The 115,343-nt window shown below is 40.7% G+C and carries 103 protein-coding genes and 2 tRNA genes (1 of these 105 running past the window's edge); 40 read left to right on the top strand and 65 right to left on the bottom strand.

Annotated elements, in window-relative coordinates; all coding sequences use genetic code 11:
- Window positions 1-1,158: 1,158 nt before the first annotated feature.
- Window positions 1,159-2,154, top strand: a complete 996-nt coding sequence (locus GTQ34_RS05505) for an IS110 family RNA-guided transposase (RefSeq protein ID WP_166522792.1) — start codon at window positions 1,159-1,161, stop codon at window positions 2,152-2,154.
- Window positions 2,155-2,395: 241 nt separating this feature from the next.
- On the opposite strand, the gene GTQ34_RS05510 is transcribed toward GTQ34_RS05505, so the two are convergent.
- The 13 genes from GTQ34_RS05510 to GTQ34_RS05565 form a co-directional block, all read right to left on the bottom strand.
- Window positions 2,396-3,664, bottom strand: coding sequence for a site-specific integrase (locus tag GTQ34_RS05510; protein ID WP_166522793.1), 1,269 nt, complete (start codon window positions 3,662-3,664; stop codon window positions 2,396-2,398).
- A gap of 231 nt (window positions 3,665-3,895) precedes the next feature.
- Window positions 3,896-3,967, bottom strand: a tRNA-Arg gene (locus GTQ34_RS05515).
- 102 nt (window positions 3,968-4,069) lie between these two features.
- Window positions 4,070-4,477: a response regulator gene (locus tag GTQ34_RS05520; protein ID WP_166522794.1), complete on the bottom strand. Its 408-nt coding sequence runs from the start codon at window positions 4,475-4,477 to the stop codon at window positions 4,070-4,072.
- A gap of 104 nt (window positions 4,478-4,581) precedes the next feature.
- Complete coding sequence (locus GTQ34_RS05525; RefSeq protein WP_166522795.1) at window positions 4,582-4,995, bottom strand: YeeE/YedE family protein; 414 nt, start codon at window positions 4,993-4,995, stop codon at window positions 4,582-4,584.
- Between the two features lie 2 nt (window positions 4,996-4,997).
- Window positions 4,998-5,549: a YeeE/YedE family protein gene (locus GTQ34_RS05530; RefSeq protein ID WP_166522796.1), complete on the bottom strand. Its 552-nt coding sequence runs from the start codon at window positions 5,547-5,549 to the stop codon at window positions 4,998-5,000.
- Between the two features lie 239 nt (window positions 5,550-5,788).
- A complete protein-coding gene (locus tag GTQ34_RS16870) occupies window positions 5,789-5,917 on the bottom strand; it encodes a hypothetical protein (protein ID WP_262885603.1) in 129 nt (42 codons plus the stop codon).
- Window positions 5,918-6,010: 93 nt separating this feature from the next.
- Window positions 6,011-7,273 carry an NAD(P)/FAD-dependent oxidoreductase gene (locus GTQ34_RS05535; RefSeq protein ID WP_166522797.1) on the bottom strand — a complete coding sequence of 421 codons (1,263 nt, stop codon included), beginning with the start codon at window positions 7,271-7,273 and terminating at the stop codon, window positions 6,011-6,013.
- A 172-nt stretch (window positions 7,274-7,445) separates the two neighbouring features.
- On the bottom strand, window positions 7,446-7,652 hold the full coding sequence (locus GTQ34_RS05540) for a YgaP family membrane protein (RefSeq protein WP_166522798.1): 207 nt from the start codon (window positions 7,650-7,652) through the stop codon (window positions 7,446-7,448).
- 373 nt (window positions 7,653-8,025) lie between these two features.
- On the bottom strand, window positions 8,026-8,370 hold the full coding sequence (locus GTQ34_RS05545; protein ID WP_166522799.1) for a rhodanese-like domain-containing protein: 345 nt from the start codon (window positions 8,368-8,370) through the stop codon (window positions 8,026-8,028).
- A gap of 61 nt (window positions 8,371-8,431) precedes the next feature.
- Entirely contained in the window at window positions 8,432-8,812 is a 381-nt protein-coding gene (locus GTQ34_RS05550; protein ID WP_166522800.1) for a rhodanese-like domain-containing protein, read from the bottom strand.
- 7 nt (window positions 8,813-8,819) lie between these two features.
- Complete coding sequence (locus GTQ34_RS05555; RefSeq protein WP_166522801.1) at window positions 8,820-10,229, bottom strand: MBL fold metallo-hydrolase; 1,410 nt, start codon at window positions 10,227-10,229, stop codon at window positions 8,820-8,822.
- A 58-nt stretch (window positions 10,230-10,287) separates the two neighbouring features.
- Window positions 10,288-12,021 (bottom strand): SulP family inorganic anion transporter, encoded by a 1,734-nt coding sequence (locus GTQ34_RS05560; RefSeq protein ID WP_166522802.1) that lies wholly within the window; start codon window positions 12,019-12,021, stop codon window positions 10,288-10,290.
- 62 nt (window positions 12,022-12,083) lie between these two features.
- Window positions 12,084-12,716 carry a Crp/Fnr family transcriptional regulator gene (locus tag GTQ34_RS05565; RefSeq protein WP_166522803.1) on the bottom strand — a complete coding sequence of 211 codons (633 nt, stop codon included), beginning with the start codon at window positions 12,714-12,716 and terminating at the stop codon, window positions 12,084-12,086.
- A 234-nt stretch (window positions 12,717-12,950) separates the two neighbouring features.
- On the opposite strand from GTQ34_RS05565, the gene GTQ34_RS05570 reads away from it, so the two are divergent.
- The 3 genes from GTQ34_RS05570 (at window position 12,951) to GTQ34_RS05580 (ending at window position 16,404) form a co-directional block, all read left to right on the top strand.
- Window positions 12,951-13,106, top strand: a complete 156-nt coding sequence (locus GTQ34_RS05570) for a hypothetical protein (protein WP_166522804.1) — start codon at window positions 12,951-12,953, stop codon at window positions 13,104-13,106.
- A gap of 318 nt (window positions 13,107-13,424) precedes the next feature.
- Window positions 13,425-14,507 carry a DUF8164 family protein gene (locus GTQ34_RS05575; protein WP_166522805.1) on the top strand — a complete coding sequence of 361 codons (1,083 nt, stop codon included), beginning with the start codon at window positions 13,425-13,427 and terminating at the stop codon, window positions 14,505-14,507.
- A gap of 688 nt (window positions 14,508-15,195) precedes the next feature.
- Window positions 15,196-16,404, top strand: coding sequence for a site-specific integrase (locus tag GTQ34_RS05580; RefSeq protein ID WP_166522806.1), 1,209 nt, complete (start codon window positions 15,196-15,198; stop codon window positions 16,402-16,404).
- A 153-nt stretch (window positions 16,405-16,557) separates the two neighbouring features.
- Here the strand turns inward: GTQ34_RS05580 and GTQ34_RS05585 are convergent, their stop codons facing one another.
- The 15 genes from GTQ34_RS05585 to GTQ34_RS05655 all read right to left on the bottom strand — a co-directional run bounded on the left by GTQ34_RS05585 (window position 16,558) and on the right by GTQ34_RS05655 (window position 32,479).
- Window positions 16,558-17,817: a DUF2130 domain-containing protein gene (locus GTQ34_RS05585; RefSeq protein ID WP_166522807.1), complete on the bottom strand. Its 1,260-nt coding sequence runs from the start codon at window positions 17,815-17,817 to the stop codon at window positions 16,558-16,560.
- A gap of 37 nt (window positions 17,818-17,854) precedes the next feature.
- On the bottom strand, window positions 17,855-19,546 hold the full coding sequence (locus GTQ34_RS05590) for a UvrD-helicase domain-containing protein (protein ID WP_166522808.1): 1,692 nt from the start codon (window positions 19,544-19,546) through the stop codon (window positions 17,855-17,857).
- The gene (locus GTQ34_RS05595) at window positions 19,536-21,305 is read right to left on the bottom strand and encodes an ATP-dependent nuclease (protein ID WP_166522809.1); all 1,770 of its coding nucleotides are present in this window, start codon (window positions 21,303-21,305) and stop codon (window positions 19,536-19,538) included. Before GTQ34_RS05595 ends, GTQ34_RS05590 begins: the two co-directional genes overlap by 11 nt.
- An 8-nt stretch (window positions 21,306-21,313) precedes the next feature.
- Complete coding sequence (locus tag GTQ34_RS05600; protein ID WP_166522810.1) at window positions 21,314-24,172, bottom strand: DNA methyltransferase; 2,859 nt, start codon at window positions 24,170-24,172, stop codon at window positions 21,314-21,316.
- A gap of 7 nt (window positions 24,173-24,179) precedes the next feature.
- Window positions 24,180-24,830 (bottom strand): uracil-DNA glycosylase family protein, encoded by a 651-nt coding sequence (locus GTQ34_RS05605; protein ID WP_166522811.1) that lies wholly within the window; start codon window positions 24,828-24,830, stop codon window positions 24,180-24,182.
- Between the two features lie 3 nt (window positions 24,831-24,833).
- Window positions 24,834-25,391 (bottom strand): hypothetical protein, encoded by a 558-nt coding sequence (locus GTQ34_RS05610; RefSeq protein ID WP_166522812.1) that lies wholly within the window; start codon window positions 25,389-25,391, stop codon window positions 24,834-24,836.
- Between the two features lie 123 nt (window positions 25,392-25,514).
- On the bottom strand, window positions 25,515-26,024 hold the full coding sequence (locus GTQ34_RS05615; protein ID WP_166522813.1) for a PIN domain-containing protein: 510 nt from the start codon (window positions 26,022-26,024) through the stop codon (window positions 25,515-25,517).
- On the bottom strand, window positions 26,021-27,070 hold the full coding sequence (locus GTQ34_RS05620; protein WP_166522814.1) for a helix-turn-helix domain-containing protein: 1,050 nt from the start codon (window positions 27,068-27,070) through the stop codon (window positions 26,021-26,023). The genes GTQ34_RS05615 and GTQ34_RS05620 overlap by 4 nt, the downstream gene beginning before the upstream one ends.
- Window positions 27,071-27,312: 242 nt before the next feature.
- Window positions 27,313-27,786 (bottom strand): DUF6730 family protein, encoded by a 474-nt coding sequence (locus tag GTQ34_RS05625; RefSeq protein ID WP_166522815.1) that lies wholly within the window; start codon window positions 27,784-27,786, stop codon window positions 27,313-27,315.
- 11 nt (window positions 27,787-27,797) lie between these two features.
- Window positions 27,798-28,667: a relaxase/mobilization nuclease domain-containing protein gene (locus GTQ34_RS05630; protein WP_166522816.1), complete on the bottom strand. Its 870-nt coding sequence runs from the start codon at window positions 28,665-28,667 to the stop codon at window positions 27,798-27,800.
- A complete protein-coding gene (gene mbpA, locus GTQ34_RS05635; RefSeq protein WP_166522817.1) occupies window positions 28,664-28,969 on the bottom strand; it encodes a mobilization protein MbpA in 306 nt (101 codons plus the stop codon). The genes GTQ34_RS05630 and mbpA overlap by 4 nt, the downstream gene beginning before the upstream one ends.
- The gene (locus GTQ34_RS05640) at window positions 28,966-29,928 is read right to left on the bottom strand and encodes a toprim domain-containing protein (protein ID WP_166522818.1); all 963 of its coding nucleotides are present in this window, start codon (window positions 29,926-29,928) and stop codon (window positions 28,966-28,968) included. The genes mbpA and GTQ34_RS05640 overlap by 4 nt, the downstream gene beginning before the upstream one ends.
- Window positions 29,929-30,150: 222 nt before the next feature.
- Window positions 30,151-31,338: a virulence-associated E family protein gene (locus GTQ34_RS05645; protein WP_166522819.1), complete on the bottom strand. Its 1,188-nt coding sequence runs from the start codon at window positions 31,336-31,338 to the stop codon at window positions 30,151-30,153.
- Between the two features lie 11 nt (window positions 31,339-31,349).
- Window positions 31,350-31,640, bottom strand: coding sequence for a helix-turn-helix transcriptional regulator (locus GTQ34_RS05650; protein WP_166522820.1), 291 nt, complete (start codon window positions 31,638-31,640; stop codon window positions 31,350-31,352).
- 158 nt (window positions 31,641-31,798) lie between these two features.
- A complete protein-coding gene (locus GTQ34_RS05655) occupies window positions 31,799-32,479 on the bottom strand; it encodes a hypothetical protein (protein WP_166522821.1) in 681 nt (226 codons plus the stop codon).
- 301 nt (window positions 32,480-32,780) lie between these two features.
- On the opposite strand from GTQ34_RS05655, the gene GTQ34_RS05660 reads away from it, so the two are divergent.
- Window positions 32,781-34,001 (top strand): site-specific integrase, encoded by a 1,221-nt coding sequence (locus GTQ34_RS05660; protein WP_166522822.1) that lies wholly within the window; start codon window positions 32,781-32,783, stop codon window positions 33,999-34,001.
- 66 nt (window positions 34,002-34,067) lie between these two features.
- Here GTQ34_RS05660 and GTQ34_RS05665 read toward each other — a convergent pair whose 3' ends face one another.
- The gene (locus tag GTQ34_RS05665) at window positions 34,068-34,859 is read right to left on the bottom strand and encodes an HNH endonuclease (protein WP_166522823.1); all 792 of its coding nucleotides are present in this window, start codon (window positions 34,857-34,859) and stop codon (window positions 34,068-34,070) included.
- Window positions 34,860-35,324: 465 nt separating this feature from the next.
- Between GTQ34_RS05665 and GTQ34_RS05670 the strand changes: the two genes are divergently transcribed.
- From GTQ34_RS05670 to GTQ34_RS05700, 7 genes are all read left to right on the top strand, one after another.
- Window positions 35,325-36,218, top strand: a complete 894-nt coding sequence (locus GTQ34_RS05670) for a nucleotidyltransferase domain-containing protein (protein WP_166522824.1) — start codon at window positions 35,325-35,327, stop codon at window positions 36,216-36,218.
- A 6-nt stretch (window positions 36,219-36,224) separates the two neighbouring features.
- Entirely contained in the window at window positions 36,225-36,797 is a 573-nt protein-coding gene (locus GTQ34_RS05675; RefSeq protein WP_166522825.1) for a Cap15 family cyclic dinucleotide receptor domain-containing protein, read from the top strand.
- Complete coding sequence (locus GTQ34_RS05680) at window positions 36,790-38,562, top strand: diadenylate cyclase (protein WP_208103848.1); 1,773 nt, start codon at window positions 36,790-36,792, stop codon at window positions 38,560-38,562. Before GTQ34_RS05675 ends, GTQ34_RS05680 begins: the two co-directional genes overlap by 8 nt.
- A gap of 121 nt (window positions 38,563-38,683) precedes the next feature.
- Window positions 38,684-39,451, top strand: a complete 768-nt coding sequence (locus tag GTQ34_RS05685) for a hypothetical protein (protein ID WP_166522826.1) — start codon at window positions 38,684-38,686, stop codon at window positions 39,449-39,451.
- Between the two features lie 122 nt (window positions 39,452-39,573).
- Window positions 39,574-40,371: a hypothetical protein gene (locus GTQ34_RS05690; protein ID WP_166522827.1), complete on the top strand. Its 798-nt coding sequence runs from the start codon at window positions 39,574-39,576 to the stop codon at window positions 40,369-40,371.
- 17 nt (window positions 40,372-40,388) lie between these two features.
- A complete protein-coding gene (locus tag GTQ34_RS05695; protein WP_166522828.1) occupies window positions 40,389-41,264 on the top strand; it encodes a HEPN domain-containing protein in 876 nt (291 codons plus the stop codon).
- A gap of 154 nt (window positions 41,265-41,418) precedes the next feature.
- Entirely contained in the window at window positions 41,419-42,396 is a 978-nt protein-coding gene (locus GTQ34_RS05700; RefSeq protein WP_166522829.1) for an RES family NAD+ phosphorylase, read from the top strand.
- A gap of 42 nt (window positions 42,397-42,438) precedes the next feature.
- Here GTQ34_RS05700 and GTQ34_RS05705 read toward each other — a convergent pair whose 3' ends face one another.
- The 9 genes from GTQ34_RS05705 to GTQ34_RS05745 all read right to left on the bottom strand — a co-directional run bounded on the left by GTQ34_RS05705 (window position 42,439) and on the right by GTQ34_RS05745 (window position 50,169).
- The gene (locus GTQ34_RS05705; protein ID WP_166522830.1) at window positions 42,439-43,239 is read right to left on the bottom strand and encodes a hypothetical protein; all 801 of its coding nucleotides are present in this window, start codon (window positions 43,237-43,239) and stop codon (window positions 42,439-42,441) included.
- Window positions 43,240-43,383: 144 nt separating this feature from the next.
- Window positions 43,384-44,097 carry a hypothetical protein gene (locus GTQ34_RS05710; RefSeq protein WP_166522831.1) on the bottom strand — a complete coding sequence of 238 codons (714 nt, stop codon included), beginning with the start codon at window positions 44,095-44,097 and terminating at the stop codon, window positions 43,384-43,386.
- Between the two features lie 86 nt (window positions 44,098-44,183).
- Window positions 44,184-45,158 carry a restriction endonuclease gene (locus GTQ34_RS05715; protein ID WP_166522832.1) on the bottom strand — a complete coding sequence of 325 codons (975 nt, stop codon included), beginning with the start codon at window positions 45,156-45,158 and terminating at the stop codon, window positions 44,184-44,186.
- The gene (locus tag GTQ34_RS05720; protein ID WP_166522833.1) at window positions 45,151-45,627 is read right to left on the bottom strand and encodes a hypothetical protein; all 477 of its coding nucleotides are present in this window, start codon (window positions 45,625-45,627) and stop codon (window positions 45,151-45,153) included. The genes GTQ34_RS05715 and GTQ34_RS05720 overlap by 8 nt, the downstream gene beginning before the upstream one ends.
- Before the next feature lie 83 nt (window positions 45,628-45,710).
- Window positions 45,711-47,300, bottom strand: coding sequence for a type IV secretory system conjugative DNA transfer family protein (locus GTQ34_RS05725; RefSeq protein WP_166522834.1), 1,590 nt, complete (start codon window positions 47,298-47,300; stop codon window positions 45,711-45,713).
- Between the two features lie 6 nt (window positions 47,301-47,306).
- Window positions 47,307-48,332 (bottom strand): MobB family relaxase, encoded by a 1,026-nt coding sequence (gene mobB, locus GTQ34_RS05730; RefSeq protein ID WP_166522835.1) that lies wholly within the window; start codon window positions 48,330-48,332, stop codon window positions 47,307-47,309.
- Window position 48,333: 1 nt separating this feature from the next.
- Window positions 48,334-48,897, bottom strand: a complete 564-nt coding sequence (locus GTQ34_RS05735; RefSeq protein WP_166522836.1) for a BfmA/BtgA family mobilization protein — start codon at window positions 48,895-48,897, stop codon at window positions 48,334-48,336.
- Between the two features lie 394 nt (window positions 48,898-49,291).
- A complete protein-coding gene (locus GTQ34_RS05740) occupies window positions 49,292-49,741 on the bottom strand; it encodes a JAB domain-containing protein (protein ID WP_166522837.1) in 450 nt (149 codons plus the stop codon).
- Window positions 49,742-49,812: 71 nt separating this feature from the next.
- Window positions 49,813-50,169, bottom strand: coding sequence for a single-stranded DNA-binding protein (locus GTQ34_RS05745; RefSeq protein WP_166522838.1), 357 nt, complete (start codon window positions 50,167-50,169; stop codon window positions 49,813-49,815).
- Window positions 50,170-50,282: 113 nt separating this feature from the next.
- Here GTQ34_RS05745 and GTQ34_RS05750 point away from each other — a divergent pair, with 113 nt between their 5' ends.
- Window positions 50,283-50,489: a hypothetical protein gene (locus GTQ34_RS05750; RefSeq protein ID WP_166522839.1), complete on the top strand. Its 207-nt coding sequence runs from the start codon at window positions 50,283-50,285 to the stop codon at window positions 50,487-50,489.
- A gap of 269 nt (window positions 50,490-50,758) precedes the next feature.
- Here GTQ34_RS05750 and GTQ34_RS05755 read toward each other — a convergent pair whose 3' ends face one another.
- The 17 genes from GTQ34_RS05755 to rseP all read right to left on the bottom strand — a co-directional run bounded on the left by GTQ34_RS05755 (window position 50,759) and on the right by rseP (window position 71,316).
- Window positions 50,759-51,190 (bottom strand): hypothetical protein, encoded by a 432-nt coding sequence (locus GTQ34_RS05755; RefSeq protein ID WP_166522840.1) that lies wholly within the window; start codon window positions 51,188-51,190, stop codon window positions 50,759-50,761.
- Between the two features lie 292 nt (window positions 51,191-51,482).
- Complete coding sequence (locus GTQ34_RS05760) at window positions 51,483-52,619, bottom strand: hypothetical protein (RefSeq protein WP_166522841.1); 1,137 nt, start codon at window positions 52,617-52,619, stop codon at window positions 51,483-51,485.
- A 48-nt stretch (window positions 52,620-52,667) separates the two neighbouring features.
- Window positions 52,668-53,324 (bottom strand): ATPase, encoded by a 657-nt coding sequence (locus GTQ34_RS05765; protein WP_166522842.1) that lies wholly within the window; start codon window positions 53,322-53,324, stop codon window positions 52,668-52,670.
- Window positions 53,325-53,332: 8 nt separating this feature from the next.
- Entirely contained in the window at window positions 53,333-53,611 is a 279-nt protein-coding gene (locus tag GTQ34_RS05770; RefSeq protein ID WP_166522843.1) for a helix-turn-helix domain-containing protein, read from the bottom strand.
- Window positions 53,612-53,870: 259 nt separating this feature from the next.
- Window positions 53,871-54,725: an RteC domain-containing protein gene (locus tag GTQ34_RS05775; protein WP_166522844.1), complete on the bottom strand. Its 855-nt coding sequence runs from the start codon at window positions 54,723-54,725 to the stop codon at window positions 53,871-53,873.
- Between the two features lie 136 nt (window positions 54,726-54,861).
- Window positions 54,862-55,893, bottom strand: coding sequence for an NAD-dependent epimerase/dehydratase family protein (locus tag GTQ34_RS05780; RefSeq protein ID WP_166522845.1), 1,032 nt, complete (start codon window positions 55,891-55,893; stop codon window positions 54,862-54,864).
- 5 nt (window positions 55,894-55,898) lie between these two features.
- Window positions 55,899-57,395 (bottom strand): aminotransferase class V-fold PLP-dependent enzyme, encoded by a 1,497-nt coding sequence (locus GTQ34_RS05785; RefSeq protein ID WP_166522846.1) that lies wholly within the window; start codon window positions 57,393-57,395, stop codon window positions 55,899-55,901.
- 611 nt (window positions 57,396-58,006) lie between these two features.
- Entirely contained in the window at window positions 58,007-59,554 is a 1,548-nt protein-coding gene (locus GTQ34_RS05790; RefSeq protein WP_208103849.1) for a protein-disulfide reductase DsbD family protein, read from the bottom strand.
- A gap of 1 nt (window position 59,555) precedes the next feature.
- Entirely contained in the window at window positions 59,556-60,017 is a 462-nt protein-coding gene (locus GTQ34_RS16710; RefSeq protein ID WP_208103850.1) for a protein-disulfide reductase DsbD family protein, read from the bottom strand.
- A 123-nt stretch (window positions 60,018-60,140) separates the two neighbouring features.
- Entirely contained in the window at window positions 60,141-60,839 is a 699-nt protein-coding gene (locus GTQ34_RS05795) for a DUF4397 domain-containing protein (RefSeq protein ID WP_166522847.1), read from the bottom strand.
- Between the two features lie 186 nt (window positions 60,840-61,025).
- Entirely contained in the window at window positions 61,026-62,381 is a 1,356-nt protein-coding gene (locus GTQ34_RS05800; RefSeq protein ID WP_166522848.1) for a TlpA family protein disulfide reductase, read from the bottom strand.
- An 86-nt stretch (window positions 62,382-62,467) separates the two neighbouring features.
- Window positions 62,468-63,862, bottom strand: coding sequence for a RagB/SusD family nutrient uptake outer membrane protein (locus GTQ34_RS05805; RefSeq protein ID WP_166522849.1), 1,395 nt, complete (start codon window positions 63,860-63,862; stop codon window positions 62,468-62,470).
- Between the two features lie 24 nt (window positions 63,863-63,886).
- Window positions 63,887-67,195: a TonB-dependent receptor gene (locus GTQ34_RS05810; RefSeq protein WP_166522850.1), complete on the bottom strand. Its 3,309-nt coding sequence runs from the start codon at window positions 67,193-67,195 to the stop codon at window positions 63,887-63,889.
- A 217-nt stretch (window positions 67,196-67,412) separates the two neighbouring features.
- The gene (locus GTQ34_RS05815) at window positions 67,413-68,612 is read right to left on the bottom strand and encodes a FecR family protein (protein ID WP_166522851.1); all 1,200 of its coding nucleotides are present in this window, start codon (window positions 68,610-68,612) and stop codon (window positions 67,413-67,415) included.
- Window positions 68,613-68,762: 150 nt separating this feature from the next.
- Entirely contained in the window at window positions 68,763-69,398 is a 636-nt protein-coding gene (locus tag GTQ34_RS05820; protein ID WP_166522852.1) for an RNA polymerase sigma factor, read from the bottom strand.
- A 419-nt stretch (window positions 69,399-69,817) separates the two neighbouring features.
- Window positions 69,818-69,891 (bottom strand) — tRNA-Asn (locus tag GTQ34_RS05825).
- 69 nt (window positions 69,892-69,960) lie between these two features.
- Window positions 69,961-71,316 carry an RIP metalloprotease RseP gene (gene rseP / locus GTQ34_RS05830; RefSeq protein WP_166522853.1) on the bottom strand — a complete coding sequence of 452 codons (1,356 nt, stop codon included), beginning with the start codon at window positions 71,314-71,316 and terminating at the stop codon, window positions 69,961-69,963.
- Window positions 71,317-71,469: 153 nt separating this feature from the next.
- Between rseP and GTQ34_RS05835 the strand changes: the two genes are divergently transcribed.
- The 7 genes from GTQ34_RS05835 (at window position 71,470) to GTQ34_RS05865 (ending at window position 77,817) form a co-directional block, all read left to right on the top strand.
- Window positions 71,470-72,144 (top strand): SCO family protein, encoded by a 675-nt coding sequence (locus GTQ34_RS05835; RefSeq protein ID WP_166523635.1) that lies wholly within the window; start codon window positions 71,470-71,472, stop codon window positions 72,142-72,144.
- An 84-nt stretch (window positions 72,145-72,228) separates the two neighbouring features.
- Entirely contained in the window at window positions 72,229-72,471 is a 243-nt protein-coding gene (locus GTQ34_RS05840) for a FeoA family protein (RefSeq protein WP_166522854.1), read from the top strand.
- A complete protein-coding gene (feoB, locus tag GTQ34_RS05845; protein ID WP_166522855.1) occupies window positions 72,468-74,705 on the top strand; it encodes a ferrous iron transport protein B in 2,238 nt (745 codons plus the stop codon). The genes GTQ34_RS05840 and feoB overlap by 4 nt, the downstream gene beginning before the upstream one ends.
- Window positions 74,706-74,990: 285 nt before the next feature.
- A complete protein-coding gene (locus GTQ34_RS05850) occupies window positions 74,991-75,515 on the top strand; it encodes an RNA polymerase sigma factor (protein ID WP_166522856.1) in 525 nt (174 codons plus the stop codon).
- Window positions 75,516-75,517: 2 nt separating this feature from the next.
- The gene (locus GTQ34_RS05855; protein WP_166522857.1) at window positions 75,518-76,309 is read left to right on the top strand and encodes a zf-HC2 domain-containing protein; all 792 of its coding nucleotides are present in this window, start codon (window positions 75,518-75,520) and stop codon (window positions 76,307-76,309) included.
- Window positions 76,310-76,329: 20 nt separating this feature from the next.
- Complete coding sequence (locus GTQ34_RS05860; RefSeq protein ID WP_166522858.1) at window positions 76,330-77,082, top strand: DUF4097 family beta strand repeat-containing protein; 753 nt, start codon at window positions 76,330-76,332, stop codon at window positions 77,080-77,082.
- A gap of 21 nt (window positions 77,083-77,103) precedes the next feature.
- Window positions 77,104-77,817, top strand: coding sequence for a DUF4097 family beta strand repeat-containing protein (locus tag GTQ34_RS05865; RefSeq protein WP_166522859.1), 714 nt, complete (start codon window positions 77,104-77,106; stop codon window positions 77,815-77,817).
- Between the two features lie 3 nt (window positions 77,818-77,820).
- On the opposite strand, the gene GTQ34_RS05870 is transcribed toward GTQ34_RS05865, so the two are convergent.
- From GTQ34_RS05870 to GTQ34_RS05885, 4 genes are all read right to left on the bottom strand, one after another.
- Complete coding sequence (locus GTQ34_RS05870) at window positions 77,821-78,213, bottom strand: DUF423 domain-containing protein (RefSeq protein WP_166522860.1); 393 nt, start codon at window positions 78,211-78,213, stop codon at window positions 77,821-77,823.
- Window positions 78,214-78,220: 7 nt separating this feature from the next.
- A complete protein-coding gene (locus GTQ34_RS05875) occupies window positions 78,221-78,628 on the bottom strand; it encodes a DUF2141 domain-containing protein (protein ID WP_166522861.1) in 408 nt (135 codons plus the stop codon).
- Window positions 78,629-78,670: 42 nt separating this feature from the next.
- Window positions 78,671-79,009 (bottom strand): hypothetical protein, encoded by a 339-nt coding sequence (locus tag GTQ34_RS05880; protein WP_235914980.1) that lies wholly within the window; start codon window positions 79,007-79,009, stop codon window positions 78,671-78,673.
- A 94-nt stretch (window positions 79,010-79,103) separates the two neighbouring features.
- On the bottom strand, window positions 79,104-81,146 hold the full coding sequence (locus GTQ34_RS05885) for a S9 family peptidase (protein ID WP_166522863.1): 2,043 nt from the start codon (window positions 81,144-81,146) through the stop codon (window positions 79,104-79,106).
- Between the two features lie 117 nt (window positions 81,147-81,263).
- Here GTQ34_RS05885 and GTQ34_RS05890 point away from each other — a divergent pair, with 117 nt between their 5' ends.
- On the top strand, window positions 81,264-82,025 hold the full coding sequence (locus GTQ34_RS05890) for a DUF6090 family protein (RefSeq protein WP_166522791.1): 762 nt from the start codon (window positions 81,264-81,266) through the stop codon (window positions 82,023-82,025).
- Window positions 82,022-82,780, top strand: a complete 759-nt coding sequence (locus GTQ34_RS05895; RefSeq protein WP_166522864.1) for an SDR family NAD(P)-dependent oxidoreductase — start codon at window positions 82,022-82,024, stop codon at window positions 82,778-82,780. Before GTQ34_RS05890 ends, GTQ34_RS05895 begins: the two co-directional genes overlap by 4 nt.
- 39 nt (window positions 82,781-82,819) lie before the next feature.
- On the opposite strand, the gene GTQ34_RS16715 is transcribed toward GTQ34_RS05895, so the two are convergent.
- Window positions 82,820-86,941 (bottom strand): FG-GAP-like repeat-containing protein, encoded by a 4,122-nt coding sequence (locus GTQ34_RS16715; RefSeq protein WP_208103851.1) that lies wholly within the window; start codon window positions 86,939-86,941, stop codon window positions 82,820-82,822.
- A 265-nt stretch (window positions 86,942-87,206) separates the two neighbouring features.
- On the opposite strand from GTQ34_RS16715, the gene GTQ34_RS05915 reads away from it, so the two are divergent.
- From GTQ34_RS05915 to GTQ34_RS05930, 4 genes are all read left to right on the top strand, one after another.
- The gene (locus tag GTQ34_RS05915) at window positions 87,207-87,686 is read left to right on the top strand and encodes a hypothetical protein (protein WP_166522865.1); all 480 of its coding nucleotides are present in this window, start codon (window positions 87,207-87,209) and stop codon (window positions 87,684-87,686) included.
- Window positions 87,687-87,792: 106 nt separating this feature from the next.
- Window positions 87,793-88,191: a hypothetical protein gene (locus tag GTQ34_RS05920; protein ID WP_166522866.1), complete on the top strand. Its 399-nt coding sequence runs from the start codon at window positions 87,793-87,795 to the stop codon at window positions 88,189-88,191.
- A gap of 79 nt (window positions 88,192-88,270) precedes the next feature.
- A complete protein-coding gene (locus GTQ34_RS05925; protein WP_166522867.1) occupies window positions 88,271-92,608 on the top strand; it encodes a CusA/CzcA family heavy metal efflux RND transporter in 4,338 nt (1,445 codons plus the stop codon).
- Window positions 92,609-92,611: 3 nt separating this feature from the next.
- Entirely contained in the window at window positions 92,612-93,739 is a 1,128-nt protein-coding gene (locus GTQ34_RS05930; protein ID WP_166522868.1) for an efflux RND transporter periplasmic adaptor subunit, read from the top strand.
- Window position 93,740: 1 nt separating this feature from the next.
- Here GTQ34_RS05930 and GTQ34_RS05935 read toward each other — a convergent pair whose 3' ends face one another.
- Both GTQ34_RS05935 and GTQ34_RS05940 read right to left on the bottom strand, forming a co-directional pair.
- The gene (locus GTQ34_RS05935; RefSeq protein WP_166522869.1) at window positions 93,741-94,562 is read right to left on the bottom strand and encodes a ZIP family metal transporter; all 822 of its coding nucleotides are present in this window, start codon (window positions 94,560-94,562) and stop codon (window positions 93,741-93,743) included.
- 3 nt (window positions 94,563-94,565) lie between these two features.
- On the bottom strand, window positions 94,566-95,219 hold the full coding sequence (locus GTQ34_RS05940) for a metal-dependent transcriptional regulator (RefSeq protein WP_166522870.1): 654 nt from the start codon (window positions 95,217-95,219) through the stop codon (window positions 94,566-94,568).
- 135 nt (window positions 95,220-95,354) lie between these two features.
- Here GTQ34_RS05940 and GTQ34_RS05945 point away from each other — a divergent pair, with 135 nt between their 5' ends.
- The 3 genes from GTQ34_RS05945 to GTQ34_RS05955 all read left to right on the top strand — a co-directional run bounded on the left by GTQ34_RS05945 (window position 95,355) and on the right by GTQ34_RS05955 (window position 99,141).
- Complete coding sequence (locus GTQ34_RS05945; RefSeq protein ID WP_235915011.1) at window positions 95,355-97,571, top strand: TonB-dependent receptor; 2,217 nt, start codon at window positions 95,355-95,357, stop codon at window positions 97,569-97,571.
- Window positions 97,572-97,658: 87 nt separating this feature from the next.
- Window positions 97,659-97,964 (top strand): antibiotic biosynthesis monooxygenase family protein, encoded by a 306-nt coding sequence (locus GTQ34_RS05950; protein ID WP_166522871.1) that lies wholly within the window; start codon window positions 97,659-97,661, stop codon window positions 97,962-97,964.
- A 34-nt stretch (window positions 97,965-97,998) separates the two neighbouring features.
- Complete coding sequence (locus GTQ34_RS05955; RefSeq protein ID WP_166522872.1) at window positions 97,999-99,141, top strand: lycopene cyclase family protein; 1,143 nt, start codon at window positions 97,999-98,001, stop codon at window positions 99,139-99,141.
- Here GTQ34_RS05955 and GTQ34_RS05960 read toward each other — a convergent pair.
- Window positions 99,138-100,121 (bottom strand): polyprenyl synthetase family protein, encoded by a 984-nt coding sequence (locus GTQ34_RS05960; protein WP_166522873.1) that lies wholly within the window; start codon window positions 100,119-100,121, stop codon window positions 99,138-99,140. The two genes, GTQ34_RS05955 and GTQ34_RS05960, sit on opposite strands and share 4 nt — an antisense overlap.
- 178 nt (window positions 100,122-100,299) lie before the next feature.
- Between GTQ34_RS05960 and GTQ34_RS05965 the strand changes: the two genes are divergently transcribed.
- The 6 genes from GTQ34_RS05965 to GTQ34_RS05990 all read left to right on the top strand — a co-directional run bounded on the left by GTQ34_RS05965 (window position 100,300) and on the right by GTQ34_RS05990 (window position 108,148).
- Window positions 100,300-100,845 (top strand): RNA polymerase sigma factor, encoded by a 546-nt coding sequence (locus GTQ34_RS05965; protein ID WP_166522874.1) that lies wholly within the window; start codon window positions 100,300-100,302, stop codon window positions 100,843-100,845.
- Between the two features lie 2 nt (window positions 100,846-100,847).
- A complete protein-coding gene (locus tag GTQ34_RS05970) occupies window positions 100,848-101,273 on the top strand; it encodes a hypothetical protein (protein ID WP_166522875.1) in 426 nt (141 codons plus the stop codon).
- A gap of 218 nt (window positions 101,274-101,491) precedes the next feature.
- Window positions 101,492-102,097, top strand: coding sequence for a TetR/AcrR family transcriptional regulator (locus tag GTQ34_RS05975; protein ID WP_166522876.1), 606 nt, complete (start codon window positions 101,492-101,494; stop codon window positions 102,095-102,097).
- Window positions 102,098-103,435 (top strand): TolC family protein, encoded by a 1,338-nt coding sequence (locus tag GTQ34_RS05980; RefSeq protein ID WP_166522877.1) that lies wholly within the window; start codon window positions 102,098-102,100, stop codon window positions 103,433-103,435.
- A gap of 19 nt (window positions 103,436-103,454) precedes the next feature.
- A complete protein-coding gene (locus GTQ34_RS05985; protein ID WP_166522878.1) occupies window positions 103,455-104,630 on the top strand; it encodes an efflux RND transporter periplasmic adaptor subunit in 1,176 nt (391 codons plus the stop codon).
- 8 nt (window positions 104,631-104,638) lie between these two features.
- Window positions 104,639-108,148 carry an efflux RND transporter permease subunit gene (locus GTQ34_RS05990; RefSeq protein WP_166522879.1) on the top strand — a complete coding sequence of 1,170 codons (3,510 nt, stop codon included), beginning with the start codon at window positions 104,639-104,641 and terminating at the stop codon, window positions 108,146-108,148.
- Between the two features lie 71 nt (window positions 108,149-108,219).
- Here the strand turns inward: GTQ34_RS05990 and GTQ34_RS05995 are convergent, their stop codons facing one another.
- Window positions 108,220-108,567: a toxin-antitoxin system YwqK family antitoxin gene (locus tag GTQ34_RS05995; protein WP_166522880.1), complete on the bottom strand. Its 348-nt coding sequence runs from the start codon at window positions 108,565-108,567 to the stop codon at window positions 108,220-108,222.
- A gap of 342 nt (window positions 108,568-108,909) precedes the next feature.
- Between GTQ34_RS05995 and aspS the strand changes: the two genes are divergently transcribed.
- From aspS to GTQ34_RS06015, 4 genes are all read left to right on the top strand, one after another.
- Window positions 108,910-110,658 carry an aspartate--tRNA ligase gene (gene aspS, locus GTQ34_RS06000; protein ID WP_166522881.1) on the top strand — a complete coding sequence of 583 codons (1,749 nt, stop codon included), beginning with the start codon at window positions 108,910-108,912 and terminating at the stop codon, window positions 110,656-110,658.
- A 57-nt stretch (window positions 110,659-110,715) separates the two neighbouring features.
- A complete protein-coding gene (locus tag GTQ34_RS06005) occupies window positions 110,716-112,500 on the top strand; it encodes a chloride channel protein (RefSeq protein WP_166522882.1) in 1,785 nt (594 codons plus the stop codon).
- Window positions 112,497-112,760, top strand: coding sequence for a hypothetical protein (locus GTQ34_RS06010; protein ID WP_166522883.1), 264 nt, complete (start codon window positions 112,497-112,499; stop codon window positions 112,758-112,760). Before GTQ34_RS06005 ends, GTQ34_RS06010 begins: the two co-directional genes overlap by 4 nt.
- An 81-nt stretch (window positions 112,761-112,841) precedes the next feature.
- The gene (locus tag GTQ34_RS06015; protein WP_166522884.1) at window positions 112,842-113,033 is read left to right on the top strand and encodes a cold-shock protein; all 192 of its coding nucleotides are present in this window, start codon (window positions 112,842-112,844) and stop codon (window positions 113,031-113,033) included.
- Between the two features lie 56 nt (window positions 113,034-113,089).
- Here GTQ34_RS06015 and GTQ34_RS06020 read toward each other — a convergent pair whose 3' ends face one another.
- Window positions 113,090-113,539 (bottom strand): nucleoside deaminase, encoded by a 450-nt coding sequence (locus GTQ34_RS06020; protein ID WP_166522885.1) that lies wholly within the window; start codon window positions 113,537-113,539, stop codon window positions 113,090-113,092.
- Window positions 113,540-113,623: 84 nt separating this feature from the next.
- On the opposite strand from GTQ34_RS06020, the gene dxs reads away from it, so the two are divergent.
- Window positions 113,624-115,343: the 5' portion of a 1-deoxy-D-xylulose-5-phosphate synthase gene (dxs, locus tag GTQ34_RS06025; protein WP_166522886.1), read on the top strand. It continues 59 nt past the right edge of the window; 1,720 of the gene's 1,779 nt are visible here — the first part of the coding sequence; its start codon is at window positions 113,624-113,626; its stop codon lies beyond the right edge, outside the window.

Below are 115,343 nucleotides of genomic sequence, written 5' to 3' on the forward strand. Positions count from 1 at the left end.
CTTGCATAACCGAACTTCATCTTAGGTGTAAAAAAGGGTATATAAGGTAAACTATTTAAGTGTACCGAAAAAGTAAACTCTTTAGAATCAGTGAACTCGTTTTACAATGAAAGTTCAATAAAACGGTGCTTAAAAAACCCGGTCTTGAAATAGAAATCGATATAAGGGCGAACGCAACGAAGTGGAGTGCTGCAAGCCCCAAATCTTGCCAAACTAACCTCACTGAGCGAGGCAATTCTATCTGTCAATGGAAAACATTCTTCTCATCCTTTGAGGTAATCCAATGGTCTGTTGCCCTTAATTTTATTTAGCTCCAACCTCTTACGATATTTTAGGCTTTAGATTGCTTTTCCATAGGTGCGATTTTGTTTTTTCGTCAAATTGTGTCAATTTTTTCGTCAAAAATTTCCAGTGTTTACAGGGCTTCCCAAAGGGTTTACTGTAGATTTCGGAAAAGTCTACTGTAGCCCCTGATTTTGCACAGTATCCCAAAATCTGTTCAATTGACTGGTTTTCAACTTGTTGAAGACCCGAAAACAACCGTGATGGCGCAATTTGCGCATCACCCTCTTGCTATTCCCTTAGTTTAGCGTCGACCATTTACATAGAGCTTTCCTTTAAGACAATCGTTGTTTGAATTACGGTCGTCTTTCACTCGGGAATACACTCGGTGACCGTAAGTGGCCACCGACCGATAAAGGAGGATTAGGCGCAGGGAAAGTCCAGGACTTATGCTTTTCAAATCCTTTTATCGGTCATCTCTGAACAGAATCAGATGGAAATACAGGCTTCAAGGCCTATTGTCCAGGGTTTCGATCTAGTTCAGATAACTGTGAACACATATCCCTTGGGCTGGGACCATCCCTCTGTGACAGTCCCGGGACCGGAACATATATCGCTGTCCATTTAGAAGAATAGAGGTATTGTCCTACCTTGGAACTTCAATGATATTGGATGGCAGCCAGACCGATAAAGGCGTATTAATTGCTATTCAAAGTTTAGGACTTATCGGTATCGATTAAATCCTTTATCGGTCATCTTCTGGACCGGCATCATATGGAAGTTCAGGTCTAGGGCCTATTAACAGGGATTTGATAATCGTTCAGTTGTCGGTTGTACTCTGATTCACGGATCTCTCATTTTTTAAACTTTTTTATCATGGAAAAATCTGACTTCAAGTTTTTTGTTGGCGTGGACATATCCAAAAAGTCCTTTGACATCGCCATTATCCAAGGAGACGACACGGACTCGTTCGTGTTCGACAATTCACAAAAGGGTACCAGGGCCTTTATAAGGCTGCTCAAGAACAGGGGCATTCCCTTGGAAAACACCTTGGTCTGTCTGGAACATACCGGTATATACGGCAGACTGGTCATCGCAAGGCTGCTCGAAAAACAGGCCAATTTCTGTGTCGAGATGTCGTTGAGGATCATCCGTAGCTTGGGGATACAACGTGGCAAGAACGATAGGCTGGACGCCATCCGGATCGCACGGTACGCCGCCAAGAACCACAACGAGATCGAACTGTACAGACCGGTGCCGGAGATCCTGGAAAAGGTCAATGCCCTGCTCAAGGTAAGGGACCAACTGGTCAGGTTCAGGGCGGACCTGTGCAAGCACCCCAATGAACTCAAGACCTTTGACCCGGAACTTGGAAAACTGGTCCAAAGGCACATCAAAAAGACCACCAAGTGCCTCAACGACGAGATCCGCCGCATGGAGGGAGAGATAGAGGCCCTTGTGCTCTCCGATGAAAGGTTGAACAACACGGTGCGACTGGCGACCTCCGTCACGGGGATAGGTATGTTCACGGCCCTATACTTTACCATCTACACCAATTTTTTCACCAAGTACGAAAATCCCAAACAGCTTGCCTGCTACTGTGGCGTGGTGCCCTTCGAGCATACCTCCGGCTCCAGTATACAGAAACGTGCCAGGGTGCACCATATGGCAAACAAGACGATGAAAAAGCAGTTGCACATGTGCGCGCTTGCCGAAGTCAGGCACGATCCGGAACTGAAGGCATATTATGAAAGAAAGGCCGGGGAGGGAAAGAACAAAATGTTGGTCCTTAACAATGTCCGAAACAAGCTTGTCCTTAGGGTCTGTGCCGTGGTCAAACGGCAGAGGCCCTATCAAAAAAGTGTCGCTTGATACCGATAACACCGAATTGTTCACTTTGTTCATTTTTGACTTGTTTTTAACATGGAAATCGATTTTTCACGCGAGCGTGAAAACCCAAATACCTTTCTTTGGTGTGACAAGCCATCAATAAATTCAGTGGTTCTTGTTGATTAGAAGTTGTTGATTAAACATATCTTCCCGAATACCACAAAAAACCGATAGGGACCAATCGCAAAAGTTCGAGATAAGAATTTAGAGTTTCAGCACTTCGCTATGCTTCATTCGATTTCTTTTCTAGATCTGACTCAAGTGACGTTTCCAATTTGCTTCTCAAAATCTCCATATCCTCACCAACCTTCCTTTCCAACACCTTTGCATAAATCTGGGTGGTGGTAAGTTTTCGATGTCCCAACATTTTTGAAATGGTTTCTATAGGTACACCATTGGTCAAGGTAACTGTCGTGGCGAACGTGTGCCTTGCCATATGAAATGTCAAATTCTTTTTGATTTTTGCTTCACTTGCAATCTCTTTCAAATAAGCGTTCATCTTTTGGTTGGAGATTCTTGGAAACAAAGTGTTGTTAATGATGGACCTAGTATCCTCTTTATAAAGTTCAATCAAGTCAAGAGCTTTTTTTAAAAGTGGTATTTTGACCGGGTTATGGGTCTTCTGTCTTTTGGTAATGATCCAATATTTTTTGTCTATGCCCATGACCACATTATCTTCCGTTAAAAGCATTAAATCCGTATAACATACTCCAGTATAACAACTAAATACAAAAAGATCCCTCACAGTTTTTAATCGCTTACAATCTAGTTCAAGGTTTTCAATCGCTTTAAGTTCCTCGGAACCTAAATACTCCCTATTCGTAGGGGTCAATCTTTGCTTAAACTGCCTAAAGGGGTCTTTATCTATCCACTCAAGTCGATAAGCCAGGGAAACCATTTTCCGTAATCTTTGAACATGCTTCATTACAGCGTTGTTACCAATTTGTTTTTGATAGTGATTGGGTTTATGCTTATGTAGAAAATTTTCAAAGTCGAGAATAAACTTATAATTCAATTCATCAAGCCTGATATCTTCCTTTTTCAATTTTTCCTTCAAAAACAAAAAGATATACTTCTGACTTGTCAGGTATAGTCTTGAAGTATTACCGTGAAGCTTTGGAAACATATTGGAATTATGATAGGACACTAAATCCCTCATGGTAAAATGTTGATTCTCCACTTCCTCATCCATAAACCTAGCCTTTACACTCTGAGGAGTGATATGCTTACCCTCTATTCGCAATTCTTGGAATGCATGGAACAAACCAGAGTAGAACTCGTCTAAATATTGATTGGTGGATTTAGCGTGAATAGAAGAATTTTTTACACGCTGCTTAGTTGAATCCCATTCATCGATTTGGATTCTTCGCTTTAAACTGATGCTAAGCTTTTTCCCATTTACGGAAATCCTAGCATAAATAGGGGCTTTACCATTTTTTGACCTACTGGAATAAAGCCAAAACAGAATGGAAAAAGTGGAATTTGACCTCATATTTGTCTTCTTTTAGTTAAATATTGATGAAGACGAAAGTCAAATCAAATCGAGTACATCAAATAAATTACTGAATTTTAATCACTTAGTTTAAAACAGTAACTTAAAAAATGTTGACGATTTGTGAACTTTTAAAGCACATATCATAGGAATTCAATTAAAATCAAAAAATATCAAATACTTGATATTCATTTATTTAATGATTTATTGAATCATTCGGAAGTCAAAAAGTAGCCCCGGCAAGAATCGAACTTGCATCTAAAGTTTAGGAAACTTCTATTCTATCCATTGAACTACGGGGCCATTCCCAAAAATGGAAAGCAAAAATATGTTATTTTAAAAAACTTTGCACGTAAAAGACCGCTTAAGTCACATCGGACAAGCTGGTGTTGAAAATTCACCAACTCAATGAGTTCGTTGCTTGGCTTCCTCCTTGAGTACTTTGTCTAAAAAGTTTCTGGAAAGAGGTTTGTCCACATAACCTGAAATCAATTGGTTCGCTTTGGCAATCTCACGATCCTTAGAATTAGTGAAGGCAGAAAGAATATACACCTTGGGAAGTCGACGTTCCCTGAACAAATTTTGCATGTTCTCTACAAAGGTCCACCCATCCATACCCTCCATTACAAGGTCTAAAAAAAGAATATCGGGAAGTTCTTTGTCATTTTCCAGTAGTTCCAGAAAAATAGACAGTCCCTCCTCCCCACTGGAACAGGTAATAATATCGGAGCTCTTTTCAGTTTGTTGAATACAGTACCGGGTAGCAAACTGCGACACCAAGTCATCATCAATAATACAGAAGGTAAGTCTCATTTGGGGTTGTTATAGGGGAAGTTATGTAATTCAAAACTAATGGCTTCCTTTCAAAAAGCCATTCAAATTCGTCGTTCTGCCCAAATATTCCGTTCAAAACCTTCTCAATGTGGCAGTCTTTTCCTCAAAACCCCATATAAAAAAGTACCCAAAACCGCACCAACAAGCACAATTATGATGGGCCAATAACCTGCTCCAACCAAGATATAAATAGGACCAGGACAGGCTCCAGCCAAGGCCCATCCCAAACCGAAAAGAATGCCGCCAATTGCATATCGGGCAAACGAACGTTCCTTTTCTTCAATTCTTATGGGTTCTCCAAAAAAAGACTTTGTGCCCGATTTTTTTGTCCATCCTACAAACAACATTCCAACAACCAAAGCTGATCCAATAATTCCATACATGTGAAACGAATCGAACCGGAACATTTCATAGATTCGAAACCAAGAGGCAGCTTCGGATTTGTACAAGACTATTCCAAAAAAGATTCCGACCAGTATATATAAAAAGTTCTTCATAATTAAAATATAATTGGGAACAACACATGGACCATGAAAAGTCCTCCGATAAAAAAGCCTATTACCGCAATAAGCGAAGGCCGTTGTAGGTTGCTAAGTCCAGAAATGGCATGCCCCGAAGTACATCCTCCTGCATAGCGGGCACCAAAACCAACCAAAAATCCGGCAACCAGTAAGATGGTCCATACCTTGGGTTGGGCCAGTGCTTCTACCGTGAACAGCTCGGTGGGCAGGTAAGCACTTCCTGCACTTTCAAAGCCAAGAGCCTGCAAATTTTCCACTGTTTCTTGAGAAATATTCACTGCTTCGTTAAGTGAAAGCAAATGTGCCGCAAAGAATCCTCCAATAACAGCTCCCAAAACTACCAACAAACTCCAGCGTTTAGGTTTGGTATCCACCTTGAAGTAGTCCACAAATTTTCCCGCACCTCCGATGGAGCAAAAGGTTTCCAAATTGGAGGACATTCCAAATCGCTTGCCCATCAAAATTAAAATGGCCATTATCAAAGCAATCAAAGGGCCCGAAACGTACCAAGGCCAAGGTTCGTAAAGCATATTCTTAGGTTTTTATCAAAACTAACTAAAAGCACAACATATTCTCCTTTATGTCTCAAACAAAGCTGTTTGCTAACAAAATCTGTTGGCTTTTTTCAATTTATTTCTCTGGAAAATATAACATATGTTTAGCACCAGTGTAAACCGTGTTGTCAAAAATTAATCGTGCTAACTGACAATAGAAAAGATTAAACATCCATCCAACCTTACTTAAAAAGCTGGATTTGTAAACAAAAAAGTTATTTCTTTCCGCCGTTCATCATGGCCAATACGGCTACCACCAATACGACGACGACCAAGGCAAATACCCCAATCATCCAGATACCGTTTTCCCAAGAAACCAAAGGGATTGATAGAAAAGTTTTCATAATCCATTATTTAAGCGTGTCTAAATTAAAGGGAACATATTCCGCAGCTCATGATATTTCTCATGAATACCGTAACAATGCCAGAGCGATTTTTTACACCTGTTTTCCCTTCAACATTTTGTTCCAATACAAATAGGGCAGACCATATTTTTTAAACATATATAGCCTCCAGTGTTCTTTTGCGCTATTGAACACCAACATTCTTTTAAGCTTGGGGTCGGGTATAAAATTATTTTTGTAATCGAACTCTGCAAGGGTCATCTTGCCATACCCGGTAACCAAGGGGCAGGATGAATAACCATTGTAGGAGTGGTTATCCGCTGGTTTGCTCTCCATGAGCTTCAATATATTGTCCACAACAATGGGCACCTGCTTTCGGATTGCTGCTCCCGTTTTGGCCGTGGGTAAAGCGGCTACATCCCCCAAACCGAAAATATTGCCAAATTTATTGTGTTGCATGGAATGATGGTCCACATCCAACCATCCTGAATCGTTGGACAATACCGAATCTCTTATGAATTTTGGCGCCGCTTGTGGAGGTGCTAAATGCAGCATGTCAAAAGGCACATGGATATCAATATCACCGTACATTTTTTCACCCAAGTCGTTATCTTCATTGATTACACATCGGTTTTCTTCGGGTGCGGTATGGCTGAAATGCACTATACGGTTTTCAACATCAATCGCTTTGGGAGCATAAAAAGGTTTAAAATGAATGCCGTACCGGTCGATTACCTTCATCAAGGTTTCCCGGATTTCCTTTACCCCAAAAATAACCGTCCCGGGGGTGGCAAAAATTACATTGGTCTTGTTTTTCAATCCATGCTTCCTAAAATAATCTGCTGCGAGATAGGCTATCTTTTGAGGTGCCCCACCACATTTAATGGGTGTTGTGGGTTGAGTAAAAAGTGCATTGCCCCCTTTGAAGTTCTTAATGGTTTCCCAGGTATGTTCTGGGTTTATATAATTACTACAGGCGATTCCCTTTTCAAATGCTTCGGGCAGTCCCTTTATCATTCCCGGTTCCATGACAAGCCCTGTGGCTACCACCAAAAAATCATAACTTACGTCCCCATGATTTTCGGTTGAAACAGCGTTGTTATCAGGTACAAAACCAGTAGCTTTATCTTTTATCCAATCCACTCCCCAAGGCATAACCTCGGTCATAGACTTTGCCGTTTTTTCGAAATCATAGGTCCCTGCACCCACTAAAGTCCAAGCAGGCTGATAGTAATGGGTGTCAGAGGGTTCGATAATGGCAATATCCAGCTTGGCGTTTTTCTTCAACAGTTGCGCGGCTGTCATGATACCTGCCGTACCTCCTCCGATGATCAAAACTTGATAATGCGATTTCATGGATAGTGTTTTAAAAAATTTCAACCTAAAATAGTTAGGAACCCCAAAAAAAAAAGTAACCCAGGTTACATACTTCGTAAAAATTCAGAATGGGATTTTAAATATGCCTATTACACCAAACGAAAAAACCACCCCGCAATGGGGTGGTTTTTCAATCAACCAACCAAGAAACTTAGTCTTTAACCTTACAAGTACGTATCCCAAAAGGAGCATACAAAGGACAAAAACTAACAAAGCTTGTCAACACGAAAATCCCTGCCAATACCAACAAGACCGTGGCCAAAGTTCCTGAAATCACATTGAAATAATACAATGCCACAATTGCCAGGGCAATAATAAATCGGATTAAGCGGTCCGCGCCGCCCATATTTTTTTTCATAATCAGTTAGTTTGTGTTTTCAACCAATAAAACAATCAAAGTCGCCAATGCGATGCAAATAATACAAACCAGCACCAATTTGTGCCATTTTCTTAGCTCCATTATCAAAATTAAGTCAATTTTGGCTATTTCTTGGTAACCTCGGTTACATAGGCACATCTGTTTTTATGTTATTCCTTGAATTGAACCCATTCAGGAATCGGAGAACTTTTGCGCACAAATTGTCCATAACTGCCATGTCGGGGCGATTGGACACTGAAATGGTTTTTGGCAGAAACATGCTAAAATACTACTTGTCCTTGGGATTTTTGGGATCAATTGATTCATGGTTTGTAAAAAAAAGATACGTTGTGCCTGTTGTTTACGCGCTATGCTAGGCATTCCATGCCCGGTATCCTCCTTTTAAATCGTAGATTTGAGTAAAACCCATTTTTACCAGCTTTCTTGCTGCTTTTTGGCTTCGGTTTCCAGATTGGCAGTACAAATAAACCGGTTGGGTTTTGTTCATTTTGGAGAAAGCATCATTAAAAGATGCCCCTTGAAAAAAATCAATGTTCTTGGCATTGTTGATATGTCCAGAACGAAATTCCCGCGGTGTTCTTACGTCAACCAATTGTACTTTGTCTCTTGAAATGGCTTTTTTATATGCTTCTGCATCTATAATTTTGATAGCATCGGAATCAGTGGATTTCTTAAAAAGAAAATCTAGAATTGACATAAGGATATATTATTAAACTACTGACTTTGTTGAATTAACGGTTATAACTAGAAATGAGCGATCAATCTTCGGAACTCCAATCCGTGTATCCTCCTTTATAATTATAAATTTCTTTGAAGCCCTCTTGCTTTAAGATTTCAGCAGCACGAGTACTTCGCCCTCCCATTTGGCAGTAGAGGTATACTGGCTTGTTCTTGTCCAAGGTGTTGATTTGCTCCATGAAGGATGCTCCATTTATATCAAAATTCATGGCGTCATCAATATGGCCATCGTTGTATTCTTGGGGCGTTCTCACATCCAGCCATTGTACTTCTTTTCCAATAACTTTAGCTTTCACAGTGGCTTTGTCAATATTTGTGATCCCTCCTTCATCCTGGGAATTGCAAGAAACCATCAAAAATGGTACAAGTGACATCAGAAACAATATAGCTCTACGATTCATTCTTTATCTATTTTAATGTTGTGGGGCATACGTAATCTGTGACTGGGATACCCACTTCTTTTATCGCTTTGAATCCCCCGGCAATATCCACCAAGTTGTGGATTCCCCTACTTTTAAGGATGGAGGCGGCAATCATGCTTCGGTATCCTCCTGCACAGTGTAGGTAGAATGTTTCGTCTTCTGGAAATTCGGATAGGTGATCATTGATGTAATCCAAAGGGGTAAGATGTGCATCTTCTATATGTTCGGCCAAAAATTCCGGTTCTTTGCGGACATCAAAAACAGGAATCTTTTGATTCAGTCGTTCTTTGAATTCCCCAGCATTGATGCTTTCCACGGTGTCCACTTCCTTTCCTGCCTTTTTCCAAGCTGCTAGGCCCCCTTTCAAATACCCTATGGTCCCATCGAAACCAACCCGGGATAAGCGCGTAATGGCTTCTTCCTCCTTACCTTCTGGAGCAATTAGCAAAATGGGCTGCTGAACATCAGCTATCAACGCCCCTACCCAAGGCGCAAAGCTTCCATCCAATCCAATAAAAATTGACCTTGGTATATGTCCTTTGGCATAATCACCTTGGTTTCGCACATCCAACATCACGGCACCGGTTTCATTGGCGGCCACCTCAAAAGCATCTGGGGTCAAGGCTTGGGTACCCCTTTCCAGTACAGTATCAATATCTTCATATCCTTCTTTGTTCATTTTTACATTCAAAGGGAAATATTGTGGGGGTGGCAACAATCCTTCTGTTACCTCTTTTACGAACTCTTCCTTGGTCATATCGGCCCGTAGGGCGTAGTTCATTTTTTTCTGATTGCCCAAGGTGTCCACCGTTTCTTTCATCATGTTTTTGCCACAGGCAGATCCAGCTCCGTGGGCTGGATATACGATGACATCATCCGCCAAGGGCATAATTTTGTTTCTGAGACTATCATACAATGTTCCTGCCAATTCTTCCTGCGTCATATGGGCCGCTTTTTGGGCTAAATCGGGCCTGCCCACATCTCCCAAGAAAAGGGTGTCCCCGCTAAAAATAGCATGGTCTTTTCCTGATTCATCTTTCAGCAAATAGGTGGTGCTCTCCATGGTATGTCCCGGAGTATGCAATACTTTTATGATCACTTTCCCCAATTGGAACTCCTGTCCATCCTCAGCAATGATAGCCTCATAGGATGGGTTCGCATTGGGACCGTAAATAATGGGTGCCCCGGTTTCCTTGGACAAGGTAACATGACCGCTTACAAAATCTGCATGAAAATGGGTTTCAAAAATGTATTTAATCTTCGCGTTGTTGGCCGCGGCTTGTTTAATGTAAGGCTGCACCTCACGCAAAGGATCCACAATGGCAACCTCACCCTCGCTTTCAATGTAATAAGCCCCTTGGGCCAAGCATCCGGTATATATTTGTTCAATCTTCATTTTTCTCTAAATTTTTTTCAAAGATAATGTAGTGTGCTACTTTGCACGGTTACCAAAGTTACAAAGTCCTTTTTTTGGCTTGTAGGGAAACCTTCCTTTGAATATTGCTTCTTTTATTATGATGGGTACAAAAATCCACAGCCTCAAAGGTCTGTACAAATAAGTTCTCCTCTCCCAAGATTTTTATCAGGCCACTGCTGTGAAGAATATCCCTTGTCGGTCCAATGGCACCGGTAATCAAAAAATCGATTTCTTTTTCCTTTAAATCGAGAATCAGGCGTTCCAACATGGTCGCTGCGGTACTGTCAATATAATTAATGGCTTCAGCATTAAGAATCACGTACCGCAGTTCGGCGCCTTTTTTATCCATTTGTTTGAAGAGTTCCTTTTTAAAATAGTCTTTATTGCCAAAGTAAAGCTGTGCATCAAATCGTAAAATAAGTTTGTCCTTGTCCACTTCCACCTCATCGGCAAAGCGACTTATATTCTTAAAATAGTTGGTGCCCTTTATCCTGCCCAAAATGGCTATGTGCGGTTTGGAGCTGCGATATACCAAAAGTAATAGGGACAACAATACACCAAGCACGATTCCCGCAATCAACCCTATAAAAAGGGTCATCAAGAACGTGATAACCAATAAAAAGAACTCATCTTTTCTATTTTTGAAAAGCTGCAGCGGATATGAAAGGTTAATCAAACCAAATACAGACACCATGATTATGGCACCCAAGACCGCATTGGGCAAATTGTGAAACAAAGGGGTTAAGAAAAGTAATACTGCCGCAATGAACAAAACACTAAAAATTAGGGACATTGTGGTTTTTGCTCCGGCTTCTTCATTGACAGCGGTTCTGGAAAAACTTCCCGAAATGGGAAAAGATTGAAAAAAGGAACCGAGCAGATTGGAAAGTCCCAAAGCCCGTAGCTCTTGGTTGGCATCCAGTTCATATTCCGAATGTTTTTCTTCCACTGTTTTTGCGATGGATATGGATTCCATGAATCCAAAAAGGGCCACCGTCATGGCCAGAGGCACCAACTGACCCAACAAATCTGTTCTTATTTCAGGAACTTGGAATGTTGGCATCCCTTTTGGGATTTCTCCGACCACCTGTATTCCCAAATCTCCAAGTTGAAAAAAAGTAACCAATAAGATTCCCAAAATGGTCACCAGCAAAGCTGTCGGTATTTTCTTATGTATCCTTCTAAAAATCAATATGAACAGCACACTTGCACCGCCCATTGCCATGGTATAGGGATTTACATCTTCCATACCGCGCAAAAGATTCGCAACAAGCTCGTAGATTTTGCTGGATTGGACAATCTCAATGCCCAATATGTATTTTAGTTGTCCTAGCCCAATCAAAATAGCCGCTGCCGAGGTAAACCCACTGATTACCGGTTTGGACAAAAAATTGATAAAGAATCCCATTTTTAAGAATCCCAAAAGAAGTTGAAGACCCCCTATCAGTGAAGTGAGGAACAATACCACTGAAATATACTCTGTGATATCGCTCAGTTGCAATGCACCTATTCCTGCCGCTACCAAAAGAGAATCCAATGCCACGGGGCCGACCCCCAGTTGTCGGGATGTACCCGTAAGGGCATAAACAAATTGTGGGACCAAGGCAGCATAAAGCCCATAAATGGGAGGCATGCCTGCAATCAATGCATAGGCCATTCCCTGTGGCACCAACATAATACCCAAGGTAATCCCAGCGACCATATCACCATAAAAAAATGTTCGGTCATATCGGGTTATCCAAGCTGTAAATGGAAAAAACCTTTTGAGCATGCAAGGGCTTTTTACAAAAATAGGGTTCCTCTGTTGATTTCAATGTAACATAGGAGACATAGTTACAGGTCCAGAATCTGGATATAGTTCCTATGAAGTTTCAATTTTTCCATGTTTTCCAATTTTTTCAACAGTCTAGAGATGACCACGCGTGAGGTATGAAGGTCATAGGCAATTTGTTGGTGGGTGTTTCGGATACGGTTGTCGTTGGTGACCTGCATCTTCTTTTTTAGGTATTCCACCAAGCGTTGGTCCAAGTTTTTGAACGCGATGCTGTCCACCGTGTTCAACAATTCGTTCAATCTGTGATGGTAGCTCTCAAAAACATAGTTACGCCATCCCTTGTACTTTGCCATCCATTCTTCCATTTTGTGTATGGGCACCATTACCAAGGCAGATTCGGTCTCTGCGATGGCCCTAATCTCACTTTTAGCATGCCCCATACAACAAGCCATGGTAACGGAACAGGTTTCGCCCTGCTCTAAATAGTACAACAACAATTCATCCCCTTCTTCGTCTTCACGAAGTACCTTAATCGCTCCTGATAGTAATAGAGGTATGGATTTAATATAGCTGCCAATATCCATAAGGATTTCGCCCTCTTTTACTTCCACAAATTTGCCAATGGATGCAATTTCATCCACCAGTTCCATTTCAAATTGACCATCGAAAGTGGTATAGAGTTCTTTTACCATAAAAAAATATTACTCCTAAGGTACTTATTTTGGTTCAAAGGAAACTCGACCCAATCAAACAGATTGTCATGTTTTCTTTCCACAGGTTCCACCATCTTTGAAACCAGTAAATCTGTTTACAATTCGCATGTCTTCATTTCGTCGTTCCAATGGATTACTAGAAAATATTAATACTTTTTTATACTATCATTTTCTTTTAACTTCTTATTTTTGATAAGCCTTAAATTTGTCGATATGAAAAAAATAGCAATCTTTTTATTGATTTTTTCCATTTTTGGGTGTACTTCAATGAAGAATACGCAAAACGTTGCCCAGAGTGAAGATGGTAAACACATACTGCCTCCCAACACTGCTTCCAATAAATATTCGAAGACCAGACAGGGTGGATAGTTGACAGGGGACCCCTAAAAAACAAAATGGCCTTCCGATTTGTCGGAAGGCCATTTTGTTTTGATTCTGTTCTTGGACTCCCCCAAACTCGTTTAGATAAGTCTGCCCAAAGAATTTCAGGTGAGGTTTTCTCTTCCATCCGCTGAAAATGAAAAAAGCCACACTCTCGTGCAGCTTTCTTGATTTTTGCTCCCCCTCTTGGGCTCGAACCAAGGAGGTTAACCTATTAAAATCCAGTTGTTTGATAACTTGTAAACTTTTAAGATATCCGAATTGTATGCCTTTCAAATTATTAAAATGATTTTGTAGTTTTAATCTATGCCTAGATTAATAAATTTTTATGGATTTAAAAAACCTTTAATTCATTATATGATTCTAGGTTTTGTTTTAATCACTGGTCATATCACCTCAGCTTTTGCTCAATTTGATTCAATATTGCAAAAGAAAATAATGATTGATATCCCTCTGACACCTGAAGTAAACCAAAAACAAGTCAGCCCTAAATCACACAGTGCAGGAATATACAGCCAAATACTTAACGCATCACAAACAACTATAAGTGCAGGAGATAAAATAACAGTTAAGCAATTTATCACAGGGTACGGTTATATTGATTTAGAATTAAACAAAATATTTTTCCTTCCTTCAGCGGATTTTTTGGAGCAATCATATTTAAAATCAGGGCTAAAAAAAGATAAGCAAAATATTCTTCATTGGGGTTCGGAAATAGACACTATAAAATATGGAGGTGCTTTCGTAAAACATCTCAATGGATACAATGCACAATTGAACATTGAATTTGATACAATCAGATTGAAGTATTTGCGTGACTCTTTAAATCTAAAATCCTCAAATTATGTTAAAAATATAATAACACTTGATTCTATGGGTGTTATTGACATAAATAACCATAAAACATTAAAACTAACTTGGCTAACAAACACATACTTTGATGAAGGGGAAAAAACAATAAAAAGATATCCTAAAATAGGAGAACTTCCGCCAGGTATCAATTTTTCTATTGAACGGCAAAAGGAAAATACTATAATGATTAACTCAGAAGTATCTTTAGATTCTTCAAATTCATCAGCTCCTTTGATTTGGGAGCTATACACGAAAGAAAGCACCCCCCCTGGCAAGTATAATTTAAATTTTGCTTTTACCTATCATAATGGAAAGGAATGGGTTATAGACGAAAAGAAAATTGAAATAACAATTATGAACTGGTTTGAAAGAAATGATAAATATTTAAAATATCTAGCCCTTTTAGCAACTTTAGCTTCTCTTTCTCCACTAATAGAGTTATACAAAATGATAAGGGATAAAAAGTTTTTGAAGAAGTTCATTAATTGGATTCGAAAAAGATTTAAACCTAAGAAAAGGAAAAAAAAGGAAAAATAATATCAACTATTTTGGTTGGAATCTTACATATAATAACATTACCTCTAATAACATTACCTCAAATGATTGGTTCCAATTAGACAAATGTTATCAGAAATAAACCCAGCTCGTTAGAACTGGGCTTTACATTATTTAACATACTTCCAAATATATCCTCCTGCATGTTTTCGTTCACCTCTACAAACCCTAGAAATTGAGGTTTAAGCAAACCAGAAAACATGCTGGCTTCAGTGACAGAGATATGCGTCTTAAAAAGCTCACCATTTAAACTATATTGATTAACCTGTTTTTTTCTTTCGTCTTTTGAAGGCTCAAAGTCTTTATTATTGCTCCAGTAATAACCTTATAATTTTTGTTTGTGCCCAAACAAGCTTTTGAAATCCCTTTTTTATTCAAAAAAGCGGGAAACATTCAACTGAAAGAGCAATGAAGTTTATTTGTAAACTCTTTAAAACAACAAAATCCAACACTCTTTCAAGTATTGGATTTAATTTTAGCTCCCCCTGCTGGGCTCGAACCAGCGACCCTCTGATTAACAGCCGAAAATGAGGTGTTTTCATATAGCCTCATTTACTTTCTTATGGTCTGATTATCAATATTTTATGAATTTTTTCTTTGCATTTGGCCTAGCAATTTTTACATTTAATAGCCCAATTGTTGTACCTATGTTGTACCCATATCAAATCAGATGATAACTATTAAGATTGTTCAGCGAAAGAAAAAACTATCCAATGGATTGTATCCAATCTTTTTGCGTGTTACTAAAAATAGACAATCAAAGTTTTATAAGACCCCTTTCAGTTCAAAAGAATCTGAATGGATAGCCTCCACCGGGGCATTTAATCGAAAAAAGGAAAATTACTTTCAATACAATAGATTGCTGGTCAAATTCAGGGAACGTGCTTACAAAATCGCAACTGATCTAGAAATCGAAAATCCTGATTATTCACTACAGGATTTCGACCGAAGTTATAGAATAACATTCAACCCAGTAAAGAATGATGTTTTTGCCTTTTTTGACGAGATTATTGAAGAAATGACTTTCGCTGGACGCATCGGAAATGCGAAGTCTTATAAGGATGCCAAAACCTCCGTGCAAATTTTCCATAAATTCAAGAAGCTCAGTTTTAGGGAAGTCAACCCTGCTTTCCTAAGTAAATACGACGCTTTTCTAAGGTCAAGGGGTGGCACCGATGGTGGAATCGGTGTAAAAATGCGATCTATTAGAGCATTATTCAACAAGGCTATCGAACGTGGTGTTATCAGAGAAAGCCTGTATCCTTTCAAAACCTATAAAATATCGAACCTTCGTGGCAAAGGCTTTAAACGTGCTCTGGATTTCGAAGAAATTATGAGCATTATCAATTTAGATTTGACCGATAACCCACATTTGATAAATACCAAAAACTATTTTGTCTTTAGCTTCTATACCAGGGGAATGAATTTTGCTGATATGATGTGTTTGGAATGGAAAGATGTTGATTCCAATGTCATTTATTACACAAGGGCAAAAACCAAAGGAAACTTTTCCATCGCTATAATGCCTCCGGTTCAAAAAATATTAGACTATTATCGCATACATGGTTATGGTAACAAGTATGTTTTTCCTTTACTTTTTCGAGAGGAATACACACCGACCCAACTGGCCGATAGAAAACATAAAATGCTAGGCATCTATAACAAGGAGTTAAAGGAAGTAGCCAAACTTTGTGACATAACCAAAAACGTCAGTAGCTATGTAGCTCGGCATAGTTTTGCCAATTGCCTTAAACAAAAAGGGGTTGCTACAGATGTTATAAGCGAATCTTTGGGGCATCAAAACTTAACTGTAACTCAAGCGTATTTAAAGGAATTGGATACTCAGATTGTAGATAAGGCACTTGAAGTTTTATTATAGACAACAATCTAAAATATCTTAGTAAAAATGCGAGAAAGTCATCCAATTTTAATAACCTTCTCGGAAAATTACTATAATCCGAGTCTTATAGATTTCTTAAATGAGAGACTCGCCACTGAGAAATATTTCTTTTCTAACGCCTATTAGTTATTACTATTTATCTTCATCGTCTCCGGATGGAAGCTCCAAAGCTTTTACAGATTGAATTGCATTACCTGCGATACCTTTGATGGAGCCGTACATGTCAATAGTGTTGGTAACGACCTTTTCAATTTGACGTTCCCTTTGTTTCCAGATTCTCTGCATTGAGCGTTTTTCGCTCTCCAAGTCGGATTTCATCTGGGAAAACCCTTCGACTATGGCCTCTATCTGCATACGGAAAGTAGTGCTGGTCAAAAAATCATAGAGCATCCCCATTTTGTCCCCTTTGTTTTCTTGAGTGGCCATAGCTAAGTTCAACTTTATAATGGATTCCCTTAACACGGCTGAAAGCCCCTTAAATTCTTCATAAGTGCAAACCCAAACCCCATCCAACATACCCAAACGGTCGAGACCAGAGGGCATAACTTCTGTCACCAATACACCGATGTCCGCATCACGTTCACGCATATCAGCCTTAAATTTTTCAATCCAACTAGTATGGAAATCTTTGGTGCGCTTGCTTTCGTAATAAATTTTACCGCAGTTTTGGCGGGTTCGGGTATTTACGACCTGAATGCAATCTGCGCCTCTTGCACCTTTTTTTATCTCGTCTATACTGTCCAATGGAAACTGCGCTGCCAACCATTCTTCAATAGCCAGTTCTTGCACCTCCCCCTGAAGCTGCATGGAACCTTGCTCTTGTTTTCGCTTCATTTCCTCCGTCAACTTCTTTTGGTCTTCCAATTGTTTTTGCAATTCACGGAATTTCAGCTCATTTTTTTCTTCCTCTGATTTTCGGATTTTGCCGCGCTCTGCAATTAGCACCTCATTTAGTTTTTTTTGAGCTTCGGCTTCGGCAGCTTCTTTTAGTTCAGACTTTTCACGCTTGAGTTTCTCAATTTCAGCCTTGGAACGATTTAATTCTTTAACTTGTTCGGATTTTTCGTTCAACTCTTTCTGCAAGGTCTCAAACTGTTCAGATTGCTCTTCAGCAAGTTTGGATTTGAGTTTTTCTTCAAGGGCTTTTCGGGCTTCTTTTAACTGTTTTTCCAAACGTTCTTGAAAAAGCTCGTTTTCTTGTTTTTTCTTTAACTCAAATTCTTGTCTGGCCTTTTCGAGTTTTTCTTGTTCAGCTTCGTATTTCTTTTTTTCATCGGCCAATTGAGACTGGTATTTCTGCCGAATCTCATCTTCCAATTGATGGGCCAAAATATCCTGTACATCGATGGATGTACCGCAGTTAGGGCATTTTATTTGGGTTTTGTTTTGCATATTTTTAACTTATTCTAAATCTATTCAATGCGTTTTATCAATTATTAGCTGTCCTAATTTTAGGAATAAATAACGAAGGGTTCCAATTATGTAGTAAAATTAAAATGGTTTTGGACCTACTCATTCCCACATACAATAATGTCCTTCCATTTTCTAAATTTTCTTCTGTTAACGGCTCTCTGGTTTGGGTGTCCCAATTCCATACTTGATAGGGTATTCTACCTTCATTCACTCCATTTAAAATAACGGATTGGTATTCTAATCCTTTTGATTGGTGAATAGTGTTAACCGTAATTCCATTTATTCCTGAAAGGGTATTAAAATACTTTTCAACAGTCCATGAAGGTGCCTCTTCATCACTTATAAGCTCAATTATTTCGTCAAAGTCGGAGTGATTAAATTTAAAGACAGAATTGAAAATATTGTTTAGTTCAGTAAGACCCTCAATTAATGGAATATTTGTATTCATTCTCTCTATCCTCGACACTATAGAGTTTGTCCAAAATGTTAGTTCTTTTTCATCTGTGAGAAAGTTATTCTCTAAAGCATGAAATTCGATATTTCTTCGAACTATTTTGAGATTTCTGACTCTTGGAGAATTTGTAAATTTGCTTATTGCTCTAATCAAACTAAACGTAGATGAATTCACACTTCTATGGGGCAAGGCACCCAAGCCTACAATATGGTAGTTTCGCCTCAGGTGTCTGCTAATAAAATAAGCATCCCTCCAACTCGTTGTTAAAACGGCTATTTCGGATAAGGGTAATTTTCCTTTTTCAATAAGATGTTTTACGTATGTTTCTATGGTTGCATTGTTATTGTCATTTGTGGTTTCTTGCAAGATCAATTTGTTATCAATGTCCTTGTACTTAGATTCATTTATTAGGTTGGGGTGGTTTTCAAAAAGAGTTGAATACGCATTAATGATATTGGTTGTTGACCGATATGTAACTTTCAACTCTTCTATTGAAGCCATAAAATCAGCCGATGCACGACTGAAAGCATCTTCAATGGCACCTGCAAATCCATATATTTTTTGCTTTTCATCTCCAACCATAAAAAACGTACAGTTCTGTTTTGTATTTATTGCTTTTAGAATTTCATATTGATAGATATTAGTGTCTTGAAATTCATCAATTGAAATTTCATAAAACTTGTTCGCTAACGAGCTAACAACAAAATCATTTTCACATATTATTTTGTACGATCTATATAAAATTTCATTAAAATCTATTGCCTTTTTAGCTTCCAAAAAGCTGAAGTATAACTCTGCAATATATTCAAGTGTAGAGCTATTTTCCCAAGCTACTGATTTGTCTAATTCACCATTTAATTCTCTTTTAATCTTATTTAACTCATCGAGTGGACTATCTCCAAGCTCAAAGTCTTCATTCAACTCAATGAATTCATTTAATTCCTCATAAGTGATAATTTTAGGTTTATCCCATGCATAAATCCAACCGAATGGTCGCAGTATGAACTCTAAACAAAATCTATGAATAGTTCCTACGAATATGCTTTTCTCTTGAGTAATCAATCTTGACGAAATCTCGTCTGCCCCGGCATTTGTGTATGTGATCAGAGCTAAACAGCGACTATCAGGCATTGACTCTAATCTGTGCTGTGCTCGTGCAACAAGGGTTCTTGTTTTCCCAGTACCGGGTGAAGCACTTACAATTGTATTGCCCTTCAAGTCAAATGCTACTTTTTTCTGTAGCTCATTTAGCATGACTTGCCTCGATTTTCTTATATGTTGTAATGTGAGATATAGCCTTGTCAATATATTCAGGAACTACAAAATCTTTGTCTATTAATAAACTCAATTCCTGGGCAAATCGACCTTTCATTACAGTATTGTCAATTCGTTTGAGTAACTCAGATTCCCATAATTCAGGATTTTCTTTAGTAGCTAACACCAAATTGTCGTATGATTTTTCATGTCCCAAATTGACAAAGCTTGCTTTCAAATAAGAATTGTTTACATAAGCAGTAGGGAACAAGTCTATTTCTAAAGTTTTTACTCCAGGAGAAACAATTACTCGATTCTCAACTGCCAGTTTTACTGCATTTTTAACCGCAGTTGTTGCTTCCTCCCCGTCATCAAGCTCATCTTTATCTCCATCAATTAATACAGAAACAGGGATTTCAAGGTTGTTGTTTTGTACGAGTTTTAAATATGGTTCAAAAAACCTGCTATGAATCGGGATAACGGATATGTTATGTTCTGTCAAGTTTACCCCAAAAACTTCTTTTGAAATAGATGGGATAATAAACTGCTCACCCACACCTTCAACAAACAAAATGGCAGATGCAAAAAACATCTCGCTACGTGTAGCATCTAAGTATCGCTTCAACAATTTACTTTCATGTTCCGAAAGCAATTCATCTTTAAAAGGCGCATACGATTTCACTTCATTTTCACTATTTTGAAATAGTACATTCAGGTTCTTGAATTCGCAGTCGCTTGCTATATGGGTTGAATGAGAAGTCATAAATACTTGGGTCGTCTTTAAAACATTTAGATTTGAAAACAGAATTTTTTGCAACTGTGGATGAAGATGTGCCTCTGGCTCTTCTATCAAGAGAAGATTGATTTCATGATTATTACTTGAGTTTTCTAGTTCCGCAATGAAAAGGCTCAAATACAAAATGTTTTTCTGCCCCAAGCCAAGAGATTGTATCGGTACATTATTACCCGAATTTGGATTGTAAAATAGATTTAATTGGCTCCAAGCATCAACATCGAAATTGGAAAGAAAACTAATCGAAATTGGAAATGAAAAATATTGGCCAGCAATATTCCCCCCTTTTTCTTGAATGTTCTTTGCCACATCTGGGATAAATTCTAAATCATTCAATTGAGATGATGAAGATTTTAAAATTGTCTTAACACTTTCCAATTCAACTTCTGAATTTTCCCTTGATTGACAATATTTACTGAGAAGGGATTTTGTGTTTCCATGCAAATCCGAATTAATATTTCTAAACGCATTGATATAGTATAAATTAATCCCCTCTAGGTCACGAAAGGAAATAGCATCAAGCTTTAGAATATCATCTATATTCAAAGAATTTCCACCAGCGTAGAGTTGCCATCTAAATTGGGATATTTCGATTTTGTCAGGCACTTCATCCCCTTCAATAAATTTAGTTCTATGTGCAAATAAGTATGTAATTCTGGCAGTGTTGTCACTTGTTTTAAACGAATGGAATGTGGGGAACGCAGCCAAGTTTTCACTGAATAACTCCACGCTAATTATTACATTTTCTCCTACCCCAATTTCATTCTTAAATCCATGAATATCTTTTATGTCCAAATTTCGAACATTGTAAGAGAGGCTGCGGTCAAGAACTAATCTTATAGCCCAATATAAATTACTTTTTCCAATATTGTTTTCCCCAATAATTGTTTGAAAACCTTCAGAAAAATCAATATTGAAATTCTTAAAGTTTCGATAGTTTCTTATTTTGACACTCTTGATATTCATAATTCTGTTTAATTTTCCATTTTAACACAATCCCCACTCACAAATTCCTTTTTGTTTTTTACACATTTGGGCAAGCCAGGACTTTGTACTTCCTCTCCCTTTTCTATTTTATTAGCAATTTCAAAATTGAGATCTAGTAGTTGCGAAAGAAGATCTTTTCGTTTTCCGAACCCGTAAGCAGCCAAAACTGCATCATCCAAGTTTTGATGAGCATCTTTCAATGGATTAGCCCCTGGCTCCTCTAGAATGCGGTAAATATCACGGAGGGTATAATTATGTTTATCCATTATTTTATTTCGCATTTCCCGTAATTTTTTTGCAGCAACAGCCACTTTCTTAACATCAGCCAGTTTTGGATTTTGTGGAAAGGGGAAAGTGTCCCAAATTGTATTTGGCGTATATCTAGGATCCCCTTTCATTGATGAACATTTTTCCTGATACCACAGAATATGAGCTTGCGACTGAATGATTCCAAAAGTGTAATTATCTTCAAACGCAAAAACCATTAAAGCATCATTAGGGTTTATGTCAGAAGAAACAAATTCAAAGATTGGTCTAGCTGAAACCCTTGAACAAGCAATGTATCTTTTCAATTTAGATAACACTTTGAATAAATCCTTCCTGCCATAAGAAAGTTGCCACCATTTATTGTAAAAATTGATGTGATGTTTATTGACTTTTGCTTTAGAATTATTTTCCAACGCCTTTTGATTTTTCTCCTCTTGTTCATTAGCTTTAGCTTCCCTATCAGGCAAAACAGATTTTTTGACCATTTCATAGGGTTCAGGGAAGGATGCCGCCTCAATAATGTCCTTGTCTGTAAAATCGATTACGAATCTCTCTGGTTGACTTTTTTCATTTGCAACAAGTTCCCTTCCAATCAAGAATGGTTTAACAACCTTATGATTGACTTTATTTTTAGCTAACATCTCTAAACCCTCCATTTTGGCAACTAAAAATCCTTCATGACCGTGAGTTTGCCCTTGAAAAACCTTTTTGGGTGACTTATTGCAGTCCAAGACTTTTGCCTCAGTCACGTCTATTTGCAGGGACAGACTACTGTTTATATTGTCTAATATATATTCTTGTAACTCATCATTTTTATCTTCTACGTATAGTCTCTTCTTACCTTGAAAATCACCTTTTGTCCAATTGACAATAGATACAAAGACCACAGCATCACCCGACCAAGGTTGAGATGATATGGCATTAAAAATAACACCTCCATTATCGGTGATATAATCAAGGCTTCCTTCTCTGCTATAATTCTGGCGGATGGTATTTGTTCCCACCAAACCAGCAAATCCACCATTATTAAGATTTTGGTGTGCCTTATAAAACCAATACACACAATAATCTGCTCTACCTGGGACATCCGGGTAGGCATTCCAAAGCTTATTAAGGTATTCTATTCCGTATTCCTCTTGCATCTTATTCTTGCTCTGATAGGGAGGATTGCCAACTATCACATCAGCTTCAATCCAATCTGTAAACAAGGCATCCGCATAAAGTATATTTTCATCCATATTGTCCAACGGTAAAGTTTCTTCCATTTGAAAAGGGATACCAGTTTGTATGGTATCGACCCATTCCCTTGTTTCCTTGATAGCAATTTCCTTCGCCAGCATAAGCGTGACCTTAGATAGCTCAACAGCAAATGGATTAAAGTCCATTCCATGAAATTGTTTGATGCTGACAATAGACTGTGTACCTATTTCACCAGCACTTTTAGGAAACTCAATATGAATTTTATTGAGCAGTTCCATTTCAACCCTTTTTAATTCACGAAAAGCTACGTACAAAAAGTCTCCACTACCGCAAGCGGGGTCCAACACCTTAAAACCAGCCAACTCCTTCCGAAGTTGCTTCATATCCTTTAGCGTTTTTGCCTTCGCTATTTTTTCACGCCATGGCTCGATAATAGTTGGATGAACAATTTTTAGAATATCCAGTTCGGTGGTAAAATGTGCTCCATAAGCATGGCGCTCTTCTGCGCCCATACTACTCTGAAAAATGGTGCCAAATATGGCGGGGTTAACCTTGTTCCATAATTTACTAGAGGCGTTTAGCAACATCTTAACCTCCTCGTCCGTTAATTCAATTGGTTCTGGCTTGGCAAACAAACCCCCATTGAAATAAGAAACCTCTTTGAATCTTCCTCCACGAGCAGACTCTTTATTATTCATTTGGTGAAACAGGCCTGCAATCAAATCGTACGCATTGCCTAATCCTTTGTGACTATCTAAGAGAATCTTAGTAAATATATCCTTGGGAAGCAATTGGTAATCTTCAGCAAACATGGTAAATACGGATTGCAAAAGAAACCGTTGAGCCCTTTCCCGTTCGACACCACGCTCGATGAGTGAGTTGAAAACCTTTGCCACTAAATCAGCAGTTTCCCTCGTGGCTTCCTCAAGGTTATTTTCAAAAATTGGAGTAGTTGCTTTTGGCAACATAAAATTGAACGCCGTATAACGGTCTTCAAGCTCCTCAAGTTTAATACGGTCAAGTGGTTCATCTTGAATGGCAAAATCATAAATAACAAACTCATTGAAATTGCAGAGGATAGAGTATTTGGGTTGATTTGGCCTGAGTTTCCACCAATAATCAAAAATTTGGGTACGATGGCTAGGAAGTTGGGCTCCCTTTTTCTTCATTTCGATGAGTACACGCTCACCCCATAACAAATCGGCAAAGTTGGTTTTCTTCTTTGATTTTACCCGAAACTCAAGTGTTGCCCCAGCCTCTTTATATCCGTCATGGCCAAAGGCTTGAAATAGTCTGTCACAGAACACTTGTGCTTCGCCTTTCTCGTCACCGTCTAAAGTTGAGACATATTTTATGAAGTTATTTATGCTGTCAATCATTGGGCTGTTACAATTGTTTAAAAGAGCTAGATTTCATCACATTTTCTAACAAACTATATGAGGCTGCTGCCGCATTACGAGCTGATGGATGATAAAAATCTATGATTTTAGTATTTTGATATCTTCCAATGGCAATATTGTAGCCACTATGCTTCCAAATGACTTTATCAAAAAGTTGGTTTCTTAGCTTTTTCCAGGTTAAGCCAGTGATAATGACATCTGGTTCGATGATTTCTATTTGTCTCAATAATCTATCTTTATTTTGTAAAAGGTGCCTTTCCATTTCAGCGTAATTGGAAAGTCCTTTACCACCTATTTTTTTTATGTTCATAAATGCTACATAAAAGATGGCACTGCTAAAACCTTCTTTATCATGCCATGTTTGTTCATATTCAGGAAAATCATTTAAAATACCATAGCTCCATTCGGCCAAACGGTGCGAAAAAGTATACTTGAGGCCTTCTTTCCACCATTTCCGAAAATCACCAGCTTCCTGTTTGGGATTGTTGGGTTCTTTAGTCAAAAACAGCATTTTAGTCTTTGCGTTTGTATATAGGTCTTCGTTGTTAATACCATCTTTTATAAACTTTCCCTTATATTCTGGTATTTCAGCTTCCCAATTTTCAAAAAGCAGGTTTAGTTGTTCTGTTCTGGTCATCCGTTATTCCAAATTTTCAAAAAACTTGATTGCATATTTACAATAATCAATTATCAAGTCTTTGTCGGTTTCAAATTCTTTTCGGCTGCCTAACCAATTTCTGCATTTTTCATGAATTTCTTTTCCTTTCTTCAACTCTCTGTAGGAAATACATTTAATATGCTTTGGAGATAGCAAAACGAACAAGGCATTTTCAAAAGGGTAATCTCCATAAGATTCAATGTCCTTTAAGGCCAAGCAACCATTCTTTCTAAATTTCACTTCTATAAAATGAGCTTCCTTATCCTTGAATACAACGAAGTCTGGCATTTGCCGAATATTTTTTGAGACATCGCCGCGTACACCCTTTAATAAATCAGAAATACCTGGAATGGAATTTTCCATGCCGTATTTGAAAACTTGAAAACCCAATGAAATAAAAAGCTGCTCAACAATGGTTTCGGCAATTCTGCCCTTAATTACCCCAGAAACCCAAGGGTTTTCATTTTGTTTGTAGTAACATTGGGTACAAAGTCCGTTATTGAACTTAGTGTAGGACCTACATTCGGTACAGTCTGGCATAGATTTATTGGCAGTTTAGTTTACTACCAAAATAGAAATAAGGAAGCGGTTTAACAATTTTTTATAGTACGGAGTGAAGAATTTTCTTATAAAATTATGCTGACAAGGAATTGTTCAAATGAATTAAGTCCCTTGCCATTTTTTTTTCCGAAGTTCACATTCTTTTTTAGGAAGATTGAGTTTTGGATTTATTGTATCGCAAAGTTCATCCAACTTTTGAGAAGCTAAGTCAGGGCTAAGGGTCTGGGCAATGACCATCTGGTCAAAAACCCATAAATGGCCATGTACATCGAGTTTTTTTACTTTTGCGAATTTTCTAAGGGTATTATCGCTCGTAATCAATGTTGCCTCTAAATACTGCGCTTGATAAAAAGCGGAGCAATCTTGCTCCGACAAAGAGGGTCTTTCCATTCGAATTGCAATGATATCTTTTAATTGTTCTTCTGAAATTTCCTGTACTTGTAATTGATTTATATCAATATATGGTTTTAATGCTGTCTTTTGATGGTCGTGCAATTCTTCAAGGACCAAATCAGTGGTGTAAAACTGAAAGTTCAATCCAAAAAAAGGACTGAGTATTTCGAGTTTTACCAAATCAATCAAGATATTGGCATCATTCACTACAATGGTCATAGGGCAATAAATTGATCACGAAATGCGGCCAGTTTTTCGTTTGAAAGATTAGCAGCCTTACTAAGGCTGATTATTTCTTCGGAAGCCGCACGGTAGATCAACTGCATGAATCTATCCGAATGCTCTTTGCCCTTGTATTGACCTAGGCCTTTTTCTTCCCGATTGCCCGAAATATACTTTCTAAACTTGACAAAGCTATATTCGTCGATAATCCCTAAATTCTTGGCACGAGCCATTATGGCTTGAATAGAAATACCATAGGTTTCCTTGATACTGATTAATTCCGAAAGGCTTACACTTTTTCTTTTTTTAGAACCAATTTCATTTATAAAAGTCTCATATGGAATAAGCATTGCGCCGGCAAAGGCATGGCAGAGCCGCTCTATTTCTTTATCGCTTAACTTTTTGGAGAAATTCAATAAAAGATGACCCAATTCATGGAGTGCGGTAAATCGCTTTCTTTCAATGTTATAATTCTTGTTCACTACAATTATGGGTACAGCACCATCAGCCCAACCGGAAAGGCCATCAAAAGCTAAATCGGCATCCAGTTCAATAACCTTTATTTCTTTGTCTTCTAATATTTCTATAACATTTGGCAGGGCATTGATACCTAATTTCCATGCTTTAAGCAAATTATTAACGGCGTCATCTATATCCGAAATATTGGAGATTACAAGGTCTTTAATCGGATTTATGAATGCAGATTTAATTTGTAGCAAATCCTCTATTTCTAGATAACGCTCAACACTTTCGGCCACTTTCTGCTTGATGGCATTGGTCTTTTTTACGCCCAGCACGCTTCGTTTTCTAAACTCGATATTTTCGATTTCTGCACCCAATGGCCTAAAGAAGTAGTCGGGTTTTACATTAAGAGCTTTAGCAAGCTTTATTAACACAGCACTATTCGGCATCATCTGCCCCTTTTCATATTTTGAAATGGCATTTTTAGAGACAATAGCACCCATGGCCTCCACCAGATTGTCTTGAGACATTGCGGAAAGCAAACGTGCACTTTTTAATCTTTTTGCGAACAGTTCTTTCATAGGATTGTTGATAATGTGTTGACAAATTTACAAAATTTATTCTATTTGTAAACCAACGGTGTGAAATGAGTTTGCAAAACACTTCTAAAATTGTCGTTTTTCGCAAACAAATTTCTAATTATTTCATGGGACTTAAAACCTTGTGTCCCAAATCTTACCTCAAAACTTTGCGCATGGATCCTGTGGAATTTTTGTAGTGTTCCGGCAGATAAACGTAAAGCAAAAATTCCATAGGGCGCACCCTACTTTTGGTTTGGAACACTATCTTTTTCCTTTACCCATTTTTGATATGATTTAAAGTGCTCCGGATTCTGGTCAAAATATCCCCTTAGACTAGTTATCACATGTTGCTCCCCTGTGGTGAAGGCCTTTTCTTGAATGTTATCTATTTGAGATACTTTGAAGGCCAAGTAGCAGATAATGACTGATGATATCATCCAAACGGCATAGCTGAACCATAGCTGCACTTTTGGGACCAACCTGGCCCTGGAAACCTGTTCCCTTATGCTTTGAACATCTTCTCTATGCCCAGTATTCTTTGTTTTCTCCAGCATTAAATGTTCCCGGAGCATAAACTCTATTTGTGTAGTATCCGTTTGTATCTTTATATTATCCACATTTTGGGTCAGTTGCTCCAGTTTGTCGATGGCCCTATTAAATCCGTCCAGTTCATCGGTGAGCAACTCCATTACTTCATCCAGTTTTTTGTATCCCATGGCTTATTATTTTAATACCCGATTCCTGTATCGATGGCCCTTTTAATTGTTTTTTTAATGATGTTTTTAGCAACACTGGTGGCAAGGTTGGTACTCATTTCCACGGTCTTGCCCAAAAGCTTTGCTGATTTGCTGACCTCCATTGATTTGGTTATACCCTTATTTTGAGTTAGCTGCGCCATAATCCTTCCCCCGGACATGGATCGGTGTACCTCGCTTGCCTTAAAATTATGACCTTGGTACTCGAACCTGAATCCTTGTAGCTTATTGGCACGATTAATACTTGGAATGACTTCCACGTTCCTTTCTTTCATCGCCTTGATATAACTATCCAACGTTTTTGGCCTTTCATTTTCCATTACTTTTTGATGAGCGTTTCTAATTGCCAGTCGCACTTGTATGGAATCCAATTCCTTTTCCAATTGTACTTCCTTGACCGTGGTCAGTCCCATTTCCCTGGCGACGTTCTCGGCGGCCAGTTGGCTTCGTTTCCCGATAAAGCTGTCATTGTAGGCCTTGCCGTCAAAACCTATCCTGTTTACATAAAGATGCACATGTGTATGTGCCTTGTCCCTATGGACAAAAGCGATAGCTTGTCTTTCCCGGAGCTGCATCTCTTTGACAAACCTTTGGGTCAGTTCTTCCAGTTTTTCCTTAGTGAGATTCTTACCATCTTCCTGTGTCGGACTAAGTATAAAGCTCAATGTGTTATTTTGGCAACGGGTATTCTCTTCCTGGACCAACCTGAACTCCTCGGTGATTTCGTGGGGATTGGTTCCCGCCAGATGTTGGCTAAAGACCACTTCGGCATTCTTCTCCTGGTTCCAACCGTAATCGATACTTGTGGCAGTGTGCGCTATGGAAGTTCCTTTGCCTATCATCTCTTTGTTCTTTTGAAATTATATAAATGTGTGCGTATTTCCTCTGCCAATTGCTCGACCTCGCTGGCCAGTTTTGGATTGTGTTTCTTGAACATATTTCCGATACGGGTAAAGTTGCCCTTGTACTTCACTAGCATTTTATAATAAACTAATTGCTCCTCGGTCAAACGTTCGATGACCGAATTGCCAAAAGCGGAGCTACGGCAATATTCGGAGAGGGAAATACCTGCACGTTCAGCCCTTTTTTTGAGCAGCTTCTTCTCGTAGATGGAGCACCGGAACTTGATATAGGTCCGTTTCATTTCTTTTTCACTTTGCGACCGCCGGGAGTAAAGCGAGTTTGTTTTTGTGGCAACAAAAACACATCTCGCGCTCCCTGACCAAGTCCCTTTTTAGCACTAGATATGAGCCATTCGTTCATATCCTTAAATCCTTTGTATATGGTTGATTTGTCAATGCAGTTAATCGAATATTCCATCATCTTTCGGGTCGTTCGGTTTCCATTTGTATCGTTGTCCAAATAGAGTTCTACGTAGCTATATTCCTTGATTATTTTTCGAGCTTTTTGTAGAAATGCCGTGGAGTTCAATACCAGAAAATCATAGTTGTATTCGAGTTTTTCAGCATCCTCTAAAATGGATAATAGGTCGAACATGCCTTCGGTAACGATAAGCTTTTCATTTCCATTTTTGATGTGGGTGATGTCCTTCGGCGAACTAGAATTCTTGTAATATTTGTTCCGCAGTTCCCATCCCCCGGATTCGTTCTGGAGTCCAAGTGCGAAATAGCTCCTATCCTTGAAATCATACTGGACTTCTTTGACCAATTTGCTAGCGGTCGCTATTGAAACCTTCCTCGATTTCAGATAATCCTTTAAAGCAAAATGGGTGAGCGTTTTAATTTCTGTGACGGTGATTTTGCATTCGTTGTCTTCAATATTGCTAAAAATCGCCTGCTGCTGAAAAGAGAAAGAGGTTTGGTCTTGTCCGATTAGAGTCAATGCTTCCCTAACCGAAGATTTCGTGATTTGGCATACTAGGTCAATTACATTACCACCGATACCTTCTCCATGGTCGTACCATCTGTTCAGTTTCTTGGACACCTTGAAAGAGGCTTGCGTTTCTGAGCGGAAAGGGCTCAGGAACCAAGCTTCTTTTTCGTTCGTCCTGGTCGGAAAGTGCCCGAGTTTTGCCAGCGCCCTTTCGATGGGAAAGGCTCGGGCTCTTTCACACGATAGTTTATTTGTTCTTTTTTCTTTCATCAGTCTCTTTTTATTGAATTTCGGTTACCTTCTTACCTAAGTCCATATTTATAGGTGTTCACGGCTAAGGTGGGTTTAAAATTGAGGTTACCCATCTTACCCAATAAGGTAGGTTTGGTAGTATCCAGGTAACTAATAGTTTATATATCCTACCTAAGTCGGCTCCCGCAAGTATGGAGATACAGGTACTCTAGGTAAGTAGGTAGCTATTATTAAAGTATTTTAAAGTTCCACCTCCCAAGGTGTCTTCCCAAAAATGGGTTTTGCCAGATAACCGTACACCTGTCGTTTGGGATGTTTTATTCTTTGAAAATTAAATCCGGACAACGCCCGGCCCAAGTTTATCTGGTTCAGTCGAAGGTTCAGGCAGCTCAGCTTGACCAGTACGTCCGAGGCGGTCACAAAATCTTCAATGTCATTGGACTTTTCAAAATATTTGGAAACCAGTTCTTCCTCCGTGGTCAACTTGGTGTATTTCTTGTTCCGCTCCTCGTTCTCCTGGATATCCTTGATGGATAGTTCGGGGTTAAAGTTAGGGTCGGTGTAGGCGAGATAATACGCTTGTGACCATACCCCGTTTATATCTACTTCCTTCGAATACCCAAAATCGATTTTTCCCTTAAGCTCAAAACAGAGCCATCGTACTGAACCCGTTTCGTCATTTAAAAATGAGGACATATTAGTAGAGCCGACAAAGGAACATATGCGGGGTAGTGTCGTATTCTTTCGATCATAAGGCAACCTTTCATTGATAAAGGTTTTGGAGAAAAACGACTTTAAGGCGTTGACATCCTTCTTGGAAAGTACGGCCAGTTCGTCCAGATTGTACAGAAAGTTTCGGCAAAGCTGTATCCTAGCATCCTTATCGTTGCTGATATCCTCTGCCATATATTCCGCCAGTTCTGACGGACATAGAAATCGGCACCAGGTGGATTTGCCAGAGTTCTGACCTTGATGGGACAGTACAAAGGCTTGCTTGTTGAAATAATTGACCTCCAAAGCACATTTTATAGTCCGCACCAACCATTTTTTGAAGTGATAGTCAAAGGCTTCTTTCTCATAGGTCGGTACATAGGATGCCAATTTCAAAATATGATCTTTCCCGTCCCATTTGGGAAGCCCCTCAAAATATTCCTTGATGGGATTGTACTTTGGTATCCATTCCGAGCGGATCAGGATTTCCAATTTACCTGTGGGGATATCGACCCCTGCTTTTGCTAGTTCAATAATCAAGGAATTCAGATTCAGGTACTGCCATTCCTTGGAACCTTTAAAGGCAATCTGGAAGTCATGTGATATCTCGTTATACGTAATGTCGTACTTGGCTTCCAAGTATTCCATGGTATAATCATATACCGTCTTTTTCTTAGGGTCGGCTACATCGTAGAGCTCAGGAATATTATCTTTCATGATACCGCTATTTATCTTTTGTTCTTCGCCAGCTGTTCATTGAACTGCCGCTCTAAGAATTCATCTGATAAATTGGGTTCCCCTAAAAGCCAGGCGTCGATTTCTTCTTTGTTGAAGAATAGTTGACGGATGTGCTTATTGTTACCCGTCGGTATTAGCTTTAATTGGGAGAGTTTGTAAATCTTGCTCTTGGATAGCCCTGTATATTTTACAAGGTCATCGATGTTGAATACTTTTTTGGTGTGGGAAAGCAGGCCTTTGATATCCTGAAGTAAGTCCACAACATTCTCTTGCTCATTCATAATCTTTACGTTTAAGAATTAATAATGAGTAAAAGGCCTTTTACTTTGATTGTACACGACAAACATATGACGGCAGATGCAGTAAAACCAATAGGGAAATAACGATTGCTTTAAGATTGCCCTTTTTTTTCCTTATAAAAATTAAAACGAAGTGGGTTTTATATAATTCCGAGGGCTTTTGAGATGTCTTTTCGTACATCATCGTAACTACCTTCTTGGGTAGCAGAACACCATTTGGAATAGCTGGAAGGAAGCGTACTTGGATTAATTTCAGAGTTTTGGAACGTAAACCGTTCCGAAATGAGCGTGTTCAATGACTCTTTGGGTTTAGTATCCATCTTGAATATCCCTCTGCGAACAATTAAATCCAAAAAGGTGAATAAAAATCGGACGTTCCCGGATTGTTTGTTTTTAGGAGTTTCCCTGATTATGATTTTTTGCTTTGCTGGTAGTCCATTGACCAACCTAAGAAGGTTCTTTACATCCCCATCATTAAAACCGAAAAAACCGGCATCGATTCTGGATGGTGATAACGGCAAAAATGAAAAACCCTGAACATTGTTTTTGAATAGCTCCTCGGATTTGAACCAAGTAATGGCCAGTAATAATGTCAAAGCGAACAACAGGGTAACAAAAAGGTAACTAGCTACAATTTGAACGATGGAGTAAGTGGTACCGGATATGAGAAAATAAAGGGTCAAAGGTACTATGCCAAAAAGTAGTATCAGGAAGATGGAAAGTCTGTTGGTTGTCAGAGAACCATGTTTTAACCATAGCAGTTTTAGCTCCCTTCGACTTTGGTACAGCCAATTGGCCAATATTTCACCCAATCGTTCCATCCATTCAAGGTAGGAATAAATGAAATCAAAAGAAAAATAAAATGTTGTACCTATGTTGTACCCAGTCAAAAAAGAAAGCCTCCCGATTTCTCGAAAGGCTTACTATCACTGGGCTCCCCCTCTTGGGCTCGAACCAAGGACCCTCTGATTAACAGCAGAGGGCATTAGGGTAAATGTTAAAATTTAAAACTTATTATATTATTGATTATCAGTGCTTTAATAAATTTTGATTCAAAATGAAATCAGATAAAGTCAATAATATATGTGCAAATTATGTGCAAATTTTTTTGTACCTTGAAATATGCAGACCAGTTTATCGCTCAGTTTGGACAAACGAAGAATACGGAAAGATAACTCTTATCCGATTATTATTCGACTCGGTCATTTTCAAAAAACAACTTCAATAGCTACCGGGCAATCCGTTCCAGAAACTTTCTGGGACGATAGAAAAAAACAAGTCAAACGTGCTTACAAAGGAGTGGAATCCATTAACTTTTTAAACAACTTATTGCGGACCCAATTAGCTAAGGCAAATGAAATTGTAAACAACTTACACTACAAAGGTGATTTGGATTTTATGTCCATCGTTGAGATCAAGGACAGAATTGTTGGGAAAACGAAGTATGCGTCTTTTTACAAATTCGGTTATTCGCAAGTTGAGAAGCTCAAAGAATCCCAACGTTATGGGACTGCCCGAAACTATGATGGTGTTTTGAGTATATTAAAAACATTTACCAAAAACCGCGATTTAAAGTTCAACGAGCTTAACTACCAGTTTTTAAAGCGTTTTGAGAGGTATCATTTATCCAAGCCTGGGAATTCTATGAATGGGATAGCCTCCTATATGCGAACTATCAAAGCCATTTACAATAAGGGTATTAAAGAGGGTCACGTACAAAGGGATAATTATCCCTTTTTTAAATATCAAATCAAAACTGCTCCCACTCAAAAGAGGGCAATTAACTTAGAGTATATAAGACGCATCCTTGAATTAAATCTGGAAGAGGACAGTCCACTTTTTCATTGTCGGAACTATTTTCTACTGTCATATATGACCATGGGAATGTCATTTGTAGATATGGCTTTTCTCAAAAGGCAGAATGTTATGGATGGTAGAATAAAATTTCAAAGGCGAAAAACATCAAAGGCCTACGATATAAAGCTGACACCCCAACTGACGGAGGTTTTGGATTATTACCTGAGAGGGACGCAAAAGGATGATTTCATACTCCCCATAATTAAGAGGGAGAGTCTAGAACTTCAATACAAGGATGCGCAATGGGCCTTAAAGCGATATAATAAAGGCCTTAAAGAAATAGCAAATCTATGCGGAATTGAGGAGCGTTTGACCTCTTATGTTTCAAGACATAGCTTTGCCACCCATGCCCTATTTAAAAATATTCCCCTACCCGCAATTTCTAAAATGTTAGGGCACAGTAAGCTATCAACTACTCAAATCTACCTGAAGTCACTTCCGAGTAATGTGATTGATGCTTATCAAGAAGAGTTGAATAGTTTTTAATGCTTTTGAGAATTATTCTTGAAAGGGTCAACAGATTTCAAAATACATTCGTTTTAAATGGCTAGACTAAGGATTTTCATAGGATGCATTGCCCACAGTTTTTATTTTCTTTCTGTAGTGTTCTGGGTGCAATGCACTATTAGATTTTGTGAAATTTTGTTCTGCTATCCACTCCAAATCTCTATTCAATAAATTAGTCATCATTTCAACACCACCGTAAACAAATTTGAATAGTAATGTGTTGGTATTGTATTCTCGGAATTGTAATTTACAATGAGCTTTATTCAATAAGTGCTTATCGTAAAATGTTGGTATACTTTTAAAACTTGGCATCGTAAACTGTGAATCTACAAAAGGCCAATCAATTCCGTTCCTATTCATTATATAATCTCTCAATTCGCTAAAATCATACTTGTTGTAAAGCCCTTTTTGAGATTTGTACAAGGATTCAAGTCCCATTGTTAGCAGTAACTTTGAGACAGCAGATTCACTCTTATCAAATGTTTCTACTGTAAGTGCCATAGCACCTGTTTTAGGGTCAATTAGCTTTAAGTTTTTTGGGTCTACACTTTTAAAAGTAATGAGATTCTTTTTAAAATCTGAATCAGCCTGAACAACTAAATCATTTACTTTCCCTTTTACGGGTTTTCCTTTTTTTGTGGCGATACCAAAACGACATCTTTCCATCACAAAAACCGAATTCGTAAGTGCTTTTCCTTCAAAATTGGAAAAGCTATTATTGCATTTATCACAAACAACTCCTTTTTCAAGAGTATAATTTTTGTTTCCGAACGATTCCGGCACAATATGCTCAATAGATTTCGCTCTATTAATATTCTCACAAAAAATACACTTCATTTCGGTCTTTCTCAAATTGCGGGCAACAATTGTATATGCATACTAACACGCAAACTTCTATTTTAGTCGGATTACGAATTTAAGCTTTTGTACTAAAAAAGATAGTCCCGTAAAACGGCCGTGGCTGTTGCACAACTATTTTTTTAATGAATCAGGTTATCTCTTTGAATTCAAAAAAATTAATACTGAAAACCAAATATATCCTTCGGAAAGCTCGCTAAGGGTATTTTCATTTGGAGCCCAAAATCTGAACACATAAGGTCGTCCCATTTTAATCGGGAAATTTTCTCTTAAAGCTTCTAGTTCATATATATCCTCAATATACACTTTATAAGTAATGATTCGTTTTTCAAATTATATTTCCTTTCGTGACAAAATGGCGTTCTTATGATAATGGCGTGGAATTTGAAACATTGATTTTCAGCCATTTAAACTATAGTTCGATATGAAAAAACTAAATAATATATGCCAAAAATTTCAGAAGAGACATTGAATAATTGGAGAAGGCCTCCAAGCGACGCAGAAGAGACAAAGCTAAATAATGCTGAACGAATGGTTCGAGAAGCCATTAGTGAAGATGAAACTCTGTTGTCAAAATCAATAGAGGTTTTCGGACAGGGGTCGTATGCTAATGATACTAATGTAAAACTCAATAGTGATATAGATATCAATGTCTGTTACAACGATGGGTTTTATTATGATTTGCCCAATGATGTTTCCAAAGATGATGCAGGCCTCGGGAATCCGAGTGAATACTCCTATGCTGAACTTAAAGATGATGTGGAAAAAGCACTTATTAGAAAGTTTGGCAGGGATTCGGTTAGAAGGGAGGATAAATGTATTAAAGTGTTGGGTAATACCTATCGAGTTGAGACAGATGTCGTTCCTACCTGGGAATACAAAAGATACTCAAGTGCTAAGAGATATGTAACAGGAGTTTACTTTAAATCTGATAAGGGTACTTGGATAGACAACTATCCGAAACAACATATTAAAAATGGTAAAGACAAAAATGCTGAAACCCATATGAGGTTTAAAAGACTAACCCGAATTCATAGAAAGTTGAGATATAAAATGATTGATGATGGCGAGGATATAGGTGACGGTATTACTTCATTTTTGTTAGAATGTTTGGTGTGGAATGTACCTAACCGTATTTTTAATAACAATGATACATGGACTGATCGTCTTAGAGACTCAATAGTCTATATCTATCAAAAAACTAAGGAGGAAAAAGAGTGCAAGGAATGGGGAGAGGTCTCAGAACTACTTTATCTTTTTCATGGAGAGAGAAAATGGTCAAGAAAAGAGGTAAACGATTATATGCTGCAAGCTTGGGATTATCTAGAATTTAAATAAAAGATCATGATAAAGTACAACATTAGAACTTTTGCCTACGCAATACTTGGTCTTGGTATCATTACCTTTTTACTAGTCTTTCTTTTTACCAAAAACATACTGTCTGCTTTTTCATCAACAGTGGCTATAAACGTAATTGTCTGGATGATTTTTATTCATTGGGCATGGAAGTTTAGAATTTTTTACCCTTGGTTGGTCCCCTTTCCTAATCTTTCAGGTGAATGGGAAGGTGAGCTAATATCCAATTGGAACAACAAATCCCTCGATCCAATACCAACACAGGTTACTATCAGCCAAACATTTTTCAATGTTCAAGTGCAAATTCAAACTGGTGAAAGCAAAAGCTATAGCACCGGTGCTTCATTCGACATAGATTCTGAGAGAGGCTTATGCCAATTATTCTATTCATATTTAAACACCCCTAAGCCTAGTGTCAGAGAGCGCAGTGAAATTCATTATGGAACAACTCGACTTGAATTCAAAGGGTTTAAGGTTAATGAATTAGAAGGAGAATATTGGACTTCTAGAGAAACAACAGGGGAGCTTCGGTTAAGGAGAAAAACTAATAAATATGGATAGAACCAAAGGTGATGTGATTGAACTATTTATGTGGGGATACCAAAAACATGTACAAATTTCATTCAAAGTTTCAGCTGAAAGTCTTTTTAATAAGCTGGATATAGGGCTAAATCCAAACGTGTTTTTCATTGGGGTATTAATTGAAGACAGGAATAATAGACACCCCATTTGCATTGAACCTGATGATACAGGTTTTCATGTAAGTAGTTTTTCAGATGTAGACCAATTGGCCAGTGAACTTATCAAGGTGGATAGCGAATCAAAAATCATTCATTCACATCCGATAGCACAAGAAAATCATGACCATAGAATTTCAAAAAGAGCATATCGAGATAGCATTTTAAAGACTCTAAGGAAAGTGGGAGCATACGGAGAAGAAGATTATTTTGTTGCTTTCCCAACATATGTAGAAGGATATCTTGTGTTTACCGCTCTATCCTTAAATAAAAATGTATTGTCAAAATATTATGCACTAACTAAAGATAAGTGGAATGAAAAATATTGCATTTCACGTTCCTTTATTGAAAGCTGCATAAATACCTTTTTAGGTGAATGCACCCAAGCATTGAAAGATCCAAATTATGAATCGGGTGCCATTTCACGAAAACCAGATGAACTATTACGAGATTCTGCACGTAATCTTATGTACACGGTATCTACTTCCGGGGGAAACCTTGATGGCTTACACGATCTATACGATGCCTGTAATGAAATAGCATCTATGAAGTATGAGGGTGCAGAAGGACTTGGAGGATTGATTATAACCCCTTATGACCATAAGAATCTTAAGATGACCCTACAACTTAAAGAGCCTATAAAAATGAGAAATCGTAGAAAGGTTCGTAAGTTTTTGGAGTTAACAGATTCAGATTCCTACATAGTTTCAGACTCAGCATTAATATATGGCTTAGGCAAATTAACAGGAAAGTATAACCCAAAAGATGAGAATATATTTGTTGTTGATTTTAAGAGCCATTTTAAATGGGAGCTCTCTCATGATGAAAACCCTATGATGGTGGTTGAATATGGATTCCCTACTCTACCAAAAGAAAAAATCAGCAGAGAGAAGTTTTATTCTGATTTGCCAAGACTTTTCAAGGATATTAAAAAAAAGCAAATAGATGATTTATGGGAAGTCACTTTGGAGGCTACTAAACAAAAGCATGGAGCTATGCTTATTATATCCCTGCAAGCCGAAGTGGAAGCCGAGCGCTTGGGCAACCAGTGTTTTCCTCTAGAGCCTTTCAAACTAAATGAAAAGCTAGTTGCTCAAACGACATCAATAGATGGCGGAGTTCTTATGGATGAAAAAGCAAATTGTCATGCCATTGGAGTTATACTTGACGGAATTGCAACTTTAAAAGGAGATTCTTCACGGGGATCACGCTACAACTCAGCAGTGCGATATTATGAGCATTTTGGTTCTGAAGTGCCCCTCATGATAGTTGTGGTTTCGGAAGATGGTATGATTAATTTAATTCCAGATTTGAAGCCTCAAATTAGACATAGTGATATTACTGAAGCTATTGATAATTTCAGAAAAATTCTTGAATCTGAGAACATCAATAAAAAGTACTTCAACAGGGGAATGAATTTTTTCAAAAGCGTGAATTTCTACCTAACAGAAGAGGAATGCAAAACCATTAATTCTTTGAGACATCAGATTGAAGAAAAGTTCGCTGATGATTTGGTTTGGGTAAGAATCGTATATGAAGAATTAAAACCCAACCCAGATATGGATAAGTCATATTATAAAGATGAATAAGATTGTCAGTCGATTTTAACACTGTCCAATTTTTAGATAAGGCTACAAGAATGCATCGCTAACACCAATTTTGAAGGAATAAAGATGTATCTTACAATTATATGGCATAGTTGGCATTAATTTGAAAAAAACAGCCTATATAGATAACAATATTCTAATCGATTTTGAAGATAATGAAATCGGCAGATTCGATTTAATAGAAAATGTCGATAATAGGATAGTGGATTTATACTACTCAGCTGCGCATCTACAAGAAGCACATGAGATGAAAGAAAGTGATCCATCAAGTTTTCATTCTAGGCTGGAAAGAAGATGTAAGTCGATTTCTCGACTTACAAAGAACAAATATTTTTATCATGAATTACCTTCAAATCAGGTTCACAAGATGATTTTAGAACCTAAAGAAGTCTATGAGACAATCACCGCGGTTTCTTTTGGACAATCCATGATGAAGGCTATGATGAATATGATTGACGAAGAACAAAAAAAGAGCTTTAGAGAACAATTAAATATCAATCCGTTGCGAATAAACAATTATTCTCCAAAAGAGGTTATTGAACACATAAACACTAAACTAGGACTATTTGGAGACATGTCAATTGTAAAAATGGTCGAACAAAGTATTGACTTTCATCCTCAAGGAAAGACCTTTGGATTGCACAATAGGATAGCCGGTCTTTTCGAATTTATAGATATGATTGGTTATTGGAAAGACAAGTATACTCAGAAGTCAAACTACGCCCGACTTTGGGATTCCAATCATTGTTATTTTGGGATATTTTGCGATTATTTTATATCAAACGACCGAAGAACAAGAAACAAAGCCAAAGTAGCTTATGAAATATACAATATAGCAACCAAGGTTACTTCTTCAACAGGTTCTGAATAAAACTAATGCCAACAATACCATAGTTCATTGTTAGTCCTTTGCCAACCGCCAAATTTGGCTAAATTTGAGATATAAGCAAGCCCAAAGCTTGTTTCCGTTGAACAGCATATAAAAATTGAAGTTTGAGTTTTAACAAACCTTTCCATAGAAATTATAGACCAGTTTTAAAAACTGGATCTCAAGCTGGATACAGCGATTGGGCTTATATAATTGACAGGGAATATTGCCAAAACCCGGAACACTATACCAGAGCATTTTTAATAATACAAGAGGACTTAAAAAGACTTTTCGAATTTGTAGAACCTGCTGATAAAAATTGTGCGACTTATTCATTTCGAATTCACGAATTATTGATGCGGACTTGTATTGAGATAGAAGCCAATTTCAAAGCGATTTTTAAAGAGAACATTTTTGTGCCAGTTTTCAATAACGGTTCGAGACAAGGACAACCCAGAACTGAAAAATATTGGAATATTAATGACTTTAAAAAAATCAACAAAACGCATCATTTAGATGATTATTCCATTGAATTCCCTTTTTGGAAAGGAACAAAAAATATTAAAAAGCCATTTTCTGAATGGAAAGACAATGATAATTTGACTTGGTATCAAGCATATAACAATGCCAAACACGATAGACTGAACAATTTTGAGCAAGCCAACCTAGACAACTTATTAAATGCATTTTCTGGACTTTGTGTTTTGCTTTCCGCTCAATTTAGAGACGTAGATTTTCAACCCGGACCTGACAATTTGCAGACTCAGGGGTATAATTATTTTGGCGGTGGATTTGGTATAGGGGACTATTTAATTGTTAATTATCCCGATGATTGGAATGATAATGAATTGTATTCTTTCGACTGGACTCAATTGAAAAAAGAACAAAACAGATTTGAAAAAATCGATTACAACATAATTTAAAATATTCATCAAATAATTTGACTTCAAGATTAGGACCATATGAAACCCTATTAAAAATCGATATTGTTGACTTTCAGGATTATGTCCAACTCAAGCACTTTGGAATAAGGAAACTATCTTATAAGGAGCAATGCGCCCTTTTCGATTTGGAAAGCTTCGATGTTGATGAACATAAGGAAGTAAAAAACTGGAAGCCAAAATCACCAGATAAAAAGAAAAATCGACTTAAGTATTTAGATGGGTATAGTAGACAAGATTGGGAAGAATTAATTGGAAGTGAATACTATATACTTTGTGATAAATTAGAAAATGTCGAATCGATTCTTGACGCATTCAGACTTTATAAACTTGGTTATGTTGTTGCAACCTTCAGCAAAAGTCAAAGATATGATGCTTGTCAATTTCATTATCCTCGTTTCATAAAAGTTTCGAAAGCTGGATTACTTAAAATCAACGTTTCTGAATTGAAAGAAATTGAAAATTTATTTCTGGAAATAAGAAGTATTTCTAATAAAAAAATAAAGCTCAATTTGGAAAGGTTCATTAATGCACCTAATACATATCATCATTCTTACATAAATTTAGTTGGGATACTGGAATCACTTCTTACTGGAAATGATAATGGAGAACTGAAATTCCGGTTTGCATTGTACATGAATCACACTCTTAAAAATGCAATAAAATCTGAAATAGAAATTGACTTTATAACAGCTAAAAAATTATATGACATACGCTCTAGTTTAGTTCATTCAGGAGTTTCAAAAAAATTCTCAAAAGAGCTATACCTTTTACTTAGAGATATTACTCGAGAAATTTTAGTTTGGAGTATTTATAATCCAAATTACAATGCAGAAGATGATTTTTTGAAAACAACATTTCCCTTGAAAAAGTAAAAAATAAGCTGTACAGCACAGTGTATAGTTAATTCCTGCTGGATCCTAGAACGGAATCCCTAGCAATGAATTATCTTTAATGTCAGGTGGGCATTTTCCTGCGGAAATATCTGCAACTAATCGTACCCAAGATTGTTGTGATGTATAGAACAGAATGAGTGAAAATTTCGAAAACTTTCCCAAATTAGAAGAAGCAAAAGCGTCAATCGAAAGATTAAAAAAAACCATTTGGCCTGAAATCTCGGACTTCAAAAATGCGGATGATTTTTTGAAAGAAGTGGAAGGTATAATTTTTAAAGAATTTGAAATCCTACCAAATATCTTCAAACTTTTTACACCTTCGGATTTTACTCTTCCAATATTTAGGGTTAGAGAAGTTGACTCTTTCACAAATATGAATCTGTTTTCGGAATACAGCTATCCTCCAATAAAATTCACCGGATTTAATCGTTGTAATTTTCCAAAGAGTCCAGTTTTTTACTGCTCAGACAATCCGATGACAGCTTTAATGGAAGTTGTCAGGAACACCGATTATAAAAAAAGGAAATTCTGTGTTTCAAAATGGGAATTAATAGATTCTGATAAACAGTTCGTTTTCCAAACTTTTTTACAAACTGAGCTTCACCAGGACAATCATTATGGCGTGTTGAGGGATGCAGAAATTAAACAATTGGACGAACCTTTTGAATATGAACTTGACAGTGAAAGAAAAGCTGGGCTTGTAGAGTATCTAAAATTCCTTCATTCTGCGTTTATCAACGATGAAAGCTATGCTTTATCTGCAAGTATTGCACATCGGACACTAAACGCTAAACATAGTTTGGCAACTGATATTTTAATGTATCCAAGTGTACAAACCCAATACAAAGGGGTAAATATGGCAATTAACCCAAATTTTGTGGACAATATGATGAGAGTACAAAGGTTCTACCTTGTTGAATTGGAGAACTACAATATAGAAACGGGAAAATTTAATGTTACAATCTCCAAATATGGAGATATAAACAAGAATATTTTATTTTGGAAAAACATACGTCCGGAAGATGAAGTTTATAAAAATTACTTGCTGACCGACTTTAAAAGCTTAATTGATGACAACTTTCAGTGGAAGTTTGATAAAGCATCACGTTGATTATTAAGAATTAGTATAGTCTAACTTTTGGTTAAGGAGTTGTTACAAGCTTTTCATTTCTTCAATAGTATCCAAAAGGTCTTCTTTTTTTAGGATGTGATTAAAGCTGTTTATGTTGCTAAGCTTATTCAACTTGGACAGACTTATATGACAGGTTAGAATTATTTTACGTTTAATGGAGCGAAATTGCTTTCTGTCTTTTTTAAACCTAAATCCTACCCTTAAAAAAACATTTTCATATTTCATCAGTAAAGCCAAAAAGTATGTAAAAGGAATATAGCCAATGGTCAATATGACTGGGAACACGAAGGCTTTTAAAGTTTTCCATGTAGAAAAGTCACGAAAGTCGACGCTCACTTGATAAATGGCATATATTAAAATGAAGATTCCAAATAGAGATAGCACTGTACCTGTCAGCTTCTTTATGGGCCTATACTCTTCTTTCACTTCCGCCAAAGAATCCAAAACAACAATGATAGCGAGAATAGGAAATAGTATGAATTCCATAACCAAGTTGAAGGAATATACATTGACCAAAAATTGGAACAACACAATGAACTTAAAACTGTCTATTACAGTCCTTCTGAAAAAGTCGTTTTCTTCCAACGCTTTGTTAAGGTTAAGAAGGGTAATGAAACCTGTACCCATATACCAAAAAACGGTGTCCTTTAATAAAATGAAATCCCAAAACTTGACATAAGACAAGGCCAATATGATTAGCTCTAGATATATGATGGAAGCAAGAACAGTCATTATTATCTTAAACCTGAAAAACGCCTCTAATACGCCCAAGAAGGGTTTTAAGATGTTTTTTTTGAAGGAAAGTGCTGTGATTATCAGCACTATCCAAACTATTGTTGCTATTTCCCTATGACTAAATATTTCTAGTATTGGAATCAGAGATAAATGGTTTTAAGAAATGAATACCTAAAATATGGAAAACCACACTTAAGTCATTGCTTATTAAAACAAAAGTAAAGGTTGGTTCTAAACAATGGTTTTCCCATCTGCCCATTGAACTAGGCTATCGGTGAATTTTAAAGCTATTGACCCGTAGTCTTCATCCCACGGATTGGTTTTGGTCAAAGGAAGTTCCTTCCAATTTTCAACACAGCTTTTCAAAATATCAAACAATCTAAAATCGATTTTTTTCAGTCCCTCGAGTGATTTTGGGTAGTTTACATGTCTCTTTGCATCCGCTTGAATGGAAATATATTTAGCAATATAAAAATCAATTGCCGCTACTTGATACACATTCCTGATTTTGAAGTTTGCATTGAGCCATTTGATTTCAGATTTGGTGCACTTATTCTCTTCATAATCCTCTATAAACTTCTTTTTATCAAAACCTAAATCCAAATAAATGGGCAACATTTTGATATGCTCAATACAGTTTCCAAAATGTTCGATCAAGTTGTCTGAGAAGAATGCATCTAAAATCGGATTTTCACTTACAAAATTTCCCAAACGGGAACCAAAGAAAATCTCATTTTGACGTAACAAAATATGCAGCAGTTCATGGGTAAAGGAATCAATGTCAATATCATTTTCAGGTATTTGCACTAAGGAATCTTGTCCCTTGGAATACACACCATAATTTGGGTAATTAGCAACACTTATTGAGATGATGTGAGTTTTGTTCAAATCATTCCATAAGTTTTCATTTCTATGGTCTATCAACCCAAGGTTTATTGGATTCATTACAGATAAATTAATTAAAAAAATGGCACTATAAAGTAGGACACTTAAACGAATCATTTTAAGCATCAATCTCAATTTGCAAAGTATTATGTATATTCTCTTATCCAACCCAATAACTGATTACCCTCTATAAGGCTCAAATCATTAAGTTCTTTTGCAAATACTCTAGCTTCTAATGTGTAGGTTGAAGGAGTAATCAAAATTGCCTTTGTCGCTCTTTCTCTTAATTTAGAGGCATAAAGAGCTTTTACGGAAGAAAGTCCGACCTTTTTATTGTAAGGGGTCCTTTTCACTTCAATCAATACCATCTCTTTTCCTAAAACCCCTTCTTTCCAAGCCAATATATCAAATCCCGAATCCTTCCCTGATTGTGCAACTTCAGTCTTGTATTGAAAACGTTTCAATAACTCTGCAACTATTTTCTCCAGCGTACTTGGGTTCAATTCGAATAACAATGCACTGTTTTGCTTGATATCATAAATGATTTTAGGAATGTTTTCTTTACTATAGGAGTATCCTGAGTATTGGTTTTTTTCCATATTCAACTCCTCATTCTCAAAGAATTCTGCTCCAGTAAATTCATTTTGTATTTGTTTTGAAGAACTGAAATTGCTCTTAATTAATTTTGAATGCGAGAAGTCTGTATTTTCGATTAATGCTTCATTAAAAGCGCAGGAATCAACTACTGAAAAGTTAAATTGAACATCAATCAATTTACTTTTTACGAAAATGCATTTTAAGAAAGATGAATTCCTCAAATCCGCAAACGCCAGATTTGAGCCTGTAAAATTTACTCTTTCAAGGTTCAATCCACTCAAATTAAGTCTGGATAAATTCAAATTTGACAAGTCTGCGTTATCAAGATTTAAAATCCAATTTGGACTAGTTGCTCTTAGCTCCTCCAACTCCTCAATTTTTTCATTCTTCAAAAGTTCAAGTGCAATTGTATTGAAGTCTTTGGGCTTTTCATTAAAAACAATAAAGTTTGTGGCCTTATTGCCAGCCCAAATACCAGCTGCTAATAGAATTGGAGCTATTATGAAAATCAGAGCCTCAATCATGTATCTCATTTCTTAATACACTGATAATAGCTCCTATACTGTACCCCGTTAAAAGAATGGAAATTCCAATAAGAAAATATTCATAAGCGGAAAAACAGTTGTTCAATCCAATGAATTTTTTAAGCACCTTTTGGGAGATAACGAGGTTTACAATCCATATGCACATTTGCATGACAAATAAAAATGTATATTTCGGAGAACTCTCAAAGTTCTCTGGAACGATTATCCCATAATCTATTTCAATCCCATAACCACTTGATTTTTTCTTTATAGTTTGAGTGGTTCTTCCCCTAAACTTAACGTTCTCTTGAATTGATAAGGAAAAGAACAATGCAGTGGCCCAAAAACAAATTGATGGCCCAATTCGAAAAAAAACAGAACTGTTTTCAAAAGCAACATACTTTACGGCAAACTCAATGACGAATAGAATAGAAGCAAGAAAGATGGCTTGGATTAAATTAGGCCTCATTGAAAACTAGTGTTTTTTTAAAAATAAGTAATCTTTGGACTTATTTAAAACATTTAACTGGTAAAGCTTGAATCACCTTATATTTAAGGCTTACGAAATTTAAAAATCTCCCTTGCTTCTCTATGGATGCGTTTATAGTTTTCTTCTATTTCCTGGGCATCATATAAAAAACTTGGTTCTGGCAATTCCCTTTTAACCTTGGGGGTCCGGAACCGGACCTTTCTGTCCCTCCCATCAGCAAAGGAAATGAACTCCCCTTGGTTTAACCGAAAGAATTCATCCGAGCGTATTTTGCTTACTTCCTTCTCCCCTTTGGTGACGCGGGTGTCCCAATCCCATCTGCTGCTCTGGCTTACGCTCCTTGTCGGGCGTTTGACAATCTCGAAAAAGCGTTCGTAGTACTTGGTGGTTTCGGGGTCGTTGGCCTTGCCAAAGAACTGATACGAAAGGTTGCCCAGGATGGCGCGGCTGGCCCGCTCCCCATACATCAGGTCGTTCTGTACCTTATCCTGCATGACATACACTGTTGAAATATCATAACCACGCAGGGTGGCCGGGATGCGGTGCATGTTGAGGAGCCGGATTGTGGAGGCCTCTTCCATCAATAGAAAGGAGGGCTTTTGGCCACGAATGCTCATCTGTTTGACAATGGTATGGATGACAGTGGCGATAACGGGGGAATAGGCGGTCTCATATTTAGGGTTGTTGACCACCGAGATGACGGCGGGGTTCTTGGGGTTGTTGATGTCCAAATCGATCTCATCGGCGGAAAGTGTCATAAAGATGCGCTGTGTACTGATCTTTTTAAGGGCATTGGCCAGGGTGCCCATCACTCCGGCTGTCTGGCGGTCGGAGGCCTTGCCCGAGATAAAGGCATCGGCCATACCCTTGGCGGTGATATCCGAGCTGAGGAACTTGATCAGGTTCTTGGTGTCCAGATATTGGTAGGCAGCAATCAGGTGGGGCAGCGTACAGTACTGAGGATGGGAAGTCTTCAGTTTCCAGATCAGCCCGCCCAAGAGCCCTTCCACAGCATCGTTGAAGAACTTGGAGGATCCTGTGGCAAAGGTTTCCCGCTGCTCCAACAGGTTTTCCAGAAGGACACGGGAGACCTCGTTCACGCTTTCCTCGTCCACCATGTACCGGGGGGCAATGGGGTTGACCCGTTTGTGGATGTCGTCAAAGGAGATGATATGGAAGGGGATGTCCCTTTCCTTGAAAAGTGGCCAGGCTATTTCGGAAATCTCAAAGTGCTTGTAGTCGTGGATGACCCCACAGAATTGGTGCCTTTGGAAATGCTTTAGAAACCCATACACCACGGATTCCGTTTTGCCACTCCCCGCCGAGCCGATGATGGACACTCCCCTACGGATGTTCTGGAGCTTCAAGATTCCCGATTTGATACGGAGCCTTGCGGTATAACACCTGTCCGTCCTGCCACTGCCTGGGGAATAAATCAGCACCACCAACATATTGACCCCTACCAGGGGCAATATAATCTTGCCCAGTGCTCCCAAGTAATGCACCTCATGCACATAAAGTAGATAGCCCAAGGCCAATATCAAAAGCATATTGAGTCCAAAGCCATATCGGAAATAACCCAGGGAAAGATAAAACAACAGCCCACCGGTCAGGTAAAGGGCCATCAACAATACTAGGGTCTCTTGTGCCATAATAGTTTAGATTTCGATGGAAGTTGACTTTTGAGCTACCTGCATGGCCCGCTTCAGTTTATGGAAAGTCTTGACGGCCAGCTGCACCTTGTTGGCAGGGATGTTCAGATTGGGAACGTTCAGCCCTGATTCGTTCAAAATTTTTAGGGCCAATCCCCTTTCCGATACGGGCAGCCCCGTCAGCTGGGCAAAATAGGTCGTGGGGTCCCTGACAAAGGTCTTCCGGTTCCGGTAGTGCTCGGCAAAGTTCCGGTCATAGCCAAACAATTTATCAAAGGTCTTTTCGGCGTTCTCGAAAAACTGGTCCCGTTTGAAGCCTCGTTTTACGGTCTCGCCATTTAGTTTGGCCTCGGATTCCTTGTAGGAGCTGCCCGGGGACAGGCTGAAACGGTTCGTGACATCCTTCCGGCTGACAATGATATGGACATGGGTCTGCAGGCCCGGCTTGGCCATCCCCTGTTTGATGGGCACCCCATCGATTTTGTGCAGGGTCTGCTCAATCAGTTTTTCGATTTGTTTTTGGCGTTTTTTGATACTCCCTTGCAGTTCGCCTCGGTGTATCTTTCGTATCTCATTGTTCAATCGGGCAATCTCGGCCCGATAGGGTTGGTTCTCCTTTACCTTTTTGTCAAAGCCCTTAAAAGTACGGCCATGCTCGATCTTTGCATAGTACTTGATGCTGTCCACCGAAACGGGGGTCTTTCGGTAAAAGCTGGCCGCATAGTCCTTCATCGCCTCGCGGACATACCGCCGCAACAGGGTGGGGTCATTGTTGATTGCTTTCAGTTCCCTTTGGCTCGGGTTCAAGGTCAGGGAATAGAACTTGGGCTCCCGTTTTTTGAGCTTGGCCGTATTACCGTCGATTTCGGCAATGACCTGTTCGGGGGAAATCCTGTCATTGTACTGGTCAAAGAAATGTTCCTGGAGGTCGAAAGATTTCCCCTTGTTCTCCTTTTCCAGATAGGTCACAAAATCGGCGGAACTTTGGGAAAAGGTTTGGTCCATGTGCTGACGGGTAACGGTGATATACATCTTATTTCGTGTTATTGTTATAGGTTTCCTTGAGTGCTTCGAACTCTTCCATACCCATGTCCAGTTGCAGCTTCTTTTTGCCTAAACCGGTGGAGACGGCACGGATACGGGAGATCAGGTTCCCCAGATCCTTGCGGGCGGTCATCAGTTCCATCCCCGGGTGGGTCTTACTTTGGGCAGGACTGTCTTCAGGCGTGGTGAAATGGTTGTCCACATCCTGTACCTCGGTGGTTTCCTCCAGGAGTAGTTCGGGCTGGCCTTCCTCCTCTCTGGGGGTTTGCTCGAAGAGGGACAGCATCATGGCGTTGGTGGGCTTGGTCTGGTGCTTTTCCACATCCTTGATGATGGCAATCACGGCATTGATGCGCTTTTTGATATTGCCCTCCATGTCCCAAAGATTTTGCCCATAATCCACCATCGGGGAGATCTGGTAGCGGTCAAAAAAGTCCATCATGTGCTCCACGGTATCGGTATAGGAGGCCCCATGTTTTTGACAAAAGCCCTTGAACCGTTCCACGGTCTTTCTATGGAAATTGATACTTAGAAAGGCTCCTTTTTTGTTCATTTTCTTTTGTTATGTTATAGGTTTCCCTGTTCTATGGGCCTTTCCAAAAACATTCACATAATCGGGGGTGGCAGGGCCATTCCCGATCCATTTTTGAGAGCTTTCAAGCCCCTGTTTTCAGGGGTTTGGAACTCGATAAATCATTGCAACACCGTGGAACGTGTTGCCGTCTTGCTCTTCCGAATTTTCCGCGGGCGGAAAAATTTTCGACCCATACAGGAATTTATGGGCGTTGTTCTGCAATGGGGAACAAACGCAAAACTTTAAGAGTCCTATCAATGGATTTTTATGGGATTTTCAGTAATCTGGTGAAACCGATGGAAATCCCGTAATGGGCATAAAAAAGCCCCTTGGATGACCAAGGGGCTTAAAAAATGGTTTTTTCTTCTTAGGGTTAAAGTAGTCCGCTATCCGAAAAGCTGAAATACCTCCCATGCGGTGCTATAATCAGATGATCCAATACCCGGATATCAAAAAGTTCGGCGGCATTTTGTATCTTTTCTGTGAGTTCCCTATCGGCTTGGCTAGGTTTCAAGGTGCCCGCCGGATGGTTGTGCGCCAATATGATTCCCACGGAAGCCGTCTTCAACACTACCGCAAAGAGCAGCCTCACATCCACGACCGTACCCACAATCCCGCCCGTGGAGGCCTGATAGGTACCCTTGACCTTGTTGGCATTGTTCAACAGCAGTACCTTAAAGGTTTCCTGCAACCCTATGGTGTTCTTGTCCCAATGCTCGTAGAGCAATTTGGTCACCTGTTCGGAATCCGTCATCGGTTGGGAATCGATGACCCCCAGTTTTTCACAGTAGCTGACCTTTATTTCGTTAACTTCGTCTTTCATTGTTGCGTTATTGAATGTTAATGATGAAAAAGAGGGCTCAATTTCAAAGGTTGGAGCCCTCTTTACTTTTTCTATGCATCGGTAGCATTGCCGTTCTTGCCCCCCAGCAAAAGAATCTCGTTCGCCTGAACCTCGGTCACATAGCGTTGGTTGCCATCATCCGTGGTATAGGTACGGGTCCTGAGTTTGCCCGTTACCCCAATCTCCTTGCCCTTGGCCGTATACTTTTCGACGATGTCGGCCACCTTGCCCCAAGCTAGGACAGTATGCCAGTTGGTGTCCGTTTGTTTCTCCCCGTTGGCATCCCGGTAATGCTCATTGATCGCCATACGGAACCTTGCGACCTTTCTTCCGCTTTCCAATGTGGTCACCTTGGGATCCTCTCCCAAATGACCAATCAACTGTACATGATTCTTGATTGTACCCATGATTAAATGATTTAAAGATTAATAATTACCCCTTTTGGATTTCAACTGAAATTGAATTTTAAGGGGTGTTTGTTTGATTTCTTGCGTGCACAGCACAATAAAAGCGGTGGGTTTTGTCAAGACTTTTGGGAAGAAATCAGGAGGGTCTGCAACGTAGTTTTTACCAGCGGGCTAAAAACAAGGCCGTGGAAACCTTATTTCTTTCCAAAACCCGGCCTGGTCTTGACAAGTTCCATAAGGGCATTAGCCATTCTTTCAAAACCACTTGCCAGGGAGCGTATGGGAGATTAAGCGACTGCGGCAAGTGGGCTTTGAGCTAGAATGGGTTATGTCCTGCCTGTTTTTCGCTGCCCCGAAAAACAACCAGGGCCTCTTTTATTACAGACCCCTTAAAATGACCAAGGCAGCGGTTTGGTTTTAGGAATTTTCGAGCAAGCACGAAAGAAGGGCTTGCCGCAAATTCCTGCCAAAAAATCAAGGCGCTGGCTTTCTGCTTTGGAAATCCCATGTTTAAAAACAGATGGGTGGATGCATACAAAAAAGAAAGCCTACCCGGTCCGGGTAGGCTTCACATTTGAAGTAGGAACCGTTACAGTTCAAATTGGATGATCTGTGCCTCAATTTCCTGCTTACGATTCTCCAGGGTCTCCTGAAGTTTCGAGGTCACCAGATGGATGAAATTGGTGTTCGTAGTCCTGAACTCCAATCCGTTGGAATCTTGCAAGATGAACTGGCTGGAGCCGTCATGGTTGTAATTGAACTTGGTAAGCTCGTTCAATTTCCCCACCAACAGCTCCCTGTTGTTGGCCAATCCCCGTAGTTTCTCAAACTTTTGGATACGGTCATCCAGATTCACCACTTCCTTGACGGGTTCCGTTTTTTGCTCTTTTGTCTCAGTCTTGACCGTTTCTCCGCTAACAGTTGTGGATTTGGCAGCTGCAGTCAATTTGTCTTTTACTTCCTTTTTTGAAGTCGTGGCGACGTTTCTGCCTTTGCTCAAAGGCTTTGTTTTTGTTTCCATTGTAATGAAATTTTAGATTAAACAATATTTGAGCACTGCACAAACGGAAGACAAAATTTTGTCTCAAATTTTCAAGTCAAAAATTGGGGGAGACCTTTAGGGGGTCCCGATTTTTTGGGCAGACAAATTTGAATGCAAATATTTTGCGAGTTTATCTTCGTGATGAATATTGGTATAAATACATGACCCAAATTTTTACGGCATATTGAGACAGAAAGGGGATAAAACGGATTCATTTCCGAATACTTGAAAACAGAAGAACTGGAGGACAAAAGGGAAGGCATGTCCAACCCTATAGTTCTACATCCACCCATAACAGGGGATGTTCACTGGCCTGTTGCTCCTGGTTCTTTAGGGATTTGAACACGGGCCATTGGGGGCGTTTCTCAGGCCATATCCCACGACGGTCCATGCCACAGGTCTGGACCTTTTCCCAGAGGGCGGGCGACAACAACAGATAGTCCCGTTGCTTGAGGTTCACCCCCTTGGCATAGGCCCCCAACCGATGGTAGCTGCTGTCCACATCCTTGTCCGGTAAGGCGACAAAGGACGGATGCCTCCCAATATCCCGAAGATCCGTTTCCTGGAGCAGGGGTGCCAACGAATTACAAAACGAGGGTGCATTAAAGGATCCCATCACGGCCACATATTCATATCCCCCATCCCGGAAGGCGCGATAGGTCTCCGCTACATGGACCGCCTGTTCCCATCGCCGGGCATCGGAGATTTCCCTTTCCTTTCCATCCGCTGTAAAATGGGCCGACAGGAGCCAAACCTTATTGCCCAAAGGGGTCTTCAGCCCGTATTCCTGAAAATCGAAGTCAAAGAGCAGCTGACCCTCCCCATACCGGGCATGGCAGTGGGTGAACAGGGAAAGCACCTCAAAACCCTCCTTGGCCATGATACCCGAATGTCTCCCCATGGGGTCGTTCCCCTCAAGCACATGGTGTTCCGCATAGGTGTGGTCAACCTCTTCCTCCACTGCTAAGAGCCTATCGAATTCCTGCAGGGAATGCCGATCCTCCACCTCATGGAGCAACAGCACATCAGCCTGCGCCTCCCGAATCGTTCTGGCCTTATGGGCCATGGACAACTCCTTGATTGGCAGGGAGGACAGGGGTATCCATCCCCGCCAACCCGTTATGGAACTGGCCACTTCCGTTTCGGCCACACTGGATTTCTTTCGTAGGTAGAGCTTTCCCGCCTTTCGGCGCATGACGAGATGGGGCTGGTAGACGGTCTTTTGGAAGCCCAAAAGTAAGGAGAGTTCCTCGAGCCGTTGCAGTTCCCGTTCCGATTTCGGGAAACGCTTTTGCAAAAGGGATTCAAACTCCTGGATCCATGCGGCCAGGTTATGGCCCATGTCCCTTTTCACCAAATCGGCGTCGCGATGGAAGAGGTTCTGGATGTTGTAGGTGGCTATTTTCATGATTTCTATGGTTTTATCGTTTTCATTCCAAAATGGTTGCCGCACCTGCTAGGTGCGTTTGTCCGGGGTGTCCGCATCGAATGCGATCAGGTTGAACAGTTCCCGCATCCGGCTGTGTACACGGTTGCCGTACAGCTCCTTCAGTTCCTGGGCGTTCAGGTTGGTGGTCGCATGGGTCTTGACATGTCGTTTCAGAAAAAGTTCGTGCCGGGAGAGCAGAACTTCCCCCATCACGTTGCAATCTTTCCCGAAATGACGGCCCGTGGGTTCCACCCCTAGATCATCGAAACAAAAAAACCGGCCCTTGCCGTAATCCTCGATGACCTGATGGCCGATATGGTTAAAGGCAAATACAATGTTCCTTGTCGGTATGATTTGATAGGGCCTTTGGTGGGGCACGATATGCCGGAGCAGTTTCATCAGGCTGGTCTTGCCACAGCCCACCGGACCGGACAGCAGCACCCCCTTGTCGGGGTCAATACCATGCTTTTTACAGTTCCCGAAGTCCCGGATAAAGTAATGGCAGAGCTTCAAAAGGATACCCCGGTCTTCTTCATAAATCTTGAACCGATTGCCAAAGAGCAGTCTGCCCTTGGCATTGAGATAGATGAGGATCTTGGGAAAGTCATAGAGGATTGTCTGCCCATCAAACTCCCCGATGGCATATTCCACCGCACCTTCCTTGATCTTACAGGGGTTCGCCATGGACACACCTATATCCGATTATAGATGCGGTTCTCCTCCATCACCCGTTCTATGTCCCGCGCATCGTAGAAGATGACACCCCCGATCTTGGAATAGGGCAGGGTACCGTTGAGCCGCAGGTTCTGGAGCGTACCGGGGCTTATCTTCAGCTGTTCCATGACCTCGCCCGATTTCAGATAGCGTTTGAGCCCGCTTCCCTGGTGCTGTCTCAGGATATTTCGGATTTCCTGTAGGACCTCCAATTTGAACTCTGTAAGGTCCTCTGTGGTAATGATGTTTGTCGGCATAGCGAAATCGTTTTGTTGTGCTTATCGCTGTACAAAAGTGAAGGGGATTTTTGGGAATCTTTCTATATGGGGTACTGTATACCGGACAGTTTTAACATCTTTAAATCTGGAGCTGTTTGGATTGTTTTGATGGGCATGCACGGGTCCCGTGATGCGTGGAGGACCATAGATACCATACTATTTTCTAGAAGTCACCTTTTCCATATATAGGCCTGTATAGGGTCGGGTGATCCCGTAGAGGGGCCATTGGGAAAGGCTATCAAAAATTGGGGTTGGGACGCAGCCCGTCCCCTGCCTCCAACAGTTGGACAAAGGCATCGACCAGATGGGGCAGGAACCGGGAACGTTCCCCCTTGCGTTCCCGTATCTCCTGGAAACGGGTATAGATGTTCCCCAGCTTGACGTTGAAGATACGTTCCACCGCCCTTTGTATTACAATGATGTCCGGATTGCCCTTGAACACCTTGGCCGCGTGCAGTGCATAGACCAGTTCCACAAGGTCGATCTTGCTCCCCTGGAATTCCAGGGATGAATCGGGTTCGGATGGGACATCAAAGTTTCCGTACCGCAGTTCCACCATTTCCCGGTTGATGTATTCCATATACCGGTACTTGGCCTTGACCTTGGCCAACAGCAGGTCGTGCATGGTATTGAAATCGGGGTCGTACTGGGTGCCGTTTGCCTGCATGGGTATCGCATGGAACAGATGTCCACGCGTAAAGTACCTATCGTCCATATCGGTCCGGCGCAACCTCAGATAATTGATGAAAATGGTGTTCACAGTAAAGAAATGGGTGATCTCATCCATTTTGGACTCCAGGTATTTCTTCCGTTTTTTTGGGGCCATGGGATGCAGATAGGCCTCACAGGAAAGCACTTTTTCGTAGTAGAACAAGTGGCTCTGGGGCAGGACCTTGATGTTCTTGAAGAAATGGATCTCCTCCTCGGTGTCCGAAAATCCGTTTTTTATGATATGCCCCCGTAGTGCCCTTAGTGTGCCGTGGCTCAGTTTGATGCCCTCATTGGCAATCCGGAAATTGTCCGCTCCACGCGTTTCTATGGTCTCCAGGCTGGTTTGGAATTCCGTGATGATACGGTCTATGTTTTCCCCCATGATTGTCCGTTCGTTTTTTGATTGTTGATTGATGTTGAATATTCTGTATTATCAGGTCATTGATTACTACAATTTTAAATTGAAACGTAAGTTTCCTTACCGTGGCAGTTCCGGCCATGGCGGTTATCGTTTGCTATTATACGTTTAAGGAGACCTTTGGAGGCCGTGCCAAATGGTCCAGCATGTCCTCGGTCATATAGTCCAGGTCGTACTTCGGATCCCAGCCCCAATCTTTCCGGGCTTCGGTATCATCCACCGCCCTGGGCCACCCTTCCGCGATCTGCTGGCGAAAATCGGGCTCGAACGAAATCTTGAACCTTGGATAGAACCTTCGGATGCTCTCGTACACTTCGATCGGGGTGAAACTGGTCCCCTGAAGGTTATAGCCCGTTCGGATCTTGATGTTTTTGGTCGGAGCGTTCATCAGATCCAGGGCGGCCTTCACGGCATCCGGCATATAGAGCATGGGCAATTTCGTGTCATTGGACAGATAGCAGGTATAGGGTTTCCCCTGTACCGCGTGGTGGAAGATGTCCACCGCATAGTCCGTGGTGCCCCCGGCCGGGAGACAACCGTGGCCGATGATCCCGGGATAGCGCAGGCAGCGGACATCCAGCCCATACTTTTTGTGGTAGTACTGGCACCAGAGTTCCCCCGCGGACTTGGCTATGCCATAGACGGTCTGGGCATCCTTCACCCCGAACTGTGGACTGGGGTCCAAACGGGACATGGGGCCGAAGACGGCTATGGAGGAGGGCCAAAAAATCTTTTCCACCCCCAGTTTCCTGCAGGCCTCCAGGACCAACAACAGCCCGTCCAGGTTGATCTGCCAAGTGGACTGGGGATCGATCTCCCCATCTGCGGAAAGAATGGCCGCCAAATGGTAGACCTGTCCGATGTGGTTCTCTTCCATGGTCCGTTCCATCCGTTGGTTGGCAAAGACGTTCAGCGGCTCGAACTGGCAATAGGGAAAATGCCCACGGGCCTCCTCCCGAATATCCGAGGCCACCACACGTTCCTCCCCGTATACGGCCACCAGGGTCCGCACCAGTTCCCGGCCCAGCTGTCCCCCTGCCCCGATGACCAGGATGCGGTCCTTTTTTGCACGTTTTTGGGGGATACTTTTTTGCACTGTTTCCGGTTTTGCCCGTTCCGTTTGCTTTTTCATCCCGTTCAGCTCAGGTTCAGGTCGAGTTCGGGCTTACAACAGCCCTCGAACCAGGATTCCACGGGAAGCCGCATTGCAGCACTTTTATTATCGGGTATAAAGCCCGTAGGGGTTTTGGTATATTCCTTTGCCCAACCATGACCTTTTTTGACAATGCTCCGAATGGCGTGGCACACCTGGAGCACTTCCCAGTCCGCGGTGGTCGGGTGAAAGGACACCCGCGTCCAGCCCGGTCGGTCAAGGGCACAGCCCTCCTCGCTCTGTTTTCGAATCTCTTCCGAGGCCCTAGGGTCGATGTCCATAAGATAGTGCCCATAGGTCCCCGCACAAGAACAGCCGCCCCGGGCCTGTATCCCGAATCTGTCGTTCAACAGCCGGGTCACCATGTCGTAGTGCAGTCCCTCAATGGTAAACGAAAAGATGGACAACCGCAGTTTATGCTGAGAAGCCAATAACTTCAATCCCTCCACGTTTTGCAATTGCTCAAAGACCAGTTCGTTGATCTCCTGCTCCCTTTGCTTCATCTTTGCCGTGCCCATCTGTTCCTTGAGCTTGATCGCCAATGCCGCCCGTATGGTCTGTAAAAAACCGGGGGTACCCCCGTCCTCCCGCTCCTCGATGTCGGGCTTGTAGAGATGGTTGCCCCAGGGGTCGGTAAAGGTGACCGTACCGCCTCCAGGTACATCGGGGACTTTCTTGTTATACAATTTTTTATTGAAGATGATAATGCCCGTACTGCCCGGTCCGCCCAAGAATTTATGGGGCGAAAAGGTAATGGCATCCAAATAATGGGTATCGCTGGGGTGCATGTCGATGTCCACATAGGGGGCGGAAGCCGCAAAGTCCACGATACAGATGCCCCCATGTCTGTGGGCTATCCCCGCAATGGTATGGTATGGCGTCTCGATACCCGTGACATTGGAACAGGCCGTAATGGCCACGATCTTCCGCCGGTCCGGATAACACGCCATCATATGTTCCAATGCGGCGAGATTGACCCGCCCGGTAATATCATAGGGAACCACCACCACCTCACAAAGGGTCTCCAGCCAGGAGGTATGGTTACTGTGATGCTCCATATGCGAAACCCATACCATGGGTCTTTTTTGCTCAGGGATTCGGATATGTTCCTGTAGCTGTTCGGGTACCGTCAGCCCCATGATCCGTTGCAGTTTGGCCAGGGCCCCGGTCATCCCCGTCCCACAGGGAATCAATACATCATCATTATTGGCGTTCACGTGTTTTTTTATACGTTCCCGGGCCATCCGATAGGCACGGGTCATCGTCGCCCCCGTCAGCGAGGTCTCGGTATGGGTGTTCGCCACCCAGGGTCCCACTTTATGGAGCATGGTTTCCTCGATGGGCCAGTAGAGCCTTCCACTGGCGGTCCAATCGGCATAGACCATGGGCCTTTCCTTGCCACTTATTTTGAGCATCTCGTGCTGGCCAATGATATGTTTTCTAAACTGTCCGAAATAGGTTTTCAAATCTCTCTTTGCCATGGCTTAAAAAAAATGGCCCACCCCAAGGACAGGCCGTGTCTAAACAAAAACTAACTAAACTATGATGGTATGTTATTTACTTTTTTTGCTTTATCACCCCAACAATTGCATAAACAGCCAGTACAGAAAAAAGAAGGCAGCCACGGCGTACACTCCCCATAGCAACCATCGTATTATTTTCTTGCGTGATGTTGTCATATAAATTCCGTTTTGTTTTTGGTTGAGACCCCGATTTCCATCGGGGTTAGTTCACCTATTCTTAGCCTCGACCATCACTGGCCTCGCCATAAGAGGTTCACTAAAAGGCGAAACGGCCCGCCGCACCTCACTTTTAGACGGACAGGCCTTAACGCCCCTGCCTGCGCACACCAACCAAACGCGAACACAGGCGCATCAAAAGACCCTAATTAGTATTGATTTATGGAGTTTGATAGCTAATTCAAATAACCTCTGATGAAAACAAAACCTAGGTGTTCCTTTGATAAATACTTTTACATGATTTCAAAAAGGGAAACGGCTTTGTGAAAACTAACGGTTATACTATACCGTTCCCCCTTGACTAACTCAAACTAACTCTATGAAGTAAGCTTGTTCTTTATATGTCCCGCCATTTAACTGGATTCAAATTTTTTTATCCCAGATTCCAGAAACCTGATAAAGTTCTCAATATCCAAATCATAGGCCCTCGGTTCGACCAGCATGTTTTCTCCCGCGTCCATAAGCACATAAAAGGGCTGGGCATTGTTAACGTACTTTACAATCTGGTAATCCGCATTCTGCTTCCCGATGGTCTTTTTGGTCTTGCCATCATATTCACTCTCGTACCAATCCGCTTCTGGCAATTCGGTCTTATCATCCACATAAAGGGCCAAGATGATGAAATCGTTCTTTAAGATTTCCAAGACCCGAGGGTCGCTCCAGACCCGCGCCTCCATCTCCCGACAGTTTACACAACCATGGCCCGTAAAATCGATAAAGATGGGTTTGTTTTGCATCTTGGCACACTCCTTAGCCTGTTCGACATCAAAATAGCCTCGCAAACCATGCGGTAGCTTGAACAAATCAGAATACTTTGGTTCTGGGCATTCGTTGGTAAGCCCTTTGTCCCCTTTGACTGCGCTCTGGGTGACAGGGCCTTGATTGATGCCCACTCCATCCCCTAATAATTGCCCCTGCGGGCTCCCCATAACAAATTCCAGCGTTGTCATGGGTGGCAAATAGCCCGATAGACTCTTTAAGGGTGCACCGACCATTCCGGGGAGCATATAGACCACAAAAGAAAAGCTGATGATGGACAGCATGAGTTTTGGAACCGATGTCTTTTGTTTTCCACCGTCATATAATTTGATTTTGCCCAAAAGGTAAAAGCCCAAGAGGGAGAAAATCACAATCCACACGGCCAAATAGACCTCTCTATCCAAAATACCCCAATGGTATACCTGGTCAGCGATGCTCAAAAACTTTAGGGCCAGGGCCAGTTCCAAAAAGCCCAATACCGCTTTGACGTCCTGCATCCAACCCCCGCTTTTCCATAACCGTTCCATCCATTGAGGAAAGATGGCAAATACTGTAAAAGGTAAAGCCAGTGCCAAGGAAAAGGCAAACATCCCTATAATAGGTTTTAGGACTGCTCCACCAGCAGATAGGACCAATACACTCCCAACAATAGGTCCCGTACAGGAAAAGGAGACCAATACCAGGGTAAAGGCCATAAAGAAGACGCCCAACCAGCCCCCCTTTTTATTGCTCAGACCGTCCACTTTATTGATAAACGAACTCGGTAAGGTAATCTCAAACATGCCCAAAAATGACAATGCAAAGACCAAAAAAATGAGGAAGAACAGCACATTCGGCAACCAATGGGTACTCAACCAATTCGCAAACTCAGGACCATTGATATAGGCCACCACCGTCCCCGCTACAACATAAATCAGGATAATAAAAAAACCGTAGAGCATTGCTTTTCGCAACCCTTTCCTCGTCTTTTCCCGAAGCCCGGAACCCGAACTGTTCAAATGGACGACTTGGTCCTCGGTCGATACCGGGGAACTGCCAAAAAAACTAACCGTGAGGGGCACCATGGGAAACACACAGGGTGTCAAAAGTGCAGCCAAGCCAGACCCGAAGGCCAATAGGAAAAAAGTGCCGAGGTCTTCCATATTATGGGTTCAACACTTTGATTTTAAATTCTTCTTCCGGAAAGACACATTGGCCCGTGACCATGGAACAGGCACTGTAGACTATAGTACCCCGTATCACCGGATTGTCTTGCAGAATTTTTATCTTTTGGACAAAACCGCCCCCGCTCTCATCGATATAGCGAATGTTCCCCTCCCAGATATCGTCGTATTTTTCCTTCACCTTTATCGGTCGTAGTTCTCCTAAAAGTTCATAAGACGAGTGGCGCTCAAAAATCACCTCAGTGGGCCTGGGCCCCAAATCAGTGTCCTGGTCGTTCGAATAGATATACCAACTATCATCTAGAATTACTTGTAGCTTTATTTCTTGTGTCTCTCCAACCTTGGCGGTTACAGAGGAGAATTCCCAATCCGCAGGGTCCAATAGTTGACTATTAACCTGAAGGGACAAAAGTGTGAAAATCGATACTATGATATACTTCATTTTAAACTCAAATTAGGGTGTTCCTTCCACCACTGGCCTTTTTATATAGCCTAAGAGGATCAAATCTTGTTTTTACTTCAAAAAACTGACCTTTCTGATTTTATAAGGTTGGTTGAGTAGATTCTAAAAACTATCTACCCGTATCACCTGAAGGGAATTCCCCCCGGACCCATCATCCACCAAGCCAATAATCACCAAGGTCGTATTTTTAAAAACCGGTGCTGTGGTCGCATAGGTTGTCAGCACGTCCCCAGCCCCATTCTTAATCTCAAAGTTATAGCTGGCATTGGCCGCTGTCGCACCCACCTCCTGAAAGGCTGTTGCCTCTTCGAAGCCCAAAGAAACGGGGCCGATGCCCTGGTCCGCTTCAAAGGTCAGGGACTGGCTGTCCGGGGCTAGGTTGATAAAGCGAAATCCTGCAGTGCTGTCCCTATGCCGTAACAATTCGTCTTCCAACAATAATCCACTTAAGTTACTATCCCTTCCCGTCAAAAATAGGGTTGAAATATTACCTGAAGGAAGATTTACGTTTGTACTCAAAACAGTTGAAGTGGTATCGGTCGAATTGACAAATGCAATCGGATTCTCCCTATCAGCATTAACAGGATACCTTTCATTGCCTGCAAAGGAGAGCACAGGGTTGTTAGCGAAGGTAAAATCCTCACTAAATTGAGTGTATAAGACGTGGAGGGTAGGTACATTCACTCCAGCGTGTACTACTTTCAAGGAGGCGACTTGGGGAAAAGAATCATCTTCCGAACAGGCGGATAGTAAAAAGAATCCGACTAATAATGTATATAGAAATTTGAATGGGTTTTTCATACGTGTAGTTTTTTAAAGGTTTGTATTTGTATGACTTGATAGCTTTTATTCATTTTTTATTAGTTCTTAAAATATTCGAGTACTCATTAAATACTCTAACAGTCCGAGGCTAGCCTCTGTTACCCTGTGTATACCAAAGCCCTTTCCCATGGAAACTTTATACTTGGTACAATAGGATTTTTTATGCTAGTCAAGAGATGGTTCATCGATAATAATAACTTTCATTTTCTTTTGTCCACGAACAATATCTAGACCATTTTCATTTAAAGCCCTTCTTAAATCCATCAAATCAGTATGAATCGCATTTAATCTAATATCAATATTACCTTTTATGTTCGTTTCATCAACAAACGGGGGTTCTGTCTGATGATATGCCCAAAGTATTCTAACGATATTAGATACTGGTGCGTTGGTTAATTCCGAAAAGGTATGAGAACCTTTACCTTCCCACGAATAGGTTGTTTTTCTTGATTTCAAATCATTCCTTGCTTTATCAGTAGCAATAAGTTTCCAATAAGGCATTAATAGGGAATCAATTGAAACTTTATATCCAAAATATTCGTTCAAATCATTTTGCAATATTTTCTTCATTTGATACATCGATTCATACTTGTCTGGTGAAATTGAGAGTTCATAAGTAAACAAGTTTTCTTTTCTCTCGTAATCGCCATAAAACATTGATGTATCATTTACTTTCAAAATTGGAAATCTTACACTTTTACCATAGTAATTTGGCTTTTTACCATCTGCACTTGGAAAATGAAGCAAAGTATCATTGAAGGCCAACGTGTACAGATTTCGTAACGATACACCAATTAATTTATGAGTATGACCTTTTCCAAAAGGGCTATAAACCACTCGCCTACTTTTACCATCATATTTGCCCAAAATTGATTTGAATATGATATTTTTTGGTTGGATATTATGTTCTGATATTAAAGTAATTGTATCCCTAGGGAAAGAATGGTTCGTGTTTTGCTCTTGATGTTTGTTCAAGAGTATTCTAACATCAGGTGTCTCCCCTCTTAAAAAAGAATCAACAACATCCTTATCTATCTTGCTCGTGACAGCCCTCACGATTCCATCTGGATCAATATAGACTACATGGGGTACGGCTAATACCCCAAATTGTTCAAAAAGATCTGAATCAATCGCCATTGGCAATTTCAAGTTGTATTTTTTACGAAATTTTTCAAAAGTTTCCCGTACAAATCTATGATCCTCACCAATAAGTAAAATTTGTAAACTCTCTTTGTACTGTTTTGCCAATTCATTGACTTTGGGAAAACTTTCAAAACAGGCGGTACATCCCATCTTAAAAAAATCCAAAATCATCCACTTTCCTCTATAGTCACTAAATGAAATTTTACTCTGATCCGAATACTTGACTTCTTGCAAAACATAGTTAGGTAATGGTTTCCCAACAATTGGATATTCGGACCTGACTTCTTTCTGACCAAATACACCAATAACCCAAATGTTCAACATGGAAAATAAAACAACTTTTTTCATTCTAATTCTGCTAATTCCTTCATATTTCATTGATGGCAAACTAAAATTTTATTTATCGAATTCGTCTCTTTGGCAAAGGGACATAATCATTGTAGCTGACGCCTTTGATTGAACTTTTAATAGCCAGGATTTTGAACCAAATTAGGATTGTTGGCTAATTCTAATTCTGGGATAGGATACAGCAAATCGGTTAACTGCCAATCTTTTTCTGAAATAGAAGAAAGTATTTCATCTGCTGAACTATTTCTTTTTAAATCTAACCATCTATGCCCAAATTCCACCATGAACTCAATTCTTCGCTCTGCTTCAATAGCATTTAAAATCGATGGTTGGTCTGTTGCATTAGTATTAGGCAGACCAGCACGATTACGTATTTGGTTTATATCCTCTTGGGCTCCTGGAATATTTCCTTGCATTGCCCTGGCCTCGGCTCTTATCAAGTATTGCTCAGCCAGTCTAAAAACTGTGTAGTACTCCGTCAAAGTTGTGGACCCAAGGCCTGCCTTGTACTTGAAAGGAAAGTTTAAAGTTTCATCATTTAGAACCACATTACCTACCCAACTAACCTGTCTGTTGTCGCCAACTTCGAAAGAATTAATCAAACCTTCACTTAAAACCAGGGATGGGGATGATGACTCATCTAAAATAAATCTCGCACCTTCTTCAGTATTCTGGCTGGTGAATTCACTAGATGAGGGATACAATTGCCAAATAGTTTCCATACTATTTTTAAGAAAAACATCATCTAAATTGACCAGCTGATAATCACCTGAATTGACTATCAGTTTATTGGCCTCTTCTTCCGCCAATTCCCAATTTTGAACATACAAATGAACTCTAGCTAACAATGCAGTCGCTGCTCCTTTATTTGGACGTATTCGTTCTCCTTCAGTGAACTCAAAGCCTTCAGATAATAGATTTTGTGCACGAAGTAAATCATCTAAAATTGTTTGATAGACGTCTTGAAAAGGAGTTCGAAAGGCTACCCTATTTATTTCAAAGTCCGTATTTGTAATAAGCGGTACATCCCCAAAGAAGTTAACGAGGTAAAAGTAACAGAAAGCCCTAAAAAAAATGGCCTCTCCTAATAATTGGTCTCTAGTGGAGGGTATAAGTGAGGAAGATTCGGTGAGTCCTTGAATAACCGCATTAGCTTGATAAATATAAGAATAGGCGTCTCCCCAAAAATTGGATACCTCATTATCTGCAGCGATTAAAGAGTTTGAATAGAATTGATTGGAGTCATCAAAATCAATTAACTCATCTGCGGATTGGCCTGCAAAAGCAGTTATATTGTAATTTGCGAAGCTACCAAACCTGTTCATCATACTCCCATACATCGCCACAGTAGCCGAGGTAGCAGTATTATCATTCAAAAAAACATTAGTATTTACCAACTCCGTAATTGGAGGTTCAATTTCCACAAAATCCTCGCAAGATATGCTTGGCACAACCAAAAGAATCAGCGATAAAATCCTAATTATTAATTTATTATAGTCAATTATTTTCATGATGTTAATAGTTTTCAATAAAAATTAAAAAGTAATCTCCAATCCCATATTGATAGTTCTTAAAGGAGGTAATGATCGGTTAGACTGGGTTTCGGGGTCTAATCCAAAATAGTTCGTAATTGTTAGTAAATTTTGCCCTTGAAAGAAAAGTCTTAATTGCTCAAGCTTCAATTTATCCAAAACCACTTCAGGAAAATTGTAAGCAAGCTGCACATTTTTTAAGCGAATAAATGAAGCATCTGCTAAACCAAAATCTCCACTTGAAGCCCTTGAAAATGGGCTGCTAAATCTCTGCGTATAACGTTGAATATCGGTGATATCGCCAGGATTTTGCCACCTATTCAATACCTCGACTGGTTGGTTCCCCCTAAATACATTAATATTAAACCTGCCTGGAGGATCATTCCAAAATCTCCACAAGTTGAAGCCTTTTTGTTTCACAAATTGAAACAAAAAGTCCAGTTGAACGTTCTTTATCTTTAAAGAGTTATTGAATCCCCCAAAAAAATCCTGGGTTATTGGCTCCGTTGTCCTCAAATCATTTGGAAGAGATATTCTTCCGTCTCCATCCAAATCTTCAATTATTATATTACCAGTTTCCGGATCCACCCCGTTAAAATGAAAAAGTTTTTGAATGAATATAGATTCACCAACTTCGAATGAAGTAGCGTCACCCGTGTTCTCCAAATCCGGATAGCTAATCAATTTATTTCTTGGAATCGTAACATTAATAGATGATTCCCATCGAAAAGAGTTACTCTTAACATATGACGTCCTTATGTCAAACTCCCAACCCGTGTTTTGCACCACGGCATCCCTGTTGTCCTGAACAGAAGCAAATCCAGTGATATCAGGTAACGGAATCCCAACAAGTTGATTTGAGGATCGATTCCTATAGTGGTTTATTTCCAAAAAGAGGCTGTTTTTGAAAAAGCCCAACTCCAGTCCTCCCTCTAATTTCCTTGTAGACTCCCATCCAAAGTTCCGGTTAGGTAAACGACTAGGAACAAGGCCAGCATCATTGAGATAACTTCCATCTGAAACCCATGTTTCTAGAAATTGGTAATCACCGATTTGATCATTACCAGTTATCCCATAATTTCCTCTTAACTTTCCATAATTTAATATTGATTTATCTCCAAAGAAATTTTCATTAGTGAACAACCAAGCTACACCAACCGCACCAAAATTTCCAAATTGTCGTCCGGGCCCAAAGCGGCTTGAACCATCGCGTCTTCCAGTAAGATTAAGGATATATTTGTCTTCATAATTATAGTTTACCCTACCAAATACGGCATTATACCTGTATTTGGTAGACAAAACAGAAAAGACATCGGTAGTTGTTGCGGCAGCGATATTTTCTAATAATGCATCACTTGGAAAACCCGTGGATTCAGAGGTTTGACCATTATTTATTGTTTCCTGAAATGTCGTCCCAACAAGAAATTTGAAGCTATGATTACCAAATTCCTTGTTATATTCAATCTGAGGTTCTATTATCCAAGTTTCAACACTCTGATCCCCAATTCTAGTGGAAGCAATTGCACTGGAGGTAGGTCGAATGGAGCTTTGGGGCCTTATCAGTCTTTCCAATCGGTCAGTTTTAGTATATCCAAAACTAGATTTTAAGCGAAGATTTTTTGTAAACGAATAAGACAAATTTAAGTTGCTTATTAAATTGTTAACCTGAGCATCAAAAGTGGAAAGCAAATTGCTAAAAGGGTTTGCATTGAAATTTTCAAAGTTCAAATTACCGTTTTCATCAAATCCCTCAGGAGCATTAGGAGCTAACTTTAACGCCGCCGTCATAAAATCCTGATTTGGCAAATCGTTGTCCTCATTAGAATAGTTTACTGATAATGTAGTCGAAAACTTATTGTCTGAAGATGTATGATTTAAATTGAAAAGTGCCGATGCTCTTTTGTAAGGGAAATCTTTAGGAAAAACACTTGTCTCTTCATAAAAATTCGCTCCAATTAAAAATTGGGTCCTTTCGTTACCTCCTGAAACAGATGTGCTTATATTGGATATTGTCGCATTTCCACCAACTAATACTTCTTGCCAATCGGTATATCTATTTTGATCCCATAGTAATAAATCTGCTGCATTTCTTGGAGTTGGCTCGACCCCATCATTGGCAAAAGCCTCCCTTCGCATTTCCAGATACTGTTGTGTGTTTAAAACATCTATCCTATTGGCTACTTTTCCGAAACCAGATGAAATCTTAACATTTACTGAGGTTTTTCCCAGCTGTCCTTTTTTGGTTTTTATTAACACTACACCATTTGCTCCTCTAGACCCGTAAATGGCAGTGGCATCTGCATCTTTTAAGATTTCTATGCTCTCTATGTTCGAAGGGTCAATTGTATTGAGAGGATTGCCACCTCCTTGGCCGAACGCACCTTGACCGAGACCAAAAGAAAGGGGGGACGAACTAAAAGGTACTCCATCGATAATATACAAAGGATTACTACCGTCTGATCTCAAACTATTTATTCCTCTAATTTGAATATTAAATCCACCTCCTGGTACACCAGTATTTTGAACTATATTCACCCCTGCGACTCTTCCTTGCAATGATTGCAAAGGATTAAAAGGTGGGCTGTTCTCGATTTCTACTGCCGAAACTTTGGCAATACTTCCAGTCACCTCACGCTTTACAGTATTATAATACCCTGCATTTAATACCACTTCATCCAATTGGCTGACGGATTCCTCCATGGTAATGTTAATGATGGTCCGGTTGCCAACGGTGATTTCTTGCTCTGAGTAGCCTACACTGGTAAAGACTAGGATGCTTTGGCCATTTGGAACGACGATGGTATAATTGCCGTCAAAGTCGGTGGCGACACCACGGCTAGTGCCCTTGACAACTATACTAACCCCAGGCAATGGGACGCCATCCGTATTGGTGACCTGTCCGGTGATGGTGATGGGGTCTTGACTTTGAACCGCTGTATTCGCTGCATTACCCTTAGTCGGTTGAACAATTATGGTCTTGTTCTTTATTGTAAAAGAGAATGGCTGGTTCGAAAAGCATAATTCCAATGCTTCGATTAAAGAAATGTCCTTAACATCAAGCGTTACTGGACTAGCTTCCGAGAGTAATTGAGAATTATATAAAAATTCATAACCCGTTTGCTCGTTTATCTGTTCAAAAACGCTCTGTATGGGTGCTTCGCGTAGGGTAAGGCTAACGGTCTGTGCCGAGCTTGCCATGGCCATCTGTAAGCACACGACCAGAAAAAAAGCGGATAGTTTCATTATTCTCCATAGGTTGTAGTGCTGTTGCCATTCCGATTTTTTCGGTTGGCAATGTGTACTGAATTGCATAAATTTGAATGTTTTGGTGGTTAATACTACTGTGTTAGCGCATAGCTGTTTACTCACTTAAAGCATTTGTAAAAGGGGGTGTAACAGCACCTCCTTTTTTATTACTTCAAAGAGCTGAAAATATTGACCGTTTTAAGTATAGTGATATGGATACCTAAAATGGGCAAGATTGTTTCCATTTTTAAAACTTTGATGTATCATTTGTGTTCTCGTTGGTTTAGTTATTTGTTTTTGTTTTCGGACCTTGCTTTACCTGAATAGCATTGCCGGCAACATCAAAATGAATCGACTCCGTCAGTTCCAATAGATCCAGCATCTCTCCGATATTGTCCTTTCTTGATATAACACCCCCAAAACTTAATTCCTTAATGGCATTGCTATCATATGAAATATCCACATCGTACCATCTTCCCAACTGGTTCATTATGGTCGTTATATTCGTATTGTTAAAGCGGAAGTATCCGTTCTTCCAGGCTACGACTTGACGGGTATCCACATTTGTGGAAAGACTTAGTTCCCCGGAATCGTCCAATTTGGCTTGTTGGCCAGGTACTAACAGTAAAGAAGATTCCCCTGTTCGCAAACGCACGGAACCTTCCAATAAAGTGGTCTGCAATGTGGGTTCCTCATCATAGGCCATGATATTGAAATGTGTCCCCAGCACTTCAACCTCAGCTCCTCCAACACTGACCACAAATGGCACCTTTCCATTTCCCTTTCTTAAGGTTGCCACTTCAAAATACGCTTCACCGGTCAGCTCTACCACCCTTTTTTCACCGCTAAGGGTAACGGGATACTTTATGGAAGAGGCCGCATTGAGCCATACCTTCGTTCCATCGGGTAGCACCATGGCGTATTGTCCGCCCCTGGGCGTGGTGACCGTATTATATACAATTTCCTTGTTTTGCCAAGACCCTGCCGATGTAACGTAGGAAAGATGTCCCTGCCCATTGATGACCTGGATGTTCCCTTGATTTGCAACGGCCCCTTGGGAGGTACTGTCCAACACCACTTGCGAGCCGTCATCCAGGGTAAGTGTTGCCTTATCGGTACCGGGCATAATGGATTCGATACCATTTGGAGCAATTTGATTGCGCTCCTGGTCAAAAAACAGGCTTAGGCCAAATGCAAATAGAACAACCGCGGCAGTGGCAACTCCATATGTTCGCCAAGTTCCTTTTTTCACCTTGCTTTCAGGAAATGGCTTTGCCGTTTGGATGATGTTTTGAAATAGTTCCCCAGCCCGTTGTTCACTTACATCTTCCAATGGACCGAGCTTCATGTCATCCAAGTGCTTTTTGAGCAAATCATCATATTTCCCCGAATGGACTGCATACATCAACGCTTTCGTTTCCTCTTCGGAAGCCGACTGGGCGATGTATTTTTCCAATAATTCTAAGAATCTTTTATCTGTCATCTATAGTAAGACGGATTAAAGAGGGGGGTGGGGGTAGTGAAAAAGTGAATTTTTTGAAAAAAACTAGGAAATGGACCTGTTTATCGAACTTGAATCCCAAGTAAAAAACATTTTAAAGGACCTAATTGGAATCAATTGTTACAGGGCGAATCAAATGAAGAAGTAAACCATAAACGTGGAGGGTAGACTGCACAAAACCAGTAGCATATAGAATTCCATGTATCCTGACATATGATTGCGCAAAAAGGCCAGGGTATTCTTCATATGGGTCTTTACGGTAAATGGCGAAAGATTGACGATTTCGGCAATCTCCCGATAGGTCAATCCCTCCTCTCTGGAAAGTTTGAAAATATACTGTTGCTGTTCGGGCAATTTATCCAGGGTTTGTTCCAATAGCGAGTCCAATTGTTCTTTTCGAATGGGATAGTCCGTATTGTTTGATGATGCCAACCGGTTTTCATCGGGCACTTCATCGCTGATGGCTTCTCGCGCAATTCTTTTAAATTCATCAAAAACCCGATTTTTTGCTATTCTATACAGGTATCCCTTAAAGTTGTCCACTTGATCAAGTCCTTCCCGTTTTTCCCAAATCTTGATAAAGACTTCCTGTACCATTTCTTCGGCAAGTGTCCGGGACTTGAGCATTCTTAGGGCCAAGGTGTATACAATAGCCCGGTACTGGTCAAAGACCTGTTTAAAGGCCAATTCATTTCCCTTTGCCACCTGGGCAATAAGTGCCTTTTCGCTATGTGTTTCCTTGTTCTCCATTCCAATGTCTCCAAGCACAATAAAGCTTCAATGATCTAGGAGGGTAGGTTCACGGGGGAATTTGGGAATTTTGCTCTTTTTAAAAGGGTAAACTTTACAAAATTCGGTCTCTTAAAAGACTTCAATATTATCAATAAAATAACAAAGTCTTTACACTAAATTAAATCAAATGGGTTCAAATGGCAACATTTTTGAAAAAAGTTTAATAAAAATGTGCTTTTTGTAAGAATACTCTTGTTAGGTTAGTATCTGCCTTAGCAGACAACTTCTGTCAAAACAAATCCTGTTTTTGTAGAAAGATGGATACTGCTTTTAACTAACGATAAATGGGACTAAAGCCAATTACCATGGGAGAAAAAGGGGTTTATGTGCAAATTATGTGCAAATGAAAAAAGGCCCTAGAGTTTGAAATTCTCTAAAGCCTTTTGTTTACTGGGCTCCCCCTCTTGGGCTCGAACCAAGGACCCTCTGATTAACAGTCAGATGCTCTAACCAACTGAGCTAAGGAGGAATATTTTACATTAAGCGGGTGCAAATATAGCAGTTTCCTTAATACGCAACAAACAAAAAAAGTGGTTTTCTATTTAAAAAGCCATTTGTACAAATCATTGCCATTGGCAAACAGCAATAATGCTATCAAAAGGAAAAAGCCTATCATCTGGGCATGCTCCAAAAATTTATCACTTGGCTTGCGGCCCGTAACCATTTCGTACAATAAAAACACAACATGTCCCCCATCCAAAGCTGGAATGGGCAAAATGTTCATGAAGGCCAAAATAATCGAAATCAATGCTGTAGTGGACCAAAAGGCTGTCCAGTCCCAAGTATCAGGGAACATGCTTCCAATGGCGGCAAATCCTCCAACACCTTTATACGCTCCTGTTTGGGGATTGAAAATCTTCTTGAGTTGCTTTACGTAGCTGGTCAAGGTCGTAACCCCTCTATCTATTCCTGCGGGAATGGCTTCCAAAAAAGAATATTCCTGGGTCCTTATCTCAAAATGACCGCGATTTTCCATGTCTTCCATGGTAAATCCAGCTATTTCCAATCCTAATTTTCCTTCTTCATCGACACGGGCCACGATATTTTCAATGGCTCCATTCTCACGGCGGACTACAATTTCTATATCCTTTCCTTTATTACTTTCCAATAAAGGTGTCACCTCATCCCTAAAAACAGCTGGAGTACCATTTATACTAATAAATTCATCTTTGGGCATGAAACCCACATCTTTATTGTGTGATTTTTTCGGAACCTTGTTTACCATGAACGGCGCTCTCAGGCTCAAAAACCTCACCTTGTCCTCATCTTCCAATAGCGTTGAAATAAAGTCAACAGGGATTTCTTTCTCGATGCGCTCACCATTCCTTTCAATGGTAATTGTGTTTCCATTTATCAACTCCATGTAGACACTATTGAAAGTTTTGAGCTCTTCGCCATCCACTGCAATAATCTTATCCCCAGTCTGTATGCCTATCTTATCACCTATTTCTTTTTCAGTAACCCAAACTCCATCTTTCACGCTTTCCATTGGGATATACTGATCTCCGTAGGAATAAGCCATTCCAATATATATAATGACGGCCAAGATGAAATTCACCGTTACACCGCCCAGCATGATGATCAATCGTTGCCATGCCGGTTTGCTTCGAAATTCCCAAGGCTTTGGCTCTTCCTTCATCTGCTCGGTATCCATGCTCTCATCTATCATTCCAGCTATTTTCACGTAGCCTCCCAAGGGCAACCACCCGATACCGTAAACAGTCTCACCAATTTTTTTCTTGAAAAGGGAAAACTTGACGTCGAAAAAGAGATAGAATTTTTCTACCCGGGTCTTAAATATTTTGGCTGGAATAAAGTGTCCAAGTTCATGAAGCACAATAAGTATGGACAAACTCAGAAAGAATTGTATGGTCTTTATCAATATGGGGCTCATCAGCAACTATCCGTTAAAACGCACAAAAGTAATCTTTTAGCCCTTGATAAAAAAACAGGCCTCTTGGTCGTCGCTGGGATTTAAGAAAGTTTTAGCAACAAAACAGGGCTTTTGATTTGACCAATGGCCCAGTCCGCAGTAATTTTGCAATTAATGCGGTCTTTCTTCTCCAAATACAAATTGTTCGGAATAGTCCTCTTGGCCTTGTCCGCTGTGATCATCTTTTTGTTCTATGATGCTCTGCAGCCAAAAAAGACACTTCCGGTTTATCAACCCTCAATGGTGGACAAGACTCTAGTGGACAGCACCCTGCACTACAAAAAAAAATATCATACCATTGCCGATTTTGAACTGACCAACCAAAATGGACAGACTGTTACCCAGGAGAATTACAAGAACAAAATTTATGTGGCCGACTTTTTTTTTACCACATGCCCCAGTATTTGCCCGATCATGACCAAAAATATGGTCGAAATTCAGCAAGCCATCTTGGATGATGAGGATGTGCTCTTACTTTCCCATTCCGTAACACCTATCATAGACTCGGTGCCCCAGCTCAAAAAATATGCTCTTGAAAAAGGAGTTATGGACCGTAAATGGAATTTGGTAACTGGGGATAAAAAACAAATCTATGAACTGGCAAGAAAATCATATTTAGCTGTCAAAAATGATGGAGATGGTGGTCCTTATGATATGATCCATACCGAGAACTTCATTCTTGTGGACAAGGAACGAAGAATTCGTGGGTTTTATGACGGGACGGACCGCAAGGAAATTTCAAAATTGCTTACGGATCTTGAGATTTTGCAGGCAAGTTATTCGGAGTAGCCCGTTGCTTTATTCCATTTTGAAGAGGTTGGTTTAGCTTTTTTACTTACTTTTGCTTACTTATAATCAATCTAAATAAGTGCAGTGCCCACAGTAGCGGATCTTTCACAAGGACAAAAAGGGATTATCAAGAATTTTTCAGAGGACATGTTGCCCATCAAACTTATGGAGTTGGGTTGTTTGCCCGGAAATAGTATAGAATTGGTACAAATCGCTCCTTTGAACGACCCGCTTTATGTAAACTTAAGTGGCTGCCACATAGCGATTCGGAGGTCTTTGGCCCAATTGATCGAGCTGGAAATTGTTGACGATACCCAGATTCCATGAGCAGGGCCATTAAAGTCGCCTTGATCGGCAACCCAAATACCGGAAAAACTTCCGTTTTTAACCAACTGACAGGTCTTAAGCAAAAAGTGGGCAATTACCCCGGTATTACGGTGGAAAAAAAGGAAGGTGTATGCAAACTTCCCTCTGGAGCTAAGGCCCATATTTTAGATTTACCGGGTACTTACAGTCTTAACACTACCTCCTTGGATGAGAGTGTTGTGGTGGAATTGTTGCTCAATAAAAATGATGTCCACTATCCCGATGTTGCTGTAGTGATCAGCGACGTGGAAAACCTAAAAAGGAATCTTTTGCTCTTCACCCAAATAAAAGACCTTAGGATTCCAACCATTCTGGTGATAAATATGTCAGATAGGATGTCTCGCAAGGGAATTTCCTTGGATGTTGGGTTAATGGAGGAGAAATTGGACACCAAGATTGCGTTGGTCAGCACCAGAAAAAATCGAGGTGTTGAACAGATCAAAGAACTTATTGAAGACTATGAAAGCCTGTCCACTTCGCCAAACCTAAATGCTTCACGAATTGCACCAGACTACTTTAACCGATTACAAAAAGCCTTCCCCAAAGAAGACTTGTACAAATTATGGTTGGTTATTACCCAGGATGTGAACTTCATGCCCATTGAAAAGAAAACGATTGAGGATGCTACTTCTTTTTCAACAAAATCAAAATCCGAGCTCAAAAAACTACAGCACAAGGAAACCGCATTGCGGTACCAGTTCATCAACGATACCTTAAAGGAAACCTACAAAGTAGATTTCCAAGTGGCCAAGGGATTAAGGGCCTCGTTCGATAAAATACTGACCCACAAGATTTTTGGCTATGTGATTTTTCTGGTAATCCTGTTGACCATCTTTCAGGCCATTTTTGATTGGAGCACCTACCCCATGGACTTCATTGATGAGCAATTTGCAAATGCAGGAGAATGGATAAAGAGTACATTGCCCCCCGGGGTCTTTACGGACTTGCTGGCGGAAGGAATTCTTGCCGGCATCGGTGGCATTGTCATCTTTATTCCTCAGATAGCCTTTCTTTTCCTGTTCATTTCCCTTTTAGAGGAAAGTGGATACATGAGCAGGGTAGTTTTTCTTATGGATCGCTTAATGCGCCCTTTTGGACTAAGTGGTAAAAGTGTGGTACCGCTTATCTCAGGAACCGCATGTGCCATACCGGCTGTAATGGCCACACGTACCATAGAAAACTGGAAAGAACGTTTGATTACTATTTTGGTGACCCCATTTACCACATGCTCTGCACGATTGCCGGTCTACCTCATCCTAATTGCATTAGTAATTCCAAAAGGTAGAATTTTAGGTCTAAGTTATCAGGCCCTGACCTTAATGCTGCTATACCTTCTTGGATTTGGTATGGCCATCTTGTCTGCCATGGCACTGAACAAGGTCTTAAAAATCAAAAGCAGGTCCTTATTTATGGTGGAAATGCCCACCTACCGTTTACCTCTTTTAAAGAACGTGGTATATACTGTGATTGAAAAAACAAAAAGCTTTGTGTTCGGTGCGGGTAAAATAATCCTTGCCATTTCCATTGTGCTTTGGTTTTTAGGTTCCAACGGATACTCTACGGAGTTTAAGAATGCTGAGACCTTGGTAAACCAACGGATTGAAGAGCGGGGCCTGTCTGATTATAGTAAAAACTACATTCGTAACAACATCGATGCCTATAAACGAAGTACAGCAGGGAGTGTCGTGGACCAAAGCAATGCTTTAGGCCTTGAATCCTTTCAAGATTCCATTCAGAAAATGAAGATTGAACTGGAAGAAAAAGCACGAGGGCAAGAAATAGCCAGTTATAAATTGGAGCATTCCTACATTGGCCAAATGGGAAAAGCCATTGAACCCTTGGTGAAACCATTGGGTTACGATTGGAAAATAGGAATTGCCGTTCTGACATCCTTTGCCGCCCGTGAGGTATTTGTGGGCACCTTGGCCACAATCTATAGTGTGGGCAGTGATGAGGAAGAAACCATAAAGAACCGCATGGCCGCCGAACTTGATCATTCTGGGAAAAAACCCTTGTTCAATCTGGCCACCGGTATCTCTTTAATGCTTTTCTATGCCTTTGCCATGCAGTGCATGAGCACCTTGGCCGTAGTGAAACGGGAGACCAACTCCTGGAAATGGCCATTGTTCCAACTGATTTTTATGAGTGCTTTTGCGTATCTTGTATCATTAACGGTCTATCAAATCCTAAAGTAATTGGCACTCCTTCAGCACATACTTGTTTACACTTTCTTAGGAGCCGCAATTTTCTATTTACTTTGGAAGTTTGTGCTTCCGAAATCACTTCTACCAGGGAAGAAAAAAGGTTCTAAGGACTGCGGACATGACAACTGCGGTTGTGCATAAATCCCGAAGTTTACTTTTCTTCTCTTCATTCATTATTGCTGATTCAAAATCATTTTCCTGATTTTTTTTACTTCCTCATGTAACCTTTCTTAATTTTCAGACTATATAAGACAAACACCAACGTAAAAACAACATTTGGAAACACTTTCAGATGAAATGATCATGCAAAAGGTAGCTGAGGGCAACTTAGATCTGCTCAAGGTCCTTTTCGATAGACATCACCAGTACGTATACAATTTCTTGTACAAAATGAGCGGTGATAGTATGTTGAGTGAGGATTTGACCCAGGATGTGTTTTACAAACTGATCAAATACAGAAGCTCTTATAAAAATGGTTCATTTCTGTCTTGGTTGTTCACCATTGCCAGAAACAACTTAAAGACACATTTTGCAAGAAACCATAAAAACCATTTGAGTGCTGATGTGCTTGATCATGAAATCATTGAAAACCAAAATGAAGCGCAGGAAGAGTATTCACATTTACAGAGTGCATTGAATAAGTTGAGTGACTCTGACCGTGAATTGATCATTTTAAACCGATTCGACGAAGTTCGTTACGAAGAACTGGCATTGATTGTGGGAAGTACCCCAGGTGCAGTGAAAACGAAAGTTTTTAGAATATTGAAAAAATTAAAGGAAATCTATTTGGAAAATATATGACCATGGAAAAGAATCATGTTAAGGACCGACTTCCGGATTATTTGGACAATGTCCTTTCCCAAAAAGAAAAAAATGCGGTGGAACAACACCTAAAGGAGTGCCAAGTTTGTAGAAAGGAATTGGAAGAGCTACGAATATTGTTCAAAGCAATGGATGAAGACCATATTGAAGTCCCCACGGAAAGGCTCAAGACAAATTTTGAGCATGCCTTGGAACGTGAAAAGAACTCCATGGGCAAAGTGGTTTCCATTACGCAGGAAAAAACCAAATCCAATTGGGCCTCCAACGTATTAAAGGTAGCTGCAAGCATTGCTCTTTTGGTGGCTTCCTTTCAAATGGGTGGGGTATTTCAAAAACAAAAAGCGGATGAAAATCTACTGGCCCTACAAAATGAAAGCATGCAGATGAAACAGACCGTTATGTTGTCCTTAATGGAAAATCAATCTGCTAGCAAGAGAATACAGGGGGTTAGCTATATCGAAGAGTTTGAAGACCCAGATGAGGCCATTATTGAAGCCCTTGCTGATCGTTTGCTACATGATGAACACGATAATGTACGATTAACTGCATTCGACGCCCTGTCCAAATTTACCACTTCAGAAAGAGTAAAAGAGGTTTTTATTCAAGCGTTGGAAAACGAAAAAAATCCAAGCATCCAAATTGGTATTATCCAGACTTTGGTTCAGATTCAAGAAAAAAAGGCGGTTGGACCAATGAAGAAGTTGTTGGAACAAGAAGATACACAGCCTTTCATTAAAGATCAAATAAAAGCTGGACTACCTAAAATTATTTAAACATCAAAAAACGAAAAATCATGAGAAAATTCACAATTGTATTGACAGCCCTGGTCTTGGGAACCATAGCCAGCGCACAGAACAACTACACCAAGTCCCTAAGCGGTATTGCTTGGGTGAAAATTGAGTCCAAGGCAGACATCATTGTCCGGACACACAATTCAAACGAATTGCTGATCAAGGGCAGCAGGGCCCACAAAGTTTCCGAAAAAGCCAAAGGGCTTCGATTAGTGGGCGAGGGAGGTAACGATAACACCGAAGTTGGTTTCTACGTGGTGGAAGACGGAAATACCTTGTTGGTCAAAAACTTGAGAAAATCGGAGGGGGCAGAAATTTTTCTTCCCAAAAGCCAAAATGTTTCTGTAAAGAGTACTTGGAATGGCGACATCGAAATTTATGGTTTTGCAGGAGAAATTGAAGCAGACGCACAACTCAATGGAAGTGTTGAGATTATGAATGTCAACGGTCCTGTGACGGCCAATGCGCTAAATGGGGAGATTACAGTGGAATTTGGCACGATTAATCAAGACTCCCCAATTTCCATTTACAATACCAACGGAGCGGTTGACGTGACCATGCCAGCAAACACCCCGGCCAACCTCTCCATGAACTGCACCAATGGCGATATCTACACCAACTTCGATATTGAAAGGGAGGAAAAAAATGGTCTAAAATCCGTAACAGGGAGAAAACTAAAGGCATCCATTAACAATGGTGGGGTTGCCATTTCCCTAAAATCCACCAACGGCAACATCTATCTAAGAAAGAAATAATCATCAACAAAAAAAACAGTCATGAAAAAATTAACCATCACCCTATTACTGGGCCTAGCTGTAATTTCCTTAAGCGCCCAAAAAGTAATTGAGAAAACATTCAAATACGCCGATCAATTTATTGATGTGGATGTCAAGTTCGCCTCGGATATTGAGGTAAAAACATGGGACAAGCCCACCGTATATTTCAAGGCGGATATAACCACCAAAGACGGAAAATATCTAGATCTATACAAATTGGACATTAAGGAAAGTAGCGGCTCCATCTCCATAACTTCAAAGGCGGAGGATCTCTTTAAGGCTTTTTATGACGAATGGAACAAAAATGCTCCGGAAGGGAAAAAGAGGTATTACCACACTTATGAAACCTATGAGTTTGATTACGTGCTGTATGTTCCTAAGAAGTCCAATTTTAGGGTGAGCAGCATCAATGGGGACCTTAAAGCCGACATAATTGAAGGTGATTTTACCGCAGATTTGATCAATGGGAACATTGATATTGAAAAGTACGAGGGAGATATGGACCTAAAAACCATCAATGGTGAAATCGACTTGGTCTTGAACAATTCACGTTTGGTGGCAGAAACAATTCACGGCAGCATCTACGCGGATGAGAAATTAAACTTAAAGGTCATAGACCGGCACGTCGGGCAAAAAGTAGAGGGGAGTTTTGATAATGCCACATACTTTCTAAAATTGAATACCATTAATGGCAATATGTATTTAAGGCTTTAAAATCTAAATGATTGGGCTCAAAAAATTGTAAAGTAATAGGGTCCAACCAACGGCCAAAAGTAGTCCTCCGATTGGGGTTACGGGTCCCAAAAAGCGAAGTTTTCTATCCTTGGTGGCACTTAAACAAAGGGCATAAATACTGAAAGAAAACAAAAGGGTTCCAAAGACAAAACAGTTGATAATGGCTGAATCAAGAGGACGGTCAAAACCCAAATTAAAACTCAACACAATAAGGACGATGGCGTGGTACATCTGATATTTGACCCCTGTCTCAAAACTTAGGAGCAGTTCAGGGGTCAATTTTTGTTTTAATACATGAGCACCAAAAGCGCCCAAAATTATGGCCAACAAACCATAAAGGGCTCCCATGAACTGCGCCAATAGAATTATCTCCATTGTTTCTTTATAAATCTATACTGATTTCATAGTCTGAAGTGATCTTGAAAGCACATTCCCTATACTTTGGAGGACCAAATGTGTGCATCTTTCCTTTGGAAAAAGCAATTTTTTCTTTGGGTATGCCCAACCAATTGGTGTCCAATTCGCCGTTTGCATTTTCATCATGGAACACGGCCAATGCATACTCCCCAACAGGCAAATCATCAATCCTAAGGGTAACCATCCCCTCATTGGCAGGCACACTGCCTGTCTTCAAAACTTTATCAAATGAAAGAAAGGAATCATCAGAATCATAAACCGCCACATTGACGTGGCCTGAGTCAGAATCCACGTTTTTTACGTGCACGGAAATAGTGTTTTGAGCCAAAAGAAAAGAGGGAAGGAAAACAAATGTCAATAAAATATTTCTCATACTAACCTGGAACATTTTATGTATCATCTCACATATACGGTTTCAAAATTCGTTTTGGTTCTTCTGAGGTTTTGACAGTTCAGTTTGCAAAATACTATATATTTTTTGGGTTTTTAAACTATCCTTGAAATTGAAAAACATTTTAAGCGAGTCATGATGGACCAATTTTATTTTCTGCTGCCTTAGATCATCTACAAAAACGTATACTTTGGTTTGGTTCAATGAGTCCACAAAAATTCCTTTTTCCTTTATCATCCAAGAAAAGCCTGAAGAACGTTCCATTTCGGGCAACTTCTTCACCAACATAATGCTGTCCATGTCTGCAACCGCAATCTTTTGATGGTAGATTCCGGAGAAAATCCGAAACGTTCCATCTTCCATCTTTTGCCAGTTTTTATAATGAGCTACAAAAGCAAGTGAACAGGCTATTAGTGTAAGAACAATTAAAATGTTCCAAAACCAATGTCGCCTCTTTTTACTCGTCATCTTCTTTGTCTGCTCTGTACTTATCGAACCATGCCACGGTATGGGCTATCTTGGTTATCAAATTGCTGGGTCTGCTTGCTATGCCATGGCTAGCTCCAGGGATTTCTACCAAAACCGTCTCAATCTTCCGCAATTTTAGGGCATGATACAGCTGCTTGGCTTCACTGGGAGGAGTTCTCAAATCATCCATCCCGACCATTACCATGGTGGGGGTCTCTACATTACCAACGAGCGAAATGGGGGAAAATTTCCAATAGCCCTCAAAATTTTCCCAAGGTTGCCCTGGATAGCGATGATCATAATAATAGAAGTAGTTGTCCGCCACCAAAGTCTTACTGATCCAGTTCATGACCGGTTTTGCTACCACGGCAGCTTCAAATCGGTTGTTTTTTCCAATAATCCAGGCTGACATGATGCCTCCGGCACTGCCTCCAGTCACAAAAAGTTGGTCTTCATGGGCAATGCCCATTTTAATACAATGGTCCACACCGTCCATTACATCATCATAATCTTGTCCTGGATAATTATTGTACAAAAGATTCCCAAATTCCTCCCCGTAGCTGGTACTTCCTCGAGGGTTGGGATAGAATACAACATAACCTGCTGAGGCATAAAGCTGCATTTCAATGGAAAATCGGTCTCCGTAATTCAAAATCGGGCCTCCATGATTTTCCACCATAAACGGATATTTTTTGTTCTTATCATAATTTGGTGGATATACAACCCAACCTTGGATATCGCGGCCATCATAAGAAGATTTGTACCACACTTCCTCCACGTTGCCCAAACTCCGATAATTGAGCAAAGCACCATTCAAATCTGTAATCTTCTTAGGATTTACAGCCCTTGAACCACGTATGGCCAGTTCCGCTGGATTATTGGGCCTTGTCTGGGTAAAGGCGATGGTCCCATTTTCAGAAACACTGTATGATCCACTGGCATAAGGTCTTCCTAGAGTTGTACCTCCCACATTATCGACCAACTTCTCTACATTTCCCGAAAGAGAGATATATCCAATCTTCCCATTCCCTTTGTCATCATAGTAAATGTATAGTCCCTTGCCCTTGGCATCCCATTGAATTCTAGACAGGGTTCTGTCCAATGCCCCTGAAATCATACGTTTATTGCTACCATCAATGTTCATGATATGCAGTTTTCGAGTTTGATAGGCCTGCACCTTGTCTTCAAAGCCCAGGTAGGCGATTTGTTTCCCATCCGGCGATACCTGTGGATTGTAATCTGGTCCATTGCGGTCTGTCAAGGCCACAATTTCACCACTTTCCACTTCTACGGAGTAGATTTCGCTATTCCTGAAACGATATTCCCAGTCTTCAACCCTATTGGCAGAAAAATAAATCTTCGCCCCATCCGGAGACCAAGATAGAGTCCCTCGATGATGCCAATCACCCGAGGTGATCTGACGAGGGGCGCCCCCATCAGCAGGTATTGTAAAAATATGGCTGAATCCGGGTTTAATATATCCCCTGCCATCGGCTTCATGGTAAACGCGATCAGTGATTCTTGGCGAATCCGCCCATTTTGCTCCTTTGGGCTTTTTGGGAATTTTCGCTATTACTGGAGGTGCTTCAGGCACGTTCATGGAAAAAGCCAGTTGCTTCCCATTGGGCGACCAAGTTAGTGAGCTGGGACTGAAGGGCAATTGGGTAAGTCGGGCCACTTTGCCGGTTGCCACCCAGTACATATAAATTTCCGAACCCTCATCCGTAGTGCTCGAAAAAACAATACGGTCTCCGTTTGGGGACCACTGCGGATTGGTTTCGTTGACCTCTCGAGCAGTAAGTTTCTGATGTTGGCTTCCATCAGTCCTTATTATCCATAGATTGCCTTTGGATTTGTCTTTAAGGATATCAAATCCTACCCTCCTATAAACCACCCATTCCCCGTTCGGTGAAATTTGCGGGTCAGAGGCATATTGCATATCAAAAACATCGAGATAGGAGAAGTTTTCTTTTTGGGCTGTTGAAACATGAATAGTTAGACCAAAAAGAACAAATAATAATAGTTTGTGCATTGTGTAGCGTTTTGAAGTATTTAAAGGTAATGGAAAGTGTGGATTCTAACAACCAGGCACATTATTGCAGGTCTTGTTTCATAACTTATTATATTTATTCAAAATCGCCAATCGTCTATGCTTAAATTTTTCCGCCATATTCGGCAAAAAATGCTTTCTGAGAACAAGTTCTCAAAATATTTGCTCTATGCAATAGGCGAAATCGTATTGGTCGTCATTGGTATTTTGATTGCGTTGCAAATCAATAACTGGAACGAGCAGAGAAAGAAAGATGAGCAATTGAAACAATATCGTAAAAACTTAGTCGCCGAACTGAAAACTGATTTAAAGGTTTTGGACAGTCTGAATCGCCAAAGGGAAGCTCATGAAAAAAAGGTCAACGACTATATAAATTACTATAACCAAGAAAACATTCTCATCGATACCCTCATACAAAAAAAGGAAAATGTGTCCTATTCATTGGACAGTTTCAACAAATCCTCATTTACGCTCGACGAATTAGGTGCCACTGGGAATATTTCTCTTTTTTCCGATAGCGAAAAAGAAGCTATTGCCAAACTAAAAAACACCCATGAAATCTTTCAATACTATGAAAGAAAAACTTTAGATGCAACGGTCGACATCATTCAGGAGTATGTGATGGCCACCGATAATTTTTACGAAAACAAAATCACGCCAAAACAGCACCATTCAGTGAAAGATTGGCAGCACAATTTGGATTCAAGACAATACCTTCTGTTAAACAATCAGTTCTACAACGTTATTGTCCTTTATAAATTTCAAAAAAATATGGTGTATCCCGCAATCCGAAAGGATACAGAGGCGCTGATGAACATCCTTGAAAACAAATTGGATGGCAACTATAAATCTATAAAATGAATTTCAAAAATAAGAAAATACTGATTACAGGTGCCTCCCGAGGTATCGGTAAGGCCACTGCCCAAGCATTTGCTGAAAAAGGGGCACAAGTAGGTCTAAATTTTCGAAGTAATATAGAAGAGGCCAAAAAAACGCTGGCGGAACTTTATGGTAAAGGCCATCAACTTTTTCAAAAAGACATCAGCAGCAAAGCTAACTGTCAAGCCCTCGTGGAAGAGTTTGTAAATCATTATGGAAAATTGGATGTGCTGGTCAACAATGCAGGAATCTCCATCTTTCATGAAATTGATACCGTCGATTTTGACCATTGGACCTATGCTTTCGAAGAAATTTTTAAAACCAACCTCTTCGCAGCTGCCAACCTTTGCTATTGGGGGGCTCAAGCGATGATGAAATCGGGTGGGGGCCGCATTGTCAATGTATCTTCGCGAGGGGCATTTCGGGGCGAACCTACCAAACCGGCCTACGGTGCCAGCAAGGCAGCACTCAATGCCATGAGCCAATCGTTGGCCAAAAAATTGGCACCACACCATATTTATGTCGGAGTAGTAGCTCCCGGATTTACGGAGACCGAAATGGCAGCAGCTACACTAACTCCCGCTGAACGGGAAAATTTACTACGAGAGTCACCGTTTAAGCGCATGGCGAAACCCGAAGAAGTGGCCCATGCCATCCTCTTTTTGGCTTCAGATGGAGCTGAATATTCATCAGGCGCCATTATCGACGTGAATGGCGCTTCGTATCTTCGAAGCTAATGAAAGCTGCTATGATTGACTGGAATTCGAAAGAGGACTTTATTCTTTAATTAACTTGAACGACACTTCTGGATTAGTGGAAACAACTAATATATAGATTCCAGAAGGTAGGTCATCAACCGGAATTTTTATTTCACCATTACTGATTTCGTAATTGTCAGAACGAATAAATTGTCCGTTAATGCTATAGATGCTTATAGAAATCTTGCCTATTCCCTCTCCCACTCTGACAATGGTTTCATAAGAAGTAGGATTGGAGTAAAGAATAGGTCTGTTTTCAATATCAATGGTTTCAGAATAGATACCTTCACATCGTAGTTTTGAGTATACTTGTAACACATCTCCATTTTTCACCAAAGTACTAAACTGTCTATTTTCAAATTCACCAACTTTTGAATCATTGATCTCTAGGATATAAGGCGGAGTCCCTCCTTCAATATCAATGGATGCGGTTATGCTTTCGCCTACTGCTTTGAGTTCAGTGGTTGTAGTCATTTGGGTTGCTTCTGAAACCACTATGTTGTAGCATTGTTCAATATTGTCATTGCCTTGGACCCCTAAGCAAAGATGATGCTCGCCAGGGGCCAAGTCGCTTATTGTGAACTCAGTGGTGAAAGTAAATTCTTGACCATCTAAGTTTGCAGAATAGTTGTAATAATCTTTGGGTATAATGGTAATGCTACCATCATTTTTGTCCACACAGGTTTCCCCATTAATTTCAATCAAAAAATTATCGGAACCGAAATTAACCAGACCTTCATAGTATTCTTGGGCCAAACTAAAGGATTCTTTACCTATTTTTTCGCCCATGAGCCTCCCTGGAATGTCATCAATAGGAGGATGAATACCTCCCCATATCCTAGAAAGACTTGTTTGGTCTGAAGCATCCCTATACGTAGCCCATTGTAGCGTCAAATTTTCACTGGGCCCTTGCTCAAAAACCAGAAAATTATTTTGTTCAATATCAAAAATACCCATTCCTCCTGGGAAAAAAGCATCTCCAGTTATCAAGGTCAATACTTCAGCAGCCGCTCTGGAAAAGGTGGAATGGCCTGAAACATAACCCGCAAATGGAGGTGTTACAAATGTAGGACGCTGATATGGCCACCAATGTGTTCCAAGAATCCAATCTACACCGGCAACATCCATAGTAGGGTCCGAAATAAAATCAGGTCCTTTCCAGCCCAGAATTTTAACTTTATTGACATTCTCATCCATTGGCCCCGCCAATGGGTCTCCCGTTTCGATCAATTCGATTCTTCCAGGTATCAAGGGAAGACCATGCGGATTATAACTTGGCAAGGCAGCATTGGTGCTCTGCCCTTTGGACGCCATATATCTTATAGCAGAAATAGGTCTGATATAATCATAATAACCCTTTACACCCCAAGTAGTTACAGCTGCATCGTGCATGGCGCCACCCAAGGCAAGATACGATTTCACATCCCATTCCAAGTCGCTTGATAATGGCTCATTCCCTCCAAAATATTTTACGGTTTCAGGATGATCAGATACGTAATTAAGTATGGTGAACCAGTGCCCTGGCGGTGTTTCTGAATCAGGTCCGTCAGCCCAAAATTCTGCCAATACCCTTGCATAATCGGCACGCTTAACCATTTGAGGTTCATAGGGTTGTTGGGTGTACGGATTTAATGGATGTCCAGTACTTATATCACCACCTTCCATGAAGTTATAGAAAGTTTGGTACTCGGAAAACGTATTAGGATAATTTTCAATGCCAACATTTCCTATGGATGCAGGTGAAATATCTATTTCCGTTGGATCGTTTGGATCAAGATGAGAAGACCAAGAAGCCACTAATGCAAAATGCCATTTGTAGGGATCTTCGATACCATTTCCCATCTGAATTTCCGGTGGCGCTCCAGGATCATTATAAATATAACTGTCAAAATCATTTTGTAGGATTGCTAAATCTGCTTCCCTAAGTGCAAAAGGAGTAACTTCTCCCCACTCCGGGCTAAGAAATTCCGGAGTATTCCCAGTAATCAAATTTCCACTTTGATCTACAAAACTTTCAAATTTTAATGGCTGCCATCTATTTGGATCAGCCAGTGCAAAGGGTTCTTGATAACTATCAAGTTCAAGTGGTTGATTGACCGGATTATAGTATTCATTCTCATATCCATTGCTTTCATTGGAGCCATCATTAAGCCCAAAACTTATCAATTGCTCTGCCAAATAATTGCCCAAGGCGGCATACGATCCGCTGCTATAATCTGTACTTGTCATATTGGAATCATAACCTAGAGAACTGAATAGATTATTTGTAATTTGCAATGTGGCAGTTGCTCCTGGTGATTCGGCAAACCTATGATTTAATAGGCGATACATCGCATAACTCATGATTTCTTCAGATGCATCTTCAACATCTGCTGGCTCGACTATACCCTCGAACTCGCACGAATACCCTCCGAAAGTTTTACCTAAAAAAACAGTTTCCGCCTTATCTTCAAAAATAGCCCAAGCGTCATACATGGCCATAGAGGTATGGAATAGGTTACGCGCATGGACAGTCGGTCTTGCAAAATCCCATCTAATCGCATTCAATAAAACCTCATTCCATTGTCTTGCCACAGAATGCTCTGATTCATTTTCATTAGAACCATTACCATGATTATCATCAACTTCTATGGCATTTGAACCTTCGGTAATTGTTATGGCCTGGTTGGCATCTATATTCTCGATTAGGTCAACAATTCCGCTGAGCCATGTTACCTCTACATAATCAACTGACGTGGCAGAACCCAAGCCAACGAACTCATAACTGCTATTTTGCCCAATATAGCCCTCTCCACATAGTGTATATCTATAAAAAGTCTGACCCCCGATACCTATTTTGATATATGACCCAATACCCATACGGTTGCTATCCGTACCCACTAATTTTATTTTTAGCCAATTGTTTTGGGTTACGGATTTATTTCTCCAAACGTCCAACGGTTCGTCGTTTAAATTAACAACAACCAAATCGGGAAGGCCATCGTTTTGAATATCCCCTATTGCATTGCCATAACTACTCGCCATATCATCTTCAAATCCGTTCGACTCAGGAACAAAGTAATCTCCATTACCATCATTTTCATAGTAGGCGGATGATATTCTATCATCGGTACCATCTAAATGGCCATTCACGAACAGATCTAAATCCCCATCATTTTCTGAATCAAGAAAAACAGCTCCCCACCCAAAGCTGTCAAACCGGGTACCATTACTTTGTGCAATATTAGTAAAAGTGCCATCCCCGTTATTCTTCATGAAAGCATTCCCAAAAACGCTTGTTACAAGGTCAGGTGGATAGATATTGGTAATGTATACATCAAGAAATCCGTCGTTGTCATAATCCGAAATGGTGGTGGACATTCCATCCATTTCCAAATCCATATTCGACAAAATACTCACGTCTTGAAAGGTTCCGTCACCATTGTTCTTGTATAGGACATTTTGTACCAAGTCTTTATCATTGGCCAAAATAATGTCCTGAAACCCATCACGGTCATAATCAAAAAAAGAAGCGCTTTGCGTCATCTTGCCCGTTAGGTGTAGGCCAGCTGAATCTGTTACATCAGTGAATGTGCCATCCCCATTATTGTGGTATAATAGATTATGTTCCATTAGGTCTACTGAAGCTCTAACCATCAAAAAAGCATCGAGATAACCGTCATTGTCGTAATCTCCCCATGCAACTCCCCAATAGGCCCATGATGGTGAAGCAATATTGGAAGACTCAAGAATATCCGTAAAATTGTTGTTGCCATCATTTCTGTAAAACCAGCAGCGTCCCAAATCACTTGTAGCAAAAAAATCATTGTCGCCATCATTGTCAAAATCAACCCAAGTTACCTGACGTGATTGTAAGCCATTACTGCTGATCGGTAAATCTTGTACAGCAAATAGTCCTCCTGTATTTTTTAAAAATTGAAAGTCTTTGGTCGAGGAAGAGGGTATGGTAATATCGTCCCAGCCATCACCATCATAATCCACAAATGAAATCCCAGGTCCATGAAATGTGGCGATTTGACCATAGCCTACCTCGCCGTCACTGGAGAATACGGAAGATCTTTCAAAATATGCCTGGCCATGGATACCATGAGCTAGAAAAATGAAAAAAAAGCTAAAAAGTAGTCGATGCCCACTTACCATGAAATGTTAAGTAATTGTAAAACGATGCAATATTAGCAATTAGATTTGAAATCAACAATCCAGGGGGATTAAATGCGCTAAGCTCTGGATTAACCGCTCTCAAATAGGTTTTTTTAGTCTTTATTAGGCTGTTCAAGATATAGTTTTTCACTGATGATACAAGTACCGGGCGCAAAACCAAGCAGTAGCTGCGCCTTCCCAGTTTTAGAAACATAGCGCCATGATACAATCATTGATTTGACAGGTCTTTGTATATTAGAGGTTGATGAAAGCCGCTACCATTGCCCAACTGAAAAAAGAACTGCAATATCAGAATTGCGAGGAGCTGTTGGCCATTACCTTGAGGTTGGCGCGATTTAAGAAAGAAAACAAAGAGCTGCTCACCTACCTCCTATTCGAATCAGGAAATGAGTCCAACTATATTGAAAGCATAAAGGCTGAGGTGGACCAGCAATTTGAAGAAATCAACCGCCACAGCTTTTTTTACATTAAAAAAAGTGTGCGAAAGATTTTGCGTACCCTTAAAAAGTATATCCGGTACTCTGGAAACAAGGAGACGGAAATTGAACTTTTGCTTTTCTTTTGTCAAAAACTGAATGCATTTCGACCCACCATAAAACAAAATACCGCCCTCTACAACCTATATCAAAGACAATTGGTCTTTATTGAGAAAAAATTGACCTTACTACACGAAGATCTACAGTATGATTTAGGTATGGCCCTGAATGAACTAAAAGATTTTTGATTATTTCAAATACTTCGATAACCATCTTTTTCGAAACCAGATTGATTATAAATTATTTGACAACCATAGACTTACCATTCAAAATTTGTAATTTTATATGGCAACTATGAACAAGTTTTTAGCCATAGGAACAGCATTGCTCATTTTACTTCAGAGCATCAACATTCACTTTAACGACTTAGTGGAGCTGGATGAACTTGTGGAACACTATCAATACCATAATGAAGAATATGGTGATAATTTTTTGGTCTTCCTATCAAAACATTATGGCAAGCAAAAGGCCGATCACAGTCAAAAACATCAAGAAGAGCAAGAAGACCATGAAAAGCTTCCTTTTCAACACCAAACGCAATGCTCCCAGCTTTTGGTCTTTGTCGTCAATGCCAAGCCCATTCTGGAATCCCGTTCTGAAATGCCTATGACAACCTCGGGGAATTTCCATTATCAAAAATCCTACTCCTCCATTTGGTCGGATAGCCCTTTTCAGCCTCCAAAACACGCATAATTCATAGTATTCAGCTTTGCTGAACTCTTTCATCAGATGCATTATTGGAATTTATAACGCTATCTATTATCTATGAATCATGTTTTCAAAAATCATTAATTTTAGTATCAAGAACAAATTCGCTGTTCTTCTTTTCACATTTTTTATAATCTGTTTTGGACTGTTTTCACTATCCAAGATATCCATAGGTGCCGTTCCCGATGTCACCAACAATCAGGTGCAGGTCATCACTACCTCTAGAAGTCTTTCCACTCAGGACATGGAGCAATTTATTACCTATCCTGTAGAGCTGGAAATGGCTAACTTGCCCAGCGTTAAGGAAATCCGTTCTGTATCAAAGTTTGGACTTTCCGTGGTTACCATTGTTTTTGAAGATAATATGGGAACCTATCTTCCGAGACAGTTGATTGCAGAAAAAATAAAATCCGCTTCAAAACGAATTCCCGAAAGTTTTGGCACACCGGAAATGGGTCCCATAACCACGGGGTTGGGAGAAATCTACCAGTATATTCTAGATGTAGAGCCCGCCTACAAGGACCTGTACAGCCCTACCCAACTCAGGACCATTCAGGATTGGATAGTGAAACGCCAGCTTTCGGGTATTCCCGGAGTGGTCGAAGTCAATACCTGGGGAGGATACCTGAAGCAGTATGAGGTGGCCATTAAGACCCAAAAATTAAATGCTTTGCGTGTTACCGCCAAAGAAGTCTTCAAAGCTTTGGAAAAGAACAACAGTGTTGCCGGTGGCGGATATATTGAAAAAGTAGATCAGGCCTACTTTATTAGGGGTGAGGGTCTAATAGGGAGTTTGAATGATATCGAGAAGATTGTAGTGACCACACGAAATGAAATTCCTATTTACATAAAAGATGTGGCCGAGGTGGGCTTTGGCAGTGCGCCACGTTTTGGGGCCATTACTGGTAATGGTGAGGGGGAGAAGGTTCTGGGTCAAATTATGATGCTCAAGAATGCCAACTCCAAAGAAGTTATCGATGCGGTAAAGGAAAGGGTGGCCAATATATCAAAATCATTGCCCGAAGGGGTGTATATCAATCCCTTTTTGGACCGCAGTGAACTTATCGGAAGAACAACCTTTACTGTTACCGAAAATCTCATTCTAGGCTGTTTGATTGTCATCTTTGTGGTGGTACTGCTTTTGGGCAATTGGCGATCCGGCCTTGTTGTTGCTTCCGTTATTCCACTTTGTCTGCTCTTTGCGCTTTCGTTGATGTATCTTTTTGGGGTGGATGCCAATCTTTTGAGTCTTGGGGCGATTGATTTTGGCATCATCATAGATGGGGCAGTAATAATCGTGGAGTATATTGCCTTTCAGATTAGCAAAAGATACACAGAGCTCAACGCCGCTTCCAAGGCCCAAGCGCTTATCTTGAAGGATGAAATTACTTTGGAGGGCGCTTCCAAAATGATGAACTCGGCCATCTTTGGGCAACTGATCATTTTAATAGTATTCATCCCCATTTTATCCTTGAGTGGTGTTGAAGGAAAAATGTTCAGGCCCATGGCATTGACGTTCAGTTTTGCCCTATTGGGTGCCATCGTGTTTTGTTTCACCTATGTTCCGGTAGCTTCTTCATTAGTTTTGAAGCCAAAAAAAGATTCTTCAAAAAATATCGCTGTCCGGTTAATGCGCTGGATAAACAGGCAGTATGAGCCTGTCATTCACTGGGCCTTACGAAGTAAAAAACTGGTATTGTCCATAGCAGCAGTGTTGCTATTGGGAGCTGCGCTTTTATTCTCCACGATGGGGGCAGAGTTTGTGCCTACGCTGGACGAAGGTGATTTTGTAATTCAACCCGTGCTCAAAACCGGTACTTCGTTGGCAAAAACAGTAGAGACCACGACCAAAATCGAACAAATTTTGTTGGACAAGTTTCCTGAAGTAAAGCAGGTGGTCAGCAGAATTGGAGCCGCGGAGGTGCCAACAGATCCCATGTCCATGGAAGAAAGTGATGTGATCATCATACTCAAGCCAAAATCGGAATGGGTTTCCGCAAAGACCAAAGATGAACTGGCCGACAAATTCAAAGAAGCGCTTCGGATAATACCCAGCATCGAAGTGGAATTTACCCAACCCATAGAAATGCGCTTTAACGAGTTGATTACCGGAGTAAGGGCGGATATTGCCATAAAAATTTTTGGAGAAGACCTAGAGACATTGAACAAAAAGGCGAATGAAATTAAAAGTCTCATAGAAAACGTTGAAGGTGCATCCGATATCACGGTGGAGAAGGTGGAAGGACTGCCGCAAATGAATGTAACCTATGATCGGGGCAAAATTGCCCGTCACGGCCTCAATATTGCAGATCTGAATGAAATGATTTCGATGGGATTCGCAGGAAAAGTCGTAGGTAGCATCTTTGAAGGAGAAAGACAGTTTGATTTAGTGGTCCGTCTTGGTGATTCTAATCGAGAGGATATTTCAGATCTTAGAAACCTTTATGTCGATGTACCGTCCGGCGGAAAGATTCCGCTCAGTGAACTGGCACAAATTACCTATCAAAAAGGGGCGGCCAAAATTTCTAGGGACGATACGCATAGGCGAATTGTAGTGGGCATAAATGTCAGGAATCGTGATCTACAATCTGTGGTAGATGATGTGGAAGCGTTGATCAACGATAATTTGGTTTTGCCCTCGGGGTATACGGTGTCTTATGGGGGACAATTTGAAAATCTTCAGAATGCCAAAGGGAGGTTACTGATTGCTGTTCCCATTGCACTATTGCTCATCTTCATCATGTTATACTTTGCATTCAATTCGATTAAAGAGGCCCTCTTGATTTTCTCAGCCATACCTCTTGCCGCCGTTGGCGGTGTTCTGCTACTCTGGATACGGGGCATGCCCTTTAGCATTTCCGCTGGGGTAGGTTTTATTGCCCTTTTTGGGATAGCCGTGCTCAACGGAATTGTCCTCATTGAACACTTTAAAGAACTGGGGCGTTCTGACTTTGACTCCATGGAAGATTTGATTGTGCAAGGAACCAAAGATCGTCTTCGAGCAGTTCTGCTCACAGCTTCGGCAGCTGCTCTGGGATTCCTGCCCATGGCGGTTTCCACCAATGCAGGTGCAGAAGTACAAAGACCTTTGGCCACGGTGGTTATTGGAGGATTGATCACAGCTACTTTATTAACCTTGATAGTTCTCCCCGTTTTGTATGCGTACACACATAACATCCAAGTCGGAAGAATGAAAAAGAAAAAGAAAATGTTCAAAAAAATATTGATGCTTATTTTGCTGCTCTTCCCCATTCCTGGGATGTCACAACAGCAAATGGATTTGCAAGAATTGATGGAGCTTTCCTTGAAAAATAACAAAGGAATGAATGCCAATGCACTAATGCTCGATCAAGCAGAAACCCTGAAAGGAACGGCTTTTCAATTTGAAAAGACTGAAGTGTATTACCATTATGATGAAAACAACTTAGCCATAAATGGAGAACCCATTACAGTTTTTGGGGTGCAGCAGCAGTTTGAATTTCCATCCGTGTATGGTGCAAAAAGTAAACTTCAAACGGCCAATTATCAACTTCAAAAAAGTGCATTTGAAATACGAAAAAAAGAATTGTACAAATCACTGAGCATGGCCTATTATCAATTTCAGACCCTGAACCAGAAAGCAGTCCTCTACAAGACCCTGGATAGCATCTATACCCAATTTGCCCATGCTGCCAACAGACGATTTGAGCTTGGAGAGACCAACTACTTGGAGAAAGTCACAGCACTTGCCAAGCAGCGGCAAATCGCAAATGCATATTCCAAGATTCACAGAGAAATTAAAACCTCATATACTGAAATAGCAAGTTTGGTGCAAAGTGATGATTCATTGGACATAAGCATCCAACACCCCACTAAACTGGCCTTACAAAATTCTGTCGGACTTCTGGAAACGGAAACCTCTTTCTTAAACTACAGGCAACAACTCAGTAATGCCCAAAATCGACTGGAAGCAAACCGGCTGCTCCCTGATATCAACCTAGAATATTTCCAGGGCACCAACAAAGGACTGGGAACATCACTATACGGCGTTCAACTCGGATTGAAGATTCCTGTGTTCTTCTTTGGACATAGTAGCAAGCTTAAATCTTCAAAGATAAAAGCGGAAATCACAGCTATGGAAAACCAACAAATGGCCATTACTGCCATGCAAAGGCGTGAGGCCTTATTTGGCCAGTTGGAACAACAGGCCAAAGAGCTTGAATATTATGAAAAAGAAGGGACACAGCTTTCAGAACAAATCATAAAAGCGGCTTCTGGAAATTTTTTAAACGGGGAGATTGATTTTTTTCAGTACATCCAAAGTCTCGAAAACGCCTACGAAATCCAACTAAACTATTTAGACGTGCTAAACCAGTACAATCAAACCGTAATTGCAATTAATTATTTGACGATAACCCTATAAATCATGAAAAATATATTCTTCTACTTTTTATCTGCTTTCCTTCTTCTACTGATGGGGTGTGGCAACGAAAAAAAACAATACCCATCGCAGGAACACGAAATACTAGAAATCAGACTGACCCAAGAGCAGTTCAACACCAACAACTTTCAATTGGGAACCTTGGAGAAAAAAACGTTCCCAAAAATGGTGGAAACCTCTGGCATTATCGACGTACCGCCTCAAAACAAAGCTGTGATTACGGCCTTTATGGGCGGTTTTGTAAAAAAAACCCTTTTGTTGGTAGGCGATAAGGTCAAGAAAGGTCAAGCTTTGATAACCTTGGAAAATCAAGAATTTGTAAAAATGCAACAAGAGTATCTTGGGGTGTACAACCAGCTCGATTTTTTGAAGGTCGAATATACCCGAAACAAAACGCTTTTTGAGGAAAACATCACTTCAGAAAAAAAATATCTAGAGGCAAAGAGCAATTACGAAACTTCATTGGCAAAGTATGAAGGCCTCAAAAAGCAGTTACAAATGCTAAACATATCACCAAAAAACGTGGAACAGTTGATCATAACATCGGAAGCGGTAATTTATTCTCCGATTGATGGCAGTATCACCAAAATGAACGTGTCGACAGGAAGTTACGTGGCCCCATCCACCGAAATGTTGGAGATTGTTGATAACAACCACGTGCACTTGGAACTCACAGTGTTCGAAAAGGATATCTTAAAAGTGAAAAAGGGTCAAAAAATCCAGTTTGAAATCCCAGAATCCTCCGAAGACCCCTATACGGCAACTGTTTATTTAGTGGGAACTTCCATTGATGATGCCAAACGTACCATTAAGGTCCACGGACATCTGGATAATGAAAACAACAATTTTCTACCTGGCATGTTCGTAAATGCCCATATTATGACCGATGTCACACAGGTTTGGTCCTTGCCAGTAGATGCCGTCACAAGCTCAGAAGGAATATCCTATCTTTTAAAACTGGTTTCCAATCAAGAAGACAATCTTATCTTTCAAAAGGTTAGTGTCACTACGGGAAGTACTTTTAAGGATTATATCGAGATAAAGCCTTCCGAAAATATAAAGCCAGAGGACCAATTTTTGGTGAAAGGTGTCTTTGGTCTTCTTGGAAATTGAACTACCCCAGACCTACGTCCAAGGTCATCATGATGATAAACCCCCCGATGAAGCCCATGGTGGCGATATCGGTATATTTATCCTGTTGGGTCTCCGGAATCACCTCCTCCACCACCACAAAGATCATGGCCCCTGCAGCGAACGCAAGTGCATAAGGCAAAATGGGCTCGAAAGTTAATACCGCCCAAGCACCCAACACGCCAGCGATGGGCTCCACGATTGCCGAAGCCTGACCATACATCCAGCTTTTTCTTCTACTTAGACCATGCCGCCTCATAGGCACTGCAACGGCAAAACCCTCTGGAAAATTCTGAAGACCAATACCCAATGCCAAGGCAACGGCTCCACCAATTGTGGCCCCTTCAAACCCCGAAGCTACTCCGCCGAAAAGTACTCCCACGGCAAGACCTTCAGGAATGTTGTGCAAGGTGATGGCCAACACCAATAAGGTGGTTCTGTGCCAAGGTGTTTTAACTCCTTCTGCTTCATCAATCTTAAAGTTTATGTGCAAATGGGGTAAAATTTTATCCAACCCGTAGATAAATAAGGCACCTAACAAAAATCCGGTTGCTGCCGGGATAACCTTAACAAAACCCTCGCCCTCACTCATTTCAATTCCTGGGGCCAAAAGACTCCAAAAGCTGGCAGCGACCATCACGCCCCCCGTAAAACCTAACATACCGTCCATAAGGGCACGTTTTGGGCTCTTGAAAAGGAAAACAAGACCAGCTCCCGCAGCGGTCAGTCCCCAAGTAAACAAGGTGGCATATAAAGCCGCCAAAATGGGGTCAATAGTCTGTAAGTAAGAAATTACCTGTTCCATGGCTTATTCTATTTTAACATATAGGTTAGACGCGATTTGATGTGAAATCCGAAGTTCCCTCCCTTCCATGGCTATCCGAAGAGATTGATCAAAGTCTTCTTTTTCCAGAACTTGTATCGCATTGCCCAGGGCAATCTTGTTCTTATCCAAAAACTTAAGGAACGGGGCTGAAGAATCCTTCACCCCAACACAAACTCCTGAAGCACTAATTGGCATTTCGCTCAGCAATTTTTTATCCCGTTCCATGAACTTACCGTCTTTGGTCGGAATAGGATCACCATGGGGGTCATACTTGGGAAAATCCAGCAGCTCATCAAGTTTATCTATCAACTTTTCACTTTTAATGTGTTCCAATTGCTCTGCCACTTCGTGGACCTCATCCCATGCAAAATCCAACTTTTCAACCAAAAATACCTCCCACAAACGGTGCTTTCTAATAATGGACAACGCTTTCTCCTTGCCAATTTCCGTAAGGGAAACTCCCTGGTACTTTTTGTAGTGCAGCAATCCCTTTTGGGCCAACTTTCGGGCCATGTCTGTCACGGAAGAAGGCTTGGTTTCCATCTGTTCCGCAATAGCATTGGTGGCAATGGAGGTGCCTTTGTGGCCTCCCAAATGAAATATGGTTTTGAGATAGTTTTCCTCCGAACGGGTCATTGGGAAAAATATTTTTTCAAAAATACATTTTTATTTGTCAAAAGCTATTTTTAGATTTGTCTAAATATAATTTTACTTGTATTGAAATTTATTGAAAAGGTATTGGTCCTGCGAATTTTAATGCTGTTCCCTCTTATGGGTGCTGCACAAAAAACTGTTCTTTCAGGAATTGTTTCTGAAAATGGTGCCCCACTGCCCTATGTAAATATAGTGCTCAAAGGAACCCAACTAGGAACCGCGACAGACAAAGAGGGACAGTTCTCATTCACAGAACTGACCCCAGGTTCATATGTGTTGATTGCTTCATCTATTGGTTACAAGCCCTACAGGACCAATATACTGATTGGAAAAGGGGAAGCCAAAAGGCTTGAAATACAATTGGACCCTTCTGCGGAAAGTTTGAAAGAAACTGTGGTGACCGGAACTTTAAAACCTGTTAGCCGATTGGAGAGTCCTGTACCCGTGGAGGTCTACTCCCCTGCTTTTTTCAAAAAAAATCCAACTCCGAGCATTTTTGATGCTCTCCAAAATGTAAACGGAGTGCGCCCCCAAATCAACTGCAATGTGTGCAATACGGGTGATATCCATATCAACGGTTTGGAAGGTCCGTATACTTTGGTGCTTATCGATGGCATGCCCATCGTCAGCGGTTTGGGAACTGTATATGGCCTTACAGGAATCCCCAATTCTTTGATAGAACAAATTGAAATCGTGAAAGGGCCAGCTTCTACCTTGTATGGTAGTGAGGCAGTGGGTGGATTGATTAATATCATCACCAAGCACGCTCCCAACGCCCCTGAATTTTTTATGGATGGGTTTGCAACTGGGTGGGGAGAGTACAATCTGGATGTAGGAAGCAAAATCAGCTTTGGCCAAAAGACCGACTTGTTATTGGGCGTCAACTACTTCAACTATGATATCCCGATTGACAATAATAACGACAATTTTACTGATGTTACCCTTCAGGACCGTATTTCCATTTTCCAAAAATGGAATTTCAAAAGAAAAGACTCGCGAGTGTTTTCGTTGGCAGGTCGGTTTTTCTACGAAGACCGCTGGGGTGGAGAAATGCAATGGACACCCGAATTTCGAGGTGGAGATGAAATCTATGGGGAAAGTATCTATACCCGTAGATGGGAAGTTTTAGGCAAGTATGAGCTTCCCATAAAAGAGAGTGTATTACTTTCCCTTTCCTATAATGATCATACTCAAAACTCTGCCTATGGAAATGAGCTTTACTTGGCCGACCAACGTATCGGTTTTGCCCAACTGACCTGGGACAAGTCGATTGGAAAGCACCATCTGCTTTTGGGGAGTGCCCTCAGATATAACTACTACGATGACAATACCCCCGCGACCCCTCTGGCGGAAAACGTCTGGATTCCCAGTCTATTTGTTCAGGACGAAATCCGGTTGGCCCCAAAACATTCATTTTTAACAGGGCTGCGTTATGATTATGACAACCGACATGGTAATATTTTTACACCAAGAGCCGCTTACAAATGGAAATTTTCCGACCATGATATTTTTAGGGTGAATGCGGGTACCGGATTTCGGGTGGTCAATCTTTTTACGGAAGATCACGCAGCACTCACCGGTGCCAGAGAAGTAGTGATTGCGGAAGCGTTGAAACCAGAACGTTCCATAAATGTCAATCTCAATTATCTAAAAAAGATTTATAGCAACCATGGTACGTTCATGAGTTTGGACGCCTCTGCGTTTTATACGAACTTTTCCAACGTTATCTTGCCCGATTATGACACCAACCCAAACCAGATTATTTACGATAATTTGAATGGAAAATCAGTTTCCCAAGGGGTGAGTGCCAATTTGGAAATGGTATTTGCGAATGGTCTCCGCTTTTTGGCCGGAGCCACCTGGCAGGATGTGAGCAATACCGAAGATGGGGTTGCCCAGCGTCAAATTCTTACAGAGAGTTTCACCGGTACCTGGAATGTATCGTATACTTTTCGTGCCCTCAATCTATCTGTTGATTATACAGGTAACCTATACGGTCCGATGCGTTTGCCACTATTGGGTGACTTGGACCCCAGAGCCCCCAACTCTCCCACATGGAGCATCCAGAACATTCAGTTTACGTATAAAGGCTTAAAGGATTTTGAAGTGTACGGAGGGGTTAAAAACCTATTGGACTGGACCCCTAACCAGGGTAATCCTTTTATTATTGCCAGGGCCAACGATCCTTTTGATCAGAATGTAACCTTTGATAGCAACGGAAATGCCGTAGCAACAGCAAACAATCCATTCGCACTAACTTTTGACCCCAATTATGTGTATGCACCCAATCAGGGTATACGTGGCTTCTTTGGATTGCGATATACCGTTTTCTAAAAGCAAATAGTAGAGCAATGGTTATCTTTGAATTAGTATTTCTAACTCAACACCGATACTCCGCTATTCATCAAACTAAAGCATCAAATGATTATACGAATCTTTACCGCTACTATCCCTTCGGACTTACATAATGCATTTGAAACCAAGTTCAAGGAAATTTCTGTTCCAGTGGTCAAGAACTACAACGGATTGATTTCTTTGGAAATTGGTCGTCCTTCTCAATGGAATCCCAATGAGTTTGTTATGGTTTCTCGCTGGAAAACTGAGCAAGATCTTATCAATTTTGCCGGGGAAGATTGGAATAAGGCACACATCCCAAAAGGCATGGAAAAATACATTACCACATGCACAGTTTCACATTTTGAACAAATTGATTTAAAACAAGGCTGACCATTCTTATGGTTCCTTTCCGTATTTTTAGCCCATGTCCCATTACGATTTCATAATTATGGGTGCCGGCGCTGCCGGTCTATTGTTGGCCGACGCCTTGGGAAAAGACGCTTTTTTTGCCTCCAAGTCCATTTTGATATTGGAAAAAGGCTTCAAATCACAAAACGACAGAACATGGTGCTATTGGGAAAAAGGCAAAGGCGATTTTGATTCCTTGATTCACAAAAAATGGGACAATATTTATGTGGCTGGTAAAAAGCTCCGCTTATCAACATCCATTGCTCCCTACGCATACAAAATGATACAGGGAATTGATTTTTATAAGTATTATGTTTCAAAAGTCAAGTCGTACACAAATGTCACGTGGGTCCAAGAGCAGGTCGATGGCGTTGAGGAAAACGAAAATACCGTTTTGGTCAAAACCGAAAAGAATGTCTATTCCGGAGAGGTAATCTTTAACAGCATTTTCGATTCGGGGTCCCTTAAACAGCAAAAAGAGTTCCCAGTACTACAGCAGCATTTTTTGGGTTGGTTCATCCAAACCGAAAAACCAGTTTTTGATCCTGAAAAGGCCACTTTTATGGATTTCTCCATCCCACAGAAGGGAAATACCCGATTTATGTATGTCCTCCCATTTTCCGAAAGCGAAGCCTTGGTGGAGTACACCCTCTTCTCAGAAAAGCTATTAAAAAAAGAGGTTTATGAAAAAGCAATTGCATCTTACATGGTGGAGGAATACAACAATGTGTCCTATCAAATTATGGAAAAAGAGTTCGGCACCATTCCCATGACGTGCTATCCATTCCACAAAAGGAATACAGAACGTATCTTTTACATCGGGATTGCTGGCGGATGGGCAAAGCCCAGTACGGGATTCACTTTTTACAATACAAGTAAGCAGGTAAAAGCATTGGTGGACCATCTAAAACAAGATAAATCGCTGACCCAATTTCATAAAAAGAACCGTTTTCATTTTTATGATATGTTGCTGCTCGATGTACTATCCAGTCATAACCACAAAGGGCGTTCTATATTTGAATCCCTGTTCAAAAAAAGAAAAGCCAGCCTTATTCTTAAATTTCTTGATAACGAAACGAGTATTTGGGAAGAATTGAAAGTTATGAATGCCTGTCCCAAATTCCCCTTCTTACGGGCATTATTGAATCGAATGTTTTAAACCGTTCGCTGCATTAAATTTTCCCCAAATTGGCGAAGGACCTTTTTGTTGGTCTTCGAAATTTTCATCATATCCAGGGTATCAAAAGCCCTGTGGGTAAATGACTTGATTTCTGTTTTGGTCGCCTCAACGGCTCCGCATTCCTGGAAAATGGATTTCACGGCTTGCACTTTGGCATTTGGATTTTTTGGTTTGATGGAATACAGATGCAATAGACTTTCTTGTTGTTCTTTAGACCCCTTTTCCATTGAAGATAAATACAAAAAGGTCTTCTTGTTTTCAATGATATCCCCGCCAACCTGTTTGCCAAAGGTATTCGGATTCCCAAAAGCATCCAAATAATCATCCTGTAACTGAAAGGCGATGCCCAAGTTTCGTCCAAATTCATAAACTGCATCAGCTTCTTTGTTGGATGCTTTGGCTACAGTGGCACCCATTTTCATGGCGGCGGCCACCAAAACGGATGTCTTATATTCAATCATCTTTATGTATTCCGGGATTGTAACATCTTCCCGGGTCTCAAAATCAATATCATATTGTTGCCCTTCGCATACTTCCAAAGCTGTTTTGCTGAAAAGGGTGGTCAGTTCCTTAAAAGTTTCTGGTGGATAGGATTCAAAAAACTGATAGGCTAAAATCAGCATGGCATCCCCTGAAAGAATTCCTGTGTTCAAATCCCATTTTTCGTGAACGGTTGTTTTCCCTCTTCGAAGGGGTGCATCGTCCATTATGTCGTCGTGCACCAAAGAAAAATTATGGAACATTTCCACAGCTAATGCCGCATCCATCGCTTCATCTGCGCTTCCACCAAAAACTTCCGCTGTCATCAAAGTTAAAATCGGTCTCAAACGCTTACCCCCAAGTTCCAGCATATAGGTGATTGGTTCATAAAGGTTTTCGGGATCGGTCTTTTTGGATTTGGCTTCCAGTTGCGACACAAATAGGGTCCGATATCGCTCAATAAATTTAGAATCTGCCATAGCATCAAAAATACGTGCAAATTACCAAATACAATATATAGATGGCTTCAATTAATTTATGTCCAAAATCCTTTTTAAGGTATTGCATATTCAACTTTTCTAAAAAAAAACGAAAAAAAGTTGCAATAGATTTGAAGTATATCGTCTTTATGTATGAAAAGGCAAATTGCTTTTGTGAATGACAACCAAAACCGAGAACAGAAATAATCTATCCACGTTTTTCAATGAAGAGTATACCTCATTGAGAAGGTATGTGCAGTCGAAGATACAAGATACTTCCGAACGCGATGCGGAGGATATTGTACAGGACGTTGCCTTGAGGCTGTTTTCCAAAGCGGACGACATCTTGCCCATACAAAATGTTGCTGGGTTTGTATACAATTCGGTCCGCAATAGGATCATCGATGTGATGCGGGGCAAAAAGGAGTATAAATATTCCAGTGACGATATGGATGGGCAATGGCAAGAATTTGTGCAGTTGTTTTATGGCGAAGCTGATAATACGTATTCACCATTACTGGAAAAAGCACTTAGGCAAGCCATAATGGAATTGAAACCGGTATATAGAGACATCATAATTGCGATAGATTTTGAGGGCTACGCCTATAAAGAGATAGCCGACCAAACTGGCATCCCAGCGGGCACCCTAATGTCCAGAAGGCACAGGGCCCTATCCATATTATCCAAAAATCTAGAAAACACTAAAAAACATAAAACAACATAGTTATGGAACATAAAAAAGACATTGAAAAAAGAATGGAAAAGGGCGTGGAGTATTATGTGACGAAGGCCTTTAAGATCTTCATGATGGTAGTACTCTTCCTGATACTCTTTTTACTCGCCGTTTATGTGCTGATGCGCCTTTGGAACTGGCTTATGCCCGACCTGTTTGGAATAGCTGCGATCAACTACTGGCAGGCGTTTGGCATTATGGTACTGGCCAAGCTACTTTTTGGTTTTGGTGGAGGCAGTGGGAAAAGTAAAAGCGGGTCTAGCCACAAAAAAGATTATAAGAAGTCTCGTAGATGTGGTTCTTTGCGAAGAGATTTTGAAGAATGGAAATATTATGACCAATTCTGGAAAGAAGAAGGGGAAGAAGCTTACAATGCATTTATAGATAAAATCAAAAACGACAATCATGATACCCAATGAAAAAAACAACAAAGAAGAACGGTCCCGCCGACAACACAAATCTTTTTTTTGGAGTTTGAACGCCAAAAACACGATGCGGTCCAGAAAACATTTCCCTTTTCGTCATTATGCGGTGGGTTGGCCATTTTAAAACAAAAAGTTGCCAATACGTTAAAAAATTGCAAAACTTTGGAAACTTTTTTTGTTTATAAAGTTTCCATCCTATTTTAGCGCTCCTTATGAAGGAGAAAATTTTACAGAAGGCTACAGATATGTTCTTGAATCTCGGGTTCAAGAGTGTAACGATGGACGATTTGGCCCATGAAATGGGAATATCAAAAAAGACCATTTATTCCCATTTTGAGAATAAGACCCAATTGGTCAAGGAGTGCACACTGAACTTGTTCTGTGTTATCTCAGACGGGATTGATTGCATCATGGAACAGCAAAAAAATCCGATTGAAGAACTATATGAAATAAAAAAATTCGTCATGCTCCATCTGAAAGATGAGAAGTCTTCACCGCAATACCAGCTGCAAAAGTATTATCCCAAAATCCATGATACGTTAAAGCAGAAACAGTATGAGGTAATGTTGGAGTGTGTAGTGGATAATATAAGACGTGGTATAGAAATGGGAATTTACAGGGACAACCTTCACGTAGAGTTTGTGGCAAGAATCTACTTTTCAGGAGTCACCTGTATCAAAGACAACGATATTTTTCCAACAAATATTTTTTCTATGCCTCAACTAATGGACTATTATTTGGAATATCATATCCGGGGCATCGTTACCCCCGAAGGAAGAAAAATATTGAACTCAATCATCAATTCAAACCAAGAATAAATGCGATCAATCCTCATTACCTTACTTTTATTAGTATCGTCGTGGTCTATGCAGGGACAGGACACCCCTAAGAACAATTTTAGTTTGGAAGGAGCCATTACCTATGCGTTGGAACATAATTATAGTTCCTTGAATGCTTCAAGGGATTTGGTAGATGCCCAAAAGCAAAAATGGGAAACCATTGCCACAGGGCTACCTCAAATTTCCGGTGCCATCAGTTATCAAAACCAATTGATACAACCCGTAGCCCAGATACCTGCCGAGTTTTTCGGTGGTGAGCCGGGAACCTTTGAGGAAGTGGTCTTTGGTCAGCCTCAGTCCGCTACCGCCACGGCAACATTAAAGCAGCAAATTTTCGATGGCTCCTACATTGTGGGTGTGCAGGCCACGAGGACTTTTTTGAACTACAGCCAAAACAACAAGGAAAAAACCGACCTGGAAGTCAGAAAAGCGGTCGTGGAAGCTTATGGTAATGTGCTGTTGGCCCAGGAGAGTGTTGCCATTTTTGAAAAGAACAAGGCCACGCTTGAAAAGAATCTCTACGAAACCAAGCGTATTTATGAAAATGGCCTTGGAGATGAAGAAAGTGTAGATCAATTGCAGATTACTTTATCATCAGTGGACAATCAGCTAAAAAATGCCAGGCGCTTGGAGAAGATCACACTTCAAATGCTCAATTTGGTTATGGGTCTGCCCATTGAAAATGAAACCGTGCTCACCGAAAATCTCGATGACCTTACCCAAAGACAAATTGATTTGGGCCTTTTGGATTCAGATTTCAACATTGAGAACAATGTGGACTACAAACTTGCGGAAAACTTGAACCAACAGCGATTTTTTGAATTAAAGTTGGCCAAAAGCCGAGCATTGCCCACATTGAATGCCTTTGTGAATTATGGGGGCAACTCTTTTAGCGACAATTTTAACTTTCTGAGTAGCGGACAACCCTGGTTTGAATCTTCGGTGTTAGGGTTTGACCTTAACATCCCCATTTTCAGTTCATTGGGAAGAAGTGCCAGTACCCAGCGCGCTAAAATTGCCTTGGAAAAAGCCAAGACCCAGTTCACTGAGGCACAGGAACAAATACGCCTTCAATTGGAAAGTGCCAAGAGCGACTACATTTTATCCATAGAGGAATATGATACTTCTAAACAAAACCTGGAATTGGCAGAACGTATAGAAAACAAAAACCAGATTAAATATGCTGAAGGCCTTGCAACCAGTTTTGAACTGAGACAAGCACAGACCCAACTCTATACCACACAACAGGAATATTTGCAATCTATGGTCGATGTGATCAATAAGAAAACCGAATTGGAAACTATTTTAAATCAATAAACGCATAATCCACACCATCATGAAACGAACAATATATATAGGACTTACCGCAATACTCTTAGCTTCCTGCGGAGGTGGTAGCAACAGCTCTTTGGAAAGTGTGATTGCAAGTCAAGATCTAGAGGCTATCCGTGCCAAACAAGCTGAAATATCAGAACAGCAAAAAGATTTGGAAACGGACCTTAGGACTTTAGATTCGGTAATTGCCCTATTGGACGACAGTGCCAAATTACCTTTGGTAACCACCATAAAGGCCCAACCCCAAAAGTTCAACCATTATTTGGAGCTACAAGGAGATGTAATGACAAAACAAAATGTGCTTATCTATCCAGAGATGGCCGGAACACTATATCGCATATATGTGGTAGAAGGACAAAAAGTATCCAAAGGTCAACTATTGGCTTCCATTGACGATGGTGGCCTTTCCAGCCAATTGGCCCAAATGAGGACACAAGCGGAATTGGCCAAAACCACCTATGAACGTCAAAAAAGACTTTGGGAACAAAACATTGGTTCCGAAATTCAATACCTACAGGCCAAAACCAATTATGAGGCCCAAGAAAGTGCTGTAAAGCAAATGGAAAGCCAGGTGGCCAAATCGACCATAAGGGCACCCTTTACAGGTATTATTGATGATGTGATCAAAGATCAGGGTACCGTAGTGGCCCCTGGGCAGGGTTCTGAGATTTTCAGAATTGTCAATCTTTCCAACATGTATATTGAGGTAGAAGTCCCCGAAAGTCATTTACCCAATGTGACACCTGGAAAAGACGTCAGAGTCTATTTTCCTGTTTTGGGAGATAGTATACAGACGAAAATTCGCCAGACTGGTAATTTTATAGACCCCAGCAACAGATCTTTCACCGCCGAAATCCCGGTACCCATTAATGGAGGCAAAATAAAACCGAACCTTACAGCCAAGGTCATGATCAATGACTACACCAATGAAAGTGCCATCCTTATTCCACAGAGCATAGTATCGGAAAACGCTGCGGGGGAACAATATGTGTATCTAGTGGATGCTGATTCCATTACATCTGATCCAGTGGCAAAAAAGGCCATTATTCAAACTGGAAAGACCCAGGGCGACTTCGTGGAAGTACTCTCAGGAATCAATGCAGGTGATGGACTTATTGACGAAGGCGCACGAAGCGTTAAGGAAGGACAAAAGGTAAAAATCAAGAACGAAATTTAGCCACCGTTATGAGCAAGCAAAAAAAAAGTGTAGATAAAGAATTTAAGCTGTCCTCATGGGCTATCGACAACAAGACCACAATGTACGTGTTGATTGCGGTCATCCTGTTCCTTGGAGCATCTGCCTACTTCAGTATGCCAAGGGAAAATTTCCCTGAAATAAAGGAAACCAAGATATACATCAGCTCCATTTATCCAGGAAATACGGCTGAGGATATCGAAAAACTCATCACGGACCCATTAGAAGATGAAATCAAGACAGTGAGTAACGTGGTTGAGGTTACTTCGACTTCCCAAGAAGATTATTCCATAATCGTAGTGGAGTTTGATGAGAAAATTAAAGTGGAAGGTGCCCTGCAAAAGGTGAAGGACGAAGTGGACTCGAAAACAGCTGGTGAAGACTGGCCTACGTTCAATGGCGCCAAGGTAGAGCCCAATGTTTTTGACTTGAGCATGTCTGAAGAATTTCCAATTCTTAACATCAACATTTCTGGGGATTACCCCGTTGATAAACTAAAGGAATATGGCGAGTATCTTGAAGATGAAATTGAAAGTTTGCAGGAAATAAAGCAAGTGGATATCCGGGGGGCTCAGGAAAAAGAAGTGGAAGTGGCCGTGGACATCTACAAAATGATGGCTGCTAAAGTGAGTTTTGATGATGTGGTGGGAACAATATCCAATGAAAATGTGACCACCTCAGCAGGTAACCTTATTGCCAGTGGACAACGGAGAACTATTCGTATTGTGGGAGAAATTGATGAGCCAAAGGACCTCGAAAACTTTGTGGTAAAGTCGGAAAATGATAACCCCATATATTTGAAGGACATCGCCAAAGTGACCTTTAAAGAAGAGGATAAGACCACGTATGCAAGAGAGTTTGGGGATCCCGTGGTAATGCTTGACGTTAAAAAACGTGCAGGCAAGAATATGGTCGCAGCAGCTGAGCAGATTCAAGTAATTGTGGACAACGCAATTAAAAATGTATTTCCTCAAGACCTAAAAGTGACCATTGCCAACGACCAATCTTCCAAGACCATTGGACAGGTAGATGACTTGGTGAACAACATCATTTTTGGGATCATCTTGGTGGTTACGGTACTGATGTTCTTTTTGGGGTTCAAAAATGCCCTGTTTGTAGGCTTTGCAATTCCAATGTCCATGTTCATGTCCTTAATGATATTGAATCTTTTAGGGTACACGATGAATACTATGATTCTTTTTGGTTTGATTATGGGGCTGGGGATGTTGGTGGACAATGGTATTGTAGTGGTTGAAAATGCCTACCGCCTAATGGATGAAGAAGGTATGTCCCGCATTGAAGCTGCCAAAAAAGGAATTGGTGAGATTGCTTTTCCGATTATCATTTCTACCTTGACCACCGTCGCGGCATTTGTTCCATTGGGACTATGGCCAGGGGTTATGGGGCAGTTTATGATTTATTTCCCGGTTACCTTGTCTGTAGTATTGGGGTCGTCATTGTTTGTGGCCATCTTTTTCAACTCGGTTTTGGTATCCCGATATATGACCACTGAGGACAAAGAAATGCCATTAAAGCAGATTATTCGAATCACTTCCATCATTTCGGCCATTGGTATTTTAATTATGATATTTGGAAGTGAATACCGTGCCTTGGGTACTTTAATGGTGGTCACCGCAATTTTACTATGGGGATATCGACTATTCCTAAGAGGTTGGGCACGCGGTTTTCAAAACAAAATCTTGCCCAGATGGGAAAAATTCTACGAGCGCACCCTAAGGTATGCGTTGAATGGAAGAAAGCCCATTTTCATAGCTGTTGGAACTTTTGTTCTACTTTTAGTCGCCTTTATGGGCTTTGGAGGTTCGGTGGGAAGCCAAAGAACTAAAGTGGAGTTCTTCCCGGACAACACGCCCAACCAGATTATTGTGTATATCGAGTATCCCGAGGGCACTGACATCAAAAAAACCAATGAAATCACTGAGGATATAGAACAGCGCGTATACAGCATTATCAATGAAGATGCTTATAAACACGGTGATTATAATTTCCTCACGGAAAGTGCCGTATCGCAGGTTGGTGAAGGAGCAGGAAATCCCCAAACCGATGGTGGTTCTTCGGCGGAGATGCCGCATCGTGGAAAAATTACGGCCACCATGCGCGAATATAAATACCGAGAGGGTGCTGACAGCAACGAATTGTTGAAGAAAGTGCAAGAAGCTCTCAAAGATGTTTACCCAGGCGTAGCCATTTCTGTCGAGAAAGATGCGGTAGGACCTCCCGCAGGTTATCCCATCAATATAGAGTTGGAAGGAGATGACTATTCCGAACTTATTGCCACTGCCGAAGAAATGAGAAACTTCATCAATTCCAAGAATATTCAAGGCATTGATGAACTCAAAATTGACGTGAACAAATCAAAACCGTCCATGCTGGTTGCAGTGGATAGAAAAAAGGCCGGTGAGTTGGGCGTTGCCACTGGTCAGGTAGGTCAGCAACTCCGCAATTCCATTTTTGGGGCCAAGGCCGGAGTCTATAAAGAAGCTGGAGAGGATTATGACATCTATGTTCGTTTCAATGAAGAGAATCGATACAATACCAGTGCCATCTTCAATCAACGTATCACTTTTAGGGATCCCTCTTCTGGGCAAATAAAGGAAGTTCCCGTTTCTGCCGTGGCAAACCAGATAAACAGTACTGGGTTTAGTGCCATAAAACACCGGGACACGAAAAGGGTTGTAACGGTCTACTCGGCGCTGGCTCCCGGCTATACCGATGCGGGTGCCATAGTTGGCAAGATTCAGGAAGAGATGGATGATTTCGAAGGACTCCCATCCAATATCAAAATTGATTTTACGGGGCAAATTGAAGAGCAAAACAAGCAAATGGCCTTTTTGATGGGTGCCTTCTTTACAGGTCTTGGTCTTATTTTCTTCATTTTAATTTTCCAATTCAACTCCATTTCAAAACCCGGAATTATCATGTTGGCCATTTTCTTAAGCCTCATTGGGGTATTTGGCGGAATAGTTGCCACGGGAAGTGCTTTTGTGATTATGATGACGATGATGGGCATCATTTCACTAGCAGGTATCGTGGTTAACAACGGTGTAGTATTATTGGATTATACCCAACTGCTTATCGACAGAAAGAAAGTGGCGCTAGAGCTTGAAGAAGATGATCTTTTGGATTCCGAGGACTTTCTTGAAGCTGTGGTAAAAGGTGGTAAAGCTAGGCTGCGTCCTGTGCTGTTGACGGCCATAACCACAATCCTTGGATTAATTCCATTGGCAACAGGATTCAACATTAACTTCTTTACGCTGATGAGTGAATTTAATCCCAACATTTACTTTGGAGGGGATAATGTAATCTTCTGGGGGCCTTTGGCCTGGACGGTGATTTACGGTCTTTTGGTAGCCACGTTCTTAACACTCATTGTGGTGCCGATCCTATTCACCTTGGTGTATCGAATCAAAGTAAGGATAAAAACAAAAAAACTTAGAAAACAAGTAACGGAAAAAAAAGAACTGGGCATGGCTGCCTAGTGGTTCGATGTAGAAAATAAAAAAGGCCCGATCAATTGATCGGGCCTTTTTTTGAACCTCAGCAATTGTCACTACTGTACCGCGACGACTTCTGATTGGCTCCAATTCTTTACGTTGACAATTCGGTTCTTGTCATAATCCACTTCCCTTAGGATTTCATCCTCCCAAAAGAACCATTTACCAGATTTCTGGCCCTCAAGATACTTGCCAGAAGCCATTTTTTTGCCATTGGCATCATACATCAGCCATTGTCCATGTAGTTTTCCATTCAATAAATAGCCAGTTTGTGCTATTTCACCGTTTTCGTGAAAATACGTGGCTTTTACCATATCCCCCATTTTTTCAAAAGTGGGCTCTGTACCTTGTGAATACATACAGACCGAAAACATCACTACCAAAAAAAATATCGCTTTGTTCATTGTATATAGGAATAAGTTCTAAACTGATTTTTCAGAAGAATAAAGTTACCTAAATTTTACCTTAAATATTAATTAAAATAACAATTAATTTACATTAAATTAACTTTAGCTTTTTAATATTCTGATTTTCAATTATTTAATATAGATTTGACTTTGAAACGAAAGACTAATTTCATTGATGATTTTGACCAACTTTACAATGAATGTAAAATTTACGTTAATTTAAAGTCACATCATTATAACGCTCTGTTTGGAGCATAAATTATGTTCTATTAGAAATTCCATATATCTGGCCGTAAATTTTGGTATTCCTCTTAAATTTGCCCTTTCATTAAAAACATCATGTACAGAAGCAATACTTGTGGGGAGTTAAGAGCGTCCCATATCGGTTCGGAGGTTATCATAAGCGGTTGGGTACACAAGACCAGAGATAAGGGCTTTGTGGTTTGGGTAGACCTTAGAGATCGTTATGGCATAACCCAGTTGGTATTCGACCAGGATCGAACTTCCAAAACACTTTTGGAACAGGCTCGTGAATTAGGTCGAGAAACTGTTATCCAAGTAAAGGGCGAAGTCATCGAAAGAGCTTCCAAAAATCCAAATATGCCCACAGGCTACATTGAAGTATTGGTTCATGCTCTCAATATCCTCAATAAATCCATTCTTCCTCCTTTTACTATTGAAGATGAAACGGATGGCGGAGATGATATCCGCATGAAATATCGCTATTTGGATATCCGTAGAAATCCTGTGAAAAACAACCTCATTTTTAGGCACAAGGTAACCATGGAAGTGCGAAAATATCTTTCGGATAAAGGTTTTATTGATGTGGAAACCCCTTATTTAATAAAATCCACCCCAGAAGGTGCCCGTGACTTTTTGGTGCCCAGCAGAATGAACGAAGGGCAGTTCTACGCCCTGCCCCAATCCCCACAGACATTTAAGCAATTATTGATGGTGGGAGGTATGGACAAATACTTCCAAATTGTAAAATGTTTTAGGGATGAGGACTTGAGGGCCGACAGGCAACCGGAGTTTACACAGATAGACTGTGAAATGGCCTTTGTGGAACAAGAAGATGTGCTCAACACTTTTGAGGGACTCACAAAACACTTGCTCAAAGTAATTAAGGGTGTGGAAATTGAATCGTTTCCCAGAATGACCTATGATGAAGCCATGCGTTTATATGGTAATGACAAACCCGATATCCGCTTTGGAATGCAATTTGGTGAACTCAATGAAGTGGCGCAACACAAGGACTTTAATGTCTTCAATGCCGCTGAATTGGTCGTCGGGATTGCCATCCCTGGAGGTGCTTCGTATACTCGTAAGGAAATAGATAAACTTATTGATTGGGTAAAACGACCCCAAGTAGGTGCCAAGGGCATGGTTTATGTGAAATGCAATGAGGATGGAACCTATAAATCTTCAGTGGACAAATTTTACGACCAAGAAGATTTGGCCAAGTGGGCAGAGGCGACCCAAGCAAAACCAGGAGACCTTATCTGCGTCCTGTCTGGAAAAGCCAATGAAACCAGAACCCAGTTAAGTGCCCTTCGAATGGAGTTGGCGGAACGTCTCGGGCTCAGAAAACCAGACAAATTCGCCCCGTTGTGGGTTGTGGATTTCCCGCTGTTGGAACTCGATGAGGAAACAGGTAACTATCATGCCATGCACCATCCGTTTACCTCGCCCAAACCAGGTCAGTTGGAGTTGTTGGCAACCAATCCCGGCGCGGTTAAGGCAAATGCCTATGATTTGGTGCTCAATGGCAATGAAATTGGTGGTGGTTCAATACGAATCCATGACAAGGAAACACAAGCAACCATGTTCAAGCATTTGGGCTTCACCCCTGAAGAGGCTAGGGAACAATTTGGTTTTTTGATGGATGCTTTTCAATATGGTGCCCCTCCCCATGGTGGTATAGCCTTTGGACTCGACAGACTGGTGGCTATTTTAGGTGGACAAGAGACCATCCGTGACTTTATCGCTTTCCCCAAAAACAATAGTGGCAGGGATGTAATGATCGATGCGCCAGCAAATATTGATGAGGAACAGCTCAAAGAATTGCATTTGAAGTTGGACCTTTAAACTTTTCATCCCGCTCCGGCGGGATTTTTAATACTTTTAAGTCTATCAATTAACCCCATGACCAGCAAGTACAAAAAGCTTTTCACAAAATTTTTGAAATGGAGGTATAGGAACATCTCCAACAAAACATTTGTGCATATCATGAGCTTGGTAGTCGGATTCTTGGCAGGATTGGTCGCCGTAACCCTAAAGAACTTCACCTACTTTATTGAATCCCTTTTGAAAATGGGAATCATTTTTTCGGAGAACCAACTATACTTCATACTTCCCATTATCGGGCTGGCCTTGGTCTTTGTCTATGTTAAGTTTGTTCATAAAGAACCGCTTCAACATGCAGTTTCTTCTATAATCTTTTCTCTTTCCAAAAAAAAGGGGCTGTTGCGGGTAAAGGATATTTACACTCCATTGATTGCTGCCCCCTTGACTGTTGGCTTTGGGGGATCCGTGGGATTATTGGGTCCTGCAGTAAAATCGGGGTCGGCATTAAGTTCCAACCTAAGCAGACTGTTCCATATTGATGCCAAGACGCGGTCCCTGCTGGTGGCCTGTGCCTCTGCAGGTGCCATTGCCTCCATTTTTCAATCGCCGATTGCGGCCATTATTTTTGCTGTGGAGGTCTTTACGTTGGACCTAACTATGCTATCCATGTTGCCTCTATTGTTGGCTTCAATTTCAGGAGTGCTCACTTCTTATTTCTTTTTGGGCAATGAGGCGCTCTTCAGTTTTTCCTTATCAGAAGGGTTTCAATTAAAAGATACAGCTTTCTACATTTTGCTGGGTGTGGGTACGGCTTTCGCATCCATCTACTTTACCAAAATGTATTTTGCCATCTTCAGTTTTTTTAATCGTTTTAAAAGTCCAAAATATAAACTTTTGGTAGGTGGCATTGCCATAGGTATCATGCTCTACGCCATTCCTCCTCTCTACGGCGAAGGTTTTGGATTCATAAACAATCTTTTGGATGGTGATCACTTACAGGCGTTGGGAAAAACTCCCTTTGATGCCTATACAGGCAACATATGGGTGGTCATCGCCCTGCTGTTTGGCATTACCATTTTTAAGGCCATTGCCATGACAACTACATTTGCTGCTGGTGGAGCTGGAGGGATTTTTATTCCCACCATGGTCATGGGAAGTGCTTTGGGCAATGTGGTCGCCAAAGTAATCAACAATCTGGGTTTGGGTTTTGCCGTTTCCGAAAGTAACTTCACACTGATTGGCATGGCCGGTTTGATTGCTGGGGTAATACATGCTCCGTTGACCGCCATTTTCCTTATTGCTGAAATTACGGGAGGCTACCAACTTTTCGTACCTTTAATGATCACTGCCTCGATTTCTTATCTAATGACAAAAAATGCCTTGGACTATACCATTTACACCAAAGAATTATCCAAGATAGGTGCTTTACTGACGCACGATAAGGACCAAATGGTCTTGGGACTTATGGAAATTGACAGTGTTATCGAAAAAAACTTCAGTCCGGTAAGCCCAAAAATGTCCTTAGGACAGATGCTACACGATTCCGTGTCCAAATCCAAAAGAAACATATTTCCCGTTTTGGACGAGAAAGAAAAACTGATGGGCATTATTTTACTGGACGACATTCGGGATTTCATGTTCAATACTGATCTATATGATTCCGTTTTTGTTGAAAACCTAATGCATGCCCCGCCAGAACAAATTTTTTACGATTCAGATAGCATGAAAGAGATAATGCAAAAGTTTCAAGATAGTGGTGCTTGGAACTTACCTGTTATAAAAGAGGGGAAATATGTCGGTTTCATTTCAAAATCAAAGTTGTTGACGGCCTATCGCAGAAAATTGATCAACTACACCGGATGAATATCAAACTTAAACATATCATCGTCCTTATTGTGCTTATTTCATTTGGTTCCATCATTTATGGATTTTCCATTAAGGAAGACCGCTTGGAGGTTGCCCATAAATTTATCGGTTTGGGAACCATAGGGCTTTTTTTGGTGGCCATGCCTTTGTTCCTGTTTAAGGAAAGTAAGGGGAAGGATATGAAAGATTATATGCTAACCAAGGATAATATTAAAAAAATGCAGGATAAAGAGCGTAAAAAACCTGAAAATCAATAATTTTCCAAAGATTTAATGTCCATTTCATGCAAACCCACATAAAATACCCTACTTTCGCATTTTAACATTTATATTTTTTTAATGACTGGTACAGTAAAATTTTTCAATGAATCCAAAGGTTATGGGTTCATTACCAACGACGAAACCGGAAAGGACATCTTCGTTCATGTCACATCATTGAACGGAGTGGAATTACACGAAGGAGACAAAGTAGAATACCTAGAAGAAGAAGGCAGAAAAGGATTGGTTGCCGCCCAAGTGCAGGTAATCTGACGATAATATTTTATTTTGATTTTGAGTAGACCCTGGTATAAAGCCAGGGTTTTTTCTTAGTTCAAGTTTCGCTTTTGAATGAAAAAACGCTTCAATAGTTCCGCCGCTTCGTTTTCCAAAACACCCCCAACAACTTCCGTCTTGGGATGAAGAAGTCCACCCATCACCTTAAAGCCCCGCTCCAAATCAGGTGCACCATAGACCACTTTGGAAACTTGGCTCCAGTAAAGTGCCCCTGCACACATTTGACAGGGCTCCAAGGTTACATAAAGGGTGCACCCATGTAAATATTTGCCCCCCAAAAAGTTGGAAGCCGAAGTGATCGCCTGCATTTCTGCATGTGCGGTAACGTCCTTTAACCGTTCCGTTAGGTTGTGCGCCCTACCAATGATTCTGTTATCTATCGTGACTATGGCACCAACGGGAACTTCGCCCTGTTCAAAAGCAATCTCCGCTTCTTGCAGTGCTTTTTTCATAAAATAGTTGTCGTCAAATGGATTTTCCAACACTTTTTTAAAAAGATGATTGAGATCGCTAAGCTACACATAAATTGTTTTGACCGATAATTAGGTATTTTTGTTTTTCGTCCCTTGGAAAAGTTATTGCAACATATCAATTCTCCCTTAGACCTTAGGAAGCTTTCCATGGAAAGCTTACCCCAACTTGCACATGAGCTCAGAGATTTCATCATTGATATTGTCTCAACCAAAGAAGGCCATTTGGGAGCCAGTTTGGGTGTTGTGGAACTTACCATTGCACTACATTATGTTTTCAACACACCCAACGACAAACTCATTTGGGATGTGGGCCATCAGGCCTACGGCCATAAAATACTCACGGGGAGAAAAGAAATCTTTGATACCAATCGACAGCTTGGGGGCATAAGTGGCTTTCCAAAGCGAAGCGAAAGTGAATACGATAATTTTGGAACTGGGCACAGCTCAACCGCTATTTCAGCCATTTTGGGCATGGCCATTTCATCAAAACTAAAAGGAGAGGATTCCAAGCAGCATATTGCCGTGGTGGGTGATGCCTCCATTGCAAGCGGTATGGCTTTTGAAGGATTGAATCATCTGGGCGTCACAGATGCTAATGTGCTCATCATCTTAAATGACAATGCAATTGGCATTGATCCCAGCGTGGGGGCCCTAAAAAAATACCTGACCAATGTAAAATCTGGCAATGCAAAGGATGAAAATCTGTTTGAATGCCTTAATCTCGACTATTCTGGCCCCATTGATGGACATGATCTCCCCCTTCTGGTAAAAGAGCTTCAACGTATAAAAAAAATAGAGGGACCCAGACTGCTACACATCATAACAACAAAGGGCAAAGGGCTAAAAAAAGCTGAAGAAGACCAAGTGGTGTATCATGCTCCAGGCAAATTTAATAGGCATACCGGGGAGCGAATCAAGAAAAATTCAGAACCTCTTCCTCCAAAATATCAAGATGTTTTTGGACATACATTGGTGGAACTGGCTCGAGAAAATGAGGAGATTGTCGGCATTACCCCTGCCATGCCCACAGGAAGTTCCTTAAAATTCATGATGGAGGAAATCCCTGATCGTGCTTTCGATGTGGGCATTGCGGAACAGCATGCTGTTACCTTAGCTGCAGGGATGGCAACCCAGGGCCTTGTTCCCTTTTGCAATATCTATTCCACCTTTCTGCAAAGGGCCTATGATCAGGTTATTCATGATGTAGCATTGCAAAAACTCCCAGTAATTTTTTGCTTGGACCGGGCTGGTCTTGTGGGGCACGACGGACCAACTCATCATGGAGTATTCGATTTGGCATATTTGAGATGCATTCCCAATCTTACGATTTTTTCCCCCATGGACGAAACGGAACTTCGAGACATCATGTATACAGCACAGTTCCATAAAAATGGTCCCCTTGCCATTCGATATCCAAGAGGAAGAGGTATCACTTTCGAATGGAGAAAAGAATTCTCTCGCATAAAAATTGGTTCAGCAAGATGTCTTAAAAAAGGTAGTTCAATTGCGATTTTGACCTTGGGCCATGTCGGCAATATGGTAACCCAAATTCTGAACCGTTTAAATCAACCTGAAAGCATTGGCCACTACGACATGCGTTTTGCAAAACCATTGGATATTCAAATGCTCAATAAAGTCTTTGAAAAATATGAGTATATAGTCACCATAGAGGATGGCTGCGAAATGGGTGGATTTGGTTCAGCGGTTCTGGAGTTTGCCAACAAGCAAAACCACCCGAACCCTATCAAAATTTTTGGTGTGCCGGATCGCTTCATTGAACATGGAACCGTGGAAGAGACTCATGCCTTGGCAG

It is taken from the genome of Flagellimonas ochracea, assembly GCF_009903685.1.
GTDB lineage: Bacteria > Bacteroidota > Bacteroidia > Flavobacteriales > Flavobacteriaceae > Flagellimonas > Flagellimonas ochracea.

Coding starts and splice junctions, on each gene's coding strand:
- GTQ34_RS05800 (WP_166522848.1), bottom strand. CDS start 62,381: ATGAAATATGAAGGAATTAGCAGAATTAGAATGAAAAAAGTTGTTTTA.
- GTQ34_RS05540 (WP_166522798.1), bottom strand. CDS start 7,652: ATGAAAAAAAATATGGGCGGCGCGGACCGCTTAATCCGATTTATTATT.
- GTQ34_RS05625 (WP_166522815.1), bottom strand. CDS start 27,786: ATGGGATACAAAAAACTGGATGAAGTAATGGAGTTGCTCACCGATGAA.
- GTQ34_RS05510 (WP_166522793.1), bottom strand. CDS start 3,664: ATGAGGTCAAATTCCACTTTTTCCATTCTGTTTTGGCTTTATTCCAGT.
- GTQ34_RS05775 (WP_166522844.1), bottom strand. CDS start 54,725: ATGGGGGAAAACATAGACCGTATCATCACGGAATTCCAAACCAGCCTG.
- GTQ34_RS05555 (WP_166522801.1), bottom strand. CDS start 10,229: ATGAAGATTGAACAAATATATACCGGATGCTTGGCCCAAGGGGCTTAT.
- GTQ34_RS05640 (WP_166522818.1), bottom strand. CDS start 29,928: ATGAAAGAAAAAAGAACAAATAAACTATCGTGTGAAAGAGCCCGAGCC.
- GTQ34_RS05725 (WP_166522834.1), bottom strand. CDS start 47,300: ATGGCACAAGAGACCCTAGTATTGTTGATGGCCCTTTACCTGACCGGT.
- aspS (WP_166522881.1), top strand. CDS start 108,910: ATGTACAGAAGCAATACTTGTGGGGAGTTAAGAGCGTCCCATATCGGT.
- GTQ34_RS05790 (WP_208103849.1), bottom strand. CDS start 59,554: ATGGAAGACCTCGGCACTTTTTTCCTATTGGCCTTCGGGTCTGGCTTG.
- GTQ34_RS05505 (WP_166522792.1), top strand. CDS start 1,159: ATGGAAAAATCTGACTTCAAGTTTTTTGTTGGCGTGGACATATCCAAA.
- GTQ34_RS05890 (WP_166522791.1), top strand. CDS start 81,264: ATGCTTAAATTTTTCCGCCATATTCGGCAAAAAATGCTTTCTGAGAAC.
- GTQ34_RS05770 (WP_166522843.1), bottom strand. CDS start 53,611: ATGCCGACAAACATCATTACCACAGAGGACCTTACAGAGTTCAAATTG.
- GTQ34_RS16715 (WP_208103851.1), bottom strand. CDS start 86,941: ATGGTAAGTGGGCATCGACTACTTTTTAGCTTTTTTTTCATTTTTCTA.
- GTQ34_RS05520 (WP_166522794.1), bottom strand. CDS start 4,477: ATGAGACTTACCTTCTGTATTATTGATGATGACTTGGTGTCGCAGTTT.
- mobB (WP_166522835.1), bottom strand. CDS start 48,332: ATGTATATCACCGTTACCCGTCAGCACATGGACCAAACCTTTTCCCAA.
- GTQ34_RS05785 (WP_166522846.1), bottom strand. CDS start 57,395: ATGGCAAAGAGAGATTTGAAAACCTATTTCGGACAGTTTAGAAAACAT.
- GTQ34_RS05615 (WP_166522813.1), bottom strand. CDS start 26,024: ATGACCATTGTAGTGAATGATGCCAATATCTTGATTGATTTGGTAAAA.
- GTQ34_RS05590 (WP_166522808.1), bottom strand. CDS start 19,546: ATGCTAAATGAGCTACAGAAAAAAGTAGCATTTGACTTGAAGGGCAAT.
- GTQ34_RS05980 (WP_166522877.1), top strand. CDS start 102,098: ATGCGATCAATCCTCATTACCTTACTTTTATTAGTATCGTCGTGGTCT.
- GTQ34_RS16710 (WP_208103850.1), bottom strand. CDS start 60,017: ATGAAGTATATCATAGTATCGATTTTCACACTTTTGTCCCTTCAGGTT.
- GTQ34_RS05740 (WP_166522837.1), bottom strand. CDS start 49,741: ATGAAAGACGAAGTTAACGAAATAAAGGTCAGCTACTGTGAAAAACTG.
- GTQ34_RS05975 (WP_166522876.1), top strand. CDS start 101,492: ATGAAGGAGAAAATTTTACAGAAGGCTACAGATATGTTCTTGAATCTC.
- GTQ34_RS05745 (WP_166522838.1), bottom strand. CDS start 50,169: ATGGGTACAATCAAGAATCATGTACAGTTGATTGGTCATTTGGGAGAG.
- GTQ34_RS05945 (WP_235915011.1), top strand. CDS start 95,355: ATGGGTGCTGCACAAAAAACTGTTCTTTCAGGAATTGTTTCTGAAAAT.
- rseP (WP_166522853.1), bottom strand. CDS start 71,316: ATGAGCCCCATATTGATAAAGACCATACAATTCTTTCTGAGTTTGTCC.
- GTQ34_RS05860 (WP_166522858.1), top strand. CDS start 76,330: ATGAGAAAATTCACAATTGTATTGACAGCCCTGGTCTTGGGAACCATA.
- GTQ34_RS05855 (WP_166522857.1), top strand. CDS start 75,518: ATGGAAAAGAATCATGTTAAGGACCGACTTCCGGATTATTTGGACAAT.
- GTQ34_RS05660 (WP_166522822.1), top strand. CDS start 32,781: ATGCAGACCAGTTTATCGCTCAGTTTGGACAAACGAAGAATACGGAAA.
- GTQ34_RS05720 (WP_166522833.1), bottom strand. CDS start 45,627: ATGAGGCCTAATTTAATCCAAGCCATCTTTCTTGCTTCTATTCTATTC.
- GTQ34_RS05680 (WP_208103848.1), top strand. CDS start 36,790: ATGGATAGAACCAAAGGTGATGTGATTGAACTATTTATGTGGGGATAC.
- GTQ34_RS05605 (WP_166522811.1), bottom strand. CDS start 24,830: ATGACCAGAACAGAACAACTAAACCTGCTTTTTGAAAATTGGGAAGCT.
- GTQ34_RS05535 (WP_166522797.1), bottom strand. CDS start 7,273: ATGAAATCGCATTATCAAGTTTTGATCATCGGAGGAGGTACGGCAGGT.
- GTQ34_RS05565 (WP_166522803.1), bottom strand. CDS start 12,716: ATGGTAAAAGAACTCTATACCACTTTCGATGGTCAATTTGAAATGGAA.
- GTQ34_RS05610 (WP_166522812.1), bottom strand. CDS start 25,391: ATGCCAGACTGTACCGAATGTAGGTCCTACACTAAGTTCAATAACGGA.
- GTQ34_RS05970 (WP_166522875.1), top strand. CDS start 100,848: ATGGAACATAAAAAAGACATTGAAAAAAGAATGGAAAAGGGCGTGGAG.
- GTQ34_RS05895 (WP_166522864.1), top strand. CDS start 82,022: ATGAATTTCAAAAATAAGAAAATACTGATTACAGGTGCCTCCCGAGGT.
- GTQ34_RS05875 (WP_166522861.1), bottom strand. CDS start 78,628: ATGAGAAATATTTTATTGACATTTGTTTTCCTTCCCTCTTTTCTTTTG.
- GTQ34_RS05650 (WP_166522820.1), bottom strand. CDS start 31,640: ATGAATGAGCAAGAGAATGTTGTGGACTTACTTCAGGATATCAAAGGC.
- GTQ34_RS05655 (WP_166522821.1), bottom strand. CDS start 32,479: ATGGAACGATTGGGTGAAATATTGGCCAATTGGCTGTACCAAAGTCGA.
- GTQ34_RS05955 (WP_166522872.1), top strand. CDS start 97,999: ATGTCCCATTACGATTTCATAATTATGGGTGCCGGCGCTGCCGGTCTA.
- GTQ34_RS05715 (WP_166522832.1), bottom strand. CDS start 45,158: ATGATTGAGGCTCTGATTTTCATAATAGCTCCAATTCTATTAGCAGCT.
- GTQ34_RS05560 (WP_166522802.1), bottom strand. CDS start 12,021: ATGCTCAAAAGGTTTTTTCCATTTACAGCTTGGATAACCCGATATGAC.
- GTQ34_RS05755 (WP_166522840.1), bottom strand. CDS start 51,190: ATGGAAACAAAAACAAAGCCTTTGAGCAAAGGCAGAAACGTCGCCACG.
- GTQ34_RS05985 (WP_166522878.1), top strand. CDS start 103,455: ATGAAACGAACAATATATATAGGACTTACCGCAATACTCTTAGCTTCC.
- GTQ34_RS05805 (WP_166522849.1), bottom strand. CDS start 63,862: ATGAAAATAATTGACTATAATAAATTAATAATTAGGATTTTATCGCTG.
- GTQ34_RS05570 (WP_166522804.1), top strand. CDS start 12,951: ATGAAAAAAATAGCAATCTTTTTATTGATTTTTTCCATTTTTGGGTGT.
- GTQ34_RS05815 (WP_166522851.1), bottom strand. CDS start 68,612: ATGACAGATAAAAGATTCTTAGAATTATTGGAAAAATACATCGCCCAG.
- GTQ34_RS05995 (WP_166522880.1), bottom strand. CDS start 108,567: ATGAACAAAGCGATATTTTTTTTGGTAGTGATGTTTTCGGTCTGTATG.
- GTQ34_RS05645 (WP_166522819.1), bottom strand. CDS start 31,338: ATGAAAGATAATATTCCTGAGCTCTACGATGTAGCCGACCCTAAGAAA.
- GTQ34_RS05765 (WP_166522842.1), bottom strand. CDS start 53,324: ATGGCGAACCCCTGTAAGATCAAGGAAGGTGCGGTGGAATATGCCATC.
- GTQ34_RS05595 (WP_166522809.1), bottom strand. CDS start 21,305: ATGAATATCAAGAGTGTCAAAATAAGAAACTATCGAAACTTTAAGAAT.
- GTQ34_RS05545 (WP_166522799.1), bottom strand. CDS start 8,370: ATGTCAATTCTAGATTTTCTTTTTAAGAAATCCACTGATTCCGATGCT.
- GTQ34_RS05670 (WP_166522824.1), top strand. CDS start 35,325: ATGCCAAAAATTTCAGAAGAGACATTGAATAATTGGAGAAGGCCTCCA.
- GTQ34_RS05810 (WP_166522850.1), bottom strand. CDS start 67,195: ATGCAATTCAGTACACATTGCCAACCGAAAAAATCGGAATGGCAACAG.
- GTQ34_RS05580 (WP_166522806.1), top strand. CDS start 15,196: ATGATAACTATTAAGATTGTTCAGCGAAAGAAAAAACTATCCAATGGA.
- GTQ34_RS05620 (WP_166522814.1), bottom strand. CDS start 27,070: ATGAAAGAACTGTTCGCAAAAAGATTAAAAAGTGCACGTTTGCTTTCC.
- GTQ34_RS05700 (WP_166522829.1), top strand. CDS start 41,419: ATGAGTGAAAATTTCGAAAACTTTCCCAAATTAGAAGAAGCAAAAGCG.
- GTQ34_RS05915 (WP_166522865.1), top strand. CDS start 87,207: ATGAAAGCCGCTACCATTGCCCAACTGAAAAAAGAACTGCAATATCAG.
- GTQ34_RS16870 (WP_262885603.1), bottom strand. CDS start 5,917: ATGAAAACTTTTCTATCAATCCCTTTGGTTTCTTGGGAAAACGGTATC.
- GTQ34_RS05780 (WP_166522845.1), bottom strand. CDS start 55,893: ATGAAAAAGCAAACGGAACGGGCAAAACCGGAAACAGTGCAAAAAAGT.
- GTQ34_RS05675 (WP_166522825.1), top strand. CDS start 36,225: ATGATAAAGTACAACATTAGAACTTTTGCCTACGCAATACTTGGTCTT.
- feoB (WP_166522855.1), top strand. CDS start 72,468: ATGAGCAGGGCCATTAAAGTCGCCTTGATCGGCAACCCAAATACCGGA.
- mbpA (WP_166522817.1), bottom strand. CDS start 28,969: ATGAAACGGACCTATATCAAGTTCCGGTGCTCCATCTACGAGAAGAAG.
- GTQ34_RS05920 (WP_166522866.1), top strand. CDS start 87,793: ATGAACAAGTTTTTAGCCATAGGAACAGCATTGCTCATTTTACTTCAG.
- GTQ34_RS05630 (WP_166522816.1), bottom strand. CDS start 28,667: ATGATAGGCAAAGGAACTTCCATAGCGCACACTGCCACAAGTATCGAT.
- GTQ34_RS05930 (WP_166522868.1), top strand. CDS start 92,612: ATGAAAAATATATTCTTCTACTTTTTATCTGCTTTCCTTCTTCTACTG.
- GTQ34_RS05960 (WP_166522873.1), bottom strand. CDS start 100,121: ATGGCAGATTCTAAATTTATTGAGCGATATCGGACCCTATTTGTGTCG.
- GTQ34_RS05880 (WP_235914980.1), bottom strand. CDS start 79,009: ATGGAAGATGGAACGTTTCGGATTTTCTCCGGAATCTACCATCAAAAG.
- GTQ34_RS05795 (WP_166522847.1), bottom strand. CDS start 60,839: ATGAAAAACCCATTCAAATTTCTATATACATTATTAGTCGGATTCTTT.
- GTQ34_RS05950 (WP_166522871.1), top strand. CDS start 97,659: ATGATTATACGAATCTTTACCGCTACTATCCCTTCGGACTTACATAAT.
- GTQ34_RS05735 (WP_166522836.1), bottom strand. CDS start 48,897: ATGAACAAAAAAGGAGCCTTTCTAAGTATCAATTTCCATAGAAAGACC.
- GTQ34_RS05865 (WP_166522859.1), top strand. CDS start 77,104: ATGAAAAAATTAACCATCACCCTATTACTGGGCCTAGCTGTAATTTCC.
- GTQ34_RS05940 (WP_166522870.1), bottom strand. CDS start 95,219: ATGACCCGTTCGGAGGAAAACTATCTCAAAACCATATTTCATTTGGGA.
- GTQ34_RS06005 (WP_166522882.1), top strand. CDS start 110,716: ATGACCAGCAAGTACAAAAAGCTTTTCACAAAATTTTTGAAATGGAGG.
- GTQ34_RS05525 (WP_166522795.1), bottom strand. CDS start 4,995: ATGAAGAACTTTTTATATATACTGGTCGGAATCTTTTTTGGAATAGTC.
- GTQ34_RS05600 (WP_166522810.1), bottom strand. CDS start 24,172: ATGATTGACAGCATAAATAACTTCATAAAATATGTCTCAACTTTAGAC.
- GTQ34_RS05760 (WP_166522841.1), bottom strand. CDS start 52,619: ATGAAAATAGCCACCTACAACATCCAGAACCTCTTCCATCGCGACGCC.
- GTQ34_RS05710 (WP_166522831.1), bottom strand. CDS start 44,097: ATGAATCCAATAAACCTTGGGTTGATAGACCATAGAAATGAAAACTTA.
- GTQ34_RS05835 (WP_166523635.1), top strand. CDS start 71,470: ATGCGGTCTTTCTTCTCCAAATACAAATTGTTCGGAATAGTCCTCTTG.
- GTQ34_RS05550 (WP_166522800.1), bottom strand. CDS start 8,812: ATGAATCGTAGAGCTATATTGTTTCTGATGTCACTTGTACCATTTTTG.
- GTQ34_RS05870 (WP_166522860.1), bottom strand. CDS start 78,213: ATGGAGATAATTCTATTGGCGCAGTTCATGGGAGCCCTTTATGGTTTG.
- GTQ34_RS05885 (WP_166522863.1), bottom strand. CDS start 81,146: ATGCACAAACTATTATTATTTGTTCTTTTTGGTCTAACTATTCATGTT.
- GTQ34_RS05585 (WP_166522807.1), bottom strand. CDS start 17,817: ATGCAAAACAAAACCCAAATAAAATGCCCTAACTGCGGTACATCCATC.
- GTQ34_RS05575 (WP_166522805.1), top strand. CDS start 13,425: ATGCCTAGATTAATAAATTTTTATGGATTTAAAAAACCTTTAATTCAT.
- GTQ34_RS05530 (WP_166522796.1), bottom strand. CDS start 5,549: ATGCTTTACGAACCTTGGCCTTGGTACGTTTCGGGCCCTTTGATTGCT.
- GTQ34_RS05925 (WP_166522867.1), top strand. CDS start 88,271: ATGTTTTCAAAAATCATTAATTTTAGTATCAAGAACAAATTCGCTGTT.
- GTQ34_RS05965 (WP_166522874.1), top strand. CDS start 100,300: ATGACAACCAAAACCGAGAACAGAAATAATCTATCCACGTTTTTCAAT.
- GTQ34_RS06015 (WP_166522884.1), top strand. CDS start 112,842: ATGACTGGTACAGTAAAATTTTTCAATGAATCCAAAGGTTATGGGTTC.
- GTQ34_RS05990 (WP_166522879.1), top strand. CDS start 104,639: ATGAGCAAGCAAAAAAAAAGTGTAGATAAAGAATTTAAGCTGTCCTCA.
- GTQ34_RS06010 (WP_166522883.1), top strand. CDS start 112,497: ATGAATATCAAACTTAAACATATCATCGTCCTTATTGTGCTTATTTCA.
- GTQ34_RS05665 (WP_166522823.1), bottom strand. CDS start 34,859: ATGAAGTGTATTTTTTGTGAGAATATTAATAGAGCGAAATCTATTGAG.
- GTQ34_RS05935 (WP_166522869.1), bottom strand. CDS start 94,562: ATGGAACAGGTAATTTCTTACTTACAGACTATTGACCCCATTTTGGCG.